At 62.8% G+C, this 115,343-nt stretch carries 97 protein-coding genes, 1 pseudogene and 1 riboswitch (1 of these 99 running past the window's edge); of the genes and pseudogenes, 61 read left to right on the top strand and 37 right to left on the bottom strand.

Annotated features, from left to right (window positions below; translation table 11 throughout):
* Window positions 1-15 precede the first annotated feature (15 nt).
* From tnpC to nhaA, 4 genes are all read right to left on the bottom strand, one after another.
* On the bottom strand, window positions 16-1,560 hold the full coding sequence (tnpC, locus tag B8784_RS05430) for an IS66 family transposase (protein ID WP_084396523.1): 1,545 nt from the start codon (window positions 1,558-1,560) through the stop codon (window positions 16-18).
* Window positions 1,561-1,636: 76 nt separating this feature from the next.
* Entirely contained in the window at window positions 1,637-1,990 is a 354-nt protein-coding gene (tnpB, locus tag B8784_RS05435) for an IS66 family insertion sequence element accessory protein TnpB (protein WP_084396522.1), read from the bottom strand.
* Complete coding sequence (tnpA, locus tag B8784_RS05440; RefSeq protein ID WP_143435299.1) at window positions 1,987-2,634, bottom strand: IS66-like element accessory protein TnpA; 648 nt, start codon at window positions 2,632-2,634, stop codon at window positions 1,987-1,989. Before tnpA ends, tnpB begins: the two co-directional genes overlap by 4 nt.
* Window positions 2,635-3,210: 576 nt before the next feature.
* Window positions 3,211-4,530 carry a Na+/H+ antiporter NhaA gene (gene nhaA, locus B8784_RS05445; RefSeq protein ID WP_084396586.1) on the bottom strand — a complete coding sequence of 440 codons (1,320 nt, stop codon included), beginning with the start codon at window positions 4,528-4,530 and terminating at the stop codon, window positions 3,211-3,213.
* 364 nt (window positions 4,531-4,894) lie between these two features.
* On the opposite strand from nhaA, the gene B8784_RS05450 reads away from it, so the two are divergent.
* Complete coding sequence (locus B8784_RS05450; protein ID WP_084396693.1) at window positions 4,895-5,620, top strand: Crp/Fnr family transcriptional regulator; 726 nt, start codon at window positions 4,895-4,897, stop codon at window positions 5,618-5,620.
* A gap of 55 nt (window positions 5,621-5,675) precedes the next feature.
* On the opposite strand, the gene B8784_RS05455 is transcribed toward B8784_RS05450, so the two are convergent.
* Window positions 5,676-5,864, bottom strand: coding sequence for a hypothetical protein (locus B8784_RS05455; protein WP_084396587.1), 189 nt, complete (start codon window positions 5,862-5,864; stop codon window positions 5,676-5,678).
* Between the two features lie 1,112 nt (window positions 5,865-6,976).
* Here B8784_RS05455 and B8784_RS05460 point away from each other — a divergent pair.
* The 6 genes from B8784_RS05460 to B8784_RS05485 all read left to right on the top strand — a co-directional run bounded on the left by B8784_RS05460 (window position 6,977) and on the right by B8784_RS05485 (window position 16,196).
* Window positions 6,977-7,375: a GbsR/MarR family transcriptional regulator gene (locus tag B8784_RS05460; RefSeq protein ID WP_084396588.1), complete on the top strand. Its 399-nt coding sequence runs from the start codon at window positions 6,977-6,979 to the stop codon at window positions 7,373-7,375.
* Window positions 7,372-8,853, top strand: a complete 1,482-nt coding sequence (locus B8784_RS05465) for an efflux transporter outer membrane subunit (RefSeq protein WP_084396589.1) — start codon at window positions 7,372-7,374, stop codon at window positions 8,851-8,853. The genes B8784_RS05460 and B8784_RS05465 overlap by 4 nt, the downstream gene beginning before the upstream one ends.
* Window positions 8,846-10,045 (top strand): efflux RND transporter periplasmic adaptor subunit, encoded by a 1,200-nt coding sequence (locus B8784_RS05470; protein WP_084396590.1) that lies wholly within the window; start codon window positions 8,846-8,848, stop codon window positions 10,043-10,045. Before B8784_RS05465 ends, B8784_RS05470 begins: the two co-directional genes overlap by 8 nt.
* Window positions 10,042-13,281: an efflux RND transporter permease subunit gene (locus B8784_RS05475; RefSeq protein WP_084396591.1), complete on the top strand. Its 3,240-nt coding sequence runs from the start codon at window positions 10,042-10,044 to the stop codon at window positions 13,279-13,281. Before B8784_RS05470 ends, B8784_RS05475 begins: the two co-directional genes overlap by 4 nt.
* A gap of 20 nt (window positions 13,282-13,301) precedes the next feature.
* Window positions 13,302-14,825 (top strand): BCCT family transporter, encoded by a 1,524-nt coding sequence (locus B8784_RS05480; RefSeq protein ID WP_084396592.1) that lies wholly within the window; start codon window positions 13,302-13,304, stop codon window positions 14,823-14,825.
* A gap of 321 nt (window positions 14,826-15,146) precedes the next feature.
* Window positions 15,147-16,196, top strand: coding sequence for a pyridoxal-phosphate dependent enzyme (locus tag B8784_RS05485; RefSeq protein WP_084396593.1), 1,050 nt, complete (start codon window positions 15,147-15,149; stop codon window positions 16,194-16,196).
* A gap of 90 nt (window positions 16,197-16,286) precedes the next feature.
* Here the strand turns inward: B8784_RS05485 and B8784_RS05490 are convergent, their stop codons facing one another.
* Both B8784_RS05490 and B8784_RS05495 read right to left on the bottom strand, forming a co-directional pair.
* Window positions 16,287-17,627, bottom strand: coding sequence for a HAMP domain-containing sensor histidine kinase (locus tag B8784_RS05490; protein ID WP_084396594.1), 1,341 nt, complete (start codon window positions 17,625-17,627; stop codon window positions 16,287-16,289).
* Entirely contained in the window at window positions 17,620-18,294 is a 675-nt protein-coding gene (locus B8784_RS05495; protein ID WP_084396595.1) for a response regulator transcription factor, read from the bottom strand. Before B8784_RS05495 ends, B8784_RS05490 begins: the two co-directional genes overlap by 8 nt.
* Before the next feature lie 280 nt (window positions 18,295-18,574).
* On the opposite strand from B8784_RS05495, the gene B8784_RS05500 reads away from it, so the two are divergent.
* The gene (locus tag B8784_RS05500) at window positions 18,575-20,242 is read left to right on the top strand and encodes an FAD-dependent oxidoreductase (protein ID WP_084396596.1); all 1,668 of its coding nucleotides are present in this window, start codon (window positions 18,575-18,577) and stop codon (window positions 20,240-20,242) included.
* A gap of 418 nt (window positions 20,243-20,660) precedes the next feature.
* Here the strand turns inward: B8784_RS05500 and B8784_RS05505 are convergent, their stop codons facing one another.
* From B8784_RS05505 to metE, 6 genes are all read right to left on the bottom strand, one after another.
* Entirely contained in the window at window positions 20,661-21,542 is an 882-nt protein-coding gene (locus tag B8784_RS05505; RefSeq protein ID WP_084396597.1) for a PepSY-associated TM helix domain-containing protein, read from the bottom strand.
* A gap of 2 nt (window positions 21,543-21,544) precedes the next feature.
* Window positions 21,545-21,925, bottom strand: coding sequence for a cupin domain-containing protein (locus B8784_RS05510; RefSeq protein ID WP_143435312.1), 381 nt, complete (start codon window positions 21,923-21,925; stop codon window positions 21,545-21,547).
* Window positions 21,922-22,452, bottom strand: coding sequence for a hypothetical protein (locus tag B8784_RS05515; RefSeq protein WP_084396599.1), 531 nt, complete (start codon window positions 22,450-22,452; stop codon window positions 21,922-21,924). Before B8784_RS05515 ends, B8784_RS05510 begins: the two co-directional genes overlap by 4 nt.
* A complete protein-coding gene (locus tag B8784_RS05520) occupies window positions 22,452-24,482 on the bottom strand; it encodes a TonB-dependent siderophore receptor (RefSeq protein WP_084396600.1) in 2,031 nt (676 codons plus the stop codon). Before B8784_RS05520 ends, B8784_RS05515 begins: the two co-directional genes overlap by 1 nt.
* 197 nt (window positions 24,483-24,679) lie before the next feature.
* On the bottom strand, window positions 24,680-25,588 hold the full coding sequence (locus tag B8784_RS05525; RefSeq protein ID WP_084396601.1) for a helix-turn-helix domain-containing protein: 909 nt from the start codon (window positions 25,586-25,588) through the stop codon (window positions 24,680-24,682).
* A 282-nt stretch (window positions 25,589-25,870) separates the two neighbouring features.
* Window positions 25,871-28,147: a 5-methyltetrahydropteroyltriglutamate--homocysteine S-methyltransferase gene (metE, locus tag B8784_RS05530; protein WP_084396602.1), complete on the bottom strand. Its 2,277-nt coding sequence runs from the start codon at window positions 28,145-28,147 to the stop codon at window positions 25,871-25,873.
* A gap of 101 nt (window positions 28,148-28,248) precedes the next feature.
* Between metE and B8784_RS05535 the strand changes: the two genes are divergently transcribed.
* Both B8784_RS05535 and B8784_RS05540 read left to right on the top strand, forming a co-directional pair.
* A complete protein-coding gene (locus B8784_RS05535) occupies window positions 28,249-29,136 on the top strand; it encodes a LysR family transcriptional regulator (protein WP_084396694.1) in 888 nt (295 codons plus the stop codon).
* A gap of 187 nt (window positions 29,137-29,323) precedes the next feature.
* Window positions 29,324-29,509, top strand: coding sequence for a hypothetical protein (locus tag B8784_RS05540; RefSeq protein ID WP_084396603.1), 186 nt, complete (start codon window positions 29,324-29,326; stop codon window positions 29,507-29,509).
* 72 nt (window positions 29,510-29,581) lie between these two features.
* On the opposite strand, the gene B8784_RS05545 is transcribed toward B8784_RS05540, so the two are convergent.
* Window positions 29,582-30,805, bottom strand: coding sequence for a PepSY-associated TM helix domain-containing protein (locus B8784_RS05545; protein WP_084396604.1), 1,224 nt, complete (start codon window positions 30,803-30,805; stop codon window positions 29,582-29,584).
* Window positions 30,805-32,937 (bottom strand): TonB-dependent siderophore receptor, encoded by a 2,133-nt coding sequence (locus tag B8784_RS05550; protein ID WP_084396605.1) that lies wholly within the window; start codon window positions 32,935-32,937, stop codon window positions 30,805-30,807. The genes B8784_RS05545 and B8784_RS05550 overlap by 1 nt, the downstream gene beginning before the upstream one ends.
* A gap of 249 nt (window positions 32,938-33,186) precedes the next feature.
* Here B8784_RS05550 and B8784_RS21555 point away from each other — a divergent pair, with 249 nt between their 5' ends.
* The 4 genes from B8784_RS21555 (at window position 33,187) to B8784_RS05570 (ending at window position 39,304) form a co-directional block, all read left to right on the top strand.
* Complete coding sequence (locus B8784_RS21555) at window positions 33,187-33,726, top strand: DUF3592 domain-containing protein (protein WP_158085594.1); 540 nt, start codon at window positions 33,187-33,189, stop codon at window positions 33,724-33,726.
* A gap of 215 nt (window positions 33,727-33,941) precedes the next feature.
* Window positions 33,942-35,627, top strand: coding sequence for a putative bifunctional diguanylate cyclase/phosphodiesterase (locus B8784_RS05560; protein WP_084396607.1), 1,686 nt, complete (start codon window positions 33,942-33,944; stop codon window positions 35,625-35,627).
* A gap of 173 nt (window positions 35,628-35,800) precedes the next feature.
* Window positions 35,801-38,392: a TonB-dependent receptor gene (locus tag B8784_RS05565; RefSeq protein WP_158085595.1), complete on the top strand. Its 2,592-nt coding sequence runs from the start codon at window positions 35,801-35,803 to the stop codon at window positions 38,390-38,392.
* A gap of 9 nt (window positions 38,393-38,401) precedes the next feature.
* A complete protein-coding gene (locus B8784_RS05570) occupies window positions 38,402-39,304 on the top strand; it encodes a hypothetical protein (protein WP_143435314.1) in 903 nt (300 codons plus the stop codon).
* A gap of 11 nt (window positions 39,305-39,315) precedes the next feature.
* On the opposite strand, the gene B8784_RS05575 is transcribed toward B8784_RS05570, so the two are convergent.
* The 5 genes from B8784_RS05575 to B8784_RS05595 all read right to left on the bottom strand — a co-directional run bounded on the left by B8784_RS05575 (window position 39,316) and on the right by B8784_RS05595 (window position 45,272).
* Window positions 39,316-40,023: a PP2C family protein-serine/threonine phosphatase gene (locus tag B8784_RS05575; RefSeq protein ID WP_233355985.1), complete on the bottom strand. Its 708-nt coding sequence runs from the start codon at window positions 40,021-40,023 to the stop codon at window positions 39,316-39,318.
* A 68-nt stretch (window positions 40,024-40,091) separates the two neighbouring features.
* Window positions 40,092-41,153, bottom strand: coding sequence for a type VI secretion system-associated FHA domain protein TagH (gene tagH, locus B8784_RS05580; protein ID WP_084396611.1), 1,062 nt, complete (start codon window positions 41,151-41,153; stop codon window positions 40,092-40,094).
* A complete protein-coding gene (locus tag B8784_RS05585; RefSeq protein ID WP_084396612.1) occupies window positions 41,150-42,859 on the bottom strand; it encodes a serine/threonine-protein kinase in 1,710 nt (569 codons plus the stop codon). The genes tagH and B8784_RS05585 overlap by 4 nt, the downstream gene beginning before the upstream one ends.
* A gap of 56 nt (window positions 42,860-42,915) precedes the next feature.
* The gene (locus B8784_RS05590) at window positions 42,916-43,683 is read right to left on the bottom strand and encodes a LysM peptidoglycan-binding domain-containing protein (RefSeq protein ID WP_143435315.1); all 768 of its coding nucleotides are present in this window, start codon (window positions 43,681-43,683) and stop codon (window positions 42,916-42,918) included.
* Window positions 43,680-45,272, bottom strand: a complete 1,593-nt coding sequence (locus B8784_RS05595; protein WP_084396614.1) for a putative bifunctional diguanylate cyclase/phosphodiesterase — start codon at window positions 45,270-45,272, stop codon at window positions 43,680-43,682. Before B8784_RS05595 ends, B8784_RS05590 begins: the two co-directional genes overlap by 4 nt.
* 219 nt (window positions 45,273-45,491) lie before the next feature.
* On the opposite strand from B8784_RS05595, the gene cobT reads away from it, so the two are divergent.
* The 11 genes from cobT to cobD all read left to right on the top strand — a co-directional run bounded on the left by cobT (window position 45,492) and on the right by cobD (window position 56,664).
* Window positions 45,492-46,505, top strand: a complete 1,014-nt coding sequence (cobT, locus tag B8784_RS05600) for a nicotinate-nucleotide--dimethylbenzimidazole phosphoribosyltransferase (protein WP_233355986.1) — start codon at window positions 45,492-45,494, stop codon at window positions 46,503-46,505.
* A complete protein-coding gene (gene cobS / locus B8784_RS05605; RefSeq protein ID WP_084396615.1) occupies window positions 46,502-47,260 on the top strand; it encodes an adenosylcobinamide-GDP ribazoletransferase in 759 nt (252 codons plus the stop codon). Before cobT ends, cobS begins: the two co-directional genes overlap by 4 nt.
* Window positions 47,251-47,769 carry an alpha-ribazole phosphatase family protein gene (cobC, locus tag B8784_RS05610; RefSeq protein WP_084396616.1) on the top strand — a complete coding sequence of 173 codons (519 nt, stop codon included), beginning with the start codon at window positions 47,251-47,253 and terminating at the stop codon, window positions 47,767-47,769. The genes cobS and cobC overlap by 10 nt, the downstream gene beginning before the upstream one ends.
* 11 nt (window positions 47,770-47,780) lie before the next feature.
* On the top strand, window positions 47,781-48,383 hold the full coding sequence (gene cobO, locus B8784_RS05615; protein ID WP_084396617.1) for a cob(I)yrinic acid a,c-diamide adenosyltransferase: 603 nt from the start codon (window positions 47,781-47,783) through the stop codon (window positions 48,381-48,383).
* Between the two features lie 57 nt (window positions 48,384-48,440).
* A riboswitch (cobalamin riboswitch) is annotated at window positions 48,441-48,630 on the top strand.
* A gap of 167 nt (window positions 48,631-48,797) precedes the next feature.
* On the top strand, window positions 48,798-50,645 hold the full coding sequence (locus B8784_RS05620) for a TonB-dependent receptor plug domain-containing protein (protein WP_084396618.1): 1,848 nt from the start codon (window positions 48,798-48,800) through the stop codon (window positions 50,643-50,645).
* A 10-nt stretch (window positions 50,646-50,655) separates the two neighbouring features.
* Entirely contained in the window at window positions 50,656-51,504 is an 849-nt protein-coding gene (locus B8784_RS05625; protein ID WP_084396619.1) for an ABC transporter substrate-binding protein, read from the top strand.
* Entirely contained in the window at window positions 51,501-52,490 is a 990-nt protein-coding gene (locus B8784_RS05630; protein WP_084396620.1) for a FecCD family ABC transporter permease, read from the top strand. The genes B8784_RS05625 and B8784_RS05630 overlap by 4 nt, the downstream gene beginning before the upstream one ends.
* Window positions 52,483-53,244, top strand: a complete 762-nt coding sequence (locus B8784_RS05635; protein WP_084396621.1) for an ABC transporter ATP-binding protein — start codon at window positions 52,483-52,485, stop codon at window positions 53,242-53,244. The genes B8784_RS05630 and B8784_RS05635 overlap by 8 nt, the downstream gene beginning before the upstream one ends.
* The gene (locus B8784_RS05640; protein WP_084396622.1) at window positions 53,241-54,722 is read left to right on the top strand and encodes a cobyric acid synthase; all 1,482 of its coding nucleotides are present in this window, start codon (window positions 53,241-53,243) and stop codon (window positions 54,720-54,722) included. The genes B8784_RS05635 and B8784_RS05640 overlap by 4 nt, the downstream gene beginning before the upstream one ends.
* Entirely contained in the window at window positions 54,722-55,675 is a 954-nt protein-coding gene (cbiB, locus tag B8784_RS05645) for an adenosylcobinamide-phosphate synthase CbiB (RefSeq protein WP_233355987.1), read from the top strand. The genes B8784_RS05640 and cbiB overlap by 1 nt, the downstream gene beginning before the upstream one ends.
* Entirely contained in the window at window positions 55,672-56,664 is a 993-nt protein-coding gene (cobD, locus tag B8784_RS05650) for a threonine-phosphate decarboxylase CobD (protein ID WP_084396623.1), read from the top strand. The genes cbiB and cobD overlap by 4 nt, the downstream gene beginning before the upstream one ends.
* Here cobD and cobU read toward each other — a convergent pair.
* The gene (gene cobU, locus B8784_RS05655) at window positions 56,654-57,163 is read right to left on the bottom strand and encodes a bifunctional adenosylcobinamide kinase/adenosylcobinamide-phosphate guanylyltransferase (protein ID WP_084396624.1); all 510 of its coding nucleotides are present in this window, start codon (window positions 57,161-57,163) and stop codon (window positions 56,654-56,656) included. The genes cobD and cobU overlap by 11 nt on opposite strands.
* 269 nt (window positions 57,164-57,432) lie before the next feature.
* Here cobU and B8784_RS05660 point away from each other — a divergent pair, with 269 nt between their 5' ends.
* The 5 genes from B8784_RS05660 (at window position 57,433) to B8784_RS05680 (ending at window position 61,887) form a co-directional block, all read left to right on the top strand.
* Window positions 57,433-59,418, top strand: coding sequence for a TonB-dependent receptor domain-containing protein (locus B8784_RS05660; protein ID WP_084396625.1), 1,986 nt, complete (start codon window positions 57,433-57,435; stop codon window positions 59,416-59,418).
* Between the two features lie 127 nt (window positions 59,419-59,545).
* Entirely contained in the window at window positions 59,546-60,196 is a 651-nt protein-coding gene (locus tag B8784_RS05665; RefSeq protein WP_084396626.1) for a MotA/TolQ/ExbB proton channel family protein, read from the top strand.
* Window positions 60,186-60,575: a biopolymer transporter ExbD gene (locus B8784_RS05670; protein WP_084396627.1), complete on the top strand. Its 390-nt coding sequence runs from the start codon at window positions 60,186-60,188 to the stop codon at window positions 60,573-60,575. Before B8784_RS05665 ends, B8784_RS05670 begins: the two co-directional genes overlap by 11 nt.
* Complete coding sequence (locus B8784_RS05675; RefSeq protein WP_084396628.1) at window positions 60,572-60,955, top strand: ExbD/TolR family protein; 384 nt, start codon at window positions 60,572-60,574, stop codon at window positions 60,953-60,955. The genes B8784_RS05670 and B8784_RS05675 overlap by 4 nt, the downstream gene beginning before the upstream one ends.
* Window positions 60,952-61,887: an energy transducer TonB family protein gene (locus B8784_RS05680; protein ID WP_084396629.1), complete on the top strand. Its 936-nt coding sequence runs from the start codon at window positions 60,952-60,954 to the stop codon at window positions 61,885-61,887. The genes B8784_RS05675 and B8784_RS05680 overlap by 4 nt, the downstream gene beginning before the upstream one ends.
* Before the next feature lie 7 nt (window positions 61,888-61,894).
* Here B8784_RS05680 and B8784_RS05685 read toward each other — a convergent pair whose 3' ends face one another.
* Together B8784_RS05685 and B8784_RS05690 are read right to left on the bottom strand one after the other, a co-directional pair.
* Window positions 61,895-62,557 (bottom strand): PepSY-associated TM helix domain-containing protein, encoded by a 663-nt coding sequence (locus B8784_RS05685; protein WP_084396630.1) that lies wholly within the window; start codon window positions 62,555-62,557, stop codon window positions 61,895-61,897.
* Window positions 62,554-64,041, bottom strand: coding sequence for a DUF2271 domain-containing protein (locus tag B8784_RS05690; RefSeq protein ID WP_158085596.1), 1,488 nt, complete (start codon window positions 64,039-64,041; stop codon window positions 62,554-62,556). The genes B8784_RS05685 and B8784_RS05690 overlap by 4 nt, the downstream gene beginning before the upstream one ends.
* Before the next feature lie 157 nt (window positions 64,042-64,198).
* Between B8784_RS05690 and B8784_RS05695 the strand changes: the two genes are divergently transcribed.
* The 5 genes from B8784_RS05695 to B8784_RS05715 all read left to right on the top strand — a co-directional run bounded on the left by B8784_RS05695 (window position 64,199) and on the right by B8784_RS05715 (window position 69,374).
* Window positions 64,199-64,996, top strand: coding sequence for a DUF4198 domain-containing protein (locus tag B8784_RS05695; protein WP_084396632.1), 798 nt, complete (start codon window positions 64,199-64,201; stop codon window positions 64,994-64,996).
* A 52-nt stretch (window positions 64,997-65,048) separates the two neighbouring features.
* A complete protein-coding gene (locus tag B8784_RS05700) occupies window positions 65,049-65,579 on the top strand; it encodes an EF-hand domain-containing protein (protein WP_158085597.1) in 531 nt (176 codons plus the stop codon).
* A 173-nt stretch (window positions 65,580-65,752) separates the two neighbouring features.
* The gene (locus tag B8784_RS05705) at window positions 65,753-67,234 is read left to right on the top strand and encodes an aldehyde dehydrogenase (RefSeq protein ID WP_084396634.1); all 1,482 of its coding nucleotides are present in this window, start codon (window positions 65,753-65,755) and stop codon (window positions 67,232-67,234) included.
* Window positions 67,235-67,249: 15 nt separating this feature from the next.
* Window positions 67,250-68,014: an SDR family NAD(P)-dependent oxidoreductase gene (locus B8784_RS05710; protein ID WP_084396635.1), complete on the top strand. Its 765-nt coding sequence runs from the start codon at window positions 67,250-67,252 to the stop codon at window positions 68,012-68,014.
* Window positions 68,015-68,039: 25 nt separating this feature from the next.
* Window positions 68,040-69,374 carry an MFS transporter gene (locus tag B8784_RS05715; protein WP_084396636.1) on the top strand — a complete coding sequence of 445 codons (1,335 nt, stop codon included), beginning with the start codon at window positions 68,040-68,042 and terminating at the stop codon, window positions 69,372-69,374.
* A 17-nt stretch (window positions 69,375-69,391) separates the two neighbouring features.
* Here the strand turns inward: B8784_RS05715 and B8784_RS05720 are convergent, their stop codons facing one another.
* The gene (locus B8784_RS05720; protein WP_084396637.1) at window positions 69,392-72,106 is read right to left on the bottom strand and encodes a helix-turn-helix transcriptional regulator; all 2,715 of its coding nucleotides are present in this window, start codon (window positions 72,104-72,106) and stop codon (window positions 69,392-69,394) included.
* 227 nt (window positions 72,107-72,333) lie between these two features.
* Here B8784_RS05720 and B8784_RS05725 point away from each other — a divergent pair, with 227 nt between their 5' ends.
* From B8784_RS05725 to B8784_RS05745, 5 genes are read left to right on the top strand one after another with little or no spacing between them, the layout of a single operon-like run.
* Window positions 72,334-73,962 (top strand): hydantoinase/oxoprolinase N-terminal domain-containing protein, encoded by a 1,629-nt coding sequence (locus B8784_RS05725; protein WP_084396638.1) that lies wholly within the window; start codon window positions 72,334-72,336, stop codon window positions 73,960-73,962.
* Entirely contained in the window at window positions 73,952-75,055 is a 1,104-nt protein-coding gene (locus B8784_RS05730; protein ID WP_084396639.1) for a DUF917 domain-containing protein, read from the top strand. The genes B8784_RS05725 and B8784_RS05730 overlap by 11 nt, the downstream gene beginning before the upstream one ends.
* Window positions 75,052-76,341 carry a purine-cytosine permease family protein gene (locus B8784_RS05735; RefSeq protein ID WP_084396640.1) on the top strand — a complete coding sequence of 430 codons (1,290 nt, stop codon included), beginning with the start codon at window positions 75,052-75,054 and terminating at the stop codon, window positions 76,339-76,341. Before B8784_RS05730 ends, B8784_RS05735 begins: the two co-directional genes overlap by 4 nt.
* The gene (locus B8784_RS05740) at window positions 76,338-77,735 is read left to right on the top strand and encodes an amidase (protein WP_084396641.1); all 1,398 of its coding nucleotides are present in this window, start codon (window positions 76,338-76,340) and stop codon (window positions 77,733-77,735) included. The genes B8784_RS05735 and B8784_RS05740 overlap by 4 nt, the downstream gene beginning before the upstream one ends.
* Window positions 77,736-77,761: 26 nt before the next feature.
* Window positions 77,762-78,655: an alpha/beta hydrolase gene (locus B8784_RS05745; RefSeq protein ID WP_084396642.1), complete on the top strand. Its 894-nt coding sequence runs from the start codon at window positions 77,762-77,764 to the stop codon at window positions 78,653-78,655.
* Between the two features lie 24 nt (window positions 78,656-78,679).
* Here the strand turns inward: B8784_RS05745 and B8784_RS05750 are convergent, their stop codons facing one another.
* Window positions 78,680-80,452 (bottom strand): amidohydrolase, encoded by a 1,773-nt coding sequence (locus B8784_RS05750; protein WP_084396643.1) that lies wholly within the window; start codon window positions 80,450-80,452, stop codon window positions 78,680-78,682.
* A 75-nt stretch (window positions 80,453-80,527) separates the two neighbouring features.
* Window positions 80,528-82,639 (bottom strand): TonB-dependent siderophore receptor, encoded by a 2,112-nt coding sequence (locus B8784_RS05755; protein ID WP_158085598.1) that lies wholly within the window; start codon window positions 82,637-82,639, stop codon window positions 80,528-80,530.
* A 352-nt stretch (window positions 82,640-82,991) separates the two neighbouring features.
* Here B8784_RS05755 and B8784_RS05760 point away from each other — a divergent pair, with 352 nt between their 5' ends.
* Window positions 82,992-83,957 carry an alpha/beta hydrolase fold domain-containing protein gene (locus B8784_RS05760; RefSeq protein ID WP_084396645.1) on the top strand — a complete coding sequence of 322 codons (966 nt, stop codon included), beginning with the start codon at window positions 82,992-82,994 and terminating at the stop codon, window positions 83,955-83,957.
* A gap of 14 nt (window positions 83,958-83,971) precedes the next feature.
* Here the strand turns inward: B8784_RS05760 and B8784_RS05765 are convergent, their stop codons facing one another.
* Window positions 83,972-85,129, bottom strand: coding sequence for a CaiB/BaiF CoA transferase family protein (locus B8784_RS05765; protein ID WP_143435316.1), 1,158 nt, complete (start codon window positions 85,127-85,129; stop codon window positions 83,972-83,974).
* A gap of 116 nt (window positions 85,130-85,245) precedes the next feature.
* Window positions 85,246-85,872: an FMN-binding negative transcriptional regulator gene (locus tag B8784_RS05770; RefSeq protein WP_084396646.1), complete on the bottom strand. Its 627-nt coding sequence runs from the start codon at window positions 85,870-85,872 to the stop codon at window positions 85,246-85,248.
* Between the two features lie 103 nt (window positions 85,873-85,975).
* Here B8784_RS05770 and pdxR point away from each other — a divergent pair, with 103 nt between their 5' ends.
* The 7 genes from pdxR to B8784_RS05805 all read left to right on the top strand — a co-directional run bounded on the left by pdxR (window position 85,976) and on the right by B8784_RS05805 (window position 93,800).
* Window positions 85,976-87,430, top strand: a complete 1,455-nt coding sequence (gene pdxR / locus B8784_RS05775; protein WP_084396697.1) for a MocR-like pyridoxine biosynthesis transcription factor PdxR — start codon at window positions 85,976-85,978, stop codon at window positions 87,428-87,430.
* Between the two features lie 120 nt (window positions 87,431-87,550).
* A complete protein-coding gene (locus tag B8784_RS05780) occupies window positions 87,551-88,324 on the top strand; it encodes an AraC family transcriptional regulator (protein WP_084396647.1) in 774 nt (257 codons plus the stop codon).
* Between the two features lie 128 nt (window positions 88,325-88,452).
* Window positions 88,453-90,600, top strand: coding sequence for a TonB-dependent receptor (locus tag B8784_RS05785; protein WP_084396648.1), 2,148 nt, complete (start codon window positions 88,453-88,455; stop codon window positions 90,598-90,600).
* A 23-nt stretch (window positions 90,601-90,623) separates the two neighbouring features.
* Window positions 90,624-91,172, top strand: coding sequence for a hypothetical protein (locus B8784_RS05790; protein ID WP_084396649.1), 549 nt, complete (start codon window positions 90,624-90,626; stop codon window positions 91,170-91,172).
* Between the two features lie 13 nt (window positions 91,173-91,185).
* Entirely contained in the window at window positions 91,186-92,718 is a 1,533-nt protein-coding gene (locus B8784_RS05795) for a PepSY-associated TM helix domain-containing protein (protein ID WP_084396650.1), read from the top strand.
* Between the two features lie 121 nt (window positions 92,719-92,839).
* Complete coding sequence (locus B8784_RS05800) at window positions 92,840-93,421, top strand: CC0125/CC1285 family lipoprotein (protein ID WP_084396651.1); 582 nt, start codon at window positions 92,840-92,842, stop codon at window positions 93,419-93,421.
* A 46-nt stretch (window positions 93,422-93,467) separates the two neighbouring features.
* Entirely contained in the window at window positions 93,468-93,800 is a 333-nt protein-coding gene (locus B8784_RS05805) for a carboxymuconolactone decarboxylase family protein (RefSeq protein WP_143435317.1), read from the top strand.
* Window positions 93,801-93,827: 27 nt separating this feature from the next.
* Here B8784_RS05805 and B8784_RS05810 read toward each other — a convergent pair whose 3' ends face one another.
* The 4 genes from B8784_RS05810 to B8784_RS05825 all read right to left on the bottom strand — a co-directional run bounded on the left by B8784_RS05810 (window position 93,828) and on the right by B8784_RS05825 (window position 98,893).
* On the bottom strand, window positions 93,828-94,277 hold the full coding sequence (locus B8784_RS05810; protein ID WP_158085599.1) for a host attachment family protein: 450 nt from the start codon (window positions 94,275-94,277) through the stop codon (window positions 93,828-93,830).
* A gap of 74 nt (window positions 94,278-94,351) precedes the next feature.
* Window positions 94,352-94,663, bottom strand: coding sequence for an ArsR/SmtB family transcription factor (locus tag B8784_RS05815; RefSeq protein WP_084396654.1), 312 nt, complete (start codon window positions 94,661-94,663; stop codon window positions 94,352-94,354).
* A gap of 4 nt (window positions 94,664-94,667) precedes the next feature.
* Entirely contained in the window at window positions 94,668-97,910 is a 3,243-nt protein-coding gene (locus B8784_RS05820; protein ID WP_084396655.1) for an efflux RND transporter permease subunit, read from the bottom strand.
* Window positions 97,907-98,893, bottom strand: a complete 987-nt coding sequence (locus tag B8784_RS05825; protein WP_084396656.1) for an efflux RND transporter periplasmic adaptor subunit — start codon at window positions 98,891-98,893, stop codon at window positions 97,907-97,909. The genes B8784_RS05820 and B8784_RS05825 overlap by 4 nt, the downstream gene beginning before the upstream one ends.
* A 205-nt stretch (window positions 98,894-99,098) precedes the next feature.
* Between B8784_RS05825 and B8784_RS05830 the strand changes: the two genes are divergently transcribed.
* The 4 genes from B8784_RS05830 to B8784_RS05845 all read left to right on the top strand — a co-directional run bounded on the left by B8784_RS05830 (window position 99,099) and on the right by B8784_RS05845 (window position 101,863).
* On the top strand, window positions 99,099-100,370 hold the full coding sequence (locus B8784_RS05830) for an NAD(P)/FAD-dependent oxidoreductase (protein ID WP_084396657.1): 1,272 nt from the start codon (window positions 99,099-99,101) through the stop codon (window positions 100,368-100,370).
* A 7-nt stretch (window positions 100,371-100,377) separates the two neighbouring features.
* Window positions 100,378-100,833, top strand: a complete 456-nt coding sequence (locus B8784_RS05835; protein ID WP_084396658.1) for a thioredoxin domain-containing protein — start codon at window positions 100,378-100,380, stop codon at window positions 100,831-100,833.
* A gap of 18 nt (window positions 100,834-100,851) precedes the next feature.
* Complete coding sequence (locus tag B8784_RS05840; protein WP_084396659.1) at window positions 100,852-101,055, top strand: YgaP family membrane protein; 204 nt, start codon at window positions 100,852-100,854, stop codon at window positions 101,053-101,055.
* Window positions 101,056-101,191: 136 nt separating this feature from the next.
* Window positions 101,192-101,863, top strand: coding sequence for a helix-turn-helix domain-containing protein (locus B8784_RS05845; protein WP_158085600.1), 672 nt, complete (start codon window positions 101,192-101,194; stop codon window positions 101,861-101,863).
* Window positions 101,864-101,878: 15 nt separating this feature from the next.
* On the opposite strand, the gene B8784_RS05850 is transcribed toward B8784_RS05845, so the two are convergent.
* Window positions 101,879-103,066, bottom strand: a complete 1,188-nt coding sequence (locus tag B8784_RS05850) for an acetate/propionate family kinase (RefSeq protein ID WP_084396661.1) — start codon at window positions 103,064-103,066, stop codon at window positions 101,879-101,881.
* A complete protein-coding gene (locus B8784_RS05855) occupies window positions 103,066-104,034 on the bottom strand; it encodes a bifunctional enoyl-CoA hydratase/phosphate acetyltransferase (RefSeq protein WP_324611910.1) in 969 nt (322 codons plus the stop codon). The genes B8784_RS05850 and B8784_RS05855 overlap by 1 nt, the downstream gene beginning before the upstream one ends.
* A gap of 136 nt (window positions 104,035-104,170) precedes the next feature.
* Between B8784_RS05855 and B8784_RS05860 the strand changes: the two genes are divergently transcribed.
* On the top strand, window positions 104,171-104,497 hold the full coding sequence (locus B8784_RS05860; RefSeq protein WP_084396663.1) for a hypothetical protein: 327 nt from the start codon (window positions 104,171-104,173) through the stop codon (window positions 104,495-104,497).
* Window positions 104,498-104,501: 4 nt separating this feature from the next.
* The gene (locus B8784_RS05865) at window positions 104,502-106,340 is read left to right on the top strand and encodes a PHA/PHB synthase family protein (RefSeq protein WP_084396664.1); all 1,839 of its coding nucleotides are present in this window, start codon (window positions 104,502-104,504) and stop codon (window positions 106,338-106,340) included.
* Between the two features lie 5 nt (window positions 106,341-106,345).
* On the opposite strand, the gene B8784_RS05870 is transcribed toward B8784_RS05865, so the two are convergent.
* Window positions 106,346-106,780, bottom strand: coding sequence for a DUF6691 family protein (locus tag B8784_RS05870; protein ID WP_084396698.1), 435 nt, complete (start codon window positions 106,778-106,780; stop codon window positions 106,346-106,348).
* A 4-nt stretch (window positions 106,781-106,784) separates the two neighbouring features.
* Window positions 106,785-107,210: a YeeE/YedE family protein gene (locus tag B8784_RS05875; RefSeq protein WP_084396665.1), complete on the bottom strand. Its 426-nt coding sequence runs from the start codon at window positions 107,208-107,210 to the stop codon at window positions 106,785-106,787.
* A gap of 87 nt (window positions 107,211-107,297) precedes the next feature.
* Here B8784_RS05875 and B8784_RS05880 point away from each other — a divergent pair, with 87 nt between their 5' ends.
* From B8784_RS05880 to B8784_RS05910, 7 genes and pseudogenes are all read left to right on the top strand, one after another.
* Window positions 107,298-107,966, top strand: a complete 669-nt coding sequence (locus tag B8784_RS05880; RefSeq protein ID WP_084396666.1) for a peroxiredoxin — start codon at window positions 107,298-107,300, stop codon at window positions 107,964-107,966.
* A pseudogene (locus B8784_RS05885) lies at window positions 107,963-108,253 on the top strand (metalloregulator ArsR/SmtB family transcription factor); the annotation flags it as partial. The gene B8784_RS05880 and the pseudogene B8784_RS05885, both read left to right, overlap by 4 nt.
* Before the next feature lie 123 nt (window positions 108,254-108,376).
* Window positions 108,377-109,243, top strand: a complete 867-nt coding sequence (locus tag B8784_RS05890) for an MBL fold metallo-hydrolase (RefSeq protein WP_084396668.1) — start codon at window positions 108,377-108,379, stop codon at window positions 109,241-109,243.
* Window positions 109,244-109,276: 33 nt separating this feature from the next.
* Window positions 109,277-111,025, top strand: coding sequence for a bifunctional protein tyrosine phosphatase family protein/NAD(P)/FAD-dependent oxidoreductase (locus tag B8784_RS05895; protein ID WP_084396669.1), 1,749 nt, complete (start codon window positions 109,277-109,279; stop codon window positions 111,023-111,025).
* A 22-nt stretch (window positions 111,026-111,047) separates the two neighbouring features.
* Window positions 111,048-112,859 carry a SulP family inorganic anion transporter gene (locus B8784_RS05900; RefSeq protein WP_084396670.1) on the top strand — a complete coding sequence of 604 codons (1,812 nt, stop codon included), beginning with the start codon at window positions 111,048-111,050 and terminating at the stop codon, window positions 112,857-112,859.
* A 48-nt stretch (window positions 112,860-112,907) separates the two neighbouring features.
* On the top strand, window positions 112,908-114,281 hold the full coding sequence (locus tag B8784_RS05905) for an MBL fold metallo-hydrolase (RefSeq protein ID WP_084396671.1): 1,374 nt from the start codon (window positions 112,908-112,910) through the stop codon (window positions 114,279-114,281).
* Window positions 114,282-114,335: 54 nt separating this feature from the next.
* Window positions 114,336-114,965: a peroxiredoxin gene (locus B8784_RS05910; protein ID WP_084396672.1), complete on the top strand. Its 630-nt coding sequence runs from the start codon at window positions 114,336-114,338 to the stop codon at window positions 114,963-114,965.
* Between the two features lie 92 nt (window positions 114,966-115,057).
* On the opposite strand, the gene feoB is transcribed toward B8784_RS05910, so the two are convergent.
* On the bottom strand, window positions 115,058-115,343 hold the end of the coding sequence (feoB, locus tag B8784_RS05915) for a ferrous iron transport protein B (protein ID WP_233355991.1). Its footprint extends 1,595 nt past the window's final position; the window shows 286 of its 1,881 coding nt (coding positions 1,596-1,881); the start codon falls outside the window, past its right edge — the gene reads right to left on this strand; the stop codon is at window positions 115,058-115,060.

Raw genomic sequence — 115,343 nt, forward strand, 5'->3', positions numbered from 1 at the left:
GTAAGCGTCCAGTTCTTACACATCAGCGCGTAATGCAGCCCAGTTCCAGGGTAGCAGATCATCGATCTGGCTCATCGGATGGCCTTGGCTTAGGCGCTCGAGAACGTCACTCAGATAGGCGTGGGGCTCGACATCGTTGAGTTTGGCGGTCGTCAGGAGAGAAGCGATGACGGCCCATCTCTGTGCACCGCCTTCCGAGCCGGCGAACAGATGGTTCTTGCGTCCTAGCGCGACCGGGCGGATAGCGCGTTCGACAGTATTTGTATCGAGGGCGATGCGGCCATCCTCAAGGAACAGACTGAGCTGGTCCCAGCGGGTGAGCGCATAGCGGATCGCGTCGCCCAGTCCGCTGCGCGGCGGGATGCGCTGGAGTTCGGTTTCCAGCCAGGCTTTCATCGCGCGGACCAGCGGGCGGGATTTCCGGGCCCGCACGATCCGACGCTTGTTCGCGCTCTGCCCACGGATCGTGGCGTCGATAGCATAGAGCTCGGCGATCCGCTGCAACGCTTCGGCCGCGATCGGTGAGCCTGTGGCCTGGTGCACCTCGTAGAACTTGCGCCGCGCATGCGCCCAGCAGGCGGCCAGCATGATATCCCCGCCCGTGGTCAGTCGCTCGAACCCGGCATAGCCATCGACCTGCAGCACACCGCTGAAGTCCTTGAGATGGGTTTCCGGACGTTCGGCGCGCCGATCCGGGCTGTAGATATAGACAGCAGCTGGCGGCCCCGGCCCATTCCACGGTCGATTATCGCGGGCATAGACCCAGAGCCGACCTGTTCGGGTGCGCCCGCGGCCCGGATCGAGCACAGGCAGCGGCGTGTCGTCGGCGAACAGCATCTTCGAGCTGAAGACATGGCTTGCGAGCCGCTCATGCAGCGCTTCCAGCCACCAGCTGGCCCCGCCCACCCAGTTGGCAAGCGTTGATCGGTTCAGCTTCACACCTTGGCGGGCAAAGATCTGCGACTGGCGATAGAGCGGCAGGTGATCGCAATACTTGCTAACGATGACATGCGCGAGCAGGCCCGGCGTGGCCAGCCCCTTTGCGATCGGGCGTTCCGGGGCCGGTGCCTGGTGGATCTTCCCGCAGCCCCGGCAGCCATAGCGCGGGCGCTTCATCCGCAGGACACGCAGTCGCGCTGGAACATGATCCAGCATCTCGCTGACGGTTTCGCCGATGAAGTGCAGCGCACCGCCGCAACATGGGCAGGCGCTGGTCTCGGTGTCGACCGCGACATCCTCGCGTGGCAGATGCTCTGGCAGACTGAACGCGCGGGTGCGGGCTGGGCGCGGACCAGTTTCGACCAGTGTGTCTGGCGATGCGGCTTCAAGGTGCGCCACATCACTGTCCAGATCCTCCAGGCCAAGCTGGAGCTGGCCGGGATCAAGCCCCTCGGCCCGGCGACCGAACTGGCTGCGCTGCAGCGTCTTCACCATCTGGCGCAGCCGCTCGATCTCGGCCCGTGTTTCAGCACGCTCGCTGTCACGCGCCGCAGCCATCTCGCGGATCATGCGATGCAGCACATCCACGTCTTCAGGCAGGGCGGCGAGATCAAGCTCCATGGCACGGAGTTTACGATGGAATCAGCTCGTTCCGCACAGCTTTCTGCGGCCTGATTCAATCGGTCGCATCCGCGTCTCACCCCGCCCGATCAGGACGCCAGCGCTCATCCGGGGATCGCCAGTCGATGCCTTCAAGCAGGACAGAGAGCTGCCGGGCGCTGAGCTTCACCACAGCACCCTGCTCGGTCTGCATCGGCCACAGGAAACCGCCTTTCTCCAGGCGTTTCGAGAAGAGGCAGAGCCCGGTCCCATCCCAGTAGAGGATCTTGATCAGGTTCGCCTTGCGACCGCGGAACGCGAACAGATGTCCAGAGAACGGATCCTGCGCCAGCACGCCCTGAACCAGCATGGCGAGCCCATCTATACCCTTTCGCATGTCAGTGACCCCAACGGCGAGGTGCACCTTCAGACCTGATGTCGTCAGCATCATGAGAGGTCTGCCTCAAGCAGAGAGACAAGCTGCCGGACACGGTCAGGATCGACATCCTTGTCAAACCGGATTCGACGCCCACCGATAAGTTCCACCTCTATGCCAGGCGCTCCGCGTTCTATGATTATCGGCGATGGGGCGCCTGCTGACGCGCCCCCTCCACTCGCGTCTTTCTCTACTTCAACAGAAAGGAATGTGGGACTGTCCTCTGACGGGGATAGCTCATTCTTCCAGCGGAACAGCACGCGCTGAGCGATATTGTACCGTCGCGCCACGCCGCTGACCGTCCCGCCCGGTTTTTCCGTCTCGGCCACGATGCGGCGCTTGTCTTCAGGGCTGAACTGGCGCTTGCCGTTCGGCGCATCAGAGCGCGATGGCAGATATTTCGAAGGCGGCGGAATGTCCTTATCCGTCATATGACCAGTCATATGACTAAGCTGTCCGCCGCGCCGGTAGAGCACCTTTCCGCTCACACGAGACTTTTCGGTTTTGAATATGGCCCGCCAGTTACCGAACCGCTTCAGCGGTAACCCATGCGCCTCGCAATATTCACGCTGATTCAGCGTGCTACGCATCCAGGCATCGTGATGAGCCCGCCAGAAAGCCTCAAGCTCTATCTGTTTCGCCGTCTTCCGTTTCGACACCAACACCTCCTCAGATCTGTGCGGATTGCACCGTGAGAAGAAAGATCAGATGCCGCTCCTAGCGGACAAGCGTGTGAGAAATGGACGCTTACTTGCAAGTCCTTCATGCTTAGCGCCCAGAACTGACAACCGGACTAGCGGGTAAGAGCTTCCAATCGAACAGTCTACCAAGGTGGAATAGTGCAAACCGCCTTGATCCCTTGCCGATCAAAGCAGCCAACCATCATTCGTACTCTCTTGCGACACCCCGGAGACATTGTCAGAGCTTTCGCGCTCACCCATTGAGGTGTTGCGCGATTTGTCGCCAGGTCGATGAGGAAGATGTCAGTCAGGGGACTGAGCATATAAAAGTATGCGGAACAATTGTTCCGTGAACCCTATATGGGAATGAATCCTTATTTTACATCAGCACAAAAAACTAATTTGTGTTGTTTCCCTATCCAGCCTTGTTATCTGGCTACTTTCTGCAATGCACATCGGCGCAGCAGTCGTTGTTTATGCTGTTCGAACAGGCCGGACGGTCCAGAACATCAAAATTTCGGCGGGGAAAGCCAGCCCGCAGTCACGAATTTCTGTTCAGACTCTTTTATCCCGCATTGTCAGGCGGACCAGTATCAGCGTGCCAATCAGTGCCGAAATGGCGGACGCCGAAAGTATGCCAAGCTTGGCTGCATTCAGCATCGCGGGCTCGAAGGCGAGGCCGGCAATGAACAGGGACATGGTGAAGCCAATGCCCGTAAGAAAGGCACCGGCCGCGACAAATGGCCAGGAAAGACCGGGTGCCAGCACAGCCAGACCAGAACGGACGGCGAGCCAGCTGAACCCCACAACACCAATCGGTTTGCCCAGCGAAAGACCGGCAATGATCGCCACGGAGACCGATTGCCCGATATCGGCATTGTGAACCGCAATCCCGGCATTGGCCAATGCGAAGATTGGCATGACAGCAAATCCGACCCACGGATGCAGCATGATTTCGAGGCGTTCCACGGGAGAGAGCGATTCCCTAACCGCTCTGCCCGCCTGCCGCAGATCGTGACGGTCTGAAGTGTCTCCGCTCCAATGTTCGCCCTGAGGATAGGCAAGGACACGGCCGAGGATCAACCGAAGGCGGGTGTCACTTACCCAGACCTTGGTCGGCGTCATAAGTCCCAGAATGACGCCAGCGATCGTTGCATGTATGCCGGAGGCGTCAAAGCATAGCCAGACTGCACCCCCCAGCAGGAAATAGACCGGGATGCTTCTGATCCCCAGGCGCGAGATTGCCGCAACGCTCCCCAGGCCAAGAACTCCAAATCCCAGCGCTTGCCAGTTCAGTGCCTCTCCATACCCCAAGGCGACAACCAGAATTGCTCCCACATCATCGAAAATGGCCAAGGACAGCAGGAACAGGCGCAAACTTGGCGGAATACGACGCCCGAAGATTGCAAGGCAGCCAATCACGAATGCGGTATCGGTTGCCATGACCGTTCCCCACCCATGCGATCCCGGCTCACCGTTCATGAGCATCACATACAGCAGAACCGGAACGACCATGCCTCCGAGGGCGCCTGCAAGAGGAAGTGCCGCCAATCGGGGATTGCGCAACTCGCCGAGTACAACTTCCCGCTTTAGCTCCAGCGAAACCACAAAGAAGAAGAACGTCATCAACCCGTCATTGATCCAGTGGCGCAAGGAACGGGTGAAATCCAATGATCCGAATGTCAGGCCTATGGGAGTCTCCCAGAACGCCAGAAAACCCTTCGCCCAAAACGAGTTCGCCAACACCAGAGCAATGACGAGCGCCAGAAGCAGGAGCCCGCCGGCGGCAGCTTCAATTTTCAGAAAGCGTTCAAACGGCTTCGTGAACCAGTCAGCGGCCCCCACCGGCAGATTTTCGTTCTCCTGGTCGGTCATTGGTGTTGAGCTTCTTTTCTTCTATTTATGCAAACACGCACGCGGTGCTTAGCGGAACGGCGCCTTTCCCGTACACATGGTCTGCAAACTGACTCATGTCAGAAAAGCCCGGAACATCCTTTGGCATTTTTCCGGACAATCAGAGAAAAAGTAGAACGGTCAGTAGCTACTCCGCAGATGAGTGGCACGCTGTGTCTTCAGGCTTTGTGTGATCCGGCAATTGTTAGTTTGCGGTCGCAATTGCCAGGATCCTTCGTTCAAACCTTCTGCTTAAGAAATCCCGCTTACCGTAGATATTCCTGTATGACTGACCGAGCAAATGCTGTCCCCGTGCATCGACCGGCATATCCAGAAAAAAGGTATCATGGAAAGCAGCCCGCTTATACGTAAACTCTCTGCGTTTGTGGCGTTGTCCCATGTCGAACTGGCCATGTTGGAGCGTTTGCATCAACGGCAACGGTCTTTCGTTGCCGGGAGCGATCTTGTGTACCAGGGGCAGTCCGAACAGGCCGCCTATATACTGGCCGAAGGTTGGGTCTGCTCCTACAAGGTGCAGCGGGACGGATCGCGCCAGATTGTAGATTTTCAGGTTCCTGGGGATTTTCTGGGACTGCGCAGCATTCTCTTACGAACTTCCGATCATAGCTTTGAGCCAGTGGTGGATATTCAAGCCACAGAAGTCCTCAAAGACGACCTTCTCGAACTGTTCGCCCAAACACCTCGGCTCGCGATGGCGATATTCTGGGCAGCCTCGCGAGATGAAGCGATGGTTGTCGAGCATCTCGTCGGAATCGGGCGCAGAGATGCTGACGCGCGGATTGCTCATTTCCTGCTGGAACTCGGATCGAGACTTACCCTGGTCGGGCTTGGAAGCAGAGAAGAATACGGCTGTCCGCTGACACAGTATCATCTTGCCGATGCGCTAGGCTTAAGCCCTATCCATGTAAACCGTGTACTGAAGCAACTCCGCGAAGCGGGCTTGATCACATTCCGCCATGGTCGGGTAACGATCCATGATCATAGTCGGCTGGTTGACCTCGCCGAGTTCGATCCGGCCTATCTGGATCAGACCGGCCCTCTCCTGAAATGAAGGCCGCCCTCCGGTCAACGAAGGGCGGCCACCTGATCCTCAGGTATGGATCAGCTTACAGGAGCTTGGCGCTGGCAACGTCGAGCTCTTTGTTCGCCTCGATGTCATTGTTCGCTTTGTGCGCCTTTTCTGCCGCCTCATAGTGCCTCAGAGCCGCATCCTTCTTGGGACCAGAAGGCGCCTTGTTCCAGTTGGCCTTGACGGATGTCATCCGGTCGGCAGTCTTGTTATCTTGGGGAGCCATGGGATTGTCCTTTCTTGGACATTCCGAGCATGAAAAGTGTAAGAAGTATCGTCTCACTTCAACATGTGCAGACTCATCGCCTGCTTGTTTTACTCGGAAGTATTCTGTGCACGCCGGAAAATCCGGCATGCAAGCCTTACAATACCCGCATAGGGAATCATCGCACTAATACAGGTTAGCCTGATAGAAACTAAGCGGGTATTGGGACAAATCCCAGCATGTGCCAGGTTCTGGATCCGAACAATCTGAGACCAGCCGGCCAACGAACCGAAGAGGACAGATATGTGGGTTGGCACGTCGACACGGCACGATAGGCGCCAGTCCGGCACAACACGCATATCCAACTCTATGTCCTGACTAGTCTTCCGGGTTTGCAGGCAACGCCATCGTCTACGCACCTACGATGGGCAATTCTTTTATCGCCGCCGGTACCTGAAGAAGGTTTTTTTCAAATCCGACGCAGGCATTCAAAACTTCGATATTCTTGCTTCACCTTGTAGCCAGGCAGCTTTTTTTGCGAGGTTTCACTGCACACGGAGCGCACACGAAGGCCTGTAACGTATTGTTTTTTATAACTTTTACTTCCAGTCCATCATGGGTGCGACGGAAAACCTATAGGATTGATTTGGTTGCATTTCTCATAATATTCAAAGGACTAAAGGGAAAAGGGCATACCTGTTTTGACCAATTTGGACGCGCTTGTACCGGATTTGATCTGTCAGTGCACGTGTAGAGCACGAAAAATGACAATCACCAGCAAGCACCTCTGGTGGATCTCCCTGGATATGAGGCCTGGGCCTTAATCAACGAACAGCGCCACGCCCCAGCGCAGCGCCAGCCAGTGTTCCCGAAAAACAGCGAATTCGAGAGGTGCCGGAGTCGTCCCGACAATTCCGGGACCTGTGGGCCACAGGCACCAGGACTTGCAGATAACAATCTAGAAAAAATGATCAGATTGTTTAATACGAATTAAACTCACAGGATGTAACGTACGAGCATTCCAGAATCCCTGGCGCCCTATTTTGGGAAAGAGGTGCGATATTACTTTCAAGCTAAGCGAAGCCGAACGGGAGTTCATAGACCGCCTGGGCCAGCAAGTGCAGACAGACGGCATGAGCCGTATCATGGGGCAGATATGGGCTGTGCTTATTCTGTCGGACGAAGCTTTATGCGCATCGGATCTGGTTGATGTGTTGAGTATATCAAAAGGCAGCGTCAGCACGAATATCCGCACGCTTGAAAGTATGGGCGTGCTTGAAAGGCGCTCAAGAATTGGGGCGCGGCAAGAATATTTTTATATCACCTCCAATCCGTATTCCGCGCTCATCCATGCTCAGATAGCACGCGTCGATAGAACGAAGCAGATCGTCTCGGATGCGCGTGCGCGCATTTCAAAGCCGGCAACGCGCAGCAAACTCGCAGAGTTCGAGCGGTTTTATGGGGTGCTGCATGAAAAGCTGTTCCTGGTTGCAGATGAATTGAAGGCGACCTCCGAGGACGCAGACAAATGAGCGCCCTCCTCATCAGACGCCCCGTGAAGAGGCCGGTATTCCGGCTCATCCTCCTGCCGCTTGTTACTGCGGCACTCGGATCATGCGCCTCGCACCACCCGGCAAGCGAGCGAACATATCAGGAGGAGGTGCCTGCCGAATGGGACGCGCAGAATGACCCATCCGCAATTGAGGATGAATGGTGGCAGCGGTTCGGCGATGAACGCCTGAACGCCCTCATCCATCAAGCCCAGCTGGAAAACCCGTCTTTAAGGCAGTCTGAGGCCATAACCGACCAGGCGCGGGCACAGGCGCGGATCGCCGGAGCGGATCGTCTGCCGCAACTCAGCGGCGCCTTTAGCGGGTCGAAACAGAAGCAATCGCTCGCTGGTTTTCCGATCCCGCAGGGAGAAGGCCAGCCCACGTCCGCGACATCTGAAAACTACGGCCTGTCCCTGGAGGTATCCTGGGAGCTGGACTTGTGGGGGCGCATCGCCTCTCAGGAAGAAGCTGCGATTGAGGACTTTCTCGCGTCGGAACAAAATTACCGCGCTGTCCAGCAGTCCATCGCCGCGCAGACCGCGAAAGCCTATTTTCGCGTGATCGAAGCGCGAGAACAGCATGACTTGTCCCTGCGCACGGTAGCCGTGCTGGAAGAAACGGCGCGGCAAGTCGGCAATCGTTCCGAACACGGCATTGTTTCGCCGACGGACAAACTCCTTGCCGAAACGAATTTGGAAACCGCGCGCGCCGGCCTGCAACAAAGCCAGGACACCCTCCAAAAGGCCATTCGCCAGCTGGAAATTCTGTTGCGGGACTATCCTGACGGTGAGATCTCAACACCCGAGCGCCTTCCGGATGTCCCCACGACGCCGCCGGCCGGCGCGCCAGCCGGGCTCCTTTCCCGCCGGCCCGATCTGATCGCTGCGGAGCGTGCCATGCGCGCATCGGGTTTACGTCTTGCCGCGTCTCGTCGCGCTTTACTGCCTTCGATCAGCCTCACCGGATCGACAGGCACGCAAAGCAGCGAACTTACCAATTTGCTCAATGGCGACTTCTCCGTCTGGTCGATCGCCGGCCAAGCCGTTCAACCCCTGTTCCAGGGCGGGCGCTTGCGCGCGAATATTGCATTGAGTGAGGCCAATGAGCGCGAAGCGGCCGAGGCCTATGTCGAGGCTGTACTGACCGCCTTTTCAGAAGTGGAAGCGGCGCTTGCCGCAGACGCTTTGCTGGCGGCGCGCGAGGCGTCGCTTTTGAAGGCGGCCGATGCTGCCGCGGAAGCGCAACGCATTGCCCTGAACCGTTATGAGCAGGGCGTTACACCATTTTTGACGGTGCTGGAGTCACAGCAAAGAACGCTCGACACGCGCAGCGGCTATCTTGCTGCGCGCCGAGCGCGGCTGGACAACCGCATTGACCTGCATCTGGCGCTTGGCGGGGGCTTCGCCTCCCCGACAACAGCTATCGCCGAAGGATCTACGGAGTATCCGGATGGATAATTGCGTTAAGGCATTGTCTGCCATTTTCGTTCTGTCTTTGGCCGTCGCGTGCGGCGATGGAGAGCCGGCCACCGAAGCCCCACCATCGCCGGAGCCTGTAGCGAGCGTTCAAACGGCACAAGTGGCGCGTAGAGACGTTGTCACCTGGATTTTTTCCGAGGGAACGGCGCGCGCGATAGAACGCGAATTTCTGAGCTTCGAAAGCGCCGGGCGGATCGCGTATGTGGATCAGACACTCAAGGAAGGCGACCTTGTCGAAGCGGGACAACTGATCGCGTATCAGGAAAAGAACAGGCCCGACGAAGACGGCACAATCATGCATGCAGCCGTCAGGGAGGCGCGCGCGGACCTGGAGCTTGCACAGAGAACATTCAGCCGCTTTAGCGCCCTTCTTGAGCAACGCTCGGCATCCCAGCAAGAATATGACGAAGCAAAGGCCAAGCTCGAGCAGGCGCAGGTCAAATACCGTAACGCCCTCATAACAGCGAGCGAATCCCGGATTGTCTCTCCGATCAACGGGATTCTTGCGCGCCTGAACATAGAACAGGGTTATTATTTCACGCCACAGCAGGTCCAGTCGTCCAGCGAAGCAGGCGCGCTCCACACCGTCCCGGTGGTGATCATTAATCCGAGCGCTTTTGAAGTGACTATCAGCCTCCCCTCCTATCGCGATCAGGAGATTGCCGTGGGCGGCCGGGTCTTGTTTGAAAGGAATATCGGTCAGGAGATAACAGGACGCGCGAACGTAAGAGATACGGACATGCCCTCACACGAAGCGGGGGATGGTGACGTTCTCGGAACGGTTTACGCCATCAGCCCGTCAGTCGATCCTGAAACGCGAACCTTCCGCGCCAAACTGCGAACGGATGAAGGCCCGCAAACCTTGCAGGATGGTGAGTTCATCACCGCCTGGATTGAAGGCCCTTCCGCGCAAGATGCGCTGACGGTTCCTATCGAAGCCATACGTTACACCGACAATACCCCCTTCGTATTCCTGCTGTCCGGGCAAACGAATACAGTCGAAAAGACGCCGATCAGGATGGGGCTACGCGGGCGTCATTACATCCAGGTGCTCGATGGCGTGTCCGACGGCGACACGGTGGTGACCAAGGGCAGGTCGCGCCTGTCCAGCGGAGATCTGGTGCGTGTGATTGAACAGACCGCGGCGGAAAATACGAGCGCCGCGCCATGACAGAAACCTCATCAGAACAATCCGAAAGCCCTGGGCCTCAACCGGAAACGCCGGAAGTTGCAAATGCGCACCCGCTGTCGCGTTTCTTCTTTCTCAAAACGACGTTTGGATTGCTGTTCACATTCCTGCTCATCGCGGGCGGCTTTTTTGCATATTCAAACCTCACAAAAGAAGCCCTGCCCGACCTTGATATCCCGAATGCGACGATCACCACATTGTGGGCGGGCGCTGACCCGCAGACCATTGAGGAACAAGTCACTCAGGTCCTTGAGGATGAGATCGCCACGCTCAAGGGACTGAAAACATTCTCAAGTGCGTCGTTTGATTCCTACTCCATCATTGCCGTGGAGTTCACAGCGGATACCGACACGGATGACGCCATGCAGCGCTTGCGAGACGCCGTCTCGGACGCCACAGGCGACTTGCCGGACAAAGCTGAGGCGCCAGACATTCAGCAAGTGTCTGTCAACGACCAGCCGATCATGACAGTCACCCTGTTTGGCGATGCCAGCGATGCGGACTTGAACGCGCTCGCGCGAGAATTGCAGGACCGCGTCGAGACGATCGGCGGCGTCAATGAAGTCGAGCTAGGCGGCGCGCGTGAAGAAGTCATACAAATCCTGCTTGATCCCGAACGCTTGCTGTCTCTCAGCATCGCGCCGACCCAGGTCAGCCAGGCGGTCGCAACGGCCAATCTCGATCAGCCATTCGGTGATATTGAGAGCGACGAAGTAGGCGCTGTTTTTCGCCTTGAGGGGCAATTCCAGGATGTCAGCGACTTTGAGGCTCTGCCTATCGCCAAGCTTGGGGGTGAAATCGAGCAGCGGCATGTGCGCCTCGGCGAACTCGGGTCGGTTTCGCGGCAACTGGAACGCGAAGAGGCGCGCGCTTATTTCAGCGAAGCCGCCGGGCCGTATCAGAAGACTGTCGAGATCAGCGTCAAGAAAGCGCCCGGTGCGGATACGGTCAAACTGATCGAACAGATATCCGCTGAACTCGCCGTTTGGAGCGAGGCGAATGACTGGCCGGATGGTATAAAATACACCATCACACAGAACGAAGCCGACAAGATACTGGCGTCTCTTTCCGATGTCTTTGAAAACGGCCTTCAGGCGATGGTCATCGTCTTCGTCATTCTGTTTCTGATTCTGAGCTGGCGCGAGGGCCTTATCGCCGGCCTGTCGATTCCACTGTCATTCTGCGGCGCGCTGATCGTCATTTGGATGCTGGGCTACACGCTCAACGAGCTTGTCATCATCGGAATGGTGCTCTCGCTTGGGCTGCTTGTGGACGTCATCATCCTGATGATGGAGGGGGTTCACGACGAGATCTATTCCAAACACAAGACTTTCGGTCAGGCGGCACTTGCGACCATCCACAAATACGCCGTTCCCGCCTTCGCCGGACAGCTGACAACAATCCTGGCGCTGGCGCCCTTGATGGCGATCAGCGGCGCCTCGGGCAAATTCATCCGGGTTCTGCCTGTCACGGCAATCACCTGCCTTGTCGCCGCCTTCGTCGTCGCGCTGCTGGCGACAGTGCCGCTGTCTCGTTATCTGCTCGCGCCCGTTGCAAAAAAGGGCGCAGCCACAAAGGAGACAGGCGCCGACAGGATCATGGGCAGAATCTCGGCGGCGCTCGAAACGTGGAGTTTGCGCGTATCTTTGAAAAGCAAGACCAGGGCGAGCGTCTTCGTTGTCGGCGCCCTTTCGCTTTTCGGCTTGTCCCTGTTCTCCGTCACCCGCATCCCTGTCGTTCTGTATCCGAGTACTGACGGCCTGAACTTGGGCATCAATATCGAACTGCCGCCCTCCACGACACTCGACACATCCGAGTCCGTGGCGGACACCGTCGGAGAAATATTACGCGAAAAGCCCTACTTCGACAGCATCATCAAGCTGGTCGGACGGAAAAGTCCGTTTGCTTCAACATCTATCTTGTCCTCCCTGGAACAATCGCAATCAGAACAGTTCATCGGCTTCTCAATCACGTTCAAGGAACGCTCGGAAAGGGACAAGCCAAGCTATCAGCTAGCCGATGAAATCCGGCGCGAACTGAAAGCCTATCTCGACGCCAATGTTGCCGGTGCGTCTCTTCTCGTCGTCCCTGAAATTCGCTCTCCATCGACTGGAGACCCGGTCCAAATCGCTATCACCGGAAATGAACTGGAGACCCTGCAGCGCCTGTCTAGCGAAGTTCAGGGTCTGCTGACCGAGATTCCGGGCACGACAGATGTCCGCGACAATCTTGGCAGCGTCAAAACTGAAATCACGCTGAGCCCCAATCGCGAGGCCGCGGATTTCTTTGGCCTGACTCAACAGGACATCGCCGCACAAATCCGCTTCGCTGTCTCCAACGACCCGATCGGTGTCTTTACAACTGTCGGACCGGAAGACGACCTCGATATTCTTCTCAGCCTCAATTGGGCGAGCCGCGGCGGTTCCGTCGGCGGCCCCACAAGCCTAGAAGAACTCTCCACAATTCGCGCCTTCACGCCCGGGGGCGGGACCGTCTCCCTGCTTTCCATTCTGGAGCCGGAAGTGTCCGAAGCCCCGATGTCAGTCATTCATCGCGACGGCGACCGCGCGATTACCGTCATGTCGAAGCTTGACGGACGCACGGTCGACGAGGTTGTCAGCGACATTGAGCCCCGGCTTGAGGAATTGAGCGCTGCGTGGCCTACCGGTTATGCTTGGTCCATCGGCGGGGAATCCGAAGAAACGGCCGAAACCTTCGGGTCTGCCGGCATCATGCTGATTGTCGCGCTCATCATGGTTTACGGCGTCCTCGTCATTGTTTTTGGATCGTTCAGCCAGGGCGTCATCCTGATGACGACCATGCCCCTCGCGCTTGTCGGCACCTTTATCGGTTTCTGGCTCAGCGGCATGTCGCTCAGCTTCTTCGCCATGATCGGCATCATCTCTCTGATCGGCATTGTCGCGAATAACGGTATCATCATGGTGGACACGATGAATACGGAGTTGCAGGGAGGCAAAAGCATCGCGCAAGCAGCCGCCAATGGCGCCGGTGCCCGTCTGCGTCCCATCCTGACCACCTCGATCACGACCGTCGCCGGCCTCCTGCCGCTGGCGATCGGCAGTCCCATGTATGCGCCGCTTTGCTACGCCATCATATTCGGCCTGGTTGCATCGACGCTGTTGTCCCTGATTATCGTTCCCTGTCTTTATGTCCTGCTCACAGGCGAGAACCAGAGAGCAGCGGAAAATCTGGACTAGAGTCCAGGAGGGTTCTTTCGATGAACGACACGACTGATTCTTCCGTAGACGTCCCTCAGGATACCGGTGAGCCAGGAGAACGCACCGGCATTTCAGGAATCCTTCTGGTGTCGCTTGGCCTGATTGCCCTCGTCACTGTGGTGTTCTCGCAATTGGATAATAGCGGTCCAGAGGCGCTCGAGCGGACACGTCTGTCACTGACCAACGCAACCGGCTGGTTCACCATATTTGTGATGAACGCCATGCTGGGCGTGGTGATCTATCTTGGCGTCGGGCCGCATCGCAAACTCAGGATCGGAGGGCCTGAGGCCCGCCCGGATTACTCTCTGTTCGGATGGATAGGCATGCTGTTTGCCGCGGGGACCGGCATCGGCCTGCTCTTTTACAGCGTGTCGGAACCGATTTCGCATTTTGAAACCATGCGCCCCTATTTCGGGCATGATGGCGACGCAGCCCGCCGCGCCATGAACATGACCATCCTGCATTGGGGTTTGCACGGTTGGGCAATCTATGCGCTCGTGGCGCTTATCCTTGCCTGGTTTCATTACAACCGCGAAGGAAATCTGGATTTTGCCGCGCCTTTGGGAGGCGCAAGCGCACGAGGCTGGCGCAAATGGATGGGACGGAGCCTGAATGTCTTTGCCATTCTTGGAACGGTATTCGGCGTCGTCACGTCGCTAGGACTGGGCGCGGCACAGGCAAGCGAGGGACTGGCCATCCTGACCGGACTGACGCCAGGCCTGTGGCTTCAACTGGCCATTATTATTTGCGTTTGCATCATTGCCACGATCTCTGCCCTTTCAGGCGTTGGACGCGGCGTGCAGAGCATCTCCAAGCTCAACCTCCTGGTAGCCATTGCGCTCATGATCTTCGTGCTTGTCATGGGCAACACGATCTTTGTTCTGAAGGCCTTCGGGCAGCATATCGGCTACTATCTCAACAATCTTCTCGAAGTCTCCACCTGGCGCGAGACCTATACCGGCACGACCTGGCAACTGAACTGGACCCTCTTCTACTGGGCGTGGTGGATCGCCTGGTCTCCCTTTGTTGGCTTGTTCATCGCGCGTATCTCGCGCGGACGCACCGTGGGGGAATTTGTCGTCATGGTCCTGTTGGTGCCGAGTGCCTTCAATGCCCTCTGGATGACTGTGTTCGGGTCCAATGCGCTGCATGAAATCCTTTTTGAAGACAAGGTGCTTCTCAATGCGACGGGCCCCGATGGACTTTATCAGTTCCTAGCCCTTTTTCCCTTTGCTCCATTCCTGATCGGCGTGGCGACGATCGTGGTGCTCCTGTTCTTTGTTACGAGCGCCGATTCCGGCGCACTCGTCGCGGCCACGCTTTCCTCGGGCAAGACCAGCCCACCGGCCTGGCAGAAAGTGCTATGGATGATGACTGTGCTGCTGGTGACTGCCCTGCTGATAGGCGGCAATGGCCTGCACGCCATCCAGACGGCAACGATTGTGGCAGGCTTTCCTTTCACCGTGCTGTTGCCCTATCTCGCGCACCGCCTGCTCTCGAGTATGCGCAGCAGCGGAGGATGAGAGACTGCGAGCTCTTGCGCACATCTCACACAGCCGGGCGCGGCGATTGGTCGGCAGAAGAATGCGAATGCATGGTTGTGCCATGATCCAGCGTCCGTACAGATAGCCGGGATTAGAAGCCGCACGGCAGGCTGGACACATCCGCCCGCCGCCGGCTGAGAGGGAAACAGTCTACAACGCCTGGGAGAGGCGGAAAGCCGCATGGCGTCCGGCCCCCAATCGCAGGAGGCTGAGCCGGGGTAGAAAGGACAATGACGTCGCCAGCCTCGAAAGCGGGGCCCGTCCCATGTCCAATCGGAAAGGTTCAATCAGGGTGAGGCCATGACGGGTCCAGACAGTCTGAAGATGTCCGACAGGGTGGAGACCAAGGCCGCTGCCATTGCCGAGTGTCCATTCCGGATCGGCAATACCCCCTTCCGCAGGCTGCGCATTCCGCTGAATGGGCAGGTGCACGAGATCTGCCTCAAGGAAGAGCGGCAGAACGCCTTTGGCTCCATCAAGGACCGTGTCGCCTGGTACCTGCTCTTTCAGGCTCGGAAAGACGATTGCAATCTTCGTCACGTCGCCGATGCCTCGTCGGGCAATTACGGCTACGCGCTCGCCTGTATCGGCAGGGAGCTCGGCCTGGGGGTGACGATCGTAAGCTCCCCCTCGATCACGGCCTTCAATGCAGAAGGGATCCGGAAGACGGGCGCCAGGCTGATCATTGCCGATAGCGCGCCGGGCGAGAGCTCGAATGCGGCCAGGATGCGCGTTGCTGGCGAGACGGCCGAGCGCACTGGCGCCCGTTTCCTGAACCAGTATGCAAGCCCTCTCAATCCCGAGGCACATCGTGTCTGGACGGCGCCTGAAGTCTTCTCGGAAGGGCCGTTCCATGCCTGCTTCATGACATCGTCCTCAGGCGGGACCGGACGCGGCTTCTCCGACTATCTGGCCGAGACACCCGTCGACACACGCCTTTTCTTCGTCGAACCTTCGGGCTCGCAAGCCTTTCTGGACGCAAACAGCAATGCATCCAGCCCGAGCCTGCCCGGCTATGGCAGCGGCCGGCGATCGAGCTTTGCCGGCCTTGCCCACCCGCCTGACATGATCCGCGTGGACGAAGCAGCCGTTGTCGCCGCCTTCTCTCTGTTCCGGGATCTGGAGATTGCACCTGTCGGCCTCTCCAGCGTTGGAGTCGTGCTCGGCGCGCTTGAATGGCTCTCTACTCAGACCGAAGCAAGACGCGTGGCATGCATTTGTGCCGATGGCGCCGAGCGCTACCTGGAGGAATTCGACAGCCGTTACAGACCAGGCGTGAGCCAGGCGGTTTTCGAAGCCTGCCACCGCACGCTTAGCCCCTTGCTCGGAGCGCTCGTTCCTGACGTCTGAAGACCAGGCAGCCCGTACCTCTGACGAGAAGCATGAAAAGCACGGGCTGCGGCGATCCCCGGCGAGACACCCGCATGAGGCAGATCTCGCTCAAATTAGCGCAAAGTCGAGGCGCACGACCAGTCCTGGAGACCCGTTGCGGATGGTCAGATCAGCCTCGTGAGCGAGGGCAATCGCCTTTACGCTGTTAAGTCCCAGCCCATAGCCTGGAGAGGCACGATGGCGCGACCCGCGCGAGAAGCGGCTGGTCAGCGAGGGCAACTGGCTTTCGGGAACGCCGGGGCCATCGTCGGAAACCGTCAACGCCGCCTTGTCACCATGGCGGGCAAGGCGGAGATTGACAGTCGTGCCCGGCGGGGTGTGGCGAAACGCGTTTTCCAGCAGGTTGATCAGGGCCTGCAGGATCAGTTCCCGGTCACCCCTGATAGACAGGCCCGGCTCGACCGCAATCGTCAATTCGCGGCCGCAATCCTCCGCTACCGGCGTATAGATCTCGCCAATCAGCCCGGCCGTATCACTGAGGTCCACGGGCCCGAAATATTCACGCAGAGCGCCCGATTCCACTTCGGCAATCCGCAGCAGCGAAGCGAAGAGCGCCAATATGTCATCGGTCTGTCCGATACTGGCTTCGATCTCATGTGTATTGTCCTGACCGCCTTCAGAGAGGTTGCGGGCATTTTCCAGCCGGCGGCGCAAGCGGGATATCGGCGTGCGCAGGTCGTGGGCGATGCCGCTTGAGACCTGACGCAGGCTGGCAATCAGGTCGCTGTTTTTGTCCAGCATCCGGTTAAAGGTGACGGCAAGCTGTCGGAATTCATCATCGGCGCCATCCTCGGGCACCCGCTGGGTCATGTCGCCCGCAATGATCGCATGTGCCGTCCGGTTCATGCTGTCCAGCCGCCCCCGCATGAAGCGGGTAACCAGAATGGTACCAAGAATGCCGCCCGCCAGCACGATCAGCATGCCTGAAACCAGTATACCGATCGTGATGTGCAGCAACTCCTCGGAAGGCGCCATTTCCACCGCGACCGTCAGCCGACTTCCGTCCGACAGGACATGTGTCAGCGCACGCGCCGTGTGCAGGTCGTCGTTTCCGTCGGTAAAGCTGATCTCGCTCCACCCCGGAGCGGGCGGTGTGGTGCGCAGCTCTCCGCCGATCCTGTGACCGTCCCGGTCGACCAGCAGATAGCCAAGCGCATTGACGCCCCGGTCGTCGCGCGCCTGCAGAACCGTTTGCAGGAGGGGCACGCCGCCGCGCTCATAGGCGACAAAGAGATAGGCGCTTTCAGCCTCGATCCGGTCCTCCATCTGATCGCGCAAGAGGTCGTCGCCGAACAAGTAGACACCTGCCCCCACGATCAGGGTCACCAGCGTGTAGAATGCGATGAACAGCATCGAGAAATGCCGGAGGGTCAGGGCTGGTCTACGCATCGCTCTGGAACATATAGCCGACCCCGCGGATCGTCCTGATCAGATCGTCATTGAACCCGGCATTCAACTTCTGACGCAGGCGGCTCATATGGGTTTCCACGATATTGGTCTGCGGGTCGAAGTGGATATGCCAGACATGTTCCAGAAGCATGGCACGCGACACCACCATATCGGGCTGACGCATCAAGCGCTCCAGGATCTCGAACTCGCGCGCCTGCAGGACAATCCGCCTGCCCTCGCGCCAGACATCGCGGCGGATGCGGTCGATCTTGACCGTGCCAACGGCCAGCGTATCGCCGATCACCGCGCTGCCGCGCCTTGCCAATGCGTCGATCCGGGCGGCCAGCTCATCGAAGACGAATGGCTTCACCAGATAATCGTCAGCCCCTGCACGCAGCCCTCTTACCCGGTCCTCGATTGCGCCGAGCGCGGTCAGGATCAGCACCGGGCAGCTTTCGCCGCTGGTGCGCAAGTCCCTGACCAGATCGACGCCGTGCATATCGGGCAACATGCAGTCGACGATAACCACGTCGAAGCCTTCCGTCTCCGCCCGGCGCAGCCCCGCGCGCCCCTCATGCTCGATCTCGAGCGTCTTGCCCGCGGCGTCCAGTTTCTCGGCGAGATTGGTGGCGAGTTCGGCGTCGTCATCGATCAGCAGGATTTTCATGGTCGATTCCCCGGCAGCGCAAGCAGGCAGTCGCGTATGCCCATTACCGATGGCCGATCCAGCGAACCGATTGCAAGCCGCTCACGGCCCGGCATGCCTGCATCTCGTCAGAACATTGGGCACTCTCAATAATTCTATAGGCGGATACAGCGTGCGCCATCCCTATCTCCTCGTCTCGCCCGCCCAATCCGGACGGGCGACCGGCCCCGCGTCCCGGCCAACCGAGCCCGTTCGAGCGCTTGCCGGCGGTTACGTCCCAATCCTGTGAGCAGGTGTCGCCATGCATTTCGATTTCAACCTTTCCACGATGGACAGTCATCTGACCGATATCTGCATTATCGGCGCCGGTGTGGCGGCCATTACCATGGCGCGCCGTTTTTTGCGTGAGGGACGAACCGTTACCGTGCTGGAATCGGGCGGCCTGGATTATGAAAGCGGCCCCGCGAGCCTGAATGCCGGGCAGAATGTCGGCGAGGAGTACTATGCGCTGGACCATGCGCGGCTACGCTTCTTTGGCGGCAGCACGGCGATCTGGGGCGGGCGCGTCGCGGAACTTGATCCGATCGACCTCAAGCACCGCGACTGGGTACCTCATTCCGGCTGGCCCATCGACTATGCACAATTGCGCCATTACTATGATCAGGCGCGTCCGGAATTCGGTCTTCCGCTCACCGCGCCGCAGGCGCGTGACATGAAGCGTGCCGGTATCGCCATACCGGATTTCGAGGACGATGAACTGGCAGTGCGGACATGGCAGTTCGACCGTCAGTTCAACCGCTTCACCTTTCCCTCGTGCGAAGATCTGGTCGACCACCCGCGCTGCTCGATCATTACCCATGCAACCGTCACCGCGATTGAAGCCGAGGACAATGGCCGCAGTATAAAATGGGCGACGGTCCGTAGCCTGCACGGCAAATGCGCTACGATCCGTGCAAGGACCTTCGTGCTGGCCGCGGGTGGGATCGAGAACCCGCGTCTGCTGCTGGTCTCGAACACGGTGCAGACGAAAGGGCTGGGCAATGACCGTGATCTTGTCGGACGCTTTTTCATGGAACATCCGCATGCCCGAGGCGGGCGCGTCACCTCAGGAAAATTGTGGCGCCTGCTCAATGCCTTTGGCCGACGCCACCAGATTGACGGCCAGACCGTGGCGGCCCTGATCGCTGCCGGTACCGGGCTGCAACAGCGCGAGCGTACGCTCAATTCCGCGCTCACCATTGCGGGCAGACGCCCCGAGGACGGGACCCGGTTCATGGGGATGCGCGCCTATATGCGGCTAAAGCACGATCTTAGTCCGACGCGCCGGTCACGCATGTTGTGGAGGGTGGCGAAAAAAACGGCCAGCCGCGTCCAGAAGCTGGTCGATCCGACCCGCCCCTGGCTCCTCACCCGGCTGGGCCGGCTCGAAGCAGCGCTGGTCATCCGTGCCGAACAGGCCCCCAACCCCGACAGCCGCGTCATGCTGGCGAACGAGCGCGATACGCTGGGGGTTCGTCGTGTGCAACTGGACTGGCAGATGAGCGATCTCGACATCCATTCCGTCGACAGGCTGGTCCATGCACTGGGCCGCGAGCTGGAGCGCATCGGCGCCGGACGGGTGGACGCGGCGCCATGGCTCAACCGGGCAGAACGCCGATGGCATACCGATCCGCAAATCAGTGCGCATCCTATCGGGGGGTATCACCATATGGGAACCACGCGCATGGCGGACGATCCCTCGCGCGGCGTGGTCGACCGCAACGGCCGGGTGTTCGGGCTTGCCAACCTCTATGTCGCGGGCAGCTCGATCTTTCCCACGTCAGGCTGGGCCAATCCCACGCTGACGATCGCAGCCCTCTCCTTGCGCACGGCCGATCACATCCTTCGCAGCACGCAGCCAAAGCGTGCCGCCGACCGCCCCACTGGTGAACCAAAAGCAGAGACCGGGAAACCGGTCCTGATCCCGTGACCGGGGCGCAGGTCAGTGCAGCCTCACGCGCCGCCCTACTGGATTGGAAGGCCCCGTCCGAACAATAAGGGACATTGGTGAGGGTTTCCGCCCCGACGAAGCCGTCAATGTCCTTGTAGAAAACACCGATGGCAAGGCTGGAGAAGTCGCCGATATACCATTCGGCGCCGATATTCACATCGCCATTCACAGCAAGGGCGCCAAGGCTCGGACAGTTGATGTTCTGGGTGGCCGCCGCCCGTCTCGCCCGGTTCGTAAACATTCGGCTCGCCTGAAACGGCAGAATACGATGAGAGGAATCCGCGAGATTTATCTTGCGGCCGGGTTAAATTGGCAAGGACCGCAAATGAACAACCGACTCTGTCCGGTGCCGATCCGGCCCGAAGCCTTTCCGCGCCGCGGAGGTGAGCAATCCTTACTACCTCGTACCGCCCCGCCGTTTCCACCACAGCCAGATCCCCGTGAAGAAGAAAACCGGCAGGCTCATCCCGGCCAGAAACACCAGCCCCTGCCCCAGCGGACCGAGCAGCAAGTCCGCATGCAGCCGGGCGATTGCATGATGCCATTGTGTGGACAGGGCGGCCCGGTCGGCTTTCATCCCCATCAGCCTGAGCCACAGGAAAGGCGCAGCCAGCCAGACACCCGTCAGAGCCAACGCCATCAGCGGGATCATCGCCCAGGCGCCGAACACCCGGTGGGTCTGGAGCATCCATGCCCGTAAACCGCGCACACGCCGAAAGTAGAGGACACCGCCCAACCGGCCGGTTCGCGGCCACCACAGCCATGCGCCGGTACCGATCGACACCGCCAGCACAAGACCGATCACCGCCACGACTGGCCCGCCAATCATTGGCGACAGCAACAGGCCGCGATGAAATTCGATAATCCTGGCCAAGAAAAGATCCTGATAGATGAATTGGCCGCGCGGTTCGCCCGTCCACGGATCGATGAAGACCACTGCCATCGCATCCGGCCGGCTTTTTACACGGCCAAACACAGTGAGATTGGGCGTGTCGAAAAATCCCGCATACGGCGCGGCGACTCCCATCACAGGGGCAAGGTCAGATGAAGCCTCCAGCGCGGCCGCCTTCGCCGCAGCATCAGTGATGCGCGGCCCCGCCTCGACAGAAGTCTCATAAGCCGCCGGGCCGAGTTCCCAGCGCAAGATAGGCGCTTTGAAGACAAGCAGGGCCCCGGTTATGCCAATCGCCGCAACCAGGAGCCCCAGCCCAAGACCGATCCAGCGGTGGATCGCCAGCCATAGCCGCCGTCTTTTTTGCCGTCTGCGTCGTCTGTCCATGATCAGGCGTGCCGCAAGGGCGTATCGGGATCGTCGGACCAGGCTGTGTTGCCGTCTCGCGGGGTTACGAACAGCAAGCGCAAGTCTTCAGACACATGCGCGCGATGGGCTTCATCACGCGCCAACAGAAGCAGATCGCCCGCTTCGACAGCAAGCATCTCCTCCACACCATCATGCCGAACAGCCGTGAACTGTGCGGCCCCTTCGAAGATGTAGAGAAGCTCGTCGCCACCGCCATGACGCTCCCAAAAATGATCCGTGCTGCCAGCAGCAATGCGGGCAAGCCCGACCATGGAGGGGCCATCGCAAACATAGTCTGCAAGCATCATGGGCGCAGCAGCACTAAGCCCCGGGAGGAAGGAGTGGATGAAAATCCGTTTCATGGTGCGGTGATGTGTTCGACAGTCCCCGCCCGATAGACCGGCCCCTGCACCCGGTTCCCGGTTACGATATTGGTCTGGTATTGCTGGGTCACACCGTTGAGCGTGTCGGCTTCAAGCTCGACGCGCATCATCGCGAACCCGGCTGAATCCAGGCGGTCCGGCGTGGTCTCCCCCTCGAACAGCTTCTTCTTGCCTGCATCCGGCGCCACAGCGCGGACGCCGCCACTGACCGACAGGTCGAGGATCAGCTGATCATCACGCCACCGCCCCGATCCAGTCACACCGAGTTCTGCATCGTCAAGCGTCAGGGAGCCTGTCAGAAGGTAATCTCCCGCCGGCGTCTGCATGAAGCCGAGCCTGAGGTGGCCGTCCTCATCTGCCAGGCTCAGGCGCCACTCTTCCTCGCCGCGCCAGGCCAGCCCCTCTGCCGAGGAGGAGCTCTCCATTGTGATTTGCGCCACCGCACTATTGGCACTGGGGATCGCGCTCAGTGACAAGGCGGCCAGTCCGAATAGAAGCTGTCTCATTATTCTCCTCCCCAGCGATAGCGAAGCGTCGCCATTACGGTTCTCTCTGCACCGATGCCGCAACTGTTTGTCGAGCACCGGACATAATAGTCTTCATCGAAGAGGTTGCTGGCATTGAGGGAGACGCGCCAGTCGCCGAAATCATAACGCAGCATGGCGTCAATCACCGTATAGTCCGGCACGGTTATGGTGTTTGCCGCGTCGGCATATGTCTCGCCGACATATCGAACGCCACCGCCGAAACCGAGCCCGTCGAGCGGGCCGGAAGAGAGGGTGTAGTCGGCCCACAAGGCGGCGGTTTCTTCCGGTGAACCTGTTGGCGTCTGCCCGAGGGCTGTCATGTCGGTTGTGTGCGTCACCTCCAGATCAGCCAGCGTCAGCGAAGCGACGAGATTGAGCCCCTCGAGAGGGCTGGAAACGACTTCCGCTTCAAAGCCCTGAGAGCGGACCTCGCCCGTCTGGATCTGGTTCAGCGCGTTGTCAGGGTCCGTGGTGCGAACATTTGTCTGCGTCAGCCTGTAGCCAGCCAAGGTCAGATAGGTTCGCCACCCCGAAGGCTCGAAACGCAGACCGCCTTCCACCTGCTCACCTTCGCTGGGCTCATAAGGGTCGCCATAGAAGTCCGATCCCAGGATGGGATTGAAGGACGTCGAGTAGCTGACATAGGGGGTCATGCCCCAGGGGCCGCGATAGACCACACCGGCTCGCCATGTCGTAGCCTCATCGTCCTGGGACGTGTCGCTGGCGCCCAGCCGGTCCTCTGTTGTCGTATCCGACCAGTCCTGACGCAGGGCGGCTGAAAAGATCAGCCCATTGTCGAACCGCGCCTGTTGCTCGACATACAGACCGGTCTGATCGGACGATTGCAATGTGTCTGAAAATGGCGTCGTCGCCGGACCGTATGGCTGGCCGTAAACCGGGTCGAACACGTCAAGCGGTGCGGCCGGGCCTGCCTTGAGGTAATAGTCCTCACGCGTGTGGCGATAGTCGATCCCAACCATGGTTTTCATGTCGACATCGGCCATCTGCCAGTCACCGAAGACTTGGTTATCGGTCGCCCAGACATCGCCATCGATCCGGAAGCGGTAATAGGAGCGGTTGAGCAGCCGGCCATCGACGGCCGCCCCGCGCGCGCTCACCGTATTGCTGAGGAAGTCCGTGCTCGTATAGCGCAGGGCCGAGCGCAGCATCCATCCGCCGCCCAGCTCCTGATCCAGCAGTACGGCTGCCGCAAACTGGTCGCGGTGATTGTCGACGCCAGGTTCATCTGTATACAGATCACGGGACACCTTGCCGTTGGGGTTCGGCAGAAGCGTGCCCTCGATCGGCGCCCCGAAAGCCGGCGGACCGTACTCTTCATAGGAATAGCTGGTCAGCAGGGTTATCTCCGTGCCTGCCGCCGGTTCCCAGGCAAGCGCTGGCGCGATGAACAGCTTGTTGTCCGGGATCTCTTCAATCTGCGTATCGGCCTCACGCGCAAGCCCCGTCAGACGAACGGCAACGGCGTCGTTAAGCGGCCCGCTGAAATCGAACTGGCCCTGTATGCGATCGAAACTCCCGGTCTGAATTCCGACCTCATAAAGCGGCGTGTCGGTCGGACGCTTGCTGACCATATTGACCAGGCCGCCCGGCGCATTCTGTCCGTAAAGCACCGAAGCCGGCCCCCGCAGCACCTCGATGCGCTCAAGCCCGTAAGGCTCCGCCTTGGTGTAGGTCTGTGCGGTTGTCGCGCGCAGCCCATCCTGCAACACCCCCGTATTGGTGACATCGAAGCCGCGCAGCGAGATCCGGTCATAGCGTCCATTTGCCGGTGTCGACCCATTAGCCACGCCAGCCTGATAGGCAATCGCCTGGCTGACCGTCTGAATGCCCTGTGCGGTCATGAGCTCGCTGCCGACAATCGAGAGGGATTGCGGAACCTCGACCACAGGTGTGTCGCTCTTGCTGCCGGTCGCCGGGACGCGCGTGCCGGTCACGATAATCGTGTCCAGCTCCTCGCCGGCTTCGTCGCCAGCCTCTTGAGCATGCACGCAAGGCGCGGTCGCCAGAGCCAGGAAGGATACGGACCATACGGAAAAACGCCGCCGGCACCAGGCGGACGCGATAACTCTAAACACGGACAAACCTCGTTTCAGTCGGAAATACGATATCTGCAAATTACTCGCAGTCGCATTTCCGCGAAACGTCAGTGGCTTTCGCCAAAAACGACGAAGGCTTTCGCGAAAGCTCAGATTCTGAGGCTGCTGGGAACGATGCCGAAACGCCGCCGGAACGCGGTGGAAAAGGCCGCCGGTGTATACCCGACCCGCCAGGCCGCCTGCGATACGGTCCACTCACCGGCGGCAATCATCCGATGCGCCGCATCGAGCCGTGCCGCCTGGAGGAAGCTCGACGGCGTCATGCCGTAACGCGCCTTGAATCCTGTCGTCAGCTTTCGAATATTGAGCCCGACCTGACGCGCCAGCGTGGGCATGTCGGGGGCCTCGTCAAGCGATGTCAGCAAGATATGGCGGGCCTCTTCGAGGCGCTCCATATCAGCCGCCGACAAGGCGCCAGCCGGTCTGTCCGGCGTGTTTCGCCCCAGAAGATCGGCCGCGAGCCCAGCAAGCTCCAGCCCCTTCCCCGCCATATAGAGTGAGGCTGCATCGGGCCGCATTGGGCAGGTCAGCATCTGACGGCCAAGCCCGGCCAGCGCTTCGTCAATCGGTGCGCGAATGAGGCGGGGCATGGTGCGGCCGGCTTGCAGGCCCAGGCCCCTGGACGGCCCATCGAAAAAAGCCGCCCCGGTCTGTTGGTCGAAGCTCACCACGATATAGCGCAAGATCTCATCGGGCTGAAACGCCTGGCTTGCGAGATAGTCGCCGTCATTGACAACCGAACACAGACACGGGCCACTGATGAAGACCTCATCGCCATCCGGCAAACAGCAGTGAAGCTGCCCGCTCAGAAGCAGGATGAGCTTCACCCCCTTGTGCAGCGGTTCGGTCTCCACACGTGCGGAAGGCCGATAATTCGTCCCGCCGGAGACACAGACGCTCGTGGAGGCTGTATAGGACCAGGTGGAAGCGGCGGGCCCTCGCACACCGCTTTCGCCTGCCCCCTGGCGGCCCCTCATCGGCTGATCAGGCTGCAGCATGGCCGCCCCCTGATCCACAGGCGCGGATCGGACGCGCGAAAGAGCACCGTCCTATGGCCGGCCCCATCACGACATGGCCCGGACAGGCTTCGGCATAAGCTGCCTGGCTGACGAAACGTCAAAAGTCTTCAGTTCAGGTCTTATGAGCATGAGCTCATTATGCGCCCCACACTGCAATTGACAATCATTTTCAACCGCCTCCCGAAACGCCTCGTCCCGGCGTACACCGCGCATCCCCCGCAGAGACCAGGTGAATGCGCGGCGCCTTGGCTCCGGCCTCTACTACTCTGCCGGAACAGCGCTTCGCATGGCCTGTGCGGCCGCGACCAGATGCGCGATGGAGGACTTCACCTCCGGCCAGCCACGGGTCTTCAGGCCGCAATCGGGATTGACCCAGAGCCGCTCTGCCGGGACCACGCGGCTCGCTTTCCGGAGCAGGTCTTCCATCGCATCCGCATCCGGCACACGCGGCGAGTGAATATCCCAGACACCCGGGCCGATCTCATTGGGATATTCATAGGCGGCAAAGGCGTCTAGAAGCTCCATGTCCGAGCGTGAGGTCTCGATGGAGATGACATCGGCATCCATGGCGGCAATCGCCTTCATGATGTCATTGAACTCACTGTAGCACATATGGGTATGGATCTGGGTTTCGTCTCTCACGCCCGACGCTGCGAGACGGAACGCGCCAACGGCCCAATCGAGATAGGCTTCCCAGTCGGCCCGGCGCAGTGGCAGGCCTTCCCTGAGCGCCGCCTCGTCGATCTGGATCATGCCGATGCCGGCGGCTTCAAGATCCTGCACCTCGTCGCGAATGGCGAGCGCGATCTGGCGGCAGGTCTCCGAACGCGGCTGGTCATTGCGCACGAAGGACCAGTTGAGAATGGTGACCGGCCCGGTCAGCATACCCTTCACCGGCTTGTCCGTCAGCGATTGCGCATAACGCAGCCAGTCCACCGTCATCGGGCCCGGCCGGGAAACATCGCCAAAGATGATGGGCGGTTTCACACAGCGCGAGCCATAGGATTGCACCCACCCCTGCTTGGTGAAGGCGAAGCCGTCGAGCTGCTCGCCGAAATACTCGACCATGTCATTGCGCTCGAACTCGCCATGAACAAGCACATCCAGCCCAGCCTCTTCCTGATAGGCGATGCAGTCCTTCGTCTGCGCCTTCAGGAAGGCTTCATAGGACTGGTCATCCATGTCCCCGCGCCGGTTGGCAGCCCGGGCCTTGCGCACGTCCCTGGTCTGCGGGAAGGAGCCGATGGTCGTGGTCGGAAAGGTTGGCAGTTCGAAGATCTTTGCCTGCTTTACACGGCGCTCGGCATAGGGGCTCTGGCGCGTCAGGTCCGACGGCCCAACCTTCGAGAGGCGTTCGGCCACGGCCGGATTGTGGATGCGTGGCGATGCCTTGCGCGCCTTGTTCGCCTTGACGGAGGCATCGAATGTGTCGGCAACCGCCTCGCGGCCCTCGTTCAGGGCCGTGGCCAGAACGGCCACTTCATCGAGTTTTTGCCGTGCAAAGGCGAGCCAGCTCCTGAGTTCGTCGTCCAGCGTCTTCTCCTGGTCGAGATCGACCGGCACATGCAGCAGCGAGCAGGACGGCGCGATCTCGACGCGATCCGTTCCGATGGCTTTGACCGCGCGTTCGGCGAGGTCGAGACAGCTATCGAGATCTGCGCGCCAGACATTGCGCCCGTCGACCAGCCCAAGCGACAGGTGACGATCCGCAATTCGCGCGAGCACATCATCAAGCTGCTCCGGCGCCCGCACCAGATCAATGTGAAGACCGTCGACCGGCAGCGAGGTCGCGAGCGAAAGATTGTCACCGAGGCCGCCGAAATAGGTGGCGAGCATGAGCTTCGGGCCAGCCGCCGACAGCGTCTGCATGGCTGTTTTGAAGGCGTCCTTCTGCCTGTCTGACAGATCGAGCACAAGAACGGGTTCGTCGATCTGCACCCATTCGGCACCGGCATCCTTCAGCTTGCCGAGCAGTTCGGCATAGACCGGCAAGACCTCTTCAAGCAGGTCCAGCGGATCGAGACTTGGCGCCTTCCCCTTGCCAAGGCTCAGCCAGCTGACGGGCCCGAGCAGAACCGGCCGCGTGGTCAGCCCCATCTTCCTTGCCTCCTTGAACTCGTCCAGCGCCTTGCTGGAGGCGAGCCGGAAGCGCTGCCCCTTCGTGAACTCCGGCACGATATAGTGGTAATTCGTGTCGAACCATTTCGTCATTTCCATCGCCGGCGCCTCCGGCGTACCGCGGGCCATGTCGAAATAGGTGTCGAGATCGACATCGCCCTCGACCGGACCGAACCGCTCGGGCACCGCGCCCAGCGTGGCAGTCATGTCGAGCACCTGGTCGTAGAAGGAGAAGTCGTTTGACGGGATGATGCCAAGGCCGGCCTGGCGCTGGTGGCCCCAGTGGCGCCGACGCAGCTCAAGGCCGACCCGCTCCAGCTCGGCACGCGAAATCTCGTTTTTCCAATAGTATTCCGTAGCTTTCTTGAGCTCCCGCTTGGCCCCGATCCGGGGAAAGCCGAGATTTGCCGCATGGGCCATGTCCAGTCTCCTTGCTTGTTGAAACTGGCCTGAGCCTAGACAGCCTATCACATGACGAAAAATGGATTGTTTTCACGAACTCATGACGATACGTCATGTATATGATTGACACCCAATCCCTCTCCATTCTCCGGGAAATCGAGCGGACCGGCAGTCTGACCGCAGCGGCCGACCGGCTGCACATGACGCAATCGGCCGTCAGCCACGCCATGCGCCGGTTCGAGGAGCGCTACGGCGTCACGCTTTGGGAGCGAGAGGGACGCGGCATTCGGCTCACCCAGGCCGGAGACTATCTGGCCTCGCTCGCCAACCGGCTCCTGCCCCAGCTGGCGCATGCCGAAACCGTGCTTGAGGACTTCGCCGGCGGCGGGCGCGGCGCGCTGCGGATCGGTATGGAGTGCCACCCCTGCGAGCAATGGCTGATGCGGGTCATAACGCCTTACCTCGCTGCCTGGCCACGCGTGGACCTGAATGTCAGCACCGCCTTTCAGTTCGGCGGGCTGAGCGCCTTGCTCGGCCATGAAATCGATCTTCTGGTCACCCCGGACCCGCTGAGCCGCCCGGCGCTCAGCTATCATCCGGTCTTCGACTATGAACTCGTCCTGGCGGTCCGCGCCGATCACCCGCTGGCTTCGAAACCTCATGTCGAGCCGGAAGACCTCGATGCAGAGACGCTCATCACCTATCCGGTCGAGCGCGAGCGTCTGGATGTGTTCACGCAATTCCTTGTGCCTGCGGGACGGATCCCCCGCCGCCACCGCACGGTCGAAACCTCGGACCTGATGCTCCAGCTGGTCGCCGCCGGACGCGGTGTCAGCGCAATGCCGGACTGGCTGGTCAAGGAGTATGCCGGCGACACGCCCCTGCGCCCCGTGCGCATCGGGCGCGAGGGCATCGCCAAGAGCATCCATATCGGGCTGAGACGCAACGACGCCGGGACCGATTATATCAAGGGCTTCCTGAAGCTGGCCGAAACAGCGCCTGTCTAGGCCCCATCGATAATGCCGCGCCTGGCGCGAACAGAGACGTATCTCATAACCGCCCTCCCCAGCCTATCTGGACATTGAAGAGCCATTAGCCGCCTTGCTCCGTCTGCAGCCCTGTATGCGCTCCCTTGATGTGCGAATGAATTGCAATTACAGGCCCTTCCAGGAGTTTTGCCCAAGGGGATGTGCCGTGAAAACGATTGCTCTGAAGTCTGTTCTGTCCACCGGCGTCGCGCTTCCCCTCCTCCTGTCCGTCATAAGCCTGGCCGGCCTCATTGCCGCGCTGCTGATCGATGGCTGGCCCGACGCTCTTGCGGCGCTTGCCGCGGGCGCCGGCCTGCTCGGTCTCGGCTGGGCTCTAGTCGCCAATTCGTGACGCTTATCGCCCCTCGCGGATAAGCGTGCTCTGGTCAGGGGGCGAGATCGTCAGGCTGCTCGCCCCGACGGGTTATCTTGGCCCCACCACGAGCGGATACAGCAATACGAACCCCGCGAGAACCGCAGCCGTCGCCGGCCATTTCCACACGCCCATTCCGTTCCATGCCAGGCGGATCGCGCCGGGCCCACCTTCGCGTGTCTTCCGGACCAGACGCGCGGCATAGATCGCCACGCCGGACACAGCGAGAAAGGTCAACGCAAGCCCAAAGACGAACCAGATCAGCTTTGTCCAGTACCCGCCGAAATATCCGAAATGCAGCGGATCGGCTGCCTCCGAGATGCGCTGGTGCAAGCTGAGCTCTTCTCCATGCCGCACGGCCAGGACCTCAGCTGTGGCCGGTTCGGTCCAAACCGCATTGGCACGGGGACGCACAAGAATGGCGTCAGCATGCCCTTCGAAGCGGAAGGCCTGCCCCGGACGGGTCGGAAAGATGATCCGGTCGAGGGCAAGGCCGGGGAATTCCTGCCGGGCGACGGTGAGGCTGGGTGGCAAGGCAGTGGCGGCCTCTGCCGGCGCGATGACCGTCTCTGCCTTTTCCGCCACGGCTGGCGGGGCTTGCAAGCCGACGCTCTCTGCAAAATACCACACCCCCGTCACAGCCATCAGGAGAACAAACCAGAGCGACCAGACTCCGGACAACCGGTGCAGGTCGCCCAGCGCCGTGCGCGCATTGCGCCAGCGTATCGGTCGGAAGAAACCGCGCCACCAGCGTTTGTAGACGACAAGGCTGGAGAAAAAGCTGGCCAGGAGCAGGAAGGACAGCACCGAAACAAGAGGCACGCCGATATCGAGCGGCATGTTCAGATGCCGGTGCATGTTGCGCAGGATGCGCTGGGCGCCGACCCAGGACTGCACACCCTGGATCTCTCCAGTGGTCGGGTGCGCATTGAGGAAAGCAAGCGAGCCGTCAGGCCGGGTAATCGTCACCTGAGCAGCGAACGCCCCAGCTTCCGGCGCATCGATCGAGCGGATCGATGCGGTCTCCGGCTGCGCCAGGGCCGCCGTTGCAATGGCTTCCCAGTTCGTCTCACCCTCGACCGTAGCCATGTCGACCCGAAGGCTCGGATGGAACAGCCAGTCAATCTCATGCGAGAGGACGGCAAGCGTGCCCGTTGCGAAGATGAAAGTAAGCAGGATGGAAAGCTTCAGCCCGGCCCATTGATGAACCAGCCACCACAGGCGTGCCCGTTTCGGCCACGCCCAGCGCCACAGCTTCGCCCTCGTCTGCTCCATCAGAAATGCCGGCTAAGCTCCACGAATGCGGTGCGCGGTCGGCCCGGAAAGTGTCCAGTGCGGTCGATGAAGCCCGAGGACGCATAGGTTTTGTCGAAGATGTTGTCGACGCGCAGCATCACCTCCCAGTCTTCATAGGAATAGATGATCGACCCGTCGAAGACGAAATAGGGTTTGACGCGCTGGTCGCTGATCGACCGGCGTTCGGAGACATAGTCGCCACCCAGCGCCACGGCGAGACCAAGCGGCCGGAACTGGTAACGCGTCCAGAAGCCGAGCTGGTGTTTCGGCGCATTCGGGAAACGGTCGCCGACATTCAGGCTGAAACCGCCTCCGCCATTGTCCTTGGTGATCTTGGTGTCGTTATAGGCATAGTTCACGACAAGCACCCAGTCGGGCGTGAGGTCGGCGGAAAGATCGGCATCGATCCCCTTGCTGGTGACTTCCCCGAAAGCGACGAAATCATCGACCCCGTCGCCGCCTGGATCACCTGCCGGATCGGACTGAAGCACATTCTCGCGCTTGATCTGGTAGACTGACAGGCTGGACTGGACGGCGCCATCCAGCAGCGCCGTCTTGATCCCGGCTTCATAGATGTCTCCCGTTAGCGGGTCGAACGGGCCGCCGGCCAGCGGATCCTGTTCGGCAATGCCCTGCGGCTCAAAGCTGGTGGCATACTGTCCGAAGAAGGAGAACTCCTCCGTTACCCGGTAGGTGAGGCCAGCGCGCCATGTCCAGGCATCGCCATCATAGGAATTGCCCTGCATCTCGTCCTTATAGTCGTCATAGCGTCCGCCAACGACCATCACGAGCGGGCCAAGCGTCGCCTCTTCAAGGAGATAGAAGCCGGCTCGCCGGGCGCTGGTCGGGCGGTCATCCGGATAGATATAGCTGAGGTCGTAGGTCGAGGGATCGGTCTCGCCATAATTGGGATCTTCCAGCCGCAACGGCGTCGGCAGCCCTGGCGTCTCGGTCGTCGTGCCGCGGGCCCGGTAATAGTTCAGCGTGCCGTCGTCGGTGTAATAGTCCATACCGGCGAGCACGCGGTTGTCCACGGGGCCGAGATCGGCCGACCAGATCGCATTGGTGCCAAGCGACAAGCTTTCATAGGTGCGAAACTGGTCGCGGAATTCACGAATGCTGGAATCAACTTCGCCGTCGCCATCGGAGTCGAACAGCCCACGTGGCTCGTGATATTCTTGGCTTTCCTCGGCATCGATATACCGCGCCCGGAAATCGAGCGATAGGCTTTCCGACGGGCTGAGTTCCAGGATGGTCTGCAGGACATTCGAGTCGAGGGTCAGGAAGTCGCTCGCCTCATTGTGGTTCCAGCGCCGGTCGGCAATGAAATTGCCCTCATCATCGGTCGGGACCCCGCGCAGCCGGTTGCCGCCAAGATCGATATCATAATGGGTTGCCTGAACGGTGAACGCGCCGAGATCGAACGTCTTCTTGAGGGCGGCTTCGAGGATCAGGGTCTCTTCATCCGCATTCCAGCGGAAATCGTCGCTGTCCTCGTAAAATGCCCCGGCGCGGAAAGCGAGATCGTCGGTGATCGGCCCCGTCGCCTCGATCGACCCACCATAGCGCTCCCGGTTGCCTACGACACCGCGAAGCTCAACCGAGCGTTCGAATTCAGGCTTCTTGGAGACATAATTGAACAGGCCGCCAGGCGCGGTCTGGCCATAGAGCATCCCCGCTGGCCCTTTGAGGAATTCGACCCGCTCGATATTGAAGGTCTGCGGCACGGAAAAGCCGGAATACGGATCCCCGCGCAGCCCGTCGTAAAAGTTCTCCTCCTGGCGGAACCCGCGGGCGGTTACACCAGCATAGCTGAACACCGACACGCCGGAAATGTTGCGGTAGAGATCCTGAGCGGTGCGCGCGCCCTGGTCATGGATCAGGTCTTCGGTAATGACCGTAATCGCCTGGCTGGAAGCCAGCGGTTCGGTCGGCAACTTGCCCGATGTGGTTTCCCTGACCCGGTAGAGTTCCTCCGCGCGCCCGGTCACGATGATCACATCCTGATAGGCCGGCTCAGCCTCCTCTACCGTGCCGGCTTCCTGCGCCGCCATAGGGGCGCCGGTGAGACAGAACAGACAAGTGGCTGTAGCGAGACGTTTGCAAGACATAGGGCTTCCTTTTTGCGACGCCCCGCACTAATGCGATGCATTCTCATTTGCAAGTCGAGTTTGAGGCAGATCAAGCTGTCGGAGGCAGAAGCCTCGCCCACGCGTGACATACGCTCACTTCCCCCAGATTTGGCGGTTTCCATTGCCGTCTCGCGTTTAAGAGCTGCGGGGTCTGATGCTTATCCCCGCCCCCTTCGCTGCTCCCTTGCACCGGGGCGCATCCCTGAAGACGAGAGAGACAGAAAAACCATGGCCGCAACAGACGGAAAAAGCCGCAAGGAGAAGATCCGCACAAGCATGAAGCCGGGGATCGTCGTTCTGGTGGGCTTTGTCCTGCTGTTCGCGCCGCTGATCGAGAAGGCGCTGCAGACCCGGGCGCTTGCCTCCGGCGAGGTCACAAGGGCGCGGATCATCGGTCTTAATACCAGCTCCGCCGGCTCCTCGGGGACGACCTCCCTGGCCTATATGTTCGAAGCGAACGGCCGCACCTACTGCACGAATGGGGAGCCCGTGTCCGAGGGGGCGGACCCGGAAGCAGTGTGCAAGAAACGGTTCACGCCGGTGCGCCAGCACACCTTTCGCAGTGTGCACCCCGGGGCCAGCGTCACCGTGGTCTACGACCCGAACGATCCGCGCCGCTCGCGCCTGATCGAGCCGGTCCTGCCGCCCCATTACTGGATTCTGGCCGGGCTCTTCCTCATGGGCGCAGCGGGGCTCGCCATCTATGTGATCTGGCGCGGCCCGCTCGGCGTACAGAAGGGTGAAGAGAATCAAGGCGGAGCGGCCTGAGCTATCAGCGCCGGCAGACAACAAATGACCAAGGCCTTCAGGGCGCCTTTGCACCACAGCCATTGCAGCAGAGGCCGTGCACGCACGTTTTCCTGCCACGTAAAAAAGCAGTGGACTGCCGTTTGGCCAGAAAAGGCTAATGGTTTGGCAACCTCATACCGACAGTATCCCTCTTTGATGGTTACGGAGACAGTTCCCACTCCACCGGTCGGCTCATGAAACTCGCAGACGACATCAAGAGCATCTCAGACCTGCAGGCGATTATCGACGTGATCCCGCTGCCCGTCTTCGTGAAGAACCGCGCGCATCGCATCGTTCTGCTCAATGAGGCCGCTTGCGACTTCTTCGGCCACTCCCGTGACGTCCTGCTGGGCTTTTCCGACTATGACCTCTTTCCCGACGAGGAAGTGGAGGTCTTCCACGCCGCCGATGACCGGGTGTTCGAGGAAGGCGTGCTTTCAGAGAATGAAGAGCAGGTGACCGATGCCTCGGGCCGGCCTCGCACGGTGATAACCTGCAAACGCCGCGTGCGCCTCAACGAGACACCTTTTCTGGTCGCGACCATCACCGATGTCACCGCCTATCGCGAAGCCGAAGCCCATAACCACTATCTGGCGTTCCATGACACCCTGACCGGCCTGCCGAACCGGGCCCTGCTCAATGAGCGGATCGACCAGGCCCTGCTGCGCCGGAAGCGCTCGAACGAGGCCGGCACCCTGCTCTATATCGACCTTGACCGCTTCAAGGAGATCAATGACACGCATGGCCACCAGGCCGGCGATACGCTGATCCGGGGCTTTGCCGAACGCCTGACAACGCTCGTGCGCGCGTCTGATACCGTCTCGCGCCTGGGCGGCGACGAATTCGCCATCCTGCTGAATGACCGCGGCCAGCAAGCCGATGTCGATCTCATTTGCCGCCGTATCCTCGACGCCGCCGCAGAGCCATTCGTGATCGAGGAAGCCAGCGCCTATGTGACCGCTTCGGTTGGCGTTGCCGACATAGTCGATGGCATCAGCAATGTCGAACTGCACCGTCGGGCCGATGTGGCGCTTTACCAGGCCAAGCATGAAGGCAAAGCCTGCTATCGCCGCTTCACGAAAGCGCTTGATGAGAAGATCCAGCATCTGCGGAAGCTTGAGAGCGATCTGCGCGAAGCGCTCGCCACCGGGACCGGTCTCGAGGTCCATTATCAACCGCTTTTCAGCACGGCAGGCGAACGGCTTTCAGGCATGGAAGCGCTCGTACGCTGGCGCCATCCGGAGTTCGGCCTCCTCCTGCCCGAGGCATTCATTCCCGTGGCAGAGGATTCGGGCCTGATCGTGCCGATGGGCAAGTGGGTTCTGAAGACGGCCTGCACGATGATGGCAGACCAGCCCAGCCTCAGGCTCGCAGTCAACCTCTCGCCGGTCCAGCTACGCGATGACAATATGGTCGGCGAAATCCTGGATATTCTGGACGAGACGGATTTCGCCGCTTCCCGGCTGGAGCTAGAGCTGACCGAGAGCGCCATCATGGCAACCGATCAGCCAAGCCGGGACCGCTTGAACAGGCTGCGCGATGCAGGCGTGAAAGTCGCCCTCGACGATTTCGGGACGGGCTATTCGAGCCTGACCCACCTGCAGAAGCTCGATGTCGACAAGGTGAAGATCGACAAGTCCTTCGTCGAGGATATCGGCACGCCCGGCGAGTCCCAGGCCATTGTGCGCGCCGTCACTTCGATTGCGCGTGTACTGAAGATCCCGGTCACGGCAGAGGGCGTCGAGAACATGCGCCAGCATGACCTGCTGCGCCTCATCGGCTGTTCTGAAATGCAAGGCTTTCTCTATTCGAAACCGCTCAGCACCGAAGACACAGAGCGGTTTCTGGCCGATAAATCCAGGTGGACACACGTCGCGTAAAACTGCCCCTGCCCGCCACAGCACACAGAAAAACCACCAAGAATAGTCTGCATACAGATGCCCTGCTGGCCGACCATTGTGCGCAGCAACAAAACTATCAACAATCTTTCGCAAGCTTGTCACCCAGGCATGATCAGAGCCCCCGTATCGCTGATGGGGAATGGGAAATGACCATGCTTAAGATCCGAACCGCTCTTCTTTTAACCTGTGGTGTCTCCGCCGCTTTGGCGCTTTCTCCGGCTGCTTTCGGACAAGCTTCCGACGAGGCAGAGCGGCGCGAAGACACCGTGGTCGTATATGGCCAGGCGCTCTCCCAGGCACGGTCGGTTGAAGCGAAGCGAAATGCGGACGTCATTGTGGACTCAGTCTCCCAGGACGATGTCGGTCGGCTGCCAGACCTCAACATCGCACAAGCGGTCGTTCGCATTCCGGGCGCGGCGGTCCAGAATGACCAGGGCGAGGCTCGCTTCCCGATCATTCGCGGTCTGAACGCCACCTATAACCGGACCACGATAGACGGCGGCATCGTGGCCTCACCTGAGCGTGGATCGCTCGGCCGGGCCGTTCCGCTCGATCTTATTCCGTCTTCCCTCGTCTCGCGCGTGGAAGTCCGCAAGTCGATCACACCCGAGCTCGATCACAATGCGATCGGCGGCACGATCAATCTCGTGACCCGCAGCGCCTTCGACCAGGATGAGCCCTTCTTTGTCGGCGGCGCCTATCTCGGTGACTATGAGCAGTCGGGCGACGGTACAACGCTGGACGGATCCGACAAGAAAACGACCTGGCGCGCCAATTTCGCGACGGGTACACAGTTTGGCCTGGCCGACCAGTTCGGCGTCGTGCTCGGGGTCGATTATTCGATCCGAAACTTCAACATTCCGCAGATCGAAGTCGACGATGCCGACTATACGGAATTCGACGCGGGCGGTGTGAATGTCGGCCTTGGCAACGGCAATGGCATTGTCGTGCCGACCAATCACCGCCAGTTCTTCTACAACAATGTCCGAGAGCGGATTGGTGTGGTCGGCAAGGGCGAATGGCGCCCCAGCGACACGCTCAAGGCGGAAGTCGCGGTCGCCTACAACGAATACAATGACGATGAACGCCGCGACGAACAGCGCTACGAATTCGGCACCGGCTCAGGCTCCAACCAACCGGCCGTCATTCGGGAACAGACAGAAACGACGGGCATCACCGATACCGGCTTCAACATCATCGGCATTGGGCGTTTCACACTCGACCGCGAAATCTTCAACAGTCGGGCCAAGGTCGATTGGGACTTTGCCCCGGACTGGAACTTGAAATTCCAAGGCGTCTACACGACGGCCGAACTGGACAATCCGGAAGTCACCGACTCCTTTCAGACGGATACGACCCTCGGGGCCCGCTACGACATCTCCACTGTCTTCCCGACTACCCAGCCACTGGATCCGGCCGCGTTCTACGACCCCTCGAACTATATCTTCCAGAATCGCGGCACGCTGGATCGCTTTGCCGAGGATGACATTCAGGAATACACCGCCGACCTCACATGGGACGCCTCCGGGCTGCCGGACTGGTCGTTTGCGGGGGGCTTTCTCTTCCGCACAAGTGAGAAGTCGGAAGGTCTCACCTTCGAGCGTTTCGTGGTCAATGACGGGGTAACCTACACGCTGGACCGTGTGGACGAAGACAGCCTCGCGGGCGTCGACTATCAGGGCGGCTACCGCTTCCCCTTCCGCATCTCGATTCCAGCTTCAGATGAGGTTGCCACAAGCGGCGATCTTGTCAGTACCCTGACAGTCGAGAACGGCTCGACGGCACAGGAAGACGTAATAGCCGGTTATCTCATGGGCACATGGAAGACAGGGCCCTGGACCGTTTCCGGCGGCCTGCGTTTCGAGCAGACGGAATTCGACGGTGCCCCGCTCGGTGGCGAGACGGTCTCCGGCGACTATTCGGATGTCCTGCCGTCGATCAACATCCGCTACAACATCACTGACGATATCGTCCTGCGGGCGGCGGCCTCGCGCACGATTGGCCGGCCGAATCTCAACCTGCTGACCCAGGGCGTCTCGATCAACACGACCGACAACACGATTTCACGCTCCAATCCGAACCTGAAACCGCGTGAATCCGACAATTTCGACCTCAGCGCCGAATGGTATGTCGGCGATGGCATCCTCTCGGCCGGCGTGTTCTACAAGGATATTTCCGACGAGATATTCACACAGACAACCGTCGACACAATCACGGTCGACGGGGTTACCTATGATGCCGTGACCCAGCCGGAGAATGCCGAGAGCGCTGAAATTCTCGGCCTCGAAATGCAGTACCAGCAGACCTTCAGCTTCCTGCCCGCACCGTGGGACGGGCTTGGTGTCTCTGCCAACGCCACGCTCCTTGAGACGGAGTTCATCGTGCCGCTCAGCGACGGATCAACACGTGAGACAGGCTTCTTCCAGCAGCCCGACAACACCTACAATCTCACAGCCTTCTACGCGACCGATGCCTTCGAGCTCCGGGCCTCCTACAATTATACCGACAGCTTCATCGACACGATCACGCCGGAGAACATCAATACCGACGAATATTGGGACCAGCGCGAGCAGGTCGACCTGCAGGCGCGCTTCAACGCCACCGACGATTTCACCATTGTCGGCGAAGTCCAGAATCTGACCGATAGCGGCCGCCGCGAACTGACAGGGCCGGGCGCGCGCTACCTGCAGGAAGACGCGGTCTTCGGCCGGACCTTCTGGCTCGGCATCACGGCGGACTTCTAGGAGATCAGCATGCGGAAACGTATCCACCTTGCGGCGCTGGCCGCCATGGCGTCTACCCTGTCAGGACCAGCCTTTGCCCAAAAGCTACGTTATGAAGATATTCCGGTGTATGAGACGGTCGAGCCGGTCCGGCTGGAAGCCGAACTCCTGAACCGCTGGGACGCCCCGGAAGCCCGCCAGGGCACGGCAGCTGACGAGGAAGCGGTGTACGCCATCGTCAACCATGTCATCGGCCGCTATGACCGCGAAACCGGCGCGCTTGAGCAGCGCTGGATCGGCTCGAGAAAGGGCCTGATCCGGCACATCAATTCCTGCTTTGTCGAAAACGATAACCTTGTCTGCGCCAATTCGAACCACCCCGAAGTCCCCATGGCGAGTTCAATCGAGGTGTTCGACAAGCACACGCTCAAGCATCGTGCCAGTCACAGCCTCGGCCTGATGGACGAAGGCTCGCTTGTCTGGTTCGATCGGCTCGGCGATAGCTGGGTCGCCGGCTTCGCCCACTATAATGACGAGACCGGCCTGCCATACAAGACCAATGCCTATGCCGGGGTCTATACCTTCGATTCAGACTGGCGGAAGACCGGGGGATGGATGCTGCCCAATGCGCTGGTCGACCTCATGGCGCCCCAGGCGGCGTCGGGTGGCGAGATCGGCCCGGACGGCCTGCTCTACCTGATGGGGCATGATCGCACCGAGATGTATGTGGTTGCCAAGCCGGTCATGGGACCAAAACTCATCCATATCGCCACGATCGATATCGAGGCCGAGGGCCAGGCCTTCGCGTTCGATACAGACGGCTCCCGCAAGGTCTTCGCCATCTCCCGGCCAAATGGCGAGATCCGCGAATTCAAACTGCCCGCAATCCCGGAAGACGCGCTGAAGGCAGGCGAAGCCACCCGCTTCCGATAGGCCGGCGAGGCTCAGTCGCCCTCGTTCAGGACGTCCGTCAGGATCGCTGTGACATTGTCCGGCGCCCCCTGCGACAGCGTATGGTTGATGAGGCCGTCTATGGCGGTCTCGGGATCCTTGTCCGCAATGAGATCGAGGATCGTCGCGTCGTCGGACACAGAGGTCAAACCATCCGAGCACAGAAGAAACCTGTCTCCGGGCATGAGTTCGCCATTGGCCGTGTCCAGCAGCAGCTCGGCCTTGGCACCAACGGCCCGGGTAACGACATGGGCCTTGGAGTGATGACGCGCCTCTTCCGGCGAAAGCTCTCCGGCGTCGATGAGCGATTGCACCACGCTATGGTCGCTCGTGATCCGGCGCAGGCGGCCCTTGCGCAGCAGGTAGATACGGCTGTCGCCGGCCCAGGTGCAGGAATAATAGCCTCCGCAAGCCGTCAGCACAGCCACGGTCGCGCCCATGGGGCCACGGGAACTGTCCTGTGCACGCGTCAGGAGTTCTTCATTCGCCAGGGCCAGTTGCCGCGCCACCTCACGCCGCAGGGCATAAGCCGTCCCGGCCCCGGCAATCCGCCCCAGCCGCTGGACGATCATGGCACTCGCGAAATCACCATTCTTGTGGCCACCCATGCCATCTGCGACCGCCCAGAGCGCGGTGTCCGGACTTTCGATAAAAGCGTCTTCATTGAGCTTTCGCACCATCCCCTGATGCGTTCGTCCCACCGACCGCATCCGGAAAGCGTGCATCCTCCCCGTCATGCCGTCTGCAGCCTTTAAAGGCGATTGCCGGCTCATTCATCCTCCCCCTGTGTCTTCAACTCGCCAAGGCGGTCTTCATAGCCGCGTTTGAAGGCAAGATTGACAAGACTTTGCCCATCGTTGAAGGGGTCGCTGGACACCGCTTCATGAAGGGATTTCATCCGCCGCCATGAGGCCTCGGAGCGCTCCATGAACAGCGATGTCTTCGCCTTGGCGCCAGCTTCTATCGCTTTCGGATCGAATTCATCGAGCACGGCCGAAACGGCCGCGCGCGAACCGGCGACGAGGCACAGGGAGTGGCCTTTCAGGTCCTCAAAGCATTCCTTGACGGCTTCAGCGCCGTTCAGGAAGCCACCCGTGCGTTCGCTGACAAGGTCCACCGCCAGACGGTGGGTCGGCGCCCATTTCAGCGGGTTGTTTGCCGTCGCGCCGATGGTGGTGCGCTCAAGGCTGTACTCCGACTTCACCGAGGCCCGTTCGCTCATCAGGTCACCGAGACCGAGCACGAGCTGCTGGTAGATCTCGCCAACCCGGCGCATGATCTCGGACGGGTCCTCGCTCGCCAGATAGGATGGATCGATCTTGGCGCCTTCGCAAAAGGCCTCGAGCATGACGACTTCGCCCGCGGCATCGCCCCGGTCCGGACGCGGCTGCGCCGGCAGGTCGGGCTCTGTCCATTGATCCGGTATGGCGCTGCTCACCGGCTCGTCGGGGCTATGGCCAAGCGGTGCACTGTTGGTGCGGGATCCCGCCGGATCAAGCAGCGCGTCATCCGGGAAAGCGTCCGCATCGACCACGATCAGGAACCGCCCGATCTGAAGCGTTTCTCCGGCCGGGACATCAACCTCGACCCCCGGCTCGATACGGTCCCGGTCGACGCCGAGATAGACACCGTTCGCGCTTGTATCGTACACGAAAACCCGGCCGTCGCGTGCAGAGATCGTACAATGAAACCGCGACAGGCGCCGGTCGGGATCATCGATAACCCAGACCGCACCGGAGTCGCGTCCGACGGTCACGTCGCCATCCCCCATGATGTAGGAATCGACCTGGCGGCCGGGCTCATCTTCCCTATACAGACGAAGCGTAATCATCGTGACACCACTGCCAGCTTGCCGGACGTCACCACAGTTGCCCCGCCGCCCTGCTCGTCGAGGACGACGGTCTCGGCAGGCGCAGGCCCGGGGTTTGCCGCGTCGCGTGACTGCACCGAGACAGCGAAGGCGTTGAAGCTGTCATACAGCTCGCCGAACTCGTCCTTGCGCTGATGAGAGATCAGGAAGTCGACATCGCCAGCCGCAGCATCGCGCAGCGCGGCCTTCAGGCGGCGCAGTGGCAGCAGCAGCGTCCGCGCTGCCATATAGCTCAGGCAGCCGACCATGGCGACGACAAGGATGCCCAGGCCGATCAGCATGTTGCGCATATAGACCGCCGCAGACGTGAGGTCCGCTTTCTGCATGCCGATTTCCACCACACCGAAATTGCGCCCAGCATAAGTGATCGGTTGGGTGAACTGGAACATCTCGGCGCCATCATCGCCTTCCACTGTGGCGACACGTCCACCGCTATCGCCCGCCGGAATACCCTGCTCCTGGATGTCGGTATCTGTCGTGCCCACCTGGAACGGATCGGATGCCGCCCGGATCACCCCCTGGCGGTCAATCACCGCCATCTCCGTGACATTCGGATCGGCCGACGCGGAATTGATGAAGGCCTGGACGGGAAGCCAGTCCTGGCTTGTTTCCGGCAGGGACGAATTCTCCACGGCATGAACCGCTGTGTTGGTCGCCACGAAGGAAGCAATGGAGGAGCCGGAGGTCTCGGCCAGCCGTTTCATCGTCGCGTTCTGACGAGAGATGACGAAGGAGCCCGCCACAAAGAGGAAAGCCACCGTGATGGCGCAAGCCGACAAGGTCAGGCGCGCTTGCAGGGAGATCCGCCGGCGGCGCCCTTCGGCCGATACCGCGTCGTGGCTCTCCTTTTCGCGCCGCAGCGCTTCCAGCAGCGTGCCACCACTGGAAAAGCGACGCTCCGGCTTCTTCTCCAGCAATTTCCAGATGATGAATTCCAGCCCCCTGGGACAGGCAGGCGTCGTATTGATCGGCGGTGGCTCCTGCTGCGTGATCTGGACGGCAAGCGTCGCAATGCCATTGCCGTTGAAAGCCGGGTTGCCGGTCAAAATCTCATAGAGAACGGAGCCGACGGAGAACAGATCCGAGCGTCCGTCCAGTTCCCGGCTGAGCGCCTGCTCGGGGCTCATATAACGCGGCGTGCCGACGACCTGACCCACCTGGGTCATCAGGCCTTCCTGGGCCTCGCCGGGGTCGCCCTCCGCCACACGGGCAATCCCGAAATCGAGGATCTTGATCGACCGGCCGTCCTCGCTGAGCATGATGTTGGAAGGTTTGATATCGCGGTGAACGATGCCCATGCCATGGGCATAATTCAGGGCATCCGCCAATTGCTGACCGATGGCGATAACGGTGCCGATCGCGAACTGCCCCCGCGCGAGCAGCGCATTGTCCAGCGACACGCCGGCCAGAAGCTCCATCGCGATATACGGGTACCCGTCCGCGTCCCCGACATCATAGATCGTCACGATGTTCGGGTGCGACAGCGCGCCGGCCGCGCGCGCTTCACGGATGAAACGCTGCGCATATTCCGGGTTCTCGCAATATTCCTGCTTGAGAACCTTGATCGCAAGCACACGGCCGATCTTGGGGTCGTAGGCGCGGTAGACCTCGGCCATCGCGCCCTGTCCAATGCGCGCCTGGATTTCGTATCGGCCAACACGTTTCATGAGATGACTTCCATCTGCTCGGGTTGGACGGCGCGTTCTGACGCCGCCGGGTGGCTTTACTCTGACTGGCTCAGAGCCGCCTGGATGCGTTCGACCTTCGCCAGGTCCGCGGCAATCTTGGGGTTGTCGCCGTCGAGCGTGCGGGCACGTTCAAGCAGCGTTACGGCGCGCTCGGCATGACCGGCATTCAATTGCTCAAGCGCTTCCAGCCGAAGCGTATTGGCCGCGGCCACATCTCGTTTCGAAGTGCCCCCTGATGGCGTGACCACACTCTCTGACGGCTGCCATGCAGCGATGGTCACCGCCTCCACCACTTCCTGCGGCAGATCATCAGGCCGCTCGCCATAATCGTCAGGCATTTTCAGGGTCTGCCCGGCCATCAGGCGGTTCGGGGCCTCAAGCTCATTGTAGCGCGACAAGGCGTAGAAAAGCAGGGCATCGCCGAGGAAAGTCTTGGCCAGGGACGAGGTCGTTTCGCCTGTCTCGACCATATGCGGCGTGTGGCTTTCGCCCAGCAGTTCGACGGGATCGGTTTCGATCTGTTCGCGCAGTTTCAGGGCGATGGCGTCATCGGGATCATCAGCGAGAATGGCCTCCAGCTCGACCATCGCCAGCGACTCCTCACCCTCGCCAAGCAGCTGGATGGCACGCCGGACCCGCTCCCGTTCGGTGGGAATGGCCTCGGGCACATAAGCCTCCACAGGTGTCTGCGCCGCCTCTTCCACTGTGTCCACCGCAACCGGCTCTGGCGCTTGAGGCGTGTGTGTACAGGCACCTGCCAGCAGGGTGGCGAAGATCGCCATTTTGGCCATGAGTCGTGTCATGAGTAGCACCTCTTCAATTCGCCCTGCATCTCAGCAGCCGGTGAGCAAGCGGCAGCCACCCAGTCCGGATCTGTGGTCATCCTGGTGAAGGCCGCCGCATCCATCGGTCTGGCGAAATAGAATCCCTGGAAGCTCGTGCAGCCCATGAGCGCGAGCGTGTCGACTTCCTCGCGCCGCTCCACGCCTTCAGCCAGCGCCGAGATGCCGAGCCCGGAGGCCAGCTCCAGCAGGGCCTTGCAGATGGCCCGGCTCTCGCTGCTCTGATCGACATGCGAGACGAATTCGCGGTCGATCTTCAATTTGGTGAAAGGCAGGTTTTTCAGATAGCTCAGGCTGGAATAGCCCGCGCCGAAATCATCGATGGCCAGACTGAACCCGGCCTCGCGCAGGCTACGGAAAAGCTTCAGCGTCAGCGCCGAATCTTCCATGGCGGCCGTTTCAGTCAGCTCAAGCTCGATATTCGACGGCGCCAGACCGTGGTTCTTCACCGTGCGCTCGATGACGGTCTTCAAGTCCGGGTTCTGCAGCTGACGCGCCGAGAGATTGATCGCCATCCGGAAGTCCGTATGCCCGGCAGTGCGCCACTCGCGCAGCTGCCGGCAAGCGGTATTCAGCACCCAGACACCGACATCCTGCATCAGGCCGGTCTCTTCCAGGATCGGAACGAATTCCGCCGGAGACACAGCCCCCAGTTGCGGATGGCTCCAGCGCAACAGGGCTTCGGCGCCGGAGACGCGCATCCCGGCGGTGTCGATGAAGGGCTGGTAGTGCAAGGCCAGTTCACCCTTGCCGATCGCCTGACGCAGATCCTGTTCAAGCGCGAAACGGCGCCGCATATCGGTCATGGGCTGCCTGCTGCCCGGCGCGCCCGAAGCACCGGCCTGACCGCCCGGCCTTGCCAGCGAGGCCAGCGCCCGGCTGATCAGCTCCGCCGGCGTTTCCGGCTCCTCGCTCGTTTCGGCGTAGCCGGTTTCCAGTTCGGGCTCGATCGCGAAGGCGTCGCCGCGGATCTGCTGGGTCAGGGCATAGGCCAGCGCCTGAAGCTCCGCCTTTGCCGTTTGCAGATCGCCAGGGCCGCCAAACCAGATGGCAAAGCAGTTTCGCTCGACCCGGGCCAGATAGCGTGTTTTCCCAAGCGCTGTCTCCAGACGCTGATGGAAGGCGTTCAGGAACCGGTCAGCCACCGCGACGTCGAACGCGGCCATCCGGTCATAATTCGCAATCCGGATCACCCCGAGAAGGGTCGGCGACAGCGCCGGCGTCAACTCGCGCGACAGGACAGAAACGAGCGTCTCACGACCGGCCAGACCGGGCGCAGAAGGGGCATCCTCATCGCTTGGCGCATGGGGCTTTTGAGCCGAGGCGTTAGCCATCTGCGCGCCCAGAAAACGTGACCGGCTTCTGAGAAGCAGCGTGATCAGCAAGGCGGAGATGGCTGCGAGAGCATAAGCGGCGACCTGGTGGGCCGCCTGCGGCATGGGAACGAGCAAGAGCGCCAGCGCGCCGAAGGCCACCGCAAACACCGTGCACGACCGCCAGTTTTCCGGCTGTCTGGCGCCGGCAGATATCTGGCCGATCAAACGCTTCATTACCCTGCCATATTCACTCAACTTTCAACAGACTGGACCAGAACCTTCAAATATCGATTAATTTTTTCGGTGGAGTTGGCAGGCATTCTTAATCCCCGCCTGCAGCATTTGTTACGAATAGCCACCGAAGCGCCCGGATGCCATCCGCTCGAAGGACAGCCCGCCGAAAACCGGAAATTGGCGCTATTCCTGTGCGCTTGCCTGCGATAGGGAAGCGCCATGATGAAACAGACCGGATCGTTCGAAACCGCCCTTCGCCAAGCCATCGACAGCAAGACCAAGCCTGTCGGCTCCCTCGGAGACATGGAAGCTCTGGCCGCCCGGATCGCCCGGATTCAGGGCTCGCTCGTACCGGTGGCCGAGACCTGCCGGCTGACCATCTTCGCCGGCGATCACGGCATGGCCCGGGCCGGCGTGTCGGCTTATCCGCAGGATGTCACCCGGCAGATGGTCCTGAACTTCCTTGAAGGCGGCGCGGCCGCGACAGTGTTCGCGCGCACGCTGGGCATCGATGTCCAGGTTGCCGATTGCGGCGTGGCGGGCGACGCGATCAAGCATCCGGACCTGCTTTCGTACCGGGTGGCCGCAGGGACCGCCAACGCGATAGACGGCCCGGCCATGAGCGCCGCAGAAAGAGATCGGGCCTTCGAGACAGGACGCGCGCTGGGTGCCGAAGGCGACCACCATGCCGCCTGTTTCGGCGAAATGGGCATCGGCAACACCTCCTCGGCGAGCCTCGTCGCGGCAAAGATCCTCGGAGAGCCTGTGACGGGCCTTGTCGGGCGCGGGACCGGGCTTGAAGGTGACGCGCTGGACCGGAAGCGCGCGCTTCTGGTTCAGGCCGCAGGCCGCACCCCGGACACGCTCGATGCGCAAACCGCCCTCATGGAGTATGCCGGTTTCGAGATTGTCACCATGGCGGGCGCCATGACCGGCGCGTCGGAGGCCGGCAAGATGGTCCTCGTCGACGGCTTCATCGCGACGGTGGCCGCGCTCTGCGCCCGCGAAATCGCACCCGGCTGCGAGGCCGCCTTCATCTTCGCGCACCGCTCTGCCGAAGCCGGGCATGGCCGCATCCTCGACGCGCTCGAGGCAAAGCCCCTGCTGGACCTCGATATGCGGCTCGGCGAAGGCACAGGCGCCCTGCTCGCCTGGCCGCTCGTGCAAGCCGCCGCGGCCATGCTGCGCGACATGGCGAGCTTTGACAGCGCCGGGGTCAGCGGCCCGGCATGAAGGATGAGCTCGCCAAGCTGGCGCTTGCCATCCAGTTCCTGACACGCCTGCCCCTGCCCGCGAAGATCGGCTACACGCCGGAACGTCTGGCCGCGACGCCAGCCTATTACCCGCTGGTCGGGCTGATGATTGGCGCGATCTGCGCCGGCGCTTACTGGCTGGCGGCACTCGCCCTGCCACAGATGGTGTCTGTAATCGTCGCCCTCGGCACCGGCCTGATCCTGACAGGGGCCTTCCATGAAGACGGGCTGGCCGACACCTTCGATGGCATTGGCGGCGGCCTGACACGGGAAAAGACGCTCGCCATCATGAAGGACAGCCGCATCGGCACCTATGGCACCGCCGCGCTGGTCGTCATCCTTCTGCTGAAAGCGACCGCCCTCTCCTCCATGCCGGTCTGGCTGACATTTGCCGCTTTCATTGCCGCCCATGGCCTGTCGCGGCTTTCGGCGGTGATGGTGATCGCGACGAGCCGCTATGTGCGCGACGAAGGCACCGGCAAGCCTGTCGCGAGAGGCTTGTCTCACGCGGGACTGACCATGGCCTGCCTGACGGGCGCGCTGGTCATTGTCCTCTGGCCATTGGTCCAGCCTTTCCCGGCCATGCTCGCCGGGCTGGGCGGGCTGGCGCTTGGACATATCCTCATGCGCCTGTTCTTCGAAAACAAGCTCGGCGGCTATACCGGCGATACGCTGGGCGCGGTGCAGCAGCTCAGCGAAACGGGCTTCTATCTGGGGCTGCTGATATGGCTGTAACGCTGCTGCGCCATACACAGCCCGCCGCAGAGCCCGGCCTCTGTTATGGGGCAAGCGACCTGACCCTGGCGGCCAGTTTCCCGGATGAAGCCGAAGCCCTGATCCCGGCTCTGCCTGCGACCGACCGGATCGTCACCAGCCCGCTCTTCCGCTGCCGGGTGCTGGCGGAGCGCCTGTCCGGGCATTTCGGCTGCCGGCTGAACGAAGATCCCCGCCTCAAGGAAATGGATTTCGGCCAGTGGGAAGGCCGGCCATGGGCCGACATCCCGCCTGTCGAAATCAATGCCTGGGCAAGCGACTTCCTGCAGGCGCGTCCGCATGGCGGGGAGAGTGTCGCAATGTTGCGCAAACGCACGCTCGAGGCATTGGAAGAGTACCGGTCTCTCGATGGCCATACCTTGATTGTTACCCATGCCGGCGTCATCAAGGCCGCCCTTGCCGCTGACGAGACCGCCGAAAGCCATGCCGCTTCGATCGGGTTCAGCGGCTTCGTGACGCTGATCGACTGAAAGGAACGCCCATGCCCACCGCAGAGAACCACACTGACAAGATGAAGGCGCTTCAGGCCGAACAGCGCAAGAAGACTTCCGATGCGCGCGATCCGGGCCGTGGTCTCGTCCTGGTTCACACCGGCAATGGCAAGGGCAAGTCGAGCTCGGCCTTCGGCGTCATTGTCCGAGCCCTTGGCTGGAAGCAGAAAGTCGGCATCGTCCAGTTCATCAAGGGCAAGTGGATCACCGGCGAGAAGCAGTTCTTCATGAAATTCGACGACCAGATCGACTGGCACACCATGGGGGAAGGCTTCACCTGGGACACCCAGGACCGGGACCGCGACATCGCCGCTGCCGAATCGGCCTTCGCGCGGGCGAGCGAGATGATGCAGAGCGGCGAGTATGACCTCATCGTCCTGGACGAGATCAATATCGCCCTGCGTTACGACTATCTCGATATCGAGACCGTGCTGGATGCCCTGAAGGCGCGCTCCGACCGTACCAGCGTCATCCTCACCGGCCGCGATGCCAAGCCTGAGCTGTGCGATTACGCCGATCTCGTCAGCGAGATGACCGAGGTGAAGCACCCCTTCAAGGCCGGCATAAAGGCCCAGCGCGGCATCGATTTCTAGATCCTGCCCTTGCGGCAGCGCGATGGCTGCGCCTATTGACAGACCTTCGCGCTTGCAACATCAGAGCGCTCAGATGGTGCCCCTGACAGGGGGCTAAGAGGGAAGCCGGTGTAAATCCGGTGCTGTACCCGCAACTGTCAGCCAGGAGCTGATGGCCACTCATACCACTGGAGCTTGCCGCTCCGGGAAGGTCGGCCAAAAGCAATGATCGGCGAGCCAGGAGACCTGCCATCGCGTCGTTCGTCCGGAGACCGGGGAAAGTCTCAGCGGGCGGGAAGGCACCTGCCTCTCCTTTTGTAACGACATCCGAAAAACCGGCCTGGCCGCCCGCATGGCATCTGCTCATGAGGCCAGAATTTGTCGTTATGAAGCGCACCTGTCTGTCGGGCGGCGGGGTGCCATGAGGGGAAACCCATGTCGTACAGAACAGCTCTTCTGGGCGCTGTTGCCATCTCCATCGTCTCGCCTGCCATCGCGCAGGCCGCCGATGACGGTGAAACCAAACTCGGCCCAATCATCGTGGAGGGCTCGCGCCTCAACCAGACGGCCACGGAAGTCGGCTCCAGCGTCAGCATCATCTCCGAAGAGGACCTTGAAAAGCTCGACTTCGATTTCGCGCTGGACGCCGTCGCCAATGCGCCCGGCGTGACGATCAACCAGAACGGTGCCTATGGCGGTTCGGCCAGCGTACGCATACGCGGCGCCTCAAGCGGACAGACGCTGGTGCTGATCGATGGCGTGCCTGTCGGCGACCCGTCGACCACGGATGGCAGCTTCAATTTCGCCTTCCTGGACACCGCGAACATTAAACGCATCGAAGTGCTCAAAGGCCCGCAATCGACGCTCTGGGGATCCGACGCCATCGGCGGTGTTGTCTCCATTCTCACCAAGGATCCCGACGAAGGCTTCGGCGGCAGCGCCTTTGGCGAATACGGCTCATACAACACCTGGCGGGGCGGCGCGTCGATCGAGAACGCCAATGAGATCGGGGATTTCCGCCTCTCGGCCACGGGCATCACTACGGACGGCATCTCGAAAGCCGACGAGGACAATGGCAATTCCGAAGACGATGGTTATGAGTCCACAACGCTGTCTGCCAAGGGCGGCCTCAACCTGCCGAACAAGGCGCGGCTTGAGACCACCATCCTCTGGAATGACGCGGAGTCGGAATATGACAGCTATGCTGCCGGCACGCAGGGCAGCGTCGCCGATGGCGACGAAGTCACCCAGAACGAGACCCTGTCAGGCAATGTGTCGCTGAAACTGCCGCTGCTCGATGACCGCTTCAAGAACCTGTTCATGGTCGGGTATTCCGATATCGAGCGGGAGAATTTCACAGACGGCGCGCAAAGCTATTATGCCGAGGGCGACCGCACGCTCTACCGCTATCAGGGCACGTTCGAGGTCAACGACATGAACACCCTCTCCTTCGGCGCCGAGCGCGAAGAGACCACGGCAAACGATGACGACACGGCGATAGACAGCCTGTTTGCCCTCTACGAGCTCAAACCGGTCGAGACGCTCACCCTGACCGCCGGCCTGCGCAATGACGATGACGACCGGTTCGGCTCGGAGACGACGGCACGCGTGGCCGCGGCATGGAACCCGACCGACCAGATCACGGTGCGCTCCAGCTGGGGCGAGGGCTTCAAGGCACCGAGCCTCTATCAGACGACCTATATCTGCACCTTCTGCGGGCTCACCGAACCGAATACGGACCTTCAGCCGGAAACCTCCGAAGCCTTCGATATCGGGATCGACTGGCGCTCCGCCGATGGGCGGGCCGAAGCCGGCATCACCTATTTCGATCAGGATACGGAGAACATGATCGATTTCTCCTACACCGCCGGCTACGACAATATCGCCCAGGTGGAGTCGAAGGGTGTCGAACTGTTCGGGGGCTACGCGCTGACCGACTGGCTGAACGTCTCGGCCAACTACGCCTATATCGATGCCGAGGACGGCGATGGCAACGAACTCACCCGCATTCCGGAGCATTCCGGCGACGTGACGGTCGCGGTCGATCCCGATGGCCCGCTCTCGGGCGCCGTGCTGGTGCGTTATAATGGCGACGAGTCCAACACCGACGGCACCACGCTGGACGGCTGGACACGGGTCGACCTCACCGGCAGTTATGAGCTGAGCGAGCGCGTCGAACTCTATGGCCGCGTCGAGAACCTCTTCGATGAGGATTATCAGCAGATCCTCGGCTATGGCACGCCCGGCCTTTCCGGCTCGGTCGGCCTGAGGCTGCGCTACTAGAGGCCCCCGCATGTCGAGACTGATGATCCTCTCTCTCCTCATCGCGATCGGGCTAGCGGCCTGCGGCGCCCCCTCAGCGCCGGAGAACAGAAACGGCAGCCGCCCGATGCGAGTCGTCAGTCTCGACTACTGCGCCGACCAGTACGTCCTGAAGCTCGCCGACCGCGAGCAGATCCTTGCCATATCGCCCGACGCGACACGGCACTTTTCCTATATGCGAGACGAAGCTGCCGGGGTGCCGACGGTGCGGCCCGTCGCCGAAGACGTCCTCATCCTGAAGCCCGATCTGGTCGTGCGCTCCTATGGCGGCGGCCCGAATGCCGAAGCCTTTTTTGAGCGGGCCGGCGTGCCCGTTCTCCAGGTCGGCTGGACATCCAATGTCGACAGTGAAGAAGTCGGCTCAATCCCGAGCCTTATCCAGCACATGGCCGACGGCCTCGGCCAGAGTGATCGCGGACGCGAGCTGGTGGTCGAGTTCCGCAGCCGCCTCGCTGCTCTCAATCGCAAGACCGATGGCGAGACCGCACTTTACCTGACACCCGCCGGCGTCACGAGCGGACCGGGCTCCATGGTGCATGAAATGCTCGAAGAAGCCGGTTTCGAGAACTTCCAGAAACAACCTGGCTGGCGCTCCATCCCGCTCGAACGCCTGGCCTATGAGCAGCCCGACATCGTTGCCGCCGCCTTCTTCGACCAGCTTACCAACCACCCCGATTCCTGGAGCCCGATGAAACACCCCGTGGCCGAACGCCAGCTGGAGCCGGACAAGGTCGTGCCCCTGAAGGGCGCCTGGACCGCCTGCGGGGGCTGGTTCATCATGGATGCCATCGAAGCGCTGGCCGAAGGAGGCGAGTCGTGACGAGCCGCCTGCTTCTCCCGGGCCTGATCGCCGCCAGCCTGCTGGCCATCTTCGCCGCCTGCCTGCTCGGTTCGACGCCCCTGCCTGCCGACCGCGTCCTGAGCGCTCTTTTCGGTGGCGCCGATGTCGGCGACAGGCTCGTCGTCTGGCAAATCCGTCTGCCGCGGGCGCTGGCGGCTTTCATAACCGGTGCCGCGCTCGGTATCAGCGGGGCGGCCCTGCAGGGGCTGTTGCGCAACCCGCTTGCCGAACCGGGCGTGCTCGGCGTGTCGGCCTCGGCGTCCCTCTTTGCAACCGTCTCGCTCTATTATGGCTTTGCCGCGCTCTCGCCCTGGGTCCTCCCCCTCGCCGCCATTGCCGGTGCACTGGCAGCGACCGCGCTCATCGCGCTGGCCGCCATCCGCACCCGCTCCGTCGTGACGCTCATCCTGATCGGGGTCGGCCTCTCCAGTTTTTCGGGTGCCGCAATGAGCCTGCTCATGAACCTCGCACCCAACCCCTTCTCGCTGTCCGACATGATCAACTGGATGCTGGGCTCGGTCGCCAATCGCAGCTTTGAGGAAGTTGGCCTTGCCGCGCCCTTCCTGATTGCCGGGGCCGCCATCCTGCTCGCTTCCCGGCGGGGCCTGTCGGCTCTGACCCTTGGCGAGGAAGCCGCGAGCGGGGTTGGCCTCAACCTGCGCAACCAGCGCATCCTGACGGTCCTCGGCGCCGGCCTCGCCACTGGCGGATCGGTGGCGCTCGCCGGGGCCATCGGCTTTGTCGGCATTGTCGCGCCGCACCTCATCCGCCCCTTCGTGAAGCATGACCCGGCCCGCTCCCTCATTCCGTCGGCGCTGCTCGCCGGGCTTATCCTGGTCGTGGCGGATATCGGCGTCCGGCTGCTGCCGACCTCGAACGAATTGAAGCTCGGCGTTGTCGCCGCCCTGATCGGCGCGCCCGCCTTCGTGTGGATCGCGATGAGGAGGCGCACGCTCAATGGCTGAACTCCTGACCCGCGACCTGACCGTGAAGGCCGGTCCAACCACCCTCGTCCAGGCGGCCAGTATTCGGGTGGTCCCCGGCGAACTCGTCGCCCTGCTCGGCCCGAATGGCGCCGGCAAGACGAGCCTACTGCGTTCGGCGCTCGGGCTTGAGAAGCGCGCTGCCGGGCTCGCCACGCTGGATGGCACCGACAGCGAAAAGCTCTCGCCCATGCAGCGCGCCCGCCGTGTCGCCTACCTGCCCCAGCTTCGCCCGCTCGCCTGGCCGAACACGGTGCGCGACGTCGTGGCGCTTGGTCGGTTTGCCTATGGCGCTGCACCGGGCCGGCTGAACCCGGCTGATGCCGCAGCCGTCGACGAAGCGATCAGGCGCTGCGACCTGGCCGGCCTCAGCGACCGGCAGACGGACACGCTCTCTGGCGGTGAACTTGCGCGGGTCCATTGCGCGCGCGCTTTTGCCGCCGATGCCCCGCTTCTGGTCGCTGACGAGCCTGTCGCCGCCCTCGACCCGCGCCACCAGTTCCGGATCATGGATATCGTGCGCCAGTATGTCGAGACGGGCGGCGGCGCGCTCGTGGTGCTGCACGACATCCCGCTGGCGGCGCGCTATGCCACGCGCATGATCTGGATGAAGAGCAGCCGCATCATCGCCGACGGCCCGCCGGAAGAAACGCTTACCGAGCAACGCCTGGCCGATATCTATGGTGTCCGCGCCCGGATCGAGGGGCGCGCTGTCGAGATCGAAGGCGCGATATGACAGCGCGGGCCCTGATGCTGCAGGGGACCGGATCGGATGTCGGAAAGTCCGTCCTGACAGCCGCCCTCTGTCGGATTGCGAAACGCCGCGGCTACAGCGTCGCGCCCTTCAAGCCCCAGAACATGTCCAACAATGCCGCCGCCTGTCCGTCTGGTGGGGAGATCGGCCGCGCGCAAGCACTGCAGGCCCTGGCATGCGGTCTTGATCCGTACACAGACTTCAACCCCATCCTGCTCAAGCCGGAAACCGACCGGCGGGCCCAGCTCGTCGTGCACGGCAAGGCGGTCACGGCGATGGATGCCGACCATTATATGGCGCATCGCGGCGACCTCATGGGCCATGTGATGGAAAGCTTCGACCGGCTCACCGCCGCGCATGATCTGGTCATCGTGGAAGGCGCCGGCAGCCCGTCGGAGATCAATCTGCGCGAGCGCGACATCGCGAATATGGGCTTTGCCCGGCGCGCCGGCGTGCCCGTCTGCCTCATTGGCGACATCAACAAGGGCGGCGTGATCGCAAGCCTCGTCGGCACAAAAAGTGTTCTGGATCCGGATGATGCGGCCATGATTGCAGGCTTTCTCATCAACAAGTTCCGCGGCGACCCTGCCCTTTTCCATGAAGGCATGAAGGCGATCGAGAGCCGGACCGGTTGGCCCTGTTTCGGCATCATTCCCTGGCTCGAAGCGACCGCTCATTTGCCCGCTGAAGATGCCATCACCCTGGAAACACCGGCAGCGCGTTCCGGCGGCCACTTGAAAATTGCCGCCCCGATGCTGTCGCGCATGGCGAATTTCGACGATGCCGACCCGCTGAAACAGGAGCCGGGTGTCGATTTCCACTGGGTGCCGCCCGGCCGGCCCATCCCGCGCGATAGCGACGTCATCATCCTGTTTGGCACCAAGTCCACGCTCGGTGACCTCGCCTTTCTGCGCGCGCAGGGCTGGGACCATGACATCATTGCACATGCCCGCGCCGGCGGACGCGCGCTTGGCATCTGCGGCGGATATCAGATGCTGGGACGGCGGATTATAGATCCCGACGGCATTGATGGCGCCCCCGGCGAAGCCGCCGGCCTCGGCTTGCTCAACATCGAAACCTGGATGACATCGGACAAACGTGTCTCCCCGGTCACGGGCCGGTGTACAACAAGCCAGGCGCCTGTCTCCGGCTATGAAATCCATACCGGGCAGACCGCCGGCCCCGACACGGCCCGGTGCGTCTTTACCCTTGAGGGCCAGCCGGATGGCGCCCGCAGCGCGGATGGCCATGTCGAAGGGACCTATCTGCACGGCGCCTTCACAGGCGATGCCTTCAGGCAAGCCTGGCTGGAGCGCTCAGGGGGCCATGCCGACCCGTCTCTCAGCTATGAGACCGCCGTCGACCAGGCCCTCGACCGGCTGGCGGATGGCGTGGAAGCGGCCACGAATATCGACGCCTTGCTGGACAGCGCCCAACCGCCGGGCTGGACGCCGGCCTGATGCCGGGGACGGTTTCGCTCATGCTGGCTGCCTGGGCAATCGAGGCGCTCCTTGGCTGGCCGGACTGGCTCTACCGGCTGATCCGGCACCCGGTTGTCTGGTTCGGCGCGCTGGTGGGACAGCTGGAAAAAGCCTTCAATCGGACAGGCTGGCCGCATGGCTGGCGTTATCTCGCCGGCGCTCTTGTCAGCCTTTTCGCCGTCATCCTTGCCACGGCGCTCGCTTGGGTCATCGTCCGTGTACTGCCGAATAGCTGGGCGAGCTTTCTCTTTCAGGCGCTCATCGCCTCCAGCCTGCTCGCCTCGCGCAGCCTCTACCAGCACGTCGCGGCGGTGGCGCACCCGTTGGCCTCCGGCGAGATCGACACTGCGCGGCAAGCCGTCTCCTTCATTGTCGGGCGCGACCCGGCTCTACTGGACGAGGCCGGTGTCGCGCGCGCCAGTATGGAAAGCCTTGCCGAAAACGCCTCCGACGGGGTGGTCGCGCCCCTCTTCTGGGGCGCCATTTTCGGGCTGCCGGGACTTGCCGCCTACAAGGCGATCAACACGCTCGATTCCATTATCGGTCACCGCAATGAACGCTATGGCGCCTTTGGCGGGTTTGCCGCCCGGCTCGACGACGCAGCAAACCTTGTCCCGGCGCGGCTCACAGGATGCCTCATCGGACTTGCCTCAATGCGGCCCTCGGCTTTCGGAACCATGCTGCGCGATGCCCGCAAGCACCGCTCGCCCAATGCCGGCTGGCCGGAAGCCGCCATGGCAGGCGCGCTCGACGTCCGCCTCTCGGGGCCGCGCAGCTATGGCACACATGAAAGCCCGGAGCCGTGGCTCAATCCGGACGCTCGCGACCCGGCAGCGGACGACCTCCAGAAAGCCTTGCGCCTTTACGTAAAGGCCATGGGGCTTGGCGCCTGCCTATTGGCCGTGATCTGTCTCTTGCAGGAGGCCGCATGAAACAGGATCTCGTCCATGGCGGCGCACTGGACCGGATGCGCGCCGCCTTTCCGGAGGCCTCGGAGCCCTGGATCGACCTGTCGACCGGCATCAATCCATGGGCCTATCCTCATACGGATGTTCCGGAAACGGCTCTCCGTCACTTACCGACCCATACCGCCTATGACGCTTGCCGCTCAGCCATGGCGGCCTCTACCGGTGCGCCAGAGGACAGCTTGCTGCTGGCACCTGGCAGCGAGCTTCTGATCCGGCTCCTGCCCACCATCATCGCGCCGGAACGCGTCGCCATCCTCAGCCCGACCTATGGAGACCATGCCCGTGTCTGGCGCGCGGCCGGCTGCGACCTCATCGAGACGCCGGACCCGCTGGCCGCCGCAGACCGCGCCGATGCAATCGTCCTGTGCCAGCCGAATAACCCAGACGGCCGGCGCTTCGATACAGCCCGGCTTCTCGAAACGGCCGCACAGCTGGCCGCCCGCGGTGGTTGGCTGATCGTCGATGAAGCCTATGCCGACCTCGATAGGGGCCTCAGCCTTGCCCGTTATGGCGGCACCGAGGGCCTGGTGATCTTGCGCTCCTTCGGCAAATTCTTCGGTCTCGCCGGGCTTCGCCTGGGCGCGCTCATGGGGCCGGAAAGCCTTCGGGAGGCCCTGCAAGCGCGCTTGGGCGTCTGGTCTGTGGCCGGCCCGGCCCTTCATATCGGAGCCCGCGCCTATGGCGACCTCGACTGGCAAGACGGGACACGTGCCCGGCTGGCCGAGGCTCGTCGCCGGCTTGACGAAACGCTGGCCAGGGCCGGTCTCTCCATTATCGGCGGGACAGATCTTTTCTGCCTCGTCGAGACAGAAGATGCGACCGCGCTCTGGCAAAGGCTCGCCCGTGCAGGGATCTATGTCCGCCGCTTCGACTGGTCGGAGAAGCTCATCCGCATCGGCCTGCCGGAGAGCGACGCCGCCGAAGCCCGCCTGGCAGACGCGCTCAGCCCTTGAGCCGCAGCGGCAGGCCGGCCGCCACAAACTCGACCACGTCCGAGACCTCGGCCACCGCCTGATTGAGCCGGCCCTGCGCATCGCGGAAAGCCCGCCCGAGCGGGGTCTCCGGCACAAGGCCAAGGCCGACCTCATTCGACACGAGAAAGACAGGCCGCTGCAGCGCCTTCAGGGCTGAACACAGCCGGACCGTTTCGGCCTCCACATCGCCCCCATGATGCATGAGGTTCGAGAGCCACAAGGTCAGGCAGTCGACGAGCACAGGCGTATCGCCTGGCGCGAGACCATTCAGCGCGCCCACGAGGTCGAGCGGGGCTTCGAGGGTTTGCCAGCCATCGCCCCTGTCGGCCTGATGGTGCGCGATCCGTTCAGCCATCTCTGCGTCATGCGCCTCGGCGGTCGCGACATAGAGGCGGGCCGGTGCCGACGCCTCGGCCAGAGATTGCGCCCGCCGGCTCTTGCCGGAACGTGCCCCGCCCAGAATCAGTGTGATCGCCATGACCCCTGCAAAGTCCTTTCCGCTTGCGCCATCAATGCCTGTCTCAAGGGCTTTTGCATAGGAACAGGTTTCCCTTTGTCTTTATCCTGAGTGCCCGCAGGCGCGGGCTTCGTCCGCCCGCCGCGCAAGGCAGTTCATGCCGCGCTCGGAATTATTGCGAAAATAAGTGATTTTGCGACTCATTTTCATTTGCAAAACGGAATCGGGCGCGTTATGCGGGCGACCTAGTTGCAATTGAGTTTCATTTTCGTAACCTATTGGAGGGGTCCATGGATTACAGACCTGGCCGCAAAACGGCGCTTCTCGGCGCCACAGCACTTGTTTCCGCACTCATGCTTCAGACGACAGCATCCGCCCAGGAAAGCACCGAGACAGAGGAAGGGGAGTTTCTCGGGACGCTGACCCTTGGCGAGAGTAAGCGTGAGGTCCAGACCGATACGGCCAAGCCCGTCACGGTGATCGATCAGGAAGAGATCGAGGACCGTCAGGCCGGCACGATTGCCGAACTGATCGACTCCGTGCCGGGCGTGTCTCTGGTGAACGGCTCGACTCCGATTGGCTCGGGCATCAATATTCGCGGCTTCGGCGCAAACGGCACATACGGTACCGACCAGAAGGTCGCCATCCAGGTCGACGGCGCCAGCGTCGGCTCCGAAGAACTCTACCGGATCGGCACGCAGCTCTACACCGATCCTTATCTCTACAAGAGCGTCGAGGTCATCCGCGGTACGGTCGGCAGCTTCGAATACGGCTCGGGCATCATCGGCGGGGTCGTGCGCCTCGAGACGATCGACGCTTCCGACATGACCGGCGGCGAGACAGGGCTGTCGGTTCGCCAGACGCTCGGCGGGTCCACCAATATGGACGGGTTCAACTCCTCGACGACGGTTGCCCTGCAGGCCACCGAAAACCTCGAATTCCTCGCGAACTATTCCTGGCGCGAACAGCATGACCAGGAGGACGGCGACGACAATGTCATCTCGAACAGCGCGTTCGAACTGCCCTCCTACCTCCTGAAGGCAAAATACTCGCTCGGCGCGCACAGCCTGTCGGCGAGCTACACCAACACCGAAACCAGCGAACGCGACAAGCCCTACGACTCCTTCGGCCTTGGCGGCGGTTTCTTCGGCAATGTCGACCGGGACACGACGTCGGAAACGATCTCGGTGGCCTATAACTACAATCCGGTCTCGAACGACCTGATCGATATCGACGCCATCTACTCCTATGCCAATCAGGAGATTGACCAGGACTGTTCCGCCGCGGGGCCCTGCATGGGCCTGCTCGCCGCAGACCACCAGTATGAGACGACCAAGTTCACGGTGAAGAACACTGCCTTCATCCAGACCGGCGCGCTCACGCACGACCTGCGCACCGGGGTGGAATACATCCAGAAGGAACGCGAGGACGCCAGCTCCGCGCCCGGCGGCGAGGATGACCGGATCGCCGTGTTCGTCGTCGACGAGATCGAGTTCCTGCAAGGCTGGACCTTTGCGCCCGCCCTTCGCTACGAAACCTCCGACGTCGAAGGCACGATCGATGATGGCAGCGATGTCAGCTATGACAATGATGCCCTGATGGGCGGCGCCTCGCTGCGCTACGAATTCGACAATGGCTTCGCGCTCTTCGGCAGCTATGCCTACACCGAAAGCCTGCCGATCATCGATGACCTCGAAAACGAGGTCTATATGGAGCAGCCGGAAGTGGCCGAAACCGTCGAGTTCGGTGGTTCCTATGACCGGATCGGCGTCTTTGGCGAAGACGACTCTCTGGCCCTGAAGGCCAATTATTATCACACCGATCATGAGGACAACACGTCCTATTCCGGTGTCGAGTCGGTCGAACTGGACGGCCTCGAACTGGAAGGCTCCTATGCCCGTCCTGGCGGCGCCTATGTCGATGTGAACGCCAATATCGTGGACGGCGAAGAGACGAGCACGACCGGCATGGTGACCGACTGGTCCAACCTGCCGGCAGACAGCCTCCGCCTCACGGTCGGCAAACGCTTCGGACGCTTGGCCGACCTTTCTGGTGAAGTCGTTGCTGTCGACGAGATCACCATCAACGACTCCAAGGCCCCCGGCTATGTCCTCCTGAACCTGCGGACGACCGTCTCGCCGCAGGAGGGTGTTCTCAAGGGAACCGCCTTCCGGTTCGGCATCGAGAACGTGTTCGATCAGCGCTACACGCCGAACCTGGCAACCCGCCCGGCGCCTGGCCGCAACATCAAGTTCACGGTGTCAAAAGCCTTCTGATCCCTGCTTGCCGGGATAGGAGCCCGGAGTGAATGCCATGTCCTCACCCAATCTCTGCATGGCATTCACTCCGGCTCCAACCCGGCAAGGATCAAAGCCCACGAACTGAAGCTGACTGGACAGACACATGGTCTCAACATTCCGGAATTTGTACGAGGTTGGCGGTCCGATCCTCATCATCCTGCTGCTGACCTCCGTCTTTACCCTCGCCCTGGTCATCTACAAATACTGGCAATTCCGCGCCGCCATGATCGGCCGTGTCGGCGCGATGAGAGCCGGCATTCGCGCGCTTGATGACGGGCACGAAGCCGACGCAAGGGCCCAGCTTGAAAAGGTCCCGCACTGGCTTTCCGGCATTATCGTCTCGGGCCTCGCCCTTCGCGGGCGCGAGGGTCTGACCGACCGGCTGGAAGCCGAGTCCGAACAGGCCCTGCAGCCCTATGAGAGCGGCTTCAGGATCCTCGATACGATTGCCCAGCTGGCGCCGCTGCTCGGCCTGCTTGGCACGGTGATCGGCATGATCGAGGCCTTCCAGTCCCTGCAGTCGGCGGGCTCGCAGGTCGATCCGGCCGCGCTTGCCGGCGGCATCTGGGTCGCCCTGCTGACCACGGCAACCGGCCTTGCCGTCGCCATGCCGACCTCCATCGCCCTGTCATGGTTCGAAGCCCAGATCGACCGGGAGCGCGCCTTTGCCGAATACGCCTTCTCGATCCTCGTCACCCCGGAAGCAGAAACGAAAGCCGGGGCTACGCTGAGCGCTGTCCAGCATGGCGCTTAGACGCATCCGCCGCCGGCGCCGGGCCTCGATCACATCGCTCATCGATGTGATCTTTCTGCTGCTGCTCTTCTTCATGCTGGCATCGACCTTCTCTCACTTTTCAGAGGTCGAGCTTGCCTCCGTCCAGTCGGGACCAGGCGAGACGAGCGACGCGACCGGCCACACCCTGCTTATCGGCACGCACAGCCTGATGCTGGACCATGACCGCATCAGCCGGGAAGCCCTCGCCGCCCGGCTCGAAGCCCTGAAGCGCCCGGAGGAGTCACCCTCCATTGCCGTCGATGTGACCGGCGAGGTGTCCACGCAGGAGCTGATCGATGTGCTCGGTATCATGGCCCGGGTTCCGGGCCTCCAGGTCCAGGTGAGGGAGCCGGCATGAAACGCGTAAAACGCAAGGCCCAGCGCGATCCGGTCATCTCCCTGATCAATATCGTCTTCCTGATCCTGATCTTCTTCATGGTGGCTGGCAGCCTCGCCGCCCCGCCGGACCCGTCGATCCGCTTCGTGCAGACCGAGAACCTCGATTGCTGCGTGCCGCCTGACGCCATTGCGATCGACCGCACGGGCCGGTTCATCGCGGACGGTGTCCCGGTCGCCAACGTGTTGGACCTTCTGCCAGCAGACGCCAGTGAAACCGCCCCGGTCCGCCTCCTGCCCGACCGCGAGCTGCCAGCGGCCACATTGCTCGAACGGGTCGGCGAGCTGCGGGCGAAAGGCGCCGCGCGCATCATCATCCTGACCGAGGATAAGACGTCATGACGAACGCCAATGTCCTGAAATTCTCCGTCGCGCTGTCTGCCGCGACCGCCGTGCATCTGGGCGTTCTGGCCTATACCGGCTCGGGCACCTCCACAGCTCTCGTGGAAGGTAAGGGCTTCAGCGTGGCCTTTGGCGGCGTGAGCCAGAGCCAGGCTTCCTCAAACGCTTCCAGCGAAGATGGCAGAGAAGCGCCGGAAGGACAGACATCAGACGCCCCCGAGGCGAAGGCGGCAGAGACAGAGCCCCCGGCAGAAGAAGCCCCGGCTGAACCGAAAGCGCCGGAGCCGGCGCCTGTACAGGAAGCGGCCCCCGTCAAACCTCCCCCCGAGCCGGAACCGGTGCAAAAGCCGGATCCGAAACCTGAGCCCGAACCTGATCCAGAGCCTGAGAAGGTGGTCGACAAGCTCCCGCCCGATCACCCGCCGATCGACCAGTACGAACCGCACCCGAAACCCGATCCCGCCTCGGACGCGGCCTCAGCCGAAACCGCCTCAGCCACGGCGTCACCGCACCCGACAGGTGCGCATGGCAACAGGTCGCAAGCCCATGGCCAGGAAAAAGCCAGCGAGGGCCACTCTCAGACCGATTCAAGCGCTCAAGCGGAGGCAGATGGCAGCCCCTCGAGTCGTGACGCCGGTCAGGATGCGGGCGGGCCCCAGGCCGGCGGCAATTCCGATCACTCGAACTATTCCGGCCTGGTGATGAAACACCTGTCGCGCCAGCGCCGGCCGCGCGCTTCCGGGCCGGGCTCGACCTATGTCAGCTTCGTGATCGCCCCGTCAGGCGCCATCAAGCATATCGAGATTTCCGAGAGTTCCGGCTCTGGCCGGTTCGACCGGGATGCCATCCAGCTGGTGCGCAAGGCGGCCCCCTTCCCGGCTCCGCCTCATGGGCAGAGCCAGACCTTCACCATCGAGATCGAGGGGCGCTAAGGCCCCCTCAGACCGTGAAGAAGAGATAGAGCACGGTGAACGCCACCACAGTGCCGCCGATGATCTTCATGCTCGTCGCCAGACGGAAGCGCAACGAGAAGAACAGGATCAGCCCGACGAGCGACATCGCCATGATCAGCAGGGCCGTCACGTCGATGAAGGCCTTCCAGACCGCGCCCGCATCCTTGCCGCGGTGCAGGTCGTGAATGATGCTCGTCAGATTCGCCCGGCTGACCTCGATCTCGGCAAGCCCGGTCTCCGTATTGACGATGACATCGGTCGTACCCTTCACGCCGGTAAAGCGCAGGAACGCCTCCTCATCCATGAAGTCGCCGTCCCGATAGGCCCCTTTCACGCTCGCATTGGCCTTTACCAGGCCGGCAAGCGCCTCAGCCGGATCGTCGGCCTGCGCGGCTTCTGCCACCTCGCCCTGGGCCAGCTGGATCTCCACCGGCGCAGCATCCTTGCGGTCGGCCCCGAACCAGCCGGGATGGTTGAGCAGCAGGCCCGACAGGGCAAAGAACATCAGCGCGATGAAGGCCCCTGCCGAGAGATAGGCGTGCAGCATCCGGCAGGTCCGGTAGAAAGCGCCCTTGTTGAACTTCTTGCGGGGCTTGCTTGCCGGTTTCGAACTGGAAGAAGCGGCAGGTTTTTCGGGTCTCGGCGTCATTGGGCTGCTCCAAACCGGAGGGCCACTTCGCCGAGCTCCTCGCCGGGGGCGGTCTCATCACTGAACGCCTCGTCGGACAGGGTGAAGTCGATGCTCTCATGCTGGTGACCGCCATGCTCGCGCGCCGCCTCGATGTGCAGGATATAGTCTCCCGGCGGCACCGGCTCGCCATCATCGGTCAGTCCGTCCCAGCTCAGCTCATACTCACCCGGACGGCGCGTCGGCCCGGCGACGGCATCGACAAGGCTGCCCGCCTTACGGCCAAAGCGGCGATACCAGTAATAATTCTCTTCCATCCAGCGGCTCTCATCACCGGCCAGCATCAGGATACGGATGAGATTGCGCGAATCGTCGGCGATCCAGACGGCCACATAAGGCCGCTCATAATCCGACACATCCTTTTCCGGGATCTCGAAATCGACCGAAAAGGCAAATCCCTCCGGCCAATTAGCCGTTTCCTGCTCTGCTTCGCCCGTCTCCGCCTGAAGGGCAGACCAGCCGGACGTGGCATGATGCCGCCCGTCGGCCGTCACGATCTCAGCTTCAATGCCGGCCCTGTCCTCAATGAAGGACAGACCCCGCTTCAGCCCCATGACAAGCAGTGTCGTGGCAAGCGCATCGGCATCGGTTGCCTCGGGTGCGTGCACACTGGCCGAAAGCACTTCCGACACCGGCCAGCCATCGGTTGGCGAGATGACATGCCCATAGGCCTCACCGTCAATCTCGAGGTCGCGTGGGCCGAGCCCGCTCGTGGCGACTGCACCCTCATCGATCTTCAGCGTGCCAGCCGGCGAACTGGCGCCGTCACCAAGCTCGGACGCCGAGGTCACCGCAACCGACCACTGGCCGTCATGCGGGCCCGCGCCCCAGGCCAGGACATCGCCGCCAATGTTCAGCAACAGTCCGGAGGCGTCGGGCGCGGCTTCACGGCCCGCCGCCAGGGCCGCGTCCAGGATATGGCCCTTGGCAATCGCATCGGTGTTGAACTTGAGCGCTTCGGGCTTTGTGACGGTCAGGGCGTCAGCGTCCAGCGCGACATCGGCGCGCCGGAGTTCCCCGGCGGCCACGCGCATGGTCGGTCGCTTTGGCAAGGCGTTGCTGTCTTCCGCCGCCGACCACGTCTCGACGAGGCTGCCGATTCGGCAGCTGAAGGCGTTGCCGGTCTCTTTGCGATAGGCTTCGCACTGCTGGAGCACGCCCATGAGATCTTCAGAGACCTGCATGCTGTCGGTCTGGTTGAGGCGGGAAATCTCGCTGGTCGCATCATAGCCGCTGAAGATGGCATTGAGGCGTTCAATCTCCTCAAGCATCGCGGCCTCCGCCTGATCGGCGGCAGCCTCGCCCGGCGCGTTGACGACAAGGTCGAACGACGTGCCGAGAACGCGGTCCTTGTGGCGCTTATAGGTGTCTGCATGACTGCTTGCGGGCAAGCTGGCCGCCATAATCAGAATGGATGCCAGCCCAAGCCCTGCCTGTTTCAACATGATCCCTCCGGAGTCCGTGTCCATCGCCCCGCCCGCCATTCAGCGGCTGCGACCGCGCAAGCAGGGCTTCCTCAAAATCTGTACTTGCAACTAAATCTCATTCGCATAATGTGCAAGTGATTATTATTTGCAGACCAGAAAACCGAGGGGTTGATTAATGACTGTTCTCAAAACCGGCGCGACAGCGCTTGCAGCGGCACTTGGCCTTTGTGCATCCGCCAGTGCTCACACGTCCTACCTGCTGCCCAATGTCTTCATCACGTCAGAGGGCGAATACGTGACGCTGGAAGCCTCCTTCACAGAGGACCCGTTCGTGCCCGAAATCGCCGTACGCTCGGATGATTATCATGTCGTCCTGCCGGATGGCACGCGAGACGATTTCGAGGCGGTCACGCCGTTCCGCCAGGTGGTCATCCTGGAAGATTCGCTTGAGGCCGAAGGCACCTACCGCTTCACAACCGGCGTTCGGCTTGGCCGGACGAGCAAGAAGGCTCTCGTGGACGGCGAGTGGGAAGCGGTGTTCGGCCCCGATGCCGAAGTGCCCGAGAATGCCACCGAGGTCATCACCAGCCAGACCGAAACCGTCGCGGATGTCTATGTCACCAAGGGCGCCTCGACATGGGAGTCGGTGAACAAGCCGCTCGGCCGGCTCGTCTTCAAGCCGATCACCCATCCCAGCGAAATCTATCTCGGCGACGGATTCGAATTCCAGGTCCTGTTTGATGGTGAGCCACTGGCCGGCCAGTCCATCGAGGTGAAGCGCGCGGGCGGGGCCTATGAATCACCGAAATATGAGCGCCATGTCGAAACCGGCGCGGATGGCAAGCTCGCCCTCTCCTTCGACGCGCCGGGCAAGTATCTCATCATGACCCGCCATGCCGCCGACGCGCCCGAAGGCGCCGACACCGACGAGCGCAGCTACACCACTTCCCTCACCTTCGAAGTCGCCCGCTAAGCCGGCGGCCTTCTCCTTATCGACCACACGCATCTTGAAACGGAAAGCAAAGATGAAATTCCTGAACCTGTTCCTGATCACGGCGGCATCCGCTGCCACCGTCGCCTGCGCGACCGCGACCGGAGAGACGACCACCGCAGCCTCCGCCGACGCCTCTCAGACCGCCTCTGCGGACACAGCGTCTTCGGACACGGCGGATGCCCAGCCCCGGCGTTCCGCCCGCGGCCACAGCAAGGCGGCGTTCTTCGAAAAGTACGACACCAATGGCGACGGCAAGATCAGCGAAGCCGAATTCATGGCCGAGCGTAAAACCGGCTATGACCGGCGCGATGCCGACAGCGACGGCAATGTCCATTCGGAGGAATATGTCTCCGAATACGAAGTCCGCCTGATCAAGCAGCTGGAAGACCAGCACAAGCGCCAGATCGACCAGGCCGAGTTCCGCTTCACCGTCCTCGACACCAATGAAGACGGCGTTCTCTCGCTGGAGGAATTCAACGCCTCCGGCAAGCGCATGTTCTCGACGCTCGACACCAATGGTGACGGCATCATCGACGAGCAGAACAACAAGGAAGCCTACTGACTGTCCGTATCTTGACGACTATCCCGGGGCCGGATCCGAACGCTCCCAGCGTGTGTTCACCGGCCCCGGGTCTTCCCTTTACCCGTATTTGCCCGGCTTTGCCCGTCGGACTCAGTTGATAAAACCGCCCCCGCCGAACAGCCTGCCCGCATAGATATTTACGGGAGTGAGATATGCTGGACGGGTTGCGGTTTGACCGCCTCTTCATCAATGGCGAATGGGTCGAGCCGCTCGATGGCGGCGTGCGAGGCAGCATCGATCCGGCGACCGGCGAAAGCTGGGGCGATGTGGCCTATGGCGGCACCGCCGACATCGACCGCGCCGTCGAGGCCGCACGCGCCGCCTTTGAAGGCCCATGGCGCACAATGCCCGGGCATGAACGCGCCGCCCTCCTTCGCAAGTTTGCCGACCTCTACGCCTCCCAGGTCGAACCGCTCGCCCAAATCGAGACGCGCGACAATGGCCGCGCCATCCGTGAGTCGCGCGGCGATATCGGCCTGCACACCCAGTATTATCACTGGTTCGCCTCGCTGTCCGACAAGCTCTCCGGGCGCACCATCCCCATCGATGACAGCGTGCACGCCTTCACCACGCGCGAGCCGGCCGGCGTCGTCGGCACGATCACGCCATGGAATGTGCCGCTCATGGCAGCCGCCTGGAAACTCGGCCCCGCGCTTGCGGCCGGTTGTACGGTCGTCCTGAAGCCCGCCGAACAAACCCCCGCGTCTTCTCTGGCGCTGGCACGGATCTTCGAGGAAGCCGGCTTCCCGCCCGGCGTCGTCAATGTCGTGCCTGGCGACGGGCCGAGTGCCGGCGCGCACCTTGTGGCCCATCCGGGCGTCGACAAGATCGCCTTCACCGGCGAAGGCGCGACCGCGAAGACCATCCTCAAGACAGGCGCCGACACGCTGAAGCGGTTCAGCTTCGAACTGGGCGGCAAGGCCCCGCACATCATCTTCGCCGATGCCGATGTCGACCAGGCCGTCAATGCCGCGACCAATTCCGCCTGGACGCTTTGCGGGCAGAGCTGTGCGCTCGGCTCCCGCGTGCTGGTCGAGCGGCCAATCTATGATCGCGTCGTCGAGGCCTTCCGCGAGCGCGCCGCCAAGGTCCGCGTCGGCATGCCGCTCGAGGCGGAAACCCATATGGGCCCGCAAGCACACAAGGAACAGCTGGAAAAGACGCTCTCCTATATCGCACTCGGGCGCGAGGAAGGCGCTGACCTCATCACGGGGGGCGCCCGGATCGAGACCGCCGGCCTGGCGTCGGGCTACTTCGTACAGCCGACCGTCTTCGCCCAGGTCACGCCAGAAATGCGCATCGCGCAGGACGAGATCTTCGGGCCGGTCGCCGGCCTCATCCCCTTCGATGGAGAGGACGAAGCCGTCGCGATCGCCAATGGCACCCCCTATGGCCTGACCGCCGGGCTCTGGACCCGCGACGCCGGACGCGCCCACCGCGTCTCGCGCCGCATCGAGGCCGGCATGGTCTGGGTCAACACCTACCGCTTTATCCGCTGGTCGACGCCCTATGGCGGCATGAAGGCCAGCGGCTGGGGACGCGAGAACGGGATCGAAGCGCTCGATTCCTATCTCGAAACCAAGACCACCGTGATCTCCACGACCGGCCAGTTCCCCGACGCTTACGCAAAATAAAACAAGGAGAGAGACATGCGCCTGGAAGGTAAACTGGCGATCGTGACCGCTGCGGCGTCCGGCATGGGCCGGGCCGGTGTGGAGCGCTTTGTAAGGGAGGGCGCCCATGTGGCCGCCATCGACATCAGCGGCGATGCGCTGAAGACGCTCGTCAACGAGTTCGGGGCCGACAAGGTCCATCCGGTCGTCGCAGACCTCTCGACGCCGGACGGCGCGCGCGACAGCATCGACGAGGCGGTTGCCGCGCTTGGCGGGGCCGACATTCTCTGGGCGCATGCCGGCATGCCCGGGCCGGCCTCGGTCGAGGATCTCGACATGGCGGCCTATCAGAAAGCGATGGACCTCAATGTTACCTCCGCCGCCCTCGGCGCCGGCCAGGTGGCTCAGCATATGCGCGCCCGCGGCGGCGGAGCGATTGTCTTCACCTCGTCCATTTCGGGCCTCGTCGGCTCGATGATGAGCCCGATCTATTCCACCGCGAAATGGGCCGTGGTCGGCCTTACCAAGTCGCTCGCGCTCGCCATGGCCGGCGACAATATCCGTGTGAACGTCGTCTGCCCCGGCCTGGCCGACACGCCGATGAAGTCCGGCTTTACCGGCCGCAGCGGCGATCCGGCGGAAGCCGCCGCCAATGAGGCGAAGATCGTCTCGGCCGTGCCGCTTGGGCGGCTGGTGAAAGCCGGAGAGGTGGCCGATGCCGTCCTCTGGCTTGTCTCCGGCGAAGCGAGCTTCGTCACCGGCGTCGCCCTGCCCGTGGATGGCGGCTTCACCGCCAAATAGACGTCAGCCGGCAGAGGAGGCCGATATGAGCCAGGACCCGAGACGGACGCTCGATGCCGCGCCGATGCACTGGCGCCAGATCGCGGTCGTCGCCCTCTGCATCGCACTCAATGCGCTGGACGGCTTCGACGTGCTCGCCATCAGCTTTGCCGCTCCGGGGATCGCCCGGGACTGGGGCATCGACAGGGCCACGCTCGGCATTGTCCTCTCCATGGAGCTGATCGGCATGGCGGCCGGCTCGGTCCTGATCGGCAATCTCGCCGACCGGATCGGCCGGCGCCCGACCATTCTGACCGGCCTCGTCATCATGGCCACCGGCATGCTGCTCTCAGCGGTGGCGGGCAATGTCGTCTTCCTCTCCATCATGCGCCTTGCAACCGGGCTCGGCATCGGCGGCATGCTGTCGGCGACGAGTGCCATGGTTGCGGAGTTCTCGAACGAGAAGCGGCGCAGCCTCAATGTCGTGCTCAACATTGCCGGCTATTCCAGTGGCGCCATTCTGGGCGGGCTGGTCGCCTCGCGGTTGCTTGAGGGCAGCGGCGACTGGCACAGCGTCTTCCTGTTTGGCGGCGTCCTCACCCTGGCCGCCCTGCCGCTCGCCTGGTTCCTCCTGCCGGAATCCATCGACTCGCTGATGGCCCGGCGCCCGGATGGCGCGCTGGAGCGGATCAACCGGACGCTTGCCTCGCTTGGCCATGCGTCCTTGCGGGCCCTGCCTCCGCCGCCAGCCGAACAGGTGCGCAGTTCGATCACCTCGCTCTTCTCACGCGGCTTTGCCGGGGCAACCCTGCTTCTGACGGGCGCCTATTTCGCGCAGATCATGCTCTTCTACTATGTCCAGAAATGGGTCCCGAAGATCGTTGTCGACATGGGCTATGCCGACGCCGAAGCGGGCCGGGTTCTGGTCGCGGCGAATATCGGTAATCTGGCAAGCGCCGTCCTGATCGGGCTGGCATCGCAGAAGTTCACACTGCGGCCCATGGTGATCGCGGCGATGCTGGCCGGCTTTGCCGCCATTGGCGTCTTCGGGTCAGGCCTTGCGAGCCTGTCTGTGCTCTCGGTCTCTGTTGCCGTGGCCGCCTTCTTCATCAATGCCGGCGTGGTCGGCATGTACCCGATCATGACCAACACCTTCCCGCCGCACCTGCGCGCCAGCGGGATCGGCTTCATCATCGGGATCGGCCGTGGTGGCTCGGCGGTAGGGCCGATCATCGCCGGCGCCCTGTTCGCCAGTGGCAGCGGCCTGCTGACCGTCTCGCTTGTCATGGGGACCGGCGGCCTTATCGCCGCGGCCATGCTGGTTCTGCTGCCACGAACGGAGGCCGGCAAGCGGCTGAAACGGATCGAGCAGACCGGCTGAAGCCGCGCCAGTCGCGCCTAGTGCGGCGTCGGTGCCCCAAACGAGAAATCGTTTTCCAGATCCGGGATCAGCCCGCGCTCGGCCGAGACCCGCACTGCATCGCGGCGCTTGCTGACACCAATCTTCCGGAACACCGACTTCAGCCGGTATTTCACCGTGTCCGGCGACATGCCGATCAGCCGGGCAATCTCCTTGTTGGAGTGGCCCTGGCTCAAATAATAGAGCACTTCGGCTTCGGCCTCGTTGAACGGCCCCGACACGGCGACATGGTTGCGGCTGGCCGACACCGATTTCGCGACCGCCTTCAGGAACTGGCCCCGAAACCGGTCGACCTGTGTATCAGCCCGCATCGCATCATCGAGACAGGGCTGGATGAACCGGCCGGCCTCCACGAAGGGCCGGATGATGTTCTGGAACATGGCGATGCCGACCGCTTCGTCGAAACAGGCGCGCGACTCCTCGAGTGCGCCGCTCCGGCGATGGGCAAAGGCGGCCAGCATGTTGATGTCGATCAGGAGACGTCCGGCGCCGCGCTGATCGGCCCATGCCCGAAGCTGGGCAAGCCCCTCCAGGGCGGCAGCATCCTCCCCGCCCAGAAGCTGCAGCCTGACCCGGCAGAGTGAAGCCGCCACGGAGACCGGGCGGTATTGCGGGGCTTCCTCGCTCATCATGTCGGCCAGGGCATCGAGGCCAAGCTTGCCGGCCAGCGCACTGGCAGCCTCCTGCTCGCCGCCATGGGCGATGTGAAGCTCGATCTCGCAGATATCGGCGAGCAGCTGCAGCTGACGCAGCCGCCGCCACTGGGCAGTCCGCCGTGCCCGCGCAATCACGGCTCGCGCCTCGTCCAGCGCCCCAGCCCCGGCGAGCGCCCGAGCCTCGGTGAAATAGGCGGCGGCGTAGACATCGACCCAGCCATCCGACTGTTCCATGTGCGGCAGCGCCCAGGCCAGCAGCGCACGGGCCTCCTCCACCTTGTCCTGCTCATAGAGCAGCTCGGCCTGGAAGGCGTTGCAATTGGCTGCGAGGTCCGAACAGTCGCCGAAATTGCCGACAATGGTCTCGCAGGCGGTGTCCAGGATGGTCTCGGAATCCTTGAACCGGCCCTGTGCCCGCTTGATCCGGGCCTCGAGGAATCGCGTGAAGAGGTCGCTGTAGAGGGCATTGCACGCCTGATAGTGCTCGCGCGCCACGAGCGTCGGCTGAAGCGCGCGCTCCAGCCAGCCCCCCTCGAAATACTTCGCCGCCAGCGTCTCGCTGACATTGGCGAAGACGAGATGGTCATTGGCCGGCAGCTTGCGCAGCAGCGCCTCGCGCGCCAGCAGGTCATCGAAGGTTACGGGCTGGTTTTCATAGTCCGACAGCGTATCCCCGACGACCCGGACCTCGGTGCGCAGATCGGCGGAAAATTCGCTGGAATCGACCTCCTCGCAGAACCGGTCGAACGCCACGCGCGCGGTCCCCAGTTCGCCCAACTTGAGCTGGAGATAGACATAGGCCAGCGCGAGTCGCGGCCGGGTCTGCAGCAGCCCCTCCGGGAGGTTGGCAAGCGCCTGCTCGACCACGCTCTGCAGCCCCTGCGGGATCAGCCGCCAGCCGCCGGCGTCTTCGAGGATGGTGGCCAGCGTCTCATCGTCATCGCCAAGGATGGCGTGATTGACCGCCTCGGCGACCATGCCCCGGCGGGCGAACCATGTCGCGGCCCGGCGCTGCAGCTCCGCAAACTCGTCGCGCCTCGACTTGCGGAACCGGTCGCGGAGATATTCGGCAAAGAGCTGGTGATAACGGTATTGCCGCCGCTCCGGCGTAACGGGGACAAGGAAGACGCCCTGATGCTCAAGCCGCTCAAGCACCAGCCAGCCATCCTGACGGTCGCAGAGCAGATTGACGAGATCGCCGGTGAGCGTGTCGAGCAGTGCGGTCCGGTTGACGATGTCGCGGGTTTCCTCGGGCAGGGTCATCAGAACCTGCTCCGACAAATAGCGCGCCAGATCGCTGCCGGAGCGGGCCGTCTGCGCCATCAGGCGCTCCTGCCCGATCCCCTGTTTCAGGGAAAGCGATGTCAGCTGGACGGCAATCGGCCAGCCCTCGGTCCGGTCCAGGATCTGGCCGACATCCTCCTCGACAAGACTCGCATCGACCCGTGTGAGCAGCGAGCCTGCCTCATGCGCCGAAAAGCGCAGATCCCGCGCGGTAATTTCCAGGAGCTGTTCCTCGGCGGCGAGCACCGACTGGCCAAGCCAGGGATAATCGCGCGAGGCAAAGACGAAATGGCAATTGGCCGGCGCGAGCTTGATGAGGGATTTGAGGAAATGAATGACGGTGTCGCTGCCGGCATGATGCAGGTCGTCGAGGATGAGCACGAAGGGCTCGCTGCGGCTGGCCAGCAGGTTGACGATGGCCGACAGCGCCGCACGCGGCGGCAGGTCGGTCGAGAGCGGCTGGGGCTCGGTATCCGGTGCGTCGCCCAGAATGGCCAGCACCAGATGTTTCAGCAGGCGCTTGAAGTCCCGGTCGTCGCGGTCGAGCGTCAGCCAGGCGAGTTTGACCGGGCGGTCCTCCAGCGCGATGCGCCATTGCGCGAGCAGGCTGGTCTTGCCGTAACCGGCCGGCGCATGAACCAGGGTGAGACGATGGGATAGCGCAAGATCGAGCCGTTCCAGCAGCGTGTCACGTCTCAGCTGGTCCCCCATCCATACGGGCGGGTCGAACTTTGCAGCAATCACTTCATCCATGCACCCTTCCCCTTTGCCGGATGGCGCGTTCAGAAATCCGTCACAAAAAGGCTATGCACAGCCAGAAAGCCTGACAATAGCCGCTTCCCAGAACAGGTGCCATATTACCCGGATTGTCTGGAAAGCTTACCCGTTCCGGGCCTTCAGACACCCGTTTTTCCGATTGCACGGCCCTGCCCCCCTCTTTCTAATCCGACCAAGAGTTGAGTGATCGAGGAGGCTTCAGGGTGCGCATTGGTGTCGATGTCGGTGGAACGAACACGGATGCGGTCCTGATTGACGGCGACAGCGTCCTCGCTTCGACCAAGCAGCCCACGACCGAGGATGTCAGCAGCGGCGTTGCCGCCGCCATCGGGGCCGTCCTTGCCACCAGCGAGGTCGCCCCGGCGGCCGTGACATCGGTCATGATCGGCACCACGCATTTCACCAATGCCCTTGTCGAGCGCCGCCATCTCGACAAGGTCGGCATCATCCGGCTTGCCAGCCCGTCCGGGGAAGCCCTGCCGCCGCTCACCGGGTGGCCGGAGGATCTGATCCGCCAGACGGGAACGACATGCTTCCTCCTGCCCGGCGGCTATGAAGTCGATGGCCGGGAAATCTCCGCCTTTGACGAGGCATGCGTGCGCGAGGCGGGCCGCACCTGCCGGGAGCGCGGTATCAACCGGATCGCGGTCAGCAGCGTCTTCGCCCCACTCAATGCGGACATGGAAACCCGTGCCGCCCGGCTGCTGCAGGAAGAACACCCCGAAGCGACGATCAGCCTGTCACATGCCATCGGTCGCCTCGGCATGATCGAGCGTGAAAACGGGACCATTCTGAATGCCGCGCTGACTAGCCTGGCCGCGCATGTCATCGCCTCCTTCGAGCGCGCCATGCAGGACCTCGGACTCGAGGCGCCGCTCTACATCTCCCAGAATGACGGCACGCTGATTTCGGCAGACCATGCTGCACGCTACCCGGTCATGACGATCGGGTCCGGGCCGACCAACAGCATGCGCGGCGCCGCCTTCCTGACCGGGATCAGCGATGGCATGGTCATGGATGTTGGCGGGACAACCTGCGACATCGGCGTGCTGACCAATGGCTTCCCGCGCGAATCCTCTCTGGCTGTAGATATTGGCGGTGTGCGGACGAATTTCCGGATGCCCGATATCCTTGCTCTCGGCCTTGGCGGGGGTACACGCATTCATCTCGATCCGGCTCATTATCCGGCCGAACATCTGCCGGAGGAGACCCTGAAGGTTGGCCCCGATTCCGTCGGCTACCGGATCGACCGCGACAGCTACCTGTTTGGTGGCGACACGCTGACCGCCAGCGATGTCGCCGTGGCCGCCGGCCAGGCCGACTTCGGCGACCCTGCAAAGGTTCCTGCGCTCAGCCCGGCCGTGCGCCAGGCAGTCTGGAGCCGGATGCAGGCCATGCTCGAAGAGGGGCTGGACCGGATGAAGACCGCGCCGGGCGACGTGCCCATCATCGCGGTCGGAGGCGGCAGCTTCCTGATCGGCGATGCGCTGAAAGGCGCCGCCAGCATCGTGCGCCCGCCCCATGCCGCCGTGGCCAATGCCGTCGGTGCGGCCATCGCCCAGATTGGCGCGCAGATCGAGCAGATCGTCGATTATGACGTCACTCCGCGCGAAACCGCCTTGCAGCAGATCCGCGACGCTGTCGCCGAACGGGTCGCGACTGCCGGCGGCGCTCCGGATTCAATAGAGATTGTCGACATGGAAGAAGTGCTTCTGAGCTACCTGCCCGGCCGCTCGACACAAGTCAGGATAAAGGCCGTCGGTGATTTTGCCGGTGCGGCGCAGACCGCGTCGACGGCGCAAATCCAGTCAGAGCTGCGTCATGCACATTGAACGCTCCGACCTTGCTGACCTCGCCCGCGGTGCCGCCTTTCTCGGCTCCGGCGGTGGCGGGGACCCCTATTACAGCCTGTTGCTGGCGGAAGCCGCCATTGCGCGCTGCGGCCACTTCGAACTCGTCCCGCTCGAGGCGCTGGCTGACGATGCGCTGGTCGCCCCTTGCGGCTGGATCGGTGCGCCAACCGTCTCGGTCGAGAAGCTGCCGAATGGTGGAGAGACTGTGTCCGGGCTGAGGCGGCTGGAAAAGATCATGGGCCGGCAGATCGATGCCGTCCTGCCCATCGAGATCGGCGGCGGCAATGGCCTTGCGCCCCTGATCGCGGCTGCCGAACTGGGCGTACCGATCGTCGATTGCGACGGCATGGGCCGGGCTTTCCCGGAATCGCAAATGGCGATCTTCAATATTCGTGGCCTTTCGTCCTGCCCGTCCGTCCTGACGGCGGCCTGCGGATCGCTGTCGGTAATCGAGACCGACGACAACAACACGCATGAACGCATCGCCCGCGCACTCTCCGTGGCCCTGGGCGGGATCGCCCACATGGTCGAGTATCCGATGAGCGGGGCCGATGCGAAGGCCAACGCCATTCCCGGCAGCGTGAGTACCGCCATCGCCATCGGCAAAGCCATCCGCACCGCGCGCGACCGGCGTGAGGATCCTTTCACCGCGCTGGCAAAAGCGCTCGAGAAAACCGGGCTCTATCCCCACTGCCTGACGTTGTTTGACGGCAAGATCGTCGATCTCGAGCGGGAAACGCGCGGCGGCTTTTCAGTCGGCAAGGTCATTCTCGAAGGCTTCAACGGCAGCGGACGGATGGAGGTGCTCTTCCAGAACGAGAACCTGATCGCCCGTCAGGATGGCGAGATCCGCGCCCTGGTGCCGGACCTCATCACCATCATGGACCGCGAGACCGCCGACACCATCACCACCGAGCGCCTGAAATACGGTCAGCGTGTGAAGGTTATCGCTGCTGCTGCACCAGCCATGTTGCGCGAATCCTCCGCCCTGCCCTTCATCGGCCCGCAGGCCTTTGGCCTGGGCACCGATTTCATTACCCTCGAAAGGCTCAACGCCCTGGAGACGATATGAGCGCCAGCGATACAGACAGCGATTTTGCCAGCGCCCCGCTTCCGGAAAGCATGACGGTTCCCGGCTGGCGGGTCGCGCTGATCATTGCGAGTTTCACCTTTGCGCTGCCCGGCTTTCTCAACGGGGCGCAGACAGGTCTCGCCCTCGGCTTCGGGAAGGCTGTCCTGGCGGCTCTACTCGCCGGCATTATCCTCTGCGCCGGGGCCTGCCTGACTGCCATTATCAGCGTGCGGACACGTCTGACGACCTATCTGCTTGTCCAGCGTTCCTTCGGGATGAGGGGGGCGGCCCTGGTCAACCTCGTCATCGCCATCATCCATTTCTGCTGGTTCGGCGTGAACGTCTCATTCTTCGGCGATGCAATGGTCGCCGCGCAGGACGCCGGCTATGGCCTGCCGGGCAATTTCAGCATCTTCGTGATCTGCGGCAGCATCATGATCACCATCTCCACCATTTTCGGCTTCAAGACGCTGGACCGGCTGGCCATGGTCGCCGTGCCGCTTGTTGGCGTGATCCTTGTCGCCGTCTGCATCAAGTCCGTCGGCAGCAATCCGGTCGACCTTGCCCCCGCCGCGGAGCCGCCGGTACCCATGAGTTTCGGGATTGCATTGTCAGCACTGGTCGGCGGCAACATGCTCACCGTCGCGGCCATGCCCGACCTGTCGCGCTTCATCCGCACCGAGCGCGGCGCCCTGGTCGGCATGGCACTGTCCTTCCCGCTGGCCTCTCCCGTGCTGATGGTGATCTCGGCGCTGATCGCGCTTTCGACGTTGAACACCGACATCATGCAGCTCGTCACCGGGCTCGGCTTCGGCGCACCGGCGCTCGTCATGCTGCTGCTCTCGGTCTGGACAATCAACGCGCTCAACCTTTATTCCGCCAGCCTGTCCATGGCCGCGACCTTCCCCGGCGTGCCGCAATGGGTCTATGTCGTCGGCGGCGGTGTCGTGGGCTGCATCTTCGCGCTGATGGGGATCATCAATTATTTCATCCCCTTCCTCGTGACGCTCGGCCTGATCATCCCGCCCATCGCGGCGATCTATGTGATTGACGGCTTCATGGCGTTCCGCTCCGATACGCAGCTGCCGCCTGTCGCCATCCGCTGGCAAGCCATCGCCGTCTGGCTGTTCTCGCTGGCCGTCACCATGCCCGCGACCTCCTTCGGCCTGACCCTGACAACCGTTCCGGCCCTGGACGCAACCCTTCTAGCCGCAGCCGCCTATCTCGCCATGCTGTATTTCGCCGGGACGCCGGAAGAACAAGATACCCAACAAGACACCCCATGAGCACGACTACCCTCACCGGGATCTGCGATCTCGACGCGCATGCCCAGGCCGATCTCGTCCATCGCGGCGAGGTCACACCGAAAGAGCTTGTCGAGGCCGCTTTCCAGCGCATCGAACAGCTCAATCCGGTCCTGAACGCCGTCAGCCATGTCGCTACCGATCATGCGTTCGCTGCCGCGGAGGCCATGGACCGGGACGCGCCGATGGCCGGTGTACCCTGCCTGCTAAAAGCCTCGATGGAGTATCCGGGCTTTCCGCATGTCTCGGGCTCGCGGACCCGCAAAGACGCCATCGGACAAACCAAATATCCGTTTGCTGAAAAAATGGAGGCGGCTGGCCTCATTCCCAGCGGGATCACGACCATGCCGGAATTCGGCCTGATCGGCTCCGGCGAGGCGCTGGTCTACGGCCCGACCCACAATCCTTGGAACACCGCGCATGGCGCTGGCGGCTCCAGCAGCGGCGCCGGCGTTGCGGTCGCAAGCGGCATGGTGCCCTTCGCGACCGGCAGTGACGGCGGCGGCTCGATCCGTATCCCGGCCAGTCATACCGGGACGGTGGGGTTCAAACCGAGCCGAAACTGGAACCTGCGCTCGCGCGGGCCGGGCCTGATGGATGACCTGCTGGCCTCGGATGGTCTGCTCGCCCGCTCCATGCGCGACGCAGTATGGGCGGCCCAGACCTTGCGGACCCAGCCGCCCGAAGAAGTTCTGATACAGAAGCCCTTGCGCATCGCCCTGAACCTGACCGGCATCGACGGGGCCCCGCCCGAGGCACAGATCGCCGACATCATCACCCGGACCGCCCAGCTCTGCGAGGATCTCGGCCATCATGTGCAGGACGTCGGCCCCCTGATGGACATGGATGCCATTGGTCAGGCTTTCGATGTGCTCTGGTCCTACGGGGCGGGCGAAGCCGTCGACCTGTGTCGCGCAAAACTCGGCGCGACAGCCGACACGCTTCTGGAACCCTGGAGCCTCGGTCTCGCGGCAAGACGCTCCGACCATACGCCGGATGACCTCGCCCGCGCGCTGGCCATGGTCGGCCGGATCGACCAGGCGCTCGACCTCTTCTGGAACGAGTATGACGTCGTCCTGAGCCCGGTGACCAGCAACCCGCCCCCGCCGCTCCGCGTGCTCGCCCCCGACCGGGATTTCGACGCCCTGTGGCGCGACCATTTCCGGCATGTGAACTACACCCAGTTCCAGAACATGGCCGGCTATCCCGGGATCTCGCTTCCTCTCTTCGAATGTGCGGAGGGCCTGCCAGCCGGGTCGATGTTCTGGGGCCCTCACGGGGCCGACGACCTTCTGCTCGCCCTCGGCTGCCAGCTTGAAATGGCCTGCCCCTGGTCCGGCCGCCGGCCGCCCATGCTTGTCAAACCCGGCCCCTGACAGATTAACGCCAAAGGAGACCCGACATGACCCCATCTTTCCTGAAACAGATGATGCTCGGGATCAGCCTTGCCGCGCTCACACCAGCCATCGCCGCCCCATCCAACGCGCAGCCGGCCGAAACGCAGGGCTATGTCGTGCCCGAAACAGAGGTCTGGGACATCGAGGCCGCGCATGGCGAAACCTATCGCATCTATATTTCCAGACCCGAAGGCGAAGCGCCCGAGCAAGGCTATCCCGTGCTCTATGTGCTTGATGGCAATGCGCTGTTCGCCGGCTTTGCCGAGGCCCGCCGGATCCAGAGCATCTACAATTACGGCTTCGACAAGATGATCGTTGTCGGGATCGGCTATCCCAATCAGGAACTCTACGATTCCCGCCGCGTGGGGGACTTCACGCCGCCGATAGAGGCGCCGTTCCTGGCCGAGTATCACAAGGACGATCCGTCCGGGAAACGCGACCTGTTCTTCGACTTCCTGATGGATGAGCTTCGCCCGGAAATCGAGACGCGCTATTCGATCAATCCGCTGCGCCAATCGCTCTACGGCCACTCGCTCGGCGGCCTCTTCGCCCTGCATGTGCTCTATACGCAGCCGGATGCCTTCAACGCCATCATCGCCGCCAGCCCGGCCATCTGGTGGGACAGGCAAATGATCATCAAGGAAGAGCAGGCCTTCGCCGCAAGGCTGGAAGACGAGCCCGAGCTTCTCGGTCATGTCGCCCGCCTGCTGCTTCTCGTCGGCGAGCGCGAGGAAGAAAGCGCGATGACAGGCGACACCATCCTGCTCGGCGAACGCCTGAAGGACCTCTCGAAATACGGGCTGCGCAGCGATTACCAGGTCTTCGAGGACGAAACCCATATCAGCGTGCCGAGCCGGTCGGTGACCGTCACGATGCGCGAGGCCATGCAGTGGCCATAAAGAGGCCACCGCCGCCCGCCTCCTCTATTCGGTCGATACGTCGCTGAACTGGTCCAGCTCTCCATAGACCGCCTCGCCCTCGAACAGGGTCAGGATGACGCTCGCCTGCGAGATCTCCATCAGCGGCATCTCGAAGATGTTCTTGTCGAGCACAATCAGGTCGGCGCTCTTGCCGGCCTTGATGGAGCCGGTGACATCCTCGTTCCAGTTCGTATAGGCGACGTTCAGCGTGTGCGCCTTCACCGCCTCTTCCAGGCTGACAGCCTCGTCCGGCAGAAGCGGTGCGGAGTCCGGCTGCTCATAATTCACCCGGGTCGTGGCCACTTGCAGGCCAAGCAGGGGATCGGCCGTCGCGACGGGCCAGTCGGCCCCGTAAGCGAGAATGCCACCGCCTTCGAGAACGCTGCCGGCCGGGTAGATATATTGCGAGCGTTCCGGGCCGATCGCCTTCTTGGTGAGGTCCATATAGAGATAATTGGCCGTCCAGGTCGGCTGGAAGACCGCGATCACGCCAAGTTCGCCAAAGCGCGGCTGGTCGGCCGGATCAATCACATTGAGGTGCGAGATCATCGGACGCTGAGCGCTTCCATTGGCCACGACCGCCGCTTCGAACGCATCGAGCGCGGTCCGCGTGGCGCGGTCGCCGATCGCGTGGACGTGCGGCTGCATGCCATGCGCGGTCAGCTCCGTGACGGCCTGCGTCAGGGTCTCCGGCGGGATCTGCAGCTTGCCGCGGAAATCGGTATCGCCGGCATAAGGCTCGATCATGGCCGCCGTTCTCTGCGGAATGACGCCGTCTTCGTAGAGCTTCACCGATTTTGCCGTGATACCGGCCTCCCGGGCCCGTTCGGACGCCTCGAGGATGACAGGGATCTGCTCGAGCGATCCGCCATTTTCCCACTTGAAGGCCAGCGAGACATGGCTGGTCAGCGACCCGCTTTCCATGACCGCTTGGTAGGCCTCAAGTGTCTTGCTTGTTCCGTCCGGGCCAAGATCGATCCCGGCATCGTGCCAGTTGGTAATGCCCAGCCGGTTGAATTCCTTCGCGACATAGAGAATGGACTCCTGCATCTCAGCCGATCCCGGCGCGGCGACAAAGTCGCTGACCAGCTCCATGGCGCTTTCCTGCAGGCCGCCGACAGGCTCGCCCGTTTCAGGATCGCGATTGATGTGACCATTCTCAGGATCGGGCGTCTCGCTGTCGATCCCGGCCAGTTCGAGCGTCTTCGAATTGACCCAGTAGCTGTGACCGCCCACGGACTCGAAGACGAGCGGCCGGTCGGTCGACACCTCGTCCAGAACCTCCTTGCGGGGAATGCCATTGGGCGGAAACAGCGAGTCTTCCCAGCCCACGCCATAGACCGGTTCGCCGGCCGGCCTGTCTGCGATGCAGCCGGCAATGATCTCCTGATAATCCTCGAGGGTCTCGCCCTCATGCAGCGAGCAGCGCGTATACGCCATGCCGCCGAAGACCGGATGGACATGGGCGTCCCCGAAGGATGGCATCAGCAGGCGCCCGCCAAGGTCGACAGTTTCCGTGCCGGTCCCGGCATAGCGGGCAATGTCGGCCTGCGTGCCCACAGCGACAATCCGGCCATCGTCGACTGCGACGGCCTCAGCCCAGGGCTGGTCGGGCTCAACGGTGTAGACGCGCGCATTGACGAAAAGCAGGTCCGCCGGGTCGGTGGCGGCCTCTGGCGAAGGGCTGGCGCAGGAGGAAAGCCCCCCTGCGCCAAGGAGAGCCATGCCCGCTGCAGCTGAGAGGAGGTTCGCCCGGTTACAGAAGACAGATGGCATCTCGTTTCCTTCGTATTGTGTGTCATGAAAGCCCGGCAGCGTCGCAGCCGCAACGCTGCCGGTAGAATGGCAGGATCAGAACCGGCGGGTCACCGAGGCCAGGACGGTGCGGTCCTTGGCAGCCACGCAATAGCCATAGGGCGCCGAGGACAGCCCGCAGGTGGCGTAATACTTCTCATTGAGAAGATTGCTCGAATTCACCGAAACCAGCCAGTTGCCATAACTGGCCGAGACCATTGCGTCGACGAGCGTGACCGATGGCGTCACGAAGGCCTGCGCGGTATCGATCTTGTCACCGATATAGCGCACACCGCCACCGGCCCGCAGCGTCCAGCCATTGTCGAGCTGGAAGCTCTTGGTGGTCCAGACCGATGCGAGGTGCTCGGGGATGTCGGCGATGCGGTCGCCTTCTGCCAGAGACTGGCTGGAGGAGAGCACTTCGGCCTCGGTGTAGCTGTAGGACGCCATGAAGTCGAAATCTTCCGGCATGCGGATGACCGCCTCAAGCTCGACACCCTGGGAGCCGACCTCGCCGCCCTGCAGGAAGTTCTGAATGTTTTCAGGATCCTGCGAGACATAGTTGGACTCTTCGATGTCGAAGAGGGCGAGCGTGAACAGCATGCCGCTTTGCGGCTCCCACTTCGCGCCAACCTCGTACTGACGGGCCGTGCGCGGCTCGAACGGATTGCCGAAAAAGTCCCCGCCCGGCACGGGCAGGAAGGATTCCGAATAGCTGAAATAAGGCGACAGGGTCTCGGTCACGTCAGCGATGACACCGCCGCGGAAAGAGACCTGGTCCTGGTCCAGCTCGTCGACCCCGTTGCGTTCGGATTCCGCGGTATCGTGGCGAACGCCGAGCAGGACGTGCAGCCAGTCATTATAGGTGATCTGGTCCTGCGCATAGAAGCCGAGCTGAGAGCTGTTGTATTCCAGAAAGTTCGTATAGCCGTAGTCGATGTCGCCGCCCGGCTGCGGGTTGTAGATGTCGATCGGTGGCGGACTGCCGCCGACATAGCACCCGAAGAGGCCTTCAAACCCGTCGCAGGAAAAGCCTTCCGCCTTGCTCTGGTCGAACCAAATATAGTCGACCCCGACGAGCACTTCATGCTCGAAAGCCCCCGTGGTCAGCTCAACGAGGACATTATTGTCAGTGTTGATGACTTCGCTCTGCTCGTCATTCACATAGAATTCCCGCTGCAGAAGCGTTTCTTCCGGGTCCGCGAATGGCGTCACGCCGTCGGAGAAGTCGCCATAGATTTCCTTGTAGTCACTATCCATGTCCGAATAGCGCGAGGCGCTGCGGAAGGTGATGTTCGGCGCGAACTTGTGGGTCACGAGCAGCGAGCCCGACGTATAGGTCGTGTCCATGCCGTTGAAGCCCGGCTCGCCCTGGTAGAAGTTGAAATCCACCTTTTCGGCTTCGCTGCCCGCATTGATGGATTTCGACAGCGGCACATAGCCGAGCGACCCGTTCTGATCTTCCTGGTAGAGACCGATCAGCGTGATTTCCGTGTCCGGCCCCGGCGCCCAGGTGAGGGACGGGTTGATCAGGACCCGGTCGTCCGGCGTGCCCCACTGGGTTTCACCGTCCCGTGCGAGCACGACAAGGCGCCCGGCGAGCTGGTCGGTCAGCGGGCCGGTAATATCGCCCTGGAATTGCAGGCGGCTATCGGTGCCGACAACCACGCCGGCCTCGCCGCCATATTCGAACTTCGGGGTTTTGCTGGCACCATTCAGAACGCCGCCCGGACCGCCGGCCCCATAGAGCACCGACGAGGGCCCGCGCAGGACCTCGGCACGCTCGAGCGTGTAATTCTCAAGCCGGGCGCCGTAGATAAAGTCCGGCATCCGCTTCAGGCCGTCGAGATATTGCGCTGCTTCGAAGCCGCGCGCGTTCACGAAATCCCCGCGGGAGTCGACGCTTTGCGCCGGCGCCACACCGGCGCTGTAGCGGTAGACATCCTGCAGGTCGACGGCGGCGCGCTCGCGGAACTCATCGTCCGTGATCACACTGATCGACTGGGGAACTTCCGTCAGCGGGGTCAGCGTCTTGGTGGCGGCCACAGCGCGTGTGCCAGTCACGAAGACCGTGTCCATCGCCGCTTCTTCATCCTGGCTCGCGGCGGCCTCGTCGGCCTCTTGCGCGACACCGGATGCCTGGAAAGCCAGGGCGCAGGTCATGGACATCAGGGCAAACCTGAATGTTCTCGTTATGCCTCCGCGGCTGTGTGTAAATGTGGACCTCATGCTAATTCACCCCTCTCTCTGTCGGTAGCCTGTTGCCGCAGAAGCCAATGCGTCGTATGCGCGGCGCTTCCATGACAATTCAACAACAATCGCGGTCCTGAATCGTCGTCTTTTCAGGGTAATCGCAAGTAAAAGCGGGTAAGAGCTTCCGGGTGATCCGGGTGAACCCGCCGTTACTACACTTTGGCGAGAAAATAGCCAGCCTGACGCGGCTTTTTCGTTACCCGTATCGGCCCCGCTTTTACCCGCTCAGCAGATTGCGCCGCCTTTCGCCTGGCATACACATGCCGCCATGACGACTCTGAAAGACCTGGATCCGGATATTCACCGCTTCCTTGAGACCATGCGGGAAGACTGGAAGGCTTGGCCGGCCCTGGAAACCATGTCCTTCCCCGAACAGCGCATTGCCGCCGAACGGGTTCGCGAACGCTGGACGCGCGGCGGCCCGGACATGGCGGTGACCGAGGATTTCACCTTCGACTTCGGCGCCGGCGTGCTGGGCATCCGCATCTACCGGCCCGTGGCAGACGACACGCCGCTTCCGGCGCTCGTCTATGTCCATGGCGGCGGCTTCACCCTGTTCAACATCAACACGCATGACCGCCTGATGCGGGAATATGCCGCCCAGAGCGGCGTCGTGGTAATCGGCGTCGACTATCCGCTGGCGCCTGAAAACAAATATCCCGTCGCGCTCGACAGGATCGAAGCGCTGATGCTGTGGCTTGGCGAGCATGCCGGGCGCTGGAAGATCGATCCTGGCCGGATCGCCATGGGCGGCGACTCAGCCGGCGGCAACCTCTCCTTCGCAACGGTGATGCGGTTGCGCGACAAGGGAAAGGCCGGCCTCGTCAAAGCCATCCTCTCCAATTATGGCGGCTTTTCCCCGCACATCTCCGACGAGGCCGAAGCCCGCTTCGGCGGGCCCGGCTCGATCATGGACCGGGCCGAGGCGGAACAGTACTGGACAAACTATCTGCGCGGCCGCGAGGATGAAAGCGACCCTCAGGCCTGCCCGCTGCTGGGCGATGTCTCGGGCTTTCCGCCGGTCATGCTGGTCATTCCGGACCTCGACCTCGTTGCCGAGCACAGCTTCGCCATGCAGGAACGCCTGGCGGACGCCGACGTCGACGTGGAAACGAAAGTCTATCCCGGCGCGGTGCACAGCTTCCTGGAAGCCATGTCCGTCTCATCGCTCGCCCGCCAGGGCATCGCCGACGGCGCAGCCTTCATCCGGAAAACCCTAGGCGGCAGGCCCTGAGCCCGCAGTGTCCACTAGGACCGCGAGCGCTCATAAACCGACAGCTCACTGAGGATATCGTCCCGGTCCCCGTCCAGGGCCGGGGCCGGGCGGTCGGCCTCTTCCTGGGCGGTCCGGCTGGCGAAGGGCGAGGCGGCATAGAGCAGGTCGCCTTCGGCAGGGTGCGTCATCTGCCGGAAATAGCCGGTGGCAGCCAGATGCTCTTCGCCGGGCAGGTCCTCGATCCGGTTGACCGGTGCGCAAGGGATGTCGGCCTCGCGCAGCGCGTCGAGCCACGCCCGCGTCGTGCGTTCGGGGGCAGCCTGTTCAATGGTCTCATAGAGCATCTCGATCCGGCTGGAGCGCGCCTCATTGTCCGACAGCCAGTCGGCTTCGGCGAGATCGTCGCGTCCGATCAGGCCGAAGAAACGGCGCCAGTGGGCTGCCGTATACGGCATGATCGCGGCATAGCCGTCGCGCGTGCGATAGGGTTTCCGCCCGGCGGCATTGAGCCGGATATAGCCTCTGTCGGGTAGCGGCGGAACGAAAGTCTGGCCACTCAACTGCTCGATCAACAGGAAGGACGCCATCGCCTCATACATCGGCGTCTCGATATGGCAGCCTTCGCCCGTGCGGGCGCGCGCCGCGAGGCCCGAGGCCACGGCGAATGCCAGATGCAGACCGGCAACCTTGTCACACAGGATGGTCCGCACGAAACGCGGCGCCCCGGAGGCATCGGCGTTCAGCCAGGCGAGCCCGGATGCCGCCTGGATACAGTCATCATAGGCCGGCTCGTCGCCATAGGGCCCTTCTCCGTAGCCACGGGCGGAACAATAGACGATGTCCGGCTTCACCGCCTTTACCGTGTCATAGTCGATGGCGAGCTTGCGGGCGCTCTTGTCGCGCATGTTATGGACGAAGACATCGGCGGTCGCGGTAAGCCGGTCGAGGATGGCCTTGTCGTCCGGCTTCGCGAGGTCCAGTGCGATGGACCGCTTGTTGCGGTTACAGTTGAGAAAACCGGCCCCGTCGCCGCCGGGCTGGCCCGGACGCGCGCCGCGAAAGACATCGCCGCCGGCCGGCTCCACCTTGATGATATCGGCGCCCATGTCGCCCAGAAGCTGCGTCGCATAGGGGCCAAGCACGACCGTGCTCAGATCGATGATCCGCACCCCTTTCAGAAGATCGAACATGGCAGCCCTCCTTTGCGCAGTTTGCCCAGGCTCCTTCGGCCCTCGCAAACCTTGATACACCGCGAGGAGCGCCGTGGTCACCGCCAGAGGACGGACTTACCCATGATCCGGGGCCGTTACCCGCTGCGACGGTCGAAACGCGCCATCCACGCCTTGAGATCGCCCTCCGGCAGGTTCGACATGATGGCCCGAAAGGTCGGCTCATCCTCGGTCTGGCCGAGCTTGAAGGTCGGCTTCAGCTTGCGGATGCGCGCCCGGAAGCCGATGATCATGGGCATGAGAAGGTCATAGCGCTCGCCCAGTTCAGCAGCCCGCCACGGCTCCGGCTTGTCCTTCTCGACATGATCGACAAGGACGTCGATCGCCTCCGGGGTTAGATCTTCCTCGACAGAAATATCGGCCTCGACATGCAGCTTGGCATAGTTCCAGGTCGGTCCCCAATTGCGCCGTCCAGCCTGGGACGGCGAGATATAGCCCTGCGGGCCGGTAAACAGGATAGTGGCCTTCGGGTCCGCCTCGAACGCCGCCCAGAGCGGATTGGACCGGGCGAAATGCCCGATCAGTTCAACAAGGCCGTCCTCCTCGTCGAAGATCCCGACCAGGGGCAGCAGGCTCGCTTCGCCGGCGTGTACCGCATACACCCATGCCAAGGGGTAGGCCTCAATGAGCGCCCTTATGTCAGCAGGCTCACAGACCTCGAATGGCGATGATGCTGGTTCGGGTGAAACGGCCCCGTCCTTCATACTGTCTCCCTCACGCTTGCAATCCTGGCAGCAAATGACGGCGTCTTGATCGATATGTTTTGGTCTATAAACAAGCACCAATATGACAAAATCAGGGGGACCAATTGTGCAAACCTGGCAAGTGAGCCTCAGCGCGCGGATCGATGCCACACGCCCCGGCCCGCTCTACATGCAGATCATCCAGGCCGTGATCCGCGACATCGAGAGCGGCCGGCTGGGGCCCGGCACCTATCTGCCGAGCAGCCGGGCGCTGGCGACGATCCTCAACGTCAACCGCAAGACCGTCGTGCTCGCCTATGAAGACCTCGTCGCTCAGGGCTGGCTCGCCACATCGGCGACACGTGGCACCTTCGTCTCCGAAACCTTGCCGGAGACGGGCACCGGCGCCCCGGTTTCTCCGGACCCCGACACGGCGCGCACAAGCTACCGCTTCAAGGCGCCGCCCCAACGGCCCCTCGCCCTGTCAGACGGAGAGGGTCTGAGGCTCGATGAAGGCTCTCCCGATGGACGGCTCTTCCCGCCGGAATTGCTGGTTCGGGCCTATCGCACGGCCACGCACAGGGCCTCGAGGGCCAGGGCCTTCCAGTACCGCGACCCGCGCGGCACACCGGACCTGCGCCGGGCCATCGCCGCGATGCTGAAGGCCCAGCGCGGCCTTGCCGTCAACGAGTCCAATATCTGCATCACCCGCGGCAGCCAGAACGGCCTCTTCCTCACCGCCATGGCTCTGCTCCAGCCGGGTGACGCCGTCATCGTCGAAGACCTGACCTATGAACCGGCCGTCGCCGCCTTCCGCGCGCTGGGCGCCCGGATCATCCCGGTCGGGCTTGATGATGGCGGGATGGATGTCGATGCCATCGAAGCGGTTTGCCGCAAGGCCCCGGTGAAAGCCGTCTTCGTGACGCCGCACCACCAGTTCCCGACCACGGTCGCGCTGAGGCCCGACCGGCGGCTGCGCCTGGTGGAACTCGCCCGCAATATCGGCTTCGCGATCATCGAGGACGATTACGACCACGAATTCCACTTCCAGTCCCAGCCCCTCCTGCCCATTGCCGCCTATGCGCCGGGCGAGGCGGTCTATATCGGCTCGCTCTCCAAACTTCTCCTGCCGGCCCTGCGGATCGGCTATGTCGCGGCCCCCTCCGACAAGATCGACGCGCTGGCGCACATGGTCTCGCTGAATGACGGCATGGGAAACACGCTGACCGAGAACACCGCTGCCCTTCTCATGGAGACCGGCGAATTGCGCCGTCATGCCAGGAAGGCCCGCAAGATCTATGCAGAGCGGCGCGAACGCTTCGCCGATGCCCTGACATCCATCCTTGGCGACAAGGTCGATTTCCAGGTGCCGGATGGCGGACTGGCTTTCTGGCTGACCTTCCGGGGTGACCTCGCCCGTATCGAGCAGCGCGCCAGCGCCGCCGGGCTGCACTTTGCCTCACACCGTTCTTACAAGGCTCAGCGCGACGCCCCATCAGGCCTGCGGATCGGGTTCGCCAGCCTGACGGATGCTGAAGCCATTAAAGCGATTGAGGCCCTGAACACGGCGGCCGCCTGACCAATTGGACCCCTTATTATTCAAAAAACTGGATGTTCACTGATCCAGACGGTCTCTCCATCCTGCCACATACAGACGACCGGGCTTCATGACCCTCACCATCAGGAAGGACAGGACGGTGTGACCACCCTTGCAGAGACCTTGAGAACCCGCCGGACAATCGGCTTCCAAAGCGTCTTTCCGGCGGGCTTTGTCGACCCGATGCATGCCCATGACCATGCGCAGCTGGCCTTTTCGCTCTCGGGCGTCATCTCGGTAAAAACCGCGGCGGCCAGCTATACACTGCCCCCCAACCGGGCAGTCTGGATCCCGGCCGCCATGCCGCACGAAACGACTGGCCGGGGCGATGTGCGGGTCCAGGTTCTCTATGCCGACGCCGGCCACTGCCGTACCGGCGACACCTGCCGGATCTTCGAGGTGACGCCGCTCATCCGCGGCCTGGTCCATGAGGTCACGCAGTTCGACACCAGGAGCGGGCCGACCCGACGGGAAACCCGGCTGATCGACCTGCTGCTGGACGAGCTGGCCCGCACGCCCGACCTGGAGGTCGGCACCATCATGCCCGACGACACACGGCTGAGACGCGTCTGCGACACGATCCTCGCCTCACCTGCCGATGGTCGCGACGTCGAGGAATGGGCGAAACTTGCCGGCATGGGGCGGCGCACCTTCACCCGCCACTTCCGCCAGCAGACCGGCATGGGTTTCGGCATCTGGCGCCAGCAGGTCCGCCTGATGGAAGCGGTCTCCAGGCTGTCGGCCGGCGAGCCCGTCACCCATGTGGCCTATGAGGTCGGCTATGAGAGCCCCAGCGCCTTCGCCGCCATGTTTCATCGCACCTTCGGCCTCTCTCCGCGCAGCTATCGCAATGCCTGCGCACCGCGCCCCAGCTGACCTCCAGGCAGGCAGGCCTCTGCCCTTCCCCGGCGTCCAGTAAGCCCGTCGGCTATTCGCCCTTTACAGCAAAACCCCACCTCTCTAGTGCGAATGCAAATAACTCGCATTCTTGCTCAGAGGGGCCAATGAAATACTCTATCCTGCTCGCCGGCGCGAGCATCCTTGCGCTCGGCGCGACCGCTCAGGACGCCCAGGAAACCAAGGCCGACGACGAAAGCCGTCAGCAAACGGTCATCGTCACCGGCCAGAAAATCGAAACGGCCCTGCAGGACGTCGCCGCCAGTGTCGACGTCGTCACCGCTGAAGAGATTGCGCGCGAACCGATCGCCGACCTCTACGACATCGTCGACCGCATTCCGAACGTGACGACCTCTTTCGGCGATCTCGGCTTTGCCATTCGCGGCATCGACCAGCGCGGGATTGGCGGGTCCGGGCGCGGCCAGACTTTGACGGTCTATGTCGATGACGCCTCGCTCGGCAATTATACGACCTTCTTCGGCCCGCTCGATGCCTGGGACCTTGGCCAGGTCGAGGTTTTCCGCGGCCCCCAGTCGACCAATTTCGGCCGGAACTCCCTGGCCGGCGCCATCTATGTCCGCACACAGGACCCGACCTATGAAGACGACCTGAGGCTGCGTCTCGAGGGCGGGGAGTACGGCACCTTCCAGATGGCCGCTGCCGGCGGCGGGGCCATTATCGACGACACACTCGCCTGGCGCGCCTCGGCCCAGCACCGCAAGAGCAACGGCTTCATCGACAATGTCTTCCTGAATGAAGACGCCGACCGCAGCGAACTGACGAGCGGACGCTTCAAGCTCCTCTGGGAGCCGACGAATGATGTGCGCATCCTGTCGACGACCTCCTACACCGACAATTTTGCCGGTGAGGATGGTATTGATCCGGCGACCGGCTTTTCGCGCAATGCCTCTTACGACGTTCCCGGTTCGGAAGGCACGAAGACCTGGCTGCAGTCGATCAATGCCAGCTGGCAGATCAATGAGAACTGGGAACTCCAGTCCATCACGGCCTATCAGCAAACGGACTATACAAGGCTGGAGGACTATGACGTTACCCCGGCGCCGGTCTCCGAACTGGACCGGACGGGCGACGATGAGTCCATATCGCAGGAATTCCGCCTGAAATATTTCGGCGAACGTCTGAGCGGTGTCGCAGGCGCCTATTATACGGATGCCTCGACGGACTATACCGACAGTTACACCATCCCGATTACCTTCGCCTATCCGACCCTGCCGCTCGACAATCTCGTGTCGCGCGAGTCCTATATCGACTTCTCCGTTGAGAACTATGCCTTCTTCTTCGATGGGGAATATGCCCTCACGGACAGTTTCGACCTGCTTTTCGGAGCCCGTTACGACAACGAGACCCAGACCAATGAGGCCATTGCGGACACGCAGATTCTCGGGCCACTTCCGCCTCTGCCTCCCCAGATTCAGGCTCTCCTGGATGCACAGACGGGCGTCACAGAACAGGCAAGCGAAACCGAGTATGATGCCTTCTTGCCGAAGGCCGGGCTGCGCTGGGCGCCGAGCGCGACCTCGACCTACTCCTTCGTCGTGCAGAAAGCCTATCGGGCTGGTGGCGCGGAGATTTCCTCTCTTGATGGGCGCCTGACCTATTATGACCCGGAATATCTCTGGAACTATGAGATCGCCTCCCGCCAGAACTTCATGAATGGCCGCCTCTTGTGGAACACCAATGTCTACTATGCCGACTGGACCGACCAGCAGGTCTCCATCCAGATTCCGGAGGCACCGAACTTCTACACAACGGCGAATGCGGGGGAATCCACGATCTACGGCCTGGAAACCGACCTGACCTATGCCGTGACACCTGAAGTGCAGGTCTATGGCGGGGCGGGCTATGCCCATACCGAGTTCGATGACTTCCCGGACCCGAACGACCCGACCAACAACCTTGCCGGCAATAGCTTTCCCTTCGCACCGGAATGGACGGCCAATGCCGGGTTCGACTATGAGGCCGAGAACGGTGTCTTCGGGGGACTTGATGTGAGCTACCAGTCGGCCAGCTATTCCGACCAGGACAATCTGGATCTGAACGAAGTCAAGGACCGGACGCTCGTGAATGCGCGCATCGGCTATGCCTTCAACGAGGCCTGGCGTCTCTCCGTGAATGCCCGCAATCTGCTTGACGAGGACTACTACACCTTCCTCAACCGCGACCGGTCCGGGGGTGGTTTCTCACGCCTTGGCGATCCGCGTGTCGTGACCGTTCGTCTGGACGCCGACTTCTAGAAGCCGGAAAGGGCTTGCCGCTTATGGTGGGGACAATTGCAGGTCTTGGAGCTGTCCTTGCCGGGCTTGGCAGTCTCAGGCTGGCCTGGGCGCGCTCGGATGGGCTTCGGCCCTGGCTGATCCTCGGCGGCTGGTTTCTGCTGGCCGCCGCGATCCTCGTCTTTGCGCTGGTGATAGGCGGGGAGACGGGGATCCCGGTTGCCATCCTGCTTGTCTCCATCGCGGGCCTCGGCCTTGTTCTTTCCAACCGCGAGGTGCGCCCGCGCAAGGAAGCCCGCCGGCGTGAAGAGGTCATCGACCCGTCCGACCGGCGCAGCCGCTGGTGGCGGGGCGTCCTGCGCGTGCTGCTCGCGGGGCCCTTGTCGGGCCTTGCGGCCATCCTGGTCGGCGTGGCCCTTGCCAAACAGCTGCCGCTGGCGGACGTTGACGCCATTGCCATAGGCGGTCTGGCGGTGCCACTCCTATGGGCTGGCGGCATGGCCTGGACGCTTTCCGACGACAAGATCCTGAGGGCGCTCGCTGTCCTGGTTCTTGTCTCAGGCGTCTCCTTTGTCCTGGCATTCCTGGTCTAGAAGGAACACGAACATGGCACGCGCGATCTGGCCGAAAGTCCCCTCCCGTTTCGTAAGCGCCATGCTGGCGGGCCACTCCGCCCTGGGGCTCGCCTTTGCGGCACTGATCTACATCGTCTGCCTGTCCGGAACGGTCCTGGTCGTCGCCCATGAGATCGACCGATGGGAGAATCCGGATGCCCCCATCATCCACTCGGTCGACACCGACACGCTTGTCCGGGCGCTCGATGTTGGCATGGACAAGGCCGAACAGGCGGGCACGCATGGCTATGTGAATGTCACCACGCCGGCCGACGGCCATCCCAACCTGTCGGTCCGCATCGCTGATTTCCAGACCGGGCTGGACGAGACCTTCGTCCTGAATGGCGAGGGAGACCTCATGGGGCCGCGCCGCGACGGGTTCGGCCATTTCATGGAGCATCTGCATTTCTACCTGCACCTGCCGCACACGATCGGCCTGTTTGTCGTCGGCCTGATCGGCGTGGCGCTACTCTCCTCGGTCTGGTCCGGGGTCTTTTCCCACCCGCGCATTTTCCGGGATGCCTTCCGCTTCCGGCGGGGCGGGACCAAGCGTCTCGAGGAGGCCGACCTGCACAACCGGCTGAGCGTCTGGGGCCTGCCCTTCCATATCGTCGTGCCGCTGACCGGCGCGATCCTGGGGCTCTCCACTTTCGTGCTGGGCATCCTCGCCATGGCCGCCTTCGATGGAGATCTCGAACGCGCCGCCGAAGTCGTTGGCGGACCAGGCGTGCCGCATGATGAAGCGGTCATGGCGGTTCCGGACGTCGCCCCGATGATCGAAAGCCTGAAGGCCGACCACCCCGACGGGCGCCTCGCACGGCTCGCCATTCGCGAGTTCGGCACCGCCGGACAGACCATCCAGATCGATCTCGCCAAAGCAAGCGACCTCACCATCACCGACCGCTATATCTTCGATGGAAACGGCACCTATCTCGGCTCGCGCGGTTTCTCTGATGGCTCTCTCGGCAATCAGGTGATCGGGGCGCTCGGGCCGCTGCATTTCGGCTGGTTCAGCAAGGGCTGGGTGGCCGGTGTCGTGAAGGGCATCTATCTCGTGCTCGGCTTTGCCCTGACAGTGATCACCTCCAGCGGCGTGGCGATCTGGATCGCCCGGCGCCGCGATAAAGGCAAGCCGGTGCCGGGCTGGGAGAAGGCCTGGATCGCGCTCGTCTGGGGCCAGCCCGTTGGCTATGGCGCCGTCGCCCTCGTGGCGCTCGCCGGCCTGCCCGTGCCGCATCTGGGGCTCTACCTCGTGCTCTGTGCAGCCGCCTTTCTGCCGGGCCTGTTTGTGAGCGCGCTGACCCTGTCGAGGGCGCTGCGTATCGTCAGCGCGGCCGTGATCCTTGGCGTCGTGATCGCCCACATTGCCCGCTACGGCGTTCTGCCGGCAGACGCGATGGCGCTGGTGATCAACCTTTCGCTGCTTGCCACAAGCCTTCTGCTGCTGGCTTCCGTGCAGCCGATCCTCCAGACCTTCAGGCCCGCAACGAAGCCGGGCATAGGGGCTGAACAGCCGGCCGAATAGAAACGCAAGAAAGCCGCTCGCCGTCGAGATGGCCGCACGCTGATTTTGAGGAAAATCAGAGCTGCAGATCGCTGTCTCACCGAAGAAGCAAGTTCACTTTTCTAAAGAAGAGGAGCTTGCCTTGGCGCAAACCGCACCACTCGACGCCACCATCCTGTCCCCGGCGCGGCCATTGCGCCTTCTGCCGGGCATGGCCGCGGCCATTGTTCTCTTGCTCACCGCCTGCCAGAGCGTTGAGCCTGTCCCCTATCAGGCGGCAAGGGCGGGCGCAGACGGCGGCCCCGGCTATAGCGAAACGCGCATCGACGAGTCGGTTTACAGGGTCAGCTTCGAAGGCAATGCTGCGACACCGGCCCGGACGGTGGAAGACTACCTTCTCTACAGGGCTGCCGAAATCGCCAAACAGGAAGGCTTTGCCTCTTTCACGGTGCTGCCGAATGAAGGCGGCTCGGTGGAGGTGGAGACGCGGCCCGAACGGACCGTCTGTCACTACTCGCCCGCCGATTTCTCGCAATTCGTCTTCTATTCAGACGAGGACTTTGCAGCCGGCCCGGAAGCGCCCCCGAACACGACCTTTCACGCCTATATCGATGTGAAGCTGGGCAAGCCGTCAGCCGACGCCGTCGAGCCGCTTGTCTTCAAGACCGATGCGACGCTCGACTATCTCGAACCCTGTATCTCCGGCCCGGCGGCCAGCCAGTAAACTGGCGTGATCCGCCTTCCCCTTCCACACCCAGCAGGACACCATCATGAAATCCTATCCCGCCCTTGCCGCCGACCTCGAGACCGGCCTCGAAACCTATTCCTCCGCCATGCCGAAGCTGATGGAGGCCTTTTCCGGCGTCATCGACAAGGCCACGGCCGATGGCCAGCTCGACACCAAGACGAAGGAACTGATCGCGCTCTCCATCGCCGCCGTGGTGCGGTGTGATCCGTGCATCGCGCATCATGTGAAAGCGGTCAAAAAGGCCAAGGCGACCCGGGCAGAAGTTGCCGAGGCGCTTGGCGTCGCGATCCTGATGGGCGGCGGCCCGGCACTCGCCTATTCGGTCTCTGCCCTGGAAGCCTACGACCAGTTCTAGGCGAGTGAGACAGAACGGCCCGGCGGCCTAGCCCGGCAGTGTCCAGGCCGAGAGCCCCTTCTCGATCTCCGGGATGGGGAGCTTGGTCAGGTCGCGGGGGATCTCGCAGATCAGGGCCTTCCTGACAGCGGCGTCGTAATGGACGCGCACCTCCCCAAGCGTGTCGGGATCGCAGATGACAACCAGGCGGGTGATCGTCCCATCCTTCGCCAGTTGCGAGAGCGTGTCCGCAAACGCGGCTGCGAAACGGCTTTCCGCGCGCTTGTGAAGATCAGGCCCCTCCGGCCCGCTCGGCCCCGTCCCTTTCGACGTAAAGCGGCCCGGCGCGTCGCGGCCCATTTCGTGTGTGGGCGGATTGGCCGCCTCTTCATGGCTGAAATGGCGCAAATCGAGGATGTCTTCATCCCCCTGATTGACCAGCAGCAGGGAGCGCTCACCGTCAGCCAGCGCCACCATGGTTCCGTTCGGAAGTTTCAAGCTCTGCCCCCTTCTGGAAACATTGACGTCCTCCTCTTGATAAGCGTTTTTCATCAAAGCCAGATTGACGGCGATCAAAAGCGTTTGCCCTCTGGGTCGTAATAGTCGCAGAGCGTTTCGATCAGCGCCGCGCCAATGCCCCCGGCCGTGCGGTAATAGATCGTCTGGGCTTCCCGACGGGACTCGACCAGCCCTTCCACCCGCAGCTTGGCGAGATGCTGCGACACCGCCGAGAGGGACTGGCCCACCGCTTCGGCAATGTCCGTGACCGCCATTTCCCCCCGGCTCAGTGAGCAGAGGATCTTGAGCCGCGTTTCGCTGGCCATCGCCTTGAGCACAGCACACGCATCGGCAATCTGGCCCGACAGGGCATGAGGCTGCATCATCGGATCACTCTCTTTCGGTTTCAGTCTTGCCGGGTGGGGCTTTCCAGTCGGGGCCACGCAGGGCCACATAGATGGCCGGAATGACGAGGACGGTCAGTGCCGTCGATGAGGCCAGGCCGAACAGCAGCGAGATGGCGAGCCCCTGGAAGATCGGATCGGCGAGGATCACGGCCGCGCCGATCATGGCGGCAAGCGCCGTCAGCAGGATCGGCTTGAAGCGCACCGCTCCGGCATTCAGCAGGACCTCCTTGAGCGGCTTGTCGCCGGTCTGGCCATGACGGACGAAATCGATCAGCAGAATAGAGTTGCGCACAATGATGCCCGCCAGCGCGATAAAGCCGATCATGGAGGTCGCGGTGAAGGCCGCCCCGAAGATCCAGTGGCCCAGCATGATGCCGATCAGCGTCAGCGGCACCGGCGTCAGCACCAGGAGCGGAGTGCGGAAGGTGCCGAATTGCGCGACGACGAGAATGTAGATGCCAATCAGAGCGACCCCGAACGCCAGCCCCATGTCGCGGAAGGTGACATAGGTGATTTCCCATTCACCGTCCCACAGCATACTCGGTACGGTCTCATCGACCGGCTGACCGTAGAGGTGGACCGCCGGACGCTCCAGACCCGCTCCTGCCCAGTCGAAGGCGTCGATGCGGTCTCCGATTTCCATCATGCCATAGATCGGCGCCTCGAAACGCCCGGCCAGTTCGCCGGTCACCATGTCGGCAAACCGTCCGTCGCGACGGAAGATCATGGGCGAGCCTGCCTCCTGGCGCATCTCGACCAGCGTTCCGAGATCGACCGGCCCGCCAGCCCTGGCCGTCAGCGCGCGCGGCACGGGCACGCTGGCGGTGGCCTGCGACCATTGCCGCTCCATCCGCGGCAGTTTGAGGGTCACCGGCAGCGGGTCGCGGCCCTCGCCGCGCGGGGCCACACCAACCGTCTGCCCCCGGAAGATCAGGCCGATCGTGTCGAGAATATCCTGTTCAGCGACGCCATAGGAAGCCGCCACCGTCTCGTTCGGCGTCAGGAGGAGGCGCGGCTGGCCTTCCCCGGCGGAGTCGTCCACATCGACAATGAAAGAGGTCTCTTCAAACATCTGCTTGATGACGGCAGCCGTCTCGCGGCGCGTCTCCGCATCCGGACCATAGACCTCCGCCAAAAGGGTGGAGATGACGGGCGGGCCCGGCGGTACTTCGACCACCTTGACGCTGGCCCCGTCCGGCAGCGGCACGGCGCGCAACCGCTCGCGCAAGTCCAGCGCGATAGCATGACTGGAGCGCTTGCGCTCGCCCTTTTCCGACAGGTTCACCTGCAGGTCGCCGAGCTCCGGGGCGTCCCGCAGGAAGTAGTGGCGCACCAGCCCGTTGAAATTGAACGGCGCAGCGGTGCCGGCATAGACCTGCACCGTCTCGACCTCCTCGAGGTCCTGCGTCACGTCGGCGAGCGCGAACAGTGTGCGCTCGGTATCTTCCAGCGAAGCGCCCTCTTCCAGATCGACCACCACCTGGATCTCGGACTTGTTGTCGAAAGGCAGCAGCTTCACCGTCACCGTCTGCGTCACGAACAGCATGAGCGAGGCAAGCGTCGCCACGCCCACCACGATCAGGAAGATCCAGGCATTCCGACGGCTGGAAACGACCGGCCCGGCCACCCGGCGGTAGAAACCGGCCAGCCGGGTCTCGCCCTCATGCGCCTCATGGCCGGCATGGGCGCCAGGCCGGGCGACCTTCATCAGCAACCAGGGCGCGATGCCGACCGCGACAAAGAAGGAAAACAGCATGGCTGCCGACGCATTCGCCGGGATCGGTGCCATGTACGGCCCCATCAGGCCCGAAACGAACATCATGGGCAAGAGCGCGGCAATCACGGTGAGCGTCGCCACAATCGTCGGATTGCCAACCTCGGAGACCGCATCGATGGCCGCCTGCATACGCGTGCGCCCGTCGCGCATCGCCCAGTGGCGCGAGATGTTCTCGATGACGACGATGGCGTCGTCGACCAGGATGCCGATGGAGAAGATCAGCGCGAACAGGCTGACCCGGTTGATCGTGTAGCCCATCATGAGCGAGGCAAAGAGCGTCAGCAGGATGGTGGTCGGGATGACGATCAACGTGACGAGCGCCTCGCGCCAGCCAATCGCAAAGGCGATCAGGACGACGATGGAGACCGTCGCCAGGCCGAGGTGGAAGAGCAGCTCATTGGCCTTGTGATTGGCCGTCTCCCCGTAATTACGAGTCACCTCGATATGGACGCCCTCGGGGATCATCTTCTGTTCGAGCAGCTCCAGCCGCTCAAGGATATCGTGGGCGACGTTCACCGCATTAGCGCCGGGGCGTTTGGCAAGCGACAGGGTGACCGCCGGCGCAATCGCCATGCTGCCCGCCCCTTCGCCCTTTTCGACGGTCCAGACACGCGCCTCGTTCTCGATGCCCTCGACACGGATGTCGGCCACGTCGGAGAGGTAGATCTTGCGCCCGTCGCCGCCCTGCAGCTCGATCCGCCCCAGATCGCCGACCGAATTCAGCCGGTCGCCGGCCTGCACGATCAGGGTCTGCCCGCTGCCCCGGGCGAGGCCGGCCGGGCGGGCCGCAACGGCTTCTGAGACGGCGCGTGAAAGGCTCTGCAACGGCACGTCATAGGATGCGAGCGCATCGATGTCCGGCTCCACGCGAATCTCCACCTGGCGCCCGCCGACAATCTCCGTCAGCCCGATCTCGTCGACCTTGATCAGCTCCTTCAGCACCTCGTCGGCCAGCATGCGCAGGCTGGTGTCGTTCCAGACATCGCCGGTCCACGGTTCCGGCGAGAGGGTCAGCGTGACGATGGCGACATCATTGATACCGCGCCCGACCACTTGCGGCATCGGTACGTCGGGCGGGATCCGGTCGATATTCGCCTGGATCTTCTCATGCACTCTGAGGATGGCATCATCGGCATCGGTGCCAACGATGAAGCGGGCGGTGACCACAGCGCCGTCGTCCCGGCTCTGACTGTAGACGTGCTCGACATCGGGAATGGCCTTGAGGATTTCCTCCAGCGGCTCGCTCACCTGTTCGACAACATCGACCGCCGGGAGCCCCGGCGCCGAGACCATGACATCGACCATCGGCACCGAAATCTGTGGCTCTTCCTCGCGCGGGATCGTCATCAGCGCGACGAGGCCAACCGCAAGCGCGGCCAGCAGGAGAAGCGGTGTCAGGGGAGAACGGATCGTCGCACGCGTGATCGATCCGGAAACATCGGCTTTCATGAGGTCTCGTGTTCTGGAGCGGCAATCACATCGCCGGGTTTCAGGCCGGAGAGCACATCATAGGCGCCAGACACGGCCACCGGCTCCGCCAACATCACCGGGGCTTCGACAAACCGGTCGCCTACCCGCACCCGCACGAAATCCACGCCATAGCGCGTCGTCACGAAGGCTTCAGGAATGCGGATCGCGCGGCGCTCGCCGACCGGCACCATGACGTCGGCGCGTTCGCCAACCAGCGCATCGAGCCCGCCCTCGACCTCGGCATCCGCGATCACGGCGCCGTTTCTCAGCTCCGGATAGATCTTCATGATCTCCGCCGCGCGCACCTCGTCGCTGCGGGCCGGCAGGCGCAAGGTGACGGACTCGCCTTCGCTCAGCGCCCCGATATGGCGCTCGGGAATGGAGAGGCGCACAACCCCGTCCAGCGTTGCCAGCCGGGCAATCTCCTCACCCGGGGAGACGACGGCGCCCTGGACCGTCACGACAGAGGTTATCTTGCCGTCGGCGGGGGCCCGGATATTCCCTTCGGCCTCGCGCGCCATCAGGCTGCGACGTTCCGAGGCGGCCGCCGCCCGCTCCTGCTTGAGGACGTTCAGTGCGGTCTGCTCCTGTTCGAAACGCGCCTTCGGATAGAAGCCCCGATCGAGCAGTTTTTCCGCCCGCGCCAGATCGTCCGTCTGCTGAGCAATGCGCGCGTCGAGTCCCTCGATACGGGCCGTCAGTGCCCTGACCTGCGGGGCAAGCGTATCGTCGGTGACGAAGGCGACGACATCATCCTTCGCGACGACAGAGCCTTCATCTATGGTCAGACGTGTCACGACGCCCTGAAGCCGGGACCGGATGGCAGAGGTATCGCTCGCCTCGATGCGGGCGAGCACCGGCTTGTAGTCGGTGACGAGGTCTTCCTCGACAGTCATGGTCTGCGCATGGGCAAGGCCGGAAGAGAAAAGCAGGAAGAGCGAAGCAAGAAGACCGGCGCGCATGGTCAGACCTTTCTGCACGGCATCAGCGACAATGAACGCAAGACGGACTGTACGGCTCGGGTCACCGGGAAATCCCTTCGTCTCCTAACATCCCTCCAAGGGTCGGAATTTGATCTAGCTCAGGGCCGGGGGGCGCGACATACGGAATGTTGCGTAATTCATAAAACTCTAAAACGCGCTACGTCCTGTCTTCAGGAGAGGAAACATGGCTAGGATCGTTGTTCTCGGCGCGGGTCTCGGTGGCCTCATCGCCGCCTATGAAGCCCGCAAGACACTGGACCGGGCACACACGGTCACCGTCATCAGCGAAACGCCCTACTACCAGTTCGTCCCGTCCAACCCCTGGGTTCTGGTCGGCTGGCGCGAGCGTGAAGACGTCCTCGTCGATCTCGAAAAACCGATGCGCAGGCGCGGCATCGAGCTTGTCGTCGGCAAGGCGAGCCGGGTCGAGCCCGAGGCCAGGACCGTCCGCATGCCGGACGGCACCCACGTCGATTATGACTATCTGATTATCGCCACCGGCCCCGAACTGGCTTTCGACGACATCGAAGGCCTGGGCCCGGATGCCCATAGCCATTCCGTCTGCCTGATCGATCATGCCGAAAAGGCCGGCGCCGCTTTCGAGGCCTTCTGCCAGTCTCCCGGGCCCCTGGTTGTCGGGGCGACGCAGGGCGCCTCCTGTTTCGGGCCCGCCTATGAGACGGCGATGATCATCGAAACCGAGCTTCGCAAGCGCAAGATCCGTGACCAGGTGCCGATAACGTTCGTCACGCCGGAGCCCTATATCGGGCATCTCGGCCTCGACGGGGTCGGCGACACGAAGGGGCTGCTCGAAAGCGAGATGCGCGAGCGCCACATCAAGTGGATCACCAATGCCCGCATTGTCCGCGCCGAGGCCGACAAGGTCATCGTCGAGGAGGTCGGCCGGGATGGCAGCGTCGAGCAGACCCATACCGTCCCGACCCGCTACACCATGCTGATACCGCCCTTCCGCGGCGTGGAAGCCGTGCGCGAAATCGAGGGGCTGACCAATCCGAAGGGCTTCATCCTGACGGACGCGTATCAGCGCAATCCGACATGGCCGGAAATCTTCGGCATCGGGGTCTGCATCGCCATTCCCCCGACCGGGCCGACGCCGGTGCCGGTCGGGGTTCCGAAGACCGGCTTCATGATCGAGTCCATGGTCGAGGCCGCCGCGCACAATATCGCCCAGCTCATCAAGGGCGAGACGCCGACCCACAAGGCAAGCTGGAACGCCATCTGCCTTGCCGATTTCGGCGATGGCGGCGTCGCCTTCGTGGCCCAGCCCCAGATCCCGCCGCGCAATGTGAACTGGTCGGCCTCCGGGGGCTGGGTCCATGTCGCCAAGGCCGCCTTCGAGAAATACTTCCTGTACAAGCTGCGCACGGGGCGCTCCGAAACCTTCTTCGAAAATGCCGCGCTTTCGCTTCTCAAGACCCGCAAGCTGAAACCCTGAGGACAAGATGGTCACGACCAGCCAGCACATCGTCTGTACTGCCTGCGGGCAGACCAACCGCATCCCGAGCCCCCGCACGCCCGACAAGGGCCATTGCGGACGCTGCGGCACGACGCTGGCCGTCAACAAGCCTGTTGATATCGATGCAGCCATGCTGGCAAAATTGCAGGCCCGCGACGAGGGGATTTTCGTGCTCGATGTGTGGGCGCCCTGGTGCGGCCCCTGCCGCATGATGGCGCCGGCCTATGAGCAGGCCGCCAGCCATTTCGGCGGCGCGGTGCGGTTCTTCAAGATTGACTCCCAGGCCCACCCGGAAGCCGGCTCGCGCCTTCAGGTGCGCGGCATCCCCGCGCTCTTCCTCTTCAAGGACGGGCGCATCATCGCCCAGCAAGCCGGCGCCCAGACACGCGACGCCCTCATTGGCTGGATCGAGCAGACCGCAACGCCGAAAATTTCAAGCTGACGCGTCAAGGAGGCCCTTATGAATCTCGATCGTGCTGTTCTCGCCTTTGCCGGCCTCGTCGTGCTCGCCGGTCTGGCGCTGGGCTACTGGGTTTCGCCCTGGTGGTACCTGCTGGCCGCCTTTGCCGGGCTCAACATGCTGCAGGCCGCCTTTACCGGTTTCTGCCCGGCCGCGATGATCTTCAAACGCCTCGGCCTGCGCCCCGGCACGGCCTTTCAATAAGCCGGCACCCCGGACGATTTTACAGAGACATGCCCGGGGAATTCGACTTGGTTAAGTAATTTTCCGAATTCACGCCGCCCCGCCTTTTTGCCACGGTCTTTTTGGGCGGGCCTTTTGTTGGCTAGAGATGAGAGAGATGGATCCAGAGGATACGAGAGACGAGTACTGGTCCCAGGATGAAATGATGGGCAAGCCATCGCACTATCATCCCCACCAGCCCCTCTATCTGGAGGGAGACCCGGCCCGGGCCGTCTTCAGGATCGTGTCCGGCGTCGTCATCGTATATCGCCTCCTGCCCGATGGGCGCCGCCAGATCCACAGCTTTGTCGGCAAAGGGGATTTTCTCGCCCTCGATCTGGCCGACACCTATCGCCACAGCGCCGAAGCCATCACCGAAGTTTCCGCCGAACTCTACATGCGCCAGTCCTTCGACCGCGCGATGCATGACAAGGCCGGCTTCCGGCGCCAGGTCTTCAAACTGCTGACGGACATGCTCATGGCTGCGCAGGAACAGGCCGTCATGCTCGGGCGCAAGACAGCACTGGAGCGCACGGCGTCCTTCCTGCTCTTCCTCGACCATCAGGCCTCCTGCCCGGACAACGGCTATGTCGTGATCCGGATGAGCCGCTACGACATTGCCGACTATCTCGGCCTGACCTTCGAGACGGTAAGCCGGATGCTCCACCGGCTGAAGAATCTCGGTCTTATCTCCCTGCCGAAACCGGACCGGTTCCGGGTGCTGAAGCGCAGTGCGCTGGCCCAGGTCGCCGGCGAGCCGCCCGAGCCTGACCAGCCCCGTCTTCACTAGGACGAGCCAGGCGGCCTAAAGGCTCCGGAACACGTCCAGGGTCTCCCGGGCAATGACGATCTCCTCATCGGCCGGGATAACGCAAAGGCCAAGCCGCGAGCCGGAGGAATGGACAAGGCTTTCGCCCGCCTCATTGGCGGCCATGTCGAGATCCGCGCCAAGCCAGGCCAGCTGCTCACAGATCCGCTGCCGGATCACCGGGGCATTCTCCCCCACCCCTGCCGTGAACACGATCGCATCGGCGCCCTGAAGCGCGGCGGCCAGCGAGCCGATTTCTCGCGCCACGCGGTAGACGAACACATCGAGCGCTTCTTTCGCCTCCGGCTTCTCGCTCGCCAGCAGCGTGCGAACATCGCCGCTGATGCCGGACAGCCCGAGCAGGCCGGACTTCTTGTAAAGCATGTCGGCGACCTCGCCCGTGCTCATCCCCTTGTCGGCAATGAGGTGCAGGACGACGCCCGGGTCGATGTTGCCGCAGCGCGTCGCCATGGGCACGCCGTCGAGCGCTGTTAGTCCCATCGTGGTGGCCACGCTGCGCCCGTTCTCGATGGCGCAGAGACTGGCCCCGCTGCCGAGATGGGCCACGATCAGCTTGCGGCGCTTGCCTTCCGGCAGCAGCTTCGGAGCCACCTCGGCAATGTGGGCATAGGAGAGGCCATGAAAGCCGAAGCGCAACACCCCCTCCTCCGCCAGGTCTCTCGGCAGAGCATAAAGCTCGGCGACGCGCGGCTGATGCCGGTGGAAGGCGGTATCGAAAGACAGGCTCTGCGGCATATCCGGCCAGAGCTGCGAGATCCCGTCTATGCCGGCGAGATTGGCTGGCTGATGCGACGGCGCGAGCGGGGCGAGCGCCTCCAGCTCCTTGCAGACCGCAGCCTCGCAGCGCACAGGCCCGGCGAAAGTCCGCCCGCCATGAACGATGCGATGGCCAACCGCCCGGATGGTGACATCGGGCAAGTGCTCGGCCGCCCAGGCAGCCATGGCCGTCACCCGGTCAGCCGGCCTTGGCGGACATGTGGCGAGCGTTTCGGGCACCGTCTCGACGCTCTCATGCACGGAGGACGCCGAAAACGCCGGCGCCTTCGAGAGCCCGGACAGGTTCGCCCTGAGCAGGCGCTCGCCCAGCGCATCGCCCTCGAAAGCGTGCACGGACATCTTGATGCTGGAAGACCCGGTATTGATCGTCAGGACCGCCTCACGCATCAGGATGCAGCCTCCCGGCCGGCCACGAGGAGTTTCGCCAGCGCGCAGGACGCGACCCGCTCGGCGGGGCTGTCGGCCCGGCTGGTCAGGATGACCGGCACTCTGGCGCCCAGGACGATACCGGCGGCGGCCGCGCCAGCCAGATAGTCCAGCTGCTTGGCAATCATGTTGCCGGATTCCAGATTGGGCACGACGAGAATGTCGGCCGCCCCCGCGACGGGCGAAGTGATGCCTTTCGCCGCCACGGACTCCCGCGAGATGGCGAGATCGAAGGCGAGCGGCCCGTCCAGCAGGCCGCCCTTGATCTGTCCCCGGTCGGCCATCTTGCACAACGCGGCGGCATCCAGCGTCGACTGCAGCTTGGGATCGATGTCCTCGGTCGCCGACAGGATCGCGACAAGCGGCTGGGGAATGCCGATGGCATGGGCAAGATCGATCGCATTCTGGACGATGTCCCGCTTGGCCAGCAGGTCCGGCGTGATATTGATCGCGCCATCCGTCATCAGAAGCGGTTTCGGATAGGCCGGCGTCTCCAGCACGAAGACGTGGCTCATCCGGCGCTCGGTACGAAGCCCGGCGGCGCGGTCGACGATGGCGTGCATCAGCTCATGGGTGGCCAGCGCCCCCTTCATGATGGCGTCGGCTTCACCGCTGCTGGCCAGCCTGGCACCCTCTTCGGCGGCGGCATGGCTATGCATCACATCGACCAGCTTCAGCCCGGTAATATCTACCCCGGATTTCTCGGCAGCCTCCTTGATGCGCTCGCTCGGTCCGACAAGGATCGGATCGATCAGGCCGGCGTCGCGGGCCTCCAGCGCGCCAGACAGCGACAACGTATCGACGGGGTGGACAACAGCCGTTCGAACGGGCGGCCCGCTTGCCCGGCTGATGATGGTTTCGAAGGCATGCGGCGGATCTTCGGAAGGCGATGATGTCATGTTGGGAAAGCGTATCTTACGGTGAGGGATGTGTCAGTCGTGCCCTGAAACCTAGCAGCAACATGCCCGCTCGTCCTCTAAGTATTCTCACGGAATTGATTTATACCCCTGCGTAAGGCTTATATCTCATTTTCCGATGGGTGGGCGTAATTCAGAGGAGGCCGCCATGGCCGACACTCAGACAAAATCGGCCTCGGCAGACGCCGGCGAGCGCGCTGCCGGCTTTGAAGATGTCCTGCCCGGTTTCGACACCATGCACGCTGTCCGTCTGGGCGCGACAAATTTCGAACACTGGATCGCGACCAACCAGGAATTGACCCGGTTCTGGTCCTACCGGCTGAAGAAATATCTCGCCACGCTCGACAGTTTCGCCAATTGCCGGACGTCCGAGGACTTCCTCTCGACGATGGCCCGCGCTGCCAGCGACACGGTGCATGACTATGCCAATGAATATGACCGCGTTCTGGCGATAAACCTGCAATCCGAACGGTAATCGAATGCCGGACACTTCTCGGCTCAGCCATTTCCAGCCCGCCGCACCGGGATCGGGAAATGAAGATGCCTCACGCGTTCGCAAGGATGGGCCGGCGAAACCCTCCGCCTGTGTCTCGGCCAACGAGAGCGAAGAGACCGCCTTTGCCTGGCTCGACCGCTTTTTCCGCGGCGCCTCGATGCGCTACGCGCCGAACGCCCCCATCCTGACCGGCTTTGCCGCCGTGCATGACTGGATGGTCCACATGTCGCGCTCGCCGGGCCACAATCTCGACCTTACCATCCAGGCCTTCGAGAGCATGCTCGGCCTTCAGGCCTATGTCGCCCATCGCGTCAGCGGCCAAGAGCCGGAAAACGGCTTTTCCGGCACGCGCTTCCGCTCCGACTACTGGAAAACCTTCCCCTTCGACCTCCCGGCCAGAAGCTGGCTGAGCATGCGCGACTGGTGGCGCAGCGCGACGGCACCTTCGCGCGGGCTGAACACCTGGTCGAACGAACATACCGCCTACTGGGCCGAACTGGCGCTGGAAGCCATGTCCCCGGCCAATGTCCCGTTTCTCAATCCGGATGTCATTCACCGCACGCTGGAGGAGTCCGGCGAGAACCTCCAGAAAGGCTGGCAGAACTGGCTGGACGACATGCGCCGCGAGATTGGCGGGCGTCCGCCACCCCCGCATGAGGGCTATGAAGTCGGCAAGGACCTCGCCATCACGCCCGGCAAGGTCGTCTACCAGAATGACCTGATCGAACTCATCCAGTACGGGCCGACCACCGACACCGTCGCGCGTGAGCCCGTGCTGATGGTGCCGGCCTGGATCATGAAATATTACATCCTCGACCTCTCACCGCACAACTCGCTCGTGCGCTGGCTGGTGAGCGAGGGCTTCCAGGTCTTCATGGTCTCCTGGAAGAACCCGCATCCCGAAGACGCCCATTTCCGGCTGAACGATTATCTCGATCTCGGCATCGGAGAGGCCCTGAATGCCGTCAACACGATCACCGGCGAAGAGAAGGTCCATGCCTGTGGCTACTGCCTCGGCGGCACCCTGCTCAGCATGCAGGCCGCCCGCATGGCGCGCGATGGCGATCACCGGCTGAGCACGTTGAGCCTGCTCGCCGCGCAGACAGATTTCACCGAGCCGGGCGATATCCGCCTGCTGGTCGACGAAGCCCAGGTCACCTATCTGGAAGACATGATGGAGCTTGAAGGCGTCATGCCCGCCCGCATGATGAGCGACGGCTTCCGGGCGCTGCGGCCCGACTCCCAGATCTGGGACCCGGCCGTGAAGACCTACCTCCTGGGAGAACGCCCGCCCATCTTCGATATCCTGGCCTGGAATGAAGACGCCACCCGCATGCCGTCCGCCATGATGAGCGACTATCTGCGCGGCCTCTATCTCGACAATGATCTGGCCAGCAGCCGCTACAAGGTCGACGGACGGGCCATCTCGATCTCGGACATCCGCGCCCCGATCTTTGCCGTGGGCACCAATCGTGACCACGTCGCGCCATGGAAATCAGTCTTCAAGATCACCCATCTGGCGCGCCCGGACGTGACCTTCGTGCTCGCCGATGGGGGCCACAATGCCGGCATCGTGACGGAGCCCGGCCACCCGAAACGCCATCACAAGATCGGCCACACCATGGCCCATGAACACCATCTCAGCCCGGAAGCCTGGGAAGAGGCGGCCACCCAGCGTGACGGCTCATGGTGGCTCAGCTGGCGCGACTGGCTGAAAGAGCGCAGCGGAGAGCCCCGGCGTGCCCAGAAGCGTTACGGCTATGCCAAGAAGGGCTATCCGGTCGTGCGTGATGCGCCCGGCCTCTACGTGCTGGACCGGTAGGCCCTTCAGGCCGGGGCGCGGACCCGGCGCATGCGCTCGTAAAGCTCGAACAGGGCCATCCCCGCAGCCATGGCGGCCACGAAGCCGATCACGGGTAAGCCGCCGATGCTGACAGCCGTAATGGCCGGGCCCGGACACAGGCCAACAAGGCCCCAGCCGATGCCGAACAGAACCGCGCCGGTCGCAAGCCTCGCATCCACTGTCTGGTGGCCCGGCAGCTGGAAAGTCTCCGCGAAAACCGGGCTCCGGCGCTGCCAGACGATCCGGTAGCCCACAGCCGTCACTGCCAGTGCGGCGGCCATGACAAAGGCCAGCGACGGGTCCCATCCGCCAAGGATGTCGAGAAAGGCCAGCACCTTGGCCGGGTTCACCATCTGCGAGATAACAAGACCGAGCCCGAAGACCAGCCCGGTCACGAAGGCGGCGATATGTCTGGCGATCATCCTATCCTCCGAAGACCGGCTTGATGAGCGAGGCCGTCGCCATGCCGGCCAGCATGAACAGCGCGACCGAGACCATGGAGCGCGAGGACAGCCGCGACAGCCCGCAGACGCCATGGCCACTGGTGCAACCGGAGCCGAGCCGCGTGCCGAAGCCGACAAGCAGGCCGCCGACGATCACGAGCGGCCAGTTCGCCTCAAGCTCGAAGGCGATGGCTGGCCCGCCCAGGGCCAGATAAATGACAGGGGCCAGGACAAGCCCCAGCACGAAGGCTGCGCGCCAGCCCCGGTCCCCCGGTTCGGCGAAAACCGCACCCGAAAAGACGCCGCTGATCCCGGCAATCCGGCCTTTCAGGCCCATCAGCATCACAGCCGAAAGCCCGATAAGAGCGCCGCCAAGGGTTGCGCTTACCGGTGTAAGATTTTCCATGTTCAGATCCTTTGATCGGATGAGGGAAGCCAATCACTTGACATTCTCGTAATTCGTAAACAATTAAAATGCAACTGAGGAATTCTTATGAGCGACACGATCCAGATACCCCAGGCCGACACGCCGAAACTGCCGAGCGCAAAGATCGGCGCGCAGGCCCCGGATTTCGAAGCCCGCACGACAGAAGGCCCCGTTCGCCTGTCTGATCATCGCGGGCGCTGGCTGGTCTTCTTCTCGCATCCGGCCGACTTCACGCCGGTCTGCACCTCCGAATTCATCACTTTCCAGAATGAAATCGACCGCTTCGCGGCCATGGACTGCGACCTGCTCGGCCTGTCGGTCGACAGCCTGTATTCGCACCTGGCCTGGGTGAAGGATATCGAAGCGCGCTTCGGCGTGCGGATTTCCTTCCCCATCATCGAAGACATCTCGATGGCGATCGCGCGCGCCTACGGCATGATCCACGAGGAGTCGGAATCGACCGCCTCGGTCCGTTCGGTCTTTTTCATCGATCCGGACGGCGTCATTCGCGCCCTGATCCACTATCCGCTCGCCGTTGGCCGCTCGGTCGACGAGATCCTGCGCGTGCTGGCCGCACTGCAGACCTCCGACCGGGACGGCGTCGCAACGCCTGAAGGCTGGACACCCGGCCATGACGCGGTCCTGCCCGCCCCCGTCGACATCCGCGAAGCCGATGAACGCGCCGGCATGAATGGCGGCGCCTGGTACTACACACAGAAGGGGACCGGACAATGAGCCCCAGAAGCGAAGACATGATCCCGCTCGCCGATGAAGCCACATCGCTGCTGAAGGCGCTCGCGCATCCGGCCCGGCTGATGATCTGCTGCACCCTGCGCGACCGCGAACTCTCGGTCGGCGAGATCGAGGACCACCTCGGCATCCACCAGCCGCGCCTCTCGCGCGAACTGGCCAAGCTGCGCGAGGAAGGCCTCGTCGAAACCCGCCGCGAAGCCAAGCAGATCTATTACCGCCTGTCCGATGCCTCGCGCGCCGGCGTCATGATCGACGCCCTCTGCGCGGTGATGCTCGACAAGCCCCTGCCCATTCAGGCGCCGGAAGACGCGCCCACCCTGCCCCTCAAACCCTCATCCACCGACGGCTCGGGCCACTTTGCCCGGATCGTCCCCTAAAGAAGGAACCGACCCATGAACACACCCACCGTTCAGGGGTTCTTCGACGACGCGACGAACACGATCAGCTACGTCGTCTGGGACCCGACGACAAACAAGGCCGCCGTGATCGACTCCCTGCTCGATTTCGACCAGGCCTCCGGCCGCACGACCACCGAGTCCGCCGACCGCCTGATCGCTTTCGTGAAAGAGCAAGGGCTCGAGGTTGAATGGATCGTCGATACCCACGTCCATGCCGACCACCTGACCGCGGCCCCCTATATCCGCAGCCAGCTCGGCGGACGCACCGGGATCGGCGAGCACATCTCGACCGTGCAGAAGGTCTTCGGCAAGATCTTCAATGAAGGCCAGGCCTTCCACACCGATGGCAGCCAGTTCGACCATCTCTTCAAGGATGGCGAGACCTACAGGATCGGCACGATCGAGGCCAAGGCCATCCATACGCCGGGCCATACCCCGGCCTGCATGAGCCATCTGATCGGCGACGCCCTCTTTGTTGGCGACACCATCTTCATGCCGGACTTCGGCACCGCCCGCTGTGACTTCCCGGGCGGCGACGCCGGCACGCTCTACGACTCGATCCAGAAGCTGTTCGCCTTGCCGGACGAGACACGCGTCTTCCTCTGCCATGACTACAAGGCGCCCGGCCGTGACGAGTTTGTCTGGGAAACGACGATTGGCCAGGAGAAGGCCGAGAACATTCACGTCAAGACCGGCACGACCCGCGAGCAGTTCGTGAAGATGCGCACCGAGCGGGATGCGACGCTCGCCATGCCGAAGCTGATCCTGCCCTCCGTGCAGATCAACATGCGCGCCGGCGAGATGCCGCCGCCTGAAGCCAATGGCCAGCGCTACATGAAGCTGCCCATCAACGCCCTTTAGTCCCACACCAGAAACGCCGGGAGGACCCCTCAAATGGACATCAGGACCATCGCCCCCGATCTGTCGGTATCGCCGCAGATCACGCCACAGGATGTAGGCGTAGCCGCCTCAAAGGGCTACCGCTCCATCATCATCAACCGGCCGGACCAGGAAAGCAGCGACCAGCCCGATCACACAGAGATCGAAGCCGCCGCCAGCCGCCATGGTCTGCGTGTCCAATACCTCCCGGTGACGCCCGGCAATATCACCGATGAGGATATTGCCGACTTCTCAGACGCCATGCGCGAGCTCCCGGCCCCGACGCTGGCCTATTGCCGAACCGGCACCCGATCGGCCAGCCTCTGGGCCCTCTCGCAGGCCGGCCACCTCTCGGTAGAGGCCATCCTCAAGACCGCCGAAAGCGCGGGATATGACCTTTCCGGGCTGACGCAGCGGCTGACCGCCGCCGAGGCCGGCAGTGGCGTGCGCGCTGCCCCACGCGCCTCGCAGACCCATGATGTGCTGATCATCGGCGGCGGTGCGGCCGGCATTTCCACGGCCGCCAGCATTCTCAAGCGCCGCGGCGATGTCGACATCGCCATCGTCGAGCCCCGCGCCGAACATTACTACCAGCCCGGCTGGACCCTGGTCGGCGGCGGCGTCTTCCAACGCGAGCAGACCGAGCGCAGCATGCAGTCGCTGATGCCGAAAGGCGTCAAATGGATCCGCACCGCCTGCGAGGGCTTCGAACCGGAGCAGAACCAGGTCGTGCTCGAGGACGGCACGCGCATCGGCTATCACATCCTCGTCGTCGCCCCCGGCCTGAAGCTGAACTGGGACGGCATTGAGGGCCTGCGCGACACCCTCGGCAAGAATGGCGTCACCTCGAACTACCTTTTCGACATGGCGCCCTATACTTGGGAGCTCGTCCAGTCGCTGAAGGGCGGCAAGGCGCTCTTCACCCAGCCGCCCATGCCGATCAAATGCGCCGGCGCCCCGCAAAAGGCGATGTATCTCGCCTGCGATGCCTGGAAGCGTCGCGGCGTGCTGAAGGATATCGATGTCAGCTTCCACAATGCCGGCGGCGCGCTGTTCGGTGTGAAGGAATATGTCCCGGCCCTGATGGAATACATCAAAGCTTACGGCATCGACCTTGCCTTCAACCAGACGCTGGTAGCCATTGACGGCCCGGCGAAGAAAGCCTGGTTCGATGTCAAGGATGCCGACGGCAACGTTACCCGCCAGGAGCAGGGCTTCGACATGATCCATGTCTGCCCGCCCCAGACCGCGCAGGACTTCGTCGCCCGGAGCCCGCTCGCCAATGAGGCCGGCTGGGTCGATGTCGACGCCGAGACACTGCAGCACAATCAGTACGGAAACATCTTCTCGCTGGGCGATGCCGGTTCGACGCCGAATGCGAAAACCGCCGCCGCCGTGCGCAAGCAAGCCCCGGTCGCCGCGCACAACGTGCTCTGCGCCCTTGATGGCAAGGCGCCCACCGCCGTCTATAGCGGCTATGGCTCCTGCCCGCTGACGGTCGAACGCGGCAAGATCGTGCTCGCGGAATTCGGCTATGGCGGCAAACTCGAACCGTCGCTTCCGAAATGGCTCATCAATGGCGAGAAACCGACCCGCGCGGCCTGGTTCCTCAAGGAGAAGATGCTGCCGAACATCTATTTCGACATGATGCTGAAGGGCAAGGAGACGCTGGTGAAGCCGAAAGTGCTACCGCACCGCCCGGCCGCGCACGAGGCCCAGGAGGCCTGCGACTTCAGCGATAGCAACAAGAACAAGGCCGCCTGAGCGGGCGTAGAGGCAAGAGCACATGTCATTCCGGCCATCGAAATATTTCCCCATTCTGGAATGGGGCCGGGAATACCGGCGCGAGACGCTGATCAATGACCTGATCGCTGCGGTCATCGTCACGATCATGCTGATCCCGCAATCGCTGGCCTATGCCATGCTGGCCGGCCTGCCGCCGCAGGTCGGTCTCTATGCCTCCATCCTGCCGCTGGTGGCCTATGCCGTCTTCGGCACAAGCCGCACGCTGGCCGTCGGCCCGGTGGCCATCCTGTCTCTGATGACAGCGGCTGCCGCCGGCAAGATCGCCGCGCAAGGCTCGGACGCCTATATCCAGGCGGCCGTCATCCTGGCGCTGCTCTCCGGGGCCATCCTCTTTATCCTCGGCATCTTCAGGATGGGATTTCTCGCGAACTTCCTGAGCCACCCGGTCATCTCCGGCTTCATCACGGCGTCGGGCATCATCATCGCCGCCTCGCAGCTGAAGCACATTCTCGGCATCGATGCCGGCGGGCATAACCTCTTCGAGATCCTCGTTGAGCTCGGCCGTCATATCGGGGAAACGAACATTCCGACGCTGATCATCGGCGTGGCCTCGCTCGCCTTCCTCTTCTCGGCGCGAAAATACCTGAAGCCTATGCTGCGCGGGATCGGCCTCTCCGAAAAAGCCGCCACCATCGCGACACGCACCGGCCCGGTCTTCGCCGTCGTCGCCAGCATCCTCGCCGTCGCGCTTCTGCGTCTCGACGAGGACGGCGTGCGCATCCTGCATGACGTGCCGCGCAACCTGCCGGCCATCGGCCTGCCCGCCTTCGACCATGACATCTGGCTGCAGCTGCTTGGCTCGGCCGCCCTGATCAGCCTGATCGGCTTTGTCGAGTCGGTCTCTGTTGCGCAGACCCTGGCGGCCAAGCGGCGCCAGCGTGTCGATCCCAACCAGGAGTTGATCGGGCTCGGTGCCGCCAGCATGTCGGCCGGCATTTCGAGCGGCTATCCCGTGACCGGCGGCCTCGCCCGCTCGGCGGTCAACTTCGATGCCGGGGCCGAGACACCGGCCGCCGGTGCCTTCACCGCCGTCGGCATCGCGCTCGCAACACTGTTCCTGACGCCCTATCTCTACTTCCTGCCGCAGGCCGTACTGGCTGCGACCATCATCGTGGCCGTCCTGTCACTGGTCGACCTGAAGGCGATCCGGCAGGTCTGGGCCTATTCGCGCTCGGACTTCGCGGCCATGGCAGCGACCATTATCGTCACCCTCTTCTCCGGCGTGGAGCTTGGCGTGACCATCGGCGTGGCCCTGTCGCTCTTCCTGCACCTCTACAATACCAGCCGGCCGCATTTCGCCCTCGTCGGCCAGGTGCCGGGGACACACCATTTCCGGAACGTGAACCGCCACGAAGTGGTTACTTCCGACAAGGTGCTGACCATCCGCATCGACGAAAGCCTCTATTTCGCCAATGCGCGCTTCCTGGAAGACACCGTCTACTGCGTGCTCGGCAACCGGCCGGACCTGAAGCATCTGATCCTGATGTGCCCGGCGGTAAACCGGATCGATGCCAGCGGGCTTGAAAGCCTGGAAGCGATCAATCAGCGCCTGAAAGAGGCCGGCGTCACGCTGCACCTCTCCGAAGTCAAAGGGCCTGTCATGGACCGGCTGAAGCGCACCCATTTCCTCGAGGAGCTGACCGGCAAGGTCTACCTCCACCAGTACGAGGCCATCCAGGACCTCGACACCGACTGCGCCAGATCAGCCTTCGAGAAGAGCGCGCCGACAACGATGCCGGCCGACTCGCCCTGCCCGTCACAGAAACTCGCCGGCCTGGACCCTCAGCGATGAGGCAAACCAGGCCGCAAACCCGCCCCTGAAGAAAGGAGCTTCCCTCTCATGTTCCTGAAACAGATCAAGACAGATGGCCTTGCCCATTTCTCCTACATCATCGGCGATGGCAGCCTCGCCGCCGTCATCGACCCCCGGCGCGACATCGAGGTCTACCTCGAGACCGCGCGCGCGAATGGCGTGCGCATCGCCCACATCTTCGAAACCCACCGCAATGAGGACCTCGTCTCGGGCGCCTGCGCCCTGGCAGAGATCACCGGCGCCAAGGTCTATCACGGTCCGAATGCCGCCGATGACATCACCTATGCCGAGACGGTGAAAGAGGGTTTCTCCGTCGACCTAGGCGCCCTCAAGCTCGAGGTGATGGAAACGCCCGGCCACACCGACGACTCCATCTCCATCGCCATTTACGACACCGCCTATCCCGACGGTGCCGCCGGCGTCTTTACCGGGGATGCGCTCTTCGTCGGGGATGTCGGACGCACCGACTTCTATCCCGACCGCCCGGAAGAAGTCGCCGGCAAGCTCTATGACAGCCTGCAGAAGCTGGTCAGCCTCGGCGACCAGACGATCCTCTATCCGGCCCACGGGGCCGGCTCGGCCTGTGGTGCCGGCATGGCCGACCGCGAATTCTCGACCATCGGGCATGAGCGCAAGAACAATCCCCGCCTCAAGATCTCCAGCCGCGAGGCCTTCATCGAGGCCAAGGTCAACGAGCACCACTACCAGCCGCCCTATTTCAAGTTGATGGAACAGCTGAACCTGTCGGGCGCGCCGGCCTGCACCGCGCCGGCCCCGCTGAAGGTCCTGCCGCTTGGCGAGCTGCGCAAGGCCCAGCCCGACCACATGCTCGATGTCCGCCCCATCACCTCGCACCTTGGCGGCCATGTCGCGGCGAGCCAGGCCCTGCCCGTCTCGATGATCACAGCCTTCGGCGGCTGGTTCCTCGGACGCGATGACAAGATCGGCCTGATCGCGGAGTCCGTCGGCGAGGCCGAAGCCGCCGCCCGGCACCTTTGCCGCATCGGCTTCGACAATATCGTCGGCGCCGCGCTGGCCCCGGTCGGCATGGCCGCCGGCGGTGAAAAGCTCGCCAGCATCCCGCTTGTCGACACCGAAGAGGTCGCCGCCCGCCTGAAAGCCGGCGACGCCGACTGGGCGCTGCTCGATGTCCGCTCGATCGAGGAATTCGAAGGCGGGCACATCCCCGGCTCGAAGCATCTCTATGCCGGCGACGTCATGGCAGGCTGCGACGGACCGGACCTGCCGGCCCGCACCACCGTGATGTGCGGCAGCGGCGCCCGCGCCACCCTCGCCGCCTCGGCCCTCAAGCGCTGCGGTCACACGGGCGTGGATGTCTTCATGGGCTCCTACCAAGCCTGGACGGCAGACGGCCGCGAGACAGAAAGCGGCGGCGGCTGACCCGCGAGCAATCGAGTTTCCTCCTGACGACACAACATAAGAAAGGACCGTGTCATGTCTCTCAGAATTGGCGATACAGCCCCTGACTTCACCATCCCGACCTCGAAGGGCGATCTCTCCTTCCATGAGTGGGCCGGCGACAGCTGGGTCTTCCTGTTCAGCCACCCGGCCGATTTCACCCCGGTCTGCACGACCGAGATGGGCCGCACCGCCCAGCTGGCCGAAGCCTTTGCCAAGCGCAATGTGAAGCCGCTCGGCCTGTCGACCGACTCTGTGGACGACCACATCAAGTGGATCGATGACGTCAACGACACGCAGAACACCGACCTGACCTTCCCGATCATTGCCGACACCGAGCACAAGGTCGCCCAGGCCTATGACATGATCCATCCGGGTGAGAGTGAAACCGCTGCCGTGCGCTCGGTCTTCATCATCGACCCGGAGAAGAAGATCCGCCTCACCATGACCTATCCGATGAGCGTCGGCCGGAACTTCGACGAGATCCTGCGCGTCATCGATGCGCTCCAGACCGGCGACAAGTACAAGGTCGCCACGCCGGCCGACTGGCTGCCGGGCAAGAAGGTGATCATTCCGCCGTCGGTGACGAATGAGACCGCCCGCACCATGTTCCCGCAAGGCTGGGACGAGGTCCGTCCGTATCTGCGCCTGACCGAGGTCAAATAGCGCAGGCTACCGAATGGCCGGGCTTGCGAAGGCCCGGTCATCACCCCTGGGGCGCGAGAGCACGCGCCCCTTTTTTTGTCCGCTGAAAGGGCTCAGACCAGCGCGCTGGCGATCCAGTAGGTCGCGCCCGCCGCGATATAGGCCAACCCGAGCAGGTAGGCGAAGCCGAAGCCTGTCCACGCCCAGCTATTGGTTTCCCGGCGCATGGTGGCCAGCGTCGCGAAACATTGCGGGGCGAAGACATACCAGGCGATGAAGGCGAGCCCCGTGGGCAGGCTCCAGGCATTCTGCAGCACCGCCGCCAGACCCTGGATATTCTCTTCCCCGCCCTGCACGGCATAGACGGTGCCCAGTGCGCCAACCGCGACTTCACGCGCG

This window comes from Henriciella aquimarina (genome assembly GCF_002088975.1).
In the GTDB taxonomy this organism is placed as follows: Bacteria; Pseudomonadota; Alphaproteobacteria; order Caulobacterales; family Hyphomonadaceae; genus Henriciella; species Henriciella aquimarina.

Coding starts and splice junctions, on each gene's coding strand:
- B8784_RS05680 (WP_084396629.1), top strand. CDS start 60,952: ATGACGAACGCCAATGTCCTGAAATTCTCCGTCGCGCTGTCTGCCGCG.
- B8784_RS05495 (WP_084396595.1), bottom strand. CDS start 18,294: ATGAAAATCCTGCTGATCGATGACGACGCCGAACTCGCCACCAATCTC.
- B8784_RS05835 (WP_084396658.1), top strand. CDS start 100,378: ATGGTCACGACCAGCCAGCACATCGTCTGTACTGCCTGCGGGCAGACC.
- B8784_RS05665 (WP_084396626.1), top strand. CDS start 59,546: ATGGTCTCAACATTCCGGAATTTGTACGAGGTTGGCGGTCCGATCCTC.
- B8784_RS05585 (WP_084396612.1), bottom strand. CDS start 42,859: ATGAAACGTGTTGGCCGATACGAAATCCAGGCGCGCATTGGACAGGGC.
- B8784_RS05805 (WP_143435317.1), top strand. CDS start 93,468: ATGAAATCCTATCCCGCCCTTGCCGCCGACCTCGAGACCGGCCTCGAA.
- B8784_RS05740 (WP_084396641.1), top strand. CDS start 76,338: ATGAGCACGACTACCCTCACCGGGATCTGCGATCTCGACGCGCATGCC.
- B8784_RS05505 (WP_084396597.1), bottom strand. CDS start 21,542: ATGGACAGACGACGCAGACGGCAAAAAAGACGGCGGCTATGGCTGGCG.
- B8784_RS05685 (WP_084396630.1), bottom strand. CDS start 62,557: ATGACGCCGAGACCCGAAAAACCTGCCGCTTCTTCCAGTTCGAAACCG.
- B8784_RS05570 (WP_143435314.1), top strand. CDS start 38,402: ATGCGGAAACGTATCCACCTTGCGGCGCTGGCCGCCATGGCGTCTACC.
- B8784_RS05515 (WP_084396599.1), bottom strand. CDS start 22,452: ATGAGACAGCTTCTATTCGGACTGGCCGCCTTGTCACTGAGCGCGATC.
- B8784_RS05755 (WP_158085598.1), bottom strand. CDS start 82,639: ATGTCCATGACCTGCGCCCTGGCTTTCCAGGCATCCGGTGTCGCGCAA.
- B8784_RS05730 (WP_084396639.1), top strand. CDS start 73,952: ATGCACATTGAACGCTCCGACCTTGCTGACCTCGCCCGCGGTGCCGCC.
- B8784_RS05850 (WP_084396661.1), bottom strand. CDS start 103,066: ATGCGTGAGGCGGTCCTGACGATCAATACCGGGTCTTCCAGCATCAAG.
- tagH (WP_084396611.1), bottom strand. CDS start 41,153: ATGATTACGCTTCGTCTGTATAGGGAAGATGAGCCCGGCCGCCAGGTC.
- B8784_RS05550 (WP_084396605.1), bottom strand. CDS start 32,937: ATGTCTTGCAAACGTCTCGCTACAGCCACTTGTCTGTTCTGTCTCACC.
- B8784_RS05860 (WP_084396663.1), top strand. CDS start 104,171: ATGGCCGACACTCAGACAAAATCGGCCTCGGCAGACGCCGGCGAGCGC.
- B8784_RS05470 (WP_084396590.1), top strand. CDS start 8,846: ATGGATAATTGCGTTAAGGCATTGTCTGCCATTTTCGTTCTGTCTTTG.
- B8784_RS05640 (WP_084396622.1), top strand. CDS start 53,241: ATGACAGCGCGGGCCCTGATGCTGCAGGGGACCGGATCGGATGTCGGA.
- B8784_RS05825 (WP_084396656.1), bottom strand. CDS start 98,893: ATGCGCGCCGGTCTTCTTGCTTCGCTCTTCCTGCTTTTCTCTTCCGGC.
- B8784_RS05560 (WP_084396607.1), top strand. CDS start 33,942: ATGAAACTCGCAGACGACATCAAGAGCATCTCAGACCTGCAGGCGATT.
- B8784_RS05900 (WP_084396670.1), top strand. CDS start 111,048: ATGTCATTCCGGCCATCGAAATATTTCCCCATTCTGGAATGGGGCCGG.
- cobD (WP_084396623.1), top strand. CDS start 55,672: ATGAAACAGGATCTCGTCCATGGCGGCGCACTGGACCGGATGCGCGCC.
- B8784_RS05490 (WP_084396594.1), bottom strand. CDS start 17,627: ATGCGTAGACCAGCCCTGACCCTCCGGCATTTCTCGATGCTGTTCATC.
- cobC (WP_084396616.1), top strand. CDS start 47,251: ATGGCTGTAACGCTGCTGCGCCATACACAGCCCGCCGCAGAGCCCGGC.
- B8784_RS05865 (WP_084396664.1), top strand. CDS start 104,502: ATGCCGGACACTTCTCGGCTCAGCCATTTCCAGCCCGCCGCACCGGGA.
- B8784_RS05465 (WP_084396589.1), top strand. CDS start 7,372: ATGAGCGCCCTCCTCATCAGACGCCCCGTGAAGAGGCCGGTATTCCGG.
- B8784_RS05620 (WP_084396618.1), top strand. CDS start 48,798: ATGTCGTACAGAACAGCTCTTCTGGGCGCTGTTGCCATCTCCATCGTC.
- B8784_RS05525 (WP_084396601.1), bottom strand. CDS start 25,588: ATGCTGCAGCCTGATCAGCCGATGAGGGGCCGCCAGGGGGCAGGCGAA.
- B8784_RS21555 (WP_158085594.1), top strand. CDS start 33,187: ATGGCCGCAACAGACGGAAAAAGCCGCAAGGAGAAGATCCGCACAAGC.
- B8784_RS05750 (WP_084396643.1), bottom strand. CDS start 80,452: ATGCCATCTGTCTTCTGTAACCGGGCGAACCTCCTCTCAGCTGCAGCG.
- B8784_RS05820 (WP_084396655.1), bottom strand. CDS start 97,910: ATGAAAGCCGATGTTTCCGGATCGATCACGCGTGCGACGATCCGTTCT.
- B8784_RS05690 (WP_158085596.1), bottom strand. CDS start 64,041: ATGTTGAAACAGGCAGGGCTTGGGCTGGCATCCATTCTGATTATGGCG.
- B8784_RS05795 (WP_084396650.1), top strand. CDS start 91,186: ATGGCACGCGCGATCTGGCCGAAAGTCCCCTCCCGTTTCGTAAGCGCC.
- B8784_RS05765 (WP_143435316.1), bottom strand. CDS start 85,129: ATGTTCGATCTTCTGAAAGGGGTGCGGATCATCGATCTGAGCACGGTC.
- B8784_RS05535 (WP_084396694.1), top strand. CDS start 28,249: ATGATTGACACCCAATCCCTCTCCATTCTCCGGGAAATCGAGCGGACC.
- B8784_RS05485 (WP_084396593.1), top strand. CDS start 15,147: ATGACGGGTCCAGACAGTCTGAAGATGTCCGACAGGGTGGAGACCAAG.
- cobU (WP_084396624.1), bottom strand. CDS start 57,163: ATGGCGATCACACTGATTCTGGGCGGGGCACGTTCCGGCAAGAGCCGG.
- B8784_RS05475 (WP_084396591.1), top strand. CDS start 10,042: ATGACAGAAACCTCATCAGAACAATCCGAAAGCCCTGGGCCTCAACCG.
- B8784_RS05565 (WP_158085595.1), top strand. CDS start 35,801: ATGCTTAAGATCCGAACCGCTCTTCTTTTAACCTGTGGTGTCTCCGCC.
- B8784_RS05790 (WP_084396649.1), top strand. CDS start 90,624: ATGGTGGGGACAATTGCAGGTCTTGGAGCTGTCCTTGCCGGGCTTGGC.
- B8784_RS05670 (WP_084396627.1), top strand. CDS start 60,186: ATGGCGCTTAGACGCATCCGCCGCCGGCGCCGGGCCTCGATCACATCG.
- B8784_RS05910 (WP_084396672.1), top strand. CDS start 114,336: ATGTCTCTCAGAATTGGCGATACAGCCCCTGACTTCACCATCCCGACC.
- nhaA (WP_084396586.1), bottom strand. CDS start 4,530: ATGACCGACCAGGAGAACGAAAATCTGCCGGTGGGGGCCGCTGACTGG.
- B8784_RS05840 (WP_084396659.1), top strand. CDS start 100,852: ATGAATCTCGATCGTGCTGTTCTCGCCTTTGCCGGCCTCGTCGTGCTC.
- B8784_RS05545 (WP_084396604.1), bottom strand. CDS start 30,805: ATGGAGCAGACGAGGGCGAAGCTGTGGCGCTGGGCGTGGCCGAAACGG.
- B8784_RS05460 (WP_084396588.1), top strand. CDS start 6,977: ATGAGCCGTATCATGGGGCAGATATGGGCTGTGCTTATTCTGTCGGAC.
- B8784_RS05595 (WP_084396614.1), bottom strand. CDS start 45,272: ATGAAGCGTTTGATCGGCCAGATATCTGCCGGCGCCAGACAGCCGGAA.
- B8784_RS05450 (WP_084396693.1), top strand. CDS start 4,895: ATGGAAAGCAGCCCGCTTATACGTAAACTCTCTGCGTTTGTGGCGTTG.
- B8784_RS05830 (WP_084396657.1), top strand. CDS start 99,099: ATGGCTAGGATCGTTGTTCTCGGCGCGGGTCTCGGTGGCCTCATCGCC.
- B8784_RS05715 (WP_084396636.1), top strand. CDS start 68,040: ATGAGCCAGGACCCGAGACGGACGCTCGATGCCGCGCCGATGCACTGG.
- B8784_RS05675 (WP_084396628.1), top strand. CDS start 60,572: ATGAAACGCGTAAAACGCAAGGCCCAGCGCGATCCGGTCATCTCCCTG.
- B8784_RS05500 (WP_084396596.1), top strand. CDS start 18,575: ATGCATTTCGATTTCAACCTTTCCACGATGGACAGTCATCTGACCGAT.
- B8784_RS05480 (WP_084396592.1), top strand. CDS start 13,302: ATGAACGACACGACTGATTCTTCCGTAGACGTCCCTCAGGATACCGGT.
- B8784_RS05745 (WP_084396642.1), top strand. CDS start 77,762: ATGACCCCATCTTTCCTGAAACAGATGATGCTCGGGATCAGCCTTGCC.
- B8784_RS05880 (WP_084396666.1), top strand. CDS start 107,298: ATGAGCGACACGATCCAGATACCCCAGGCCGACACGCCGAAACTGCCG.
- B8784_RS05770 (WP_084396646.1), bottom strand. CDS start 85,872: ATGAAGGACGGGGCCGTTTCACCCGAACCAGCATCATCGCCATTCGAG.
- B8784_RS05760 (WP_084396645.1), top strand. CDS start 82,992: ATGACGACTCTGAAAGACCTGGATCCGGATATTCACCGCTTCCTTGAG.
- B8784_RS05590 (WP_143435315.1), bottom strand. CDS start 43,683: ATGACACGACTCATGGCCAAAATGGCGATCTTCGCCACCCTGCTGGCA.
- B8784_RS05455 (WP_084396587.1), bottom strand. CDS start 5,864: ATGGCTCCCCAAGATAACAAGACTGCCGACCGGATGACATCCGTCAAG.
- B8784_RS05785 (WP_084396648.1), top strand. CDS start 88,453: ATGAAATACTCTATCCTGCTCGCCGGCGCGAGCATCCTTGCGCTCGGC.
- cobS (WP_084396615.1), top strand. CDS start 46,502: ATGAAGGATGAGCTCGCCAAGCTGGCGCTTGCCATCCAGTTCCTGACA.
- B8784_RS05695 (WP_084396632.1), top strand. CDS start 64,199: ATGACTGTTCTCAAAACCGGCGCGACAGCGCTTGCAGCGGCACTTGGC.
- metE (WP_084396602.1), bottom strand. CDS start 28,147: ATGGCCCATGCGGCAAATCTCGGCTTTCCCCGGATCGGGGCCAAGCGG.
- B8784_RS05705 (WP_084396634.1), top strand. CDS start 65,753: ATGCTGGACGGGTTGCGGTTTGACCGCCTCTTCATCAATGGCGAATGG.
- B8784_RS05700 (WP_158085597.1), top strand. CDS start 65,049: ATGAAATTCCTGAACCTGTTCCTGATCACGGCGGCATCCGCTGCCACC.
- B8784_RS05895 (WP_084396669.1), top strand. CDS start 109,277: ATGGACATCAGGACCATCGCCCCCGATCTGTCGGTATCGCCGCAGATC.
- B8784_RS05845 (WP_158085600.1), top strand. CDS start 101,192: ATGGATCCAGAGGATACGAGAGACGAGTACTGGTCCCAGGATGAAATG.
- B8784_RS05875 (WP_084396665.1), bottom strand. CDS start 107,210: ATGGAAAATCTTACACCGGTAAGCGCAACCCTTGGCGGCGCTCTTATC.
- tnpC (WP_084396523.1), bottom strand. CDS start 1,560: ATGGAGCTTGATCTCGCCGCCCTGCCTGAAGACGTGGATGTGCTGCAT.
- B8784_RS05660 (WP_084396625.1), top strand. CDS start 57,433: ATGGATTACAGACCTGGCCGCAAAACGGCGCTTCTCGGCGCCACAGCA.
- B8784_RS05720 (WP_084396637.1), bottom strand. CDS start 72,106: ATGGATGAAGTGATTGCTGCAAAGTTCGACCCGCCCGTATGGATGGGG.
- cobT (WP_233355986.1), top strand. CDS start 45,492: ATGATGAAACAGACCGGATCGTTCGAAACCGCCCTTCGCCAAGCCATC.
- B8784_RS05635 (WP_084396621.1), top strand. CDS start 52,483: ATGGCTGAACTCCTGACCCGCGACCTGACCGTGAAGGCCGGTCCAACC.
- tnpB (WP_084396522.1), bottom strand. CDS start 1,990: ATGATGCTGACGACATCAGGTCTGAAGGTGCACCTCGCCGTTGGGGTC.
- B8784_RS05905 (WP_084396671.1), top strand. CDS start 112,908: ATGTTCCTGAAACAGATCAAGACAGATGGCCTTGCCCATTTCTCCTAC.
- B8784_RS05815 (WP_084396654.1), bottom strand. CDS start 94,663: ATGATGCAGCCTCATGCCCTGTCGGGCCAGATTGCCGATGCGTGTGCT.
- cobO (WP_084396617.1), top strand. CDS start 47,781: ATGCCCACCGCAGAGAACCACACTGACAAGATGAAGGCGCTTCAGGCC.
- B8784_RS05710 (WP_084396635.1), top strand. CDS start 67,250: ATGCGCCTGGAAGGTAAACTGGCGATCGTGACCGCTGCGGCGTCCGGC.
- B8784_RS05890 (WP_084396668.1), top strand. CDS start 108,377: ATGAACACACCCACCGTTCAGGGGTTCTTCGACGACGCGACGAACACG.
- B8784_RS05510 (WP_143435312.1), bottom strand. CDS start 21,925: ATGAAACGGATTTTCATCCACTCCTTCCTCCCGGGGCTTAGTGCTGCT.
- cbiB (WP_233355987.1), top strand. CDS start 54,722: ATGCCGGGGACGGTTTCGCTCATGCTGGCTGCCTGGGCAATCGAGGCG.
- B8784_RS05625 (WP_084396619.1), top strand. CDS start 50,656: ATGTCGAGACTGATGATCCTCTCTCTCCTCATCGCGATCGGGCTAGCG.
- B8784_RS05735 (WP_084396640.1), top strand. CDS start 75,052: ATGAGCGCCAGCGATACAGACAGCGATTTTGCCAGCGCCCCGCTTCCG.